The sequence below is a fragment of the Isoptericola croceus genome (genome assembly GCF_029382255.1).
In the GTDB taxonomy this organism is placed as follows: Bacteria; Actinomycetota; Actinomycetes; order Actinomycetales; family Cellulomonadaceae; genus Isoptericola; species Isoptericola croceus.
On record NZ_JARLLG010000013.1, the window covers coordinates 1 to 114206 of the forward strand.

General features: G+C 72.6%; 104 protein-coding genes, 3 tRNA genes and 1 pseudogene (1 of these 108 running past the window's edge). 48 read left to right on the forward strand and 60 right to left on the reverse strand.

Features of this window, described 5'->3' with window-relative positions:
- Positions 1-469: 469 nt before the first annotated feature.
- The 8 genes from putP to PZC42_RS19285 form a co-directional block, all read right to left on the reverse strand.
- A complete protein-coding gene (gene putP / locus PZC42_RS19250; protein ID WP_277213467.1) occupies positions 470-1975 on the reverse strand; it encodes a sodium/proline symporter PutP in 1506 nt (501 codons plus the stop codon).
- 216 nt (positions 1976-2191) lie between these two features.
- Positions 2192-2264 (reverse strand) — tRNA-Arg (locus PZC42_RS19255).
- 160 nt (positions 2265-2424) lie between these two features.
- Positions 2425-2516: transfer RNA gene (locus tag PZC42_RS19260), tRNA-Ser, on the reverse strand.
- A 99-nt stretch (positions 2517-2615) separates the two neighbouring features.
- Positions 2616-2706 (reverse strand) — tRNA-Ser (locus tag PZC42_RS19265).
- Positions 2707-2802: 96 nt separating this feature from the next.
- Complete coding sequence (locus PZC42_RS19270; protein WP_277213641.1) at positions 2803-3375, reverse strand: GTP-binding protein; 573 nt, start codon at positions 3373-3375, stop codon at positions 2803-2805.
- Between the two features lie 379 nt (positions 3376-3754).
- Positions 3755-4171, reverse strand: coding sequence for a DUF742 domain-containing protein (locus PZC42_RS19275; RefSeq protein WP_171784611.1), 417 nt, complete (start codon positions 4169-4171; stop codon positions 3755-3757).
- An 8-nt stretch (positions 4172-4179) separates the two neighbouring features.
- Positions 4180-4629, reverse strand: a complete 450-nt coding sequence (locus PZC42_RS19280; RefSeq protein ID WP_277213470.1) for a roadblock/LC7 domain-containing protein — start codon at positions 4627-4629, stop codon at positions 4180-4182.
- A 101-nt stretch (positions 4630-4730) separates the two neighbouring features.
- A complete protein-coding gene (locus tag PZC42_RS19285) occupies positions 4731-8456 on the reverse strand; it encodes a sensor histidine kinase (protein WP_277213472.1) in 3726 nt (1241 codons plus the stop codon).
- A gap of 131 nt (positions 8457-8587) precedes the next feature.
- On the opposite strand from PZC42_RS19285, the gene PZC42_RS19290 reads away from it, so the two are divergent.
- Positions 8588-9565 (forward strand): NAD(P)H-quinone oxidoreductase, encoded by a 978-nt coding sequence (locus tag PZC42_RS19290; RefSeq protein ID WP_277213474.1) that lies wholly within the window; start codon positions 8588-8590, stop codon positions 9563-9565.
- Between the two features lie 7 nt (positions 9566-9572).
- On the opposite strand, the gene PZC42_RS19295 is transcribed toward PZC42_RS19290, so the two are convergent.
- A complete protein-coding gene (locus PZC42_RS19295; protein ID WP_306575793.1) occupies positions 9573-10418 on the reverse strand; it encodes an EamA family transporter in 846 nt (281 codons plus the stop codon).
- Between the two features lie 215 nt (positions 10419-10633).
- Between PZC42_RS19295 and PZC42_RS19300 the strand changes: the two genes are divergently transcribed.
- On the forward strand, positions 10634-11059 hold the full coding sequence (locus tag PZC42_RS19300; protein ID WP_277213476.1) for a DUF805 domain-containing protein: 426 nt from the start codon (positions 10634-10636) through the stop codon (positions 11057-11059).
- Positions 11060-11220: 161 nt separating this feature from the next.
- On the opposite strand, the gene PZC42_RS19305 is transcribed toward PZC42_RS19300, so the two are convergent.
- From PZC42_RS19305 to PZC42_RS19315, 3 genes are all read right to left on the reverse strand, one after another.
- Positions 11221-12174, reverse strand: a complete 954-nt coding sequence (locus tag PZC42_RS19305; protein ID WP_277213477.1) for a carbohydrate ABC transporter permease — start codon at positions 12172-12174, stop codon at positions 11221-11223.
- A complete protein-coding gene (locus PZC42_RS19310; protein ID WP_277213478.1) occupies positions 12171-13160 on the reverse strand; it encodes a carbohydrate ABC transporter permease in 990 nt (329 codons plus the stop codon). Before PZC42_RS19310 ends, PZC42_RS19305 begins: the two co-directional genes overlap by 4 nt.
- A gap of 73 nt (positions 13161-13233) precedes the next feature.
- The gene (locus PZC42_RS19315; protein ID WP_277213479.1) at positions 13234-14625 is read right to left on the reverse strand and encodes an ABC transporter substrate-binding protein; all 1392 of its coding nucleotides are present in this window, start codon (positions 14623-14625) and stop codon (positions 13234-13236) included.
- Positions 14626-14897: 272 nt separating this feature from the next.
- Between PZC42_RS19315 and map the strand changes: the two genes are divergently transcribed.
- The gene (gene map, locus PZC42_RS19320; protein ID WP_277213481.1) at positions 14898-15680 is read left to right on the forward strand and encodes a type I methionyl aminopeptidase; all 783 of its coding nucleotides are present in this window, start codon (positions 14898-14900) and stop codon (positions 15678-15680) included.
- A gap of 42 nt (positions 15681-15722) precedes the next feature.
- Here the strand turns inward: map and PZC42_RS19325 are convergent, their stop codons facing one another.
- Together PZC42_RS19325 and serS are read right to left on the reverse strand one after the other, a co-directional pair.
- Complete coding sequence (locus tag PZC42_RS19325; RefSeq protein WP_277213483.1) at positions 15723-16526, reverse strand: HAD family hydrolase; 804 nt, start codon at positions 16524-16526, stop codon at positions 15723-15725.
- A gap of 10 nt (positions 16527-16536) precedes the next feature.
- The gene (gene serS, locus PZC42_RS19330) at positions 16537-17805 is read right to left on the reverse strand and encodes a serine--tRNA ligase (RefSeq protein WP_277213485.1); all 1269 of its coding nucleotides are present in this window, start codon (positions 17803-17805) and stop codon (positions 16537-16539) included.
- Positions 17806-17920: 115 nt separating this feature from the next.
- Here serS and PZC42_RS19335 point away from each other — a divergent pair, with 115 nt between their 5' ends.
- The gene (locus tag PZC42_RS19335) at positions 17921-19057 is read left to right on the forward strand and encodes a diacylglycerol/lipid kinase family protein (RefSeq protein ID WP_277213486.1); all 1137 of its coding nucleotides are present in this window, start codon (positions 17921-17923) and stop codon (positions 19055-19057) included.
- Between the two features lie 84 nt (positions 19058-19141).
- Complete coding sequence (locus PZC42_RS19340) at positions 19142-23635, forward strand: hypothetical protein (protein ID WP_277213487.1); 4494 nt, start codon at positions 19142-19144, stop codon at positions 23633-23635.
- 3 nt (positions 23636-23638) lie between these two features.
- On the opposite strand, the gene PZC42_RS19345 is transcribed toward PZC42_RS19340, so the two are convergent.
- From PZC42_RS19345 to PZC42_RS19355, 3 genes are all read right to left on the reverse strand, one after another.
- Positions 23639-24430 carry a glycosyltransferase family 2 protein gene (locus PZC42_RS19345; RefSeq protein ID WP_277213488.1) on the reverse strand — a complete coding sequence of 264 codons (792 nt, stop codon included), beginning with the start codon at positions 24428-24430 and terminating at the stop codon, positions 23639-23641.
- 260 nt (positions 24431-24690) lie between these two features.
- The gene (locus PZC42_RS19350; protein WP_277213489.1) at positions 24691-25515 is read right to left on the reverse strand and encodes a DUF5926 family protein; all 825 of its coding nucleotides are present in this window, start codon (positions 25513-25515) and stop codon (positions 24691-24693) included.
- A gap of 26 nt (positions 25516-25541) precedes the next feature.
- The gene (locus PZC42_RS19355) at positions 25542-25703 is read right to left on the reverse strand and encodes a hypothetical protein (RefSeq protein WP_277213490.1); all 162 of its coding nucleotides are present in this window, start codon (positions 25701-25703) and stop codon (positions 25542-25544) included.
- Between the two features lie 331 nt (positions 25704-26034).
- Here PZC42_RS19355 and PZC42_RS19360 point away from each other — a divergent pair, with 331 nt between their 5' ends.
- Complete coding sequence (locus PZC42_RS19360) at positions 26035-27264, forward strand: CoA transferase (protein WP_277213492.1); 1230 nt, start codon at positions 26035-26037, stop codon at positions 27262-27264.
- 3 nt (positions 27265-27267) lie between these two features.
- On the opposite strand, the gene PZC42_RS19365 is transcribed toward PZC42_RS19360, so the two are convergent.
- Both PZC42_RS19365 and PZC42_RS19370 read right to left on the reverse strand, forming a co-directional pair.
- Complete coding sequence (locus PZC42_RS19365; protein WP_277213493.1) at positions 27268-28194, reverse strand: Ppx/GppA phosphatase family protein; 927 nt, start codon at positions 28192-28194, stop codon at positions 27268-27270.
- Positions 28195-28389: 195 nt separating this feature from the next.
- Positions 28390-29781, reverse strand: coding sequence for a glutamyl-tRNA reductase (locus PZC42_RS19370; protein ID WP_277213494.1), 1392 nt, complete (start codon positions 29779-29781; stop codon positions 28390-28392).
- 50 nt (positions 29782-29831) lie between these two features.
- On the opposite strand from PZC42_RS19370, the gene hemE reads away from it, so the two are divergent.
- The 6 genes and pseudogenes from hemE to PZC42_RS19400 all read left to right on the forward strand — a co-directional run bounded on the left by hemE (position 29832) and on the right by PZC42_RS19400 (position 35040).
- Positions 29832-30935: a uroporphyrinogen decarboxylase gene (gene hemE / locus PZC42_RS19375; RefSeq protein ID WP_277213496.1), complete on the forward strand. Its 1104-nt coding sequence runs from the start codon at positions 29832-29834 to the stop codon at positions 30933-30935.
- On the forward strand, positions 30932-32380 hold the full coding sequence (locus PZC42_RS19380; protein WP_277213497.1) for a protoporphyrinogen/coproporphyrinogen oxidase: 1449 nt from the start codon (positions 30932-30934) through the stop codon (positions 32378-32380). Before hemE ends, PZC42_RS19380 begins: the two co-directional genes overlap by 4 nt.
- A gap of 64 nt (positions 32381-32444) precedes the next feature.
- Positions 32445-33242: pseudogene (locus PZC42_RS19385) on the forward strand (type IV secretory system conjugative DNA transfer family protein); the annotation flags it as partial.
- Entirely contained in the window at positions 33239-33484 is a 246-nt protein-coding gene (locus PZC42_RS19390) for a hypothetical protein (protein ID WP_277213499.1), read from the forward strand. The pseudogene PZC42_RS19385 and the gene PZC42_RS19390, both read left to right, overlap by 4 nt.
- The gene (locus tag PZC42_RS19395; protein WP_277213501.1) at positions 33382-33723 is read left to right on the forward strand and encodes a DUF4913 domain-containing protein; all 342 of its coding nucleotides are present in this window, start codon (positions 33382-33384) and stop codon (positions 33721-33723) included. The genes PZC42_RS19390 and PZC42_RS19395 overlap by 103 nt, the downstream gene beginning before the upstream one ends.
- A 153-nt stretch (positions 33724-33876) precedes the next feature.
- Complete coding sequence (locus PZC42_RS19400) at positions 33877-35040, forward strand: hypothetical protein (protein ID WP_277213503.1); 1164 nt, start codon at positions 33877-33879, stop codon at positions 35038-35040.
- A 45-nt stretch (positions 35041-35085) separates the two neighbouring features.
- Here the strand turns inward: PZC42_RS19400 and PZC42_RS19405 are convergent, their stop codons facing one another.
- Entirely contained in the window at positions 35086-35517 is a 432-nt protein-coding gene (locus PZC42_RS19405; RefSeq protein WP_277213505.1) for a hypothetical protein, read from the reverse strand.
- A gap of 68 nt (positions 35518-35585) precedes the next feature.
- Between PZC42_RS19405 and PZC42_RS19410 the strand changes: the two genes are divergently transcribed.
- From PZC42_RS19410 to hemL, 8 genes are all read left to right on the forward strand, one after another.
- A complete protein-coding gene (locus PZC42_RS19410) occupies positions 35586-35864 on the forward strand; it encodes a type II toxin-antitoxin system VapB family antitoxin (RefSeq protein WP_277213506.1) in 279 nt (92 codons plus the stop codon).
- Positions 35861-36247 (forward strand): type II toxin-antitoxin system VapC family toxin, encoded by a 387-nt coding sequence (locus tag PZC42_RS19415; RefSeq protein WP_277213507.1) that lies wholly within the window; start codon positions 35861-35863, stop codon positions 36245-36247. Before PZC42_RS19410 ends, PZC42_RS19415 begins: the two co-directional genes overlap by 4 nt.
- A gap of 464 nt (positions 36248-36711) precedes the next feature.
- Complete coding sequence (locus PZC42_RS19420) at positions 36712-37707, forward strand: type IV toxin-antitoxin system AbiEi family antitoxin (protein ID WP_277213509.1); 996 nt, start codon at positions 36712-36714, stop codon at positions 37705-37707.
- A 22-nt stretch (positions 37708-37729) separates the two neighbouring features.
- Entirely contained in the window at positions 37730-38560 is an 831-nt protein-coding gene (locus PZC42_RS19425; RefSeq protein ID WP_277213511.1) for a hypothetical protein, read from the forward strand.
- Positions 38561-38678: 118 nt separating this feature from the next.
- Positions 38679-39752: a hydroxymethylbilane synthase gene (hemC, locus tag PZC42_RS19430; RefSeq protein WP_277213513.1), complete on the forward strand. Its 1074-nt coding sequence runs from the start codon at positions 38679-38681 to the stop codon at positions 39750-39752.
- Positions 39749-40516, forward strand: coding sequence for a uroporphyrinogen-III synthase (locus PZC42_RS19435; RefSeq protein WP_277213514.1), 768 nt, complete (start codon positions 39749-39751; stop codon positions 40514-40516). Before hemC ends, PZC42_RS19435 begins: the two co-directional genes overlap by 4 nt.
- Positions 40513-41517: a porphobilinogen synthase gene (gene hemB, locus PZC42_RS19440; RefSeq protein WP_277213516.1), complete on the forward strand. Its 1005-nt coding sequence runs from the start codon at positions 40513-40515 to the stop codon at positions 41515-41517. Before PZC42_RS19435 ends, hemB begins: the two co-directional genes overlap by 4 nt.
- Positions 41518-41560: 43 nt before the next feature.
- Positions 41561-42937 (forward strand): glutamate-1-semialdehyde 2,1-aminomutase, encoded by a 1377-nt coding sequence (hemL, locus tag PZC42_RS19445; RefSeq protein ID WP_277213518.1) that lies wholly within the window; start codon positions 41561-41563, stop codon positions 42935-42937.
- 31 nt (positions 42938-42968) lie between these two features.
- On the opposite strand, the gene PZC42_RS19450 is transcribed toward hemL, so the two are convergent.
- Entirely contained in the window at positions 42969-43160 is a 192-nt protein-coding gene (locus PZC42_RS19450; RefSeq protein ID WP_277213519.1) for a helix-hairpin-helix domain-containing protein, read from the reverse strand.
- Positions 43161-43221: 61 nt separating this feature from the next.
- Here PZC42_RS19450 and PZC42_RS19455 point away from each other — a divergent pair, with 61 nt between their 5' ends.
- Genes PZC42_RS19455 through PZC42_RS19465 form a run of 3 tightly spaced genes read left to right on the forward strand, consistent with a single transcriptional unit; the run spans position 43222 to position 46303 of the window.
- Complete coding sequence (locus PZC42_RS19455) at positions 43222-43554, forward strand: metal-sensitive transcriptional regulator (RefSeq protein WP_277213520.1); 333 nt, start codon at positions 43222-43224, stop codon at positions 43552-43554.
- A gap of 26 nt (positions 43555-43580) precedes the next feature.
- Entirely contained in the window at positions 43581-43901 is a 321-nt protein-coding gene (locus PZC42_RS19460) for a heavy-metal-associated domain-containing protein (protein WP_277213522.1), read from the forward strand.
- 29 nt (positions 43902-43930) lie between these two features.
- Positions 43931-46303, forward strand: coding sequence for a heavy metal translocating P-type ATPase (locus tag PZC42_RS19465; RefSeq protein WP_277213524.1), 2373 nt, complete (start codon positions 43931-43933; stop codon positions 46301-46303).
- 98 nt (positions 46304-46401) lie between these two features.
- Here PZC42_RS19465 and PZC42_RS19470 read toward each other — a convergent pair whose 3' ends face one another.
- The 8 genes from PZC42_RS19470 to PZC42_RS19505 all read right to left on the reverse strand — a co-directional run bounded on the left by PZC42_RS19470 (position 46402) and on the right by PZC42_RS19505 (position 54658).
- Complete coding sequence (locus PZC42_RS19470) at positions 46402-47217, reverse strand: ABC transporter permease (RefSeq protein WP_277213525.1); 816 nt, start codon at positions 47215-47217, stop codon at positions 46402-46404.
- On the reverse strand, positions 47214-48128 hold the full coding sequence (locus tag PZC42_RS19475) for an ABC transporter ATP-binding protein (protein WP_277213526.1): 915 nt from the start codon (positions 48126-48128) through the stop codon (positions 47214-47216). Before PZC42_RS19475 ends, PZC42_RS19470 begins: the two co-directional genes overlap by 4 nt.
- The gene (locus PZC42_RS19480; protein WP_277213527.1) at positions 48125-48424 is read right to left on the reverse strand and encodes a transcriptional regulator; all 300 of its coding nucleotides are present in this window, start codon (positions 48422-48424) and stop codon (positions 48125-48127) included. Before PZC42_RS19480 ends, PZC42_RS19475 begins: the two co-directional genes overlap by 4 nt.
- Positions 48417-49136 (reverse strand): hypothetical protein, encoded by a 720-nt coding sequence (locus PZC42_RS19485; RefSeq protein ID WP_277213529.1) that lies wholly within the window; start codon positions 49134-49136, stop codon positions 48417-48419. Before PZC42_RS19485 ends, PZC42_RS19480 begins: the two co-directional genes overlap by 8 nt.
- A 110-nt stretch (positions 49137-49246) precedes the next feature.
- Positions 49247-50923: a dipeptide ABC transporter ATP-binding protein gene (locus PZC42_RS19490; RefSeq protein WP_277213532.1), complete on the reverse strand. Its 1677-nt coding sequence runs from the start codon at positions 50921-50923 to the stop codon at positions 49247-49249.
- Positions 50920-51960: an ABC transporter permease gene (locus PZC42_RS19495; RefSeq protein WP_277213534.1), complete on the reverse strand. Its 1041-nt coding sequence runs from the start codon at positions 51958-51960 to the stop codon at positions 50920-50922. The genes PZC42_RS19490 and PZC42_RS19495 overlap by 4 nt, the downstream gene beginning before the upstream one ends.
- Entirely contained in the window at positions 51960-53018 is a 1059-nt protein-coding gene (locus PZC42_RS19500; RefSeq protein WP_306575814.1) for an ABC transporter permease, read from the reverse strand. Before PZC42_RS19500 ends, PZC42_RS19495 begins: the two co-directional genes overlap by 1 nt.
- Positions 53015-54658 carry an ABC transporter substrate-binding protein gene (locus tag PZC42_RS19505; RefSeq protein ID WP_277213537.1) on the reverse strand — a complete coding sequence of 548 codons (1644 nt, stop codon included), beginning with the start codon at positions 54656-54658 and terminating at the stop codon, positions 53015-53017. The genes PZC42_RS19500 and PZC42_RS19505 overlap by 4 nt, the downstream gene beginning before the upstream one ends.
- Before the next feature lie 149 nt (positions 54659-54807).
- On the opposite strand from PZC42_RS19505, the gene PZC42_RS19510 reads away from it, so the two are divergent.
- Both PZC42_RS19510 and PZC42_RS19515 read left to right on the forward strand, forming a co-directional pair.
- On the forward strand, positions 54808-55611 hold the full coding sequence (locus PZC42_RS19510; protein WP_277213539.1) for a CPBP family intramembrane glutamic endopeptidase: 804 nt from the start codon (positions 54808-54810) through the stop codon (positions 55609-55611).
- A gap of 70 nt (positions 55612-55681) precedes the next feature.
- On the forward strand, positions 55682-58456 hold the full coding sequence (locus PZC42_RS19515) for a lysylphosphatidylglycerol synthase transmembrane domain-containing protein (RefSeq protein WP_277213540.1): 2775 nt from the start codon (positions 55682-55684) through the stop codon (positions 58454-58456).
- 72 nt (positions 58457-58528) lie between these two features.
- On the opposite strand, the gene PZC42_RS19520 is transcribed toward PZC42_RS19515, so the two are convergent.
- Together PZC42_RS19520 and PZC42_RS19525 are read right to left on the reverse strand one after the other, a co-directional pair.
- The gene (locus PZC42_RS19520) at positions 58529-58810 is read right to left on the reverse strand and encodes an HU family DNA-binding protein (protein ID WP_106265333.1); all 282 of its coding nucleotides are present in this window, start codon (positions 58808-58810) and stop codon (positions 58529-58531) included.
- 163 nt (positions 58811-58973) lie between these two features.
- Positions 58974-59708, reverse strand: a complete 735-nt coding sequence (locus PZC42_RS19525) for a copper resistance CopC family protein (protein ID WP_277213543.1) — start codon at positions 59706-59708, stop codon at positions 58974-58976.
- 70 nt (positions 59709-59778) lie between these two features.
- Here PZC42_RS19525 and PZC42_RS19530 point away from each other — a divergent pair, with 70 nt between their 5' ends.
- On the forward strand, positions 59779-61827 hold the full coding sequence (locus PZC42_RS19530; protein WP_277213545.1) for an NAD(+) synthase: 2049 nt from the start codon (positions 59779-59781) through the stop codon (positions 61825-61827).
- A gap of 27 nt (positions 61828-61854) precedes the next feature.
- Here PZC42_RS19530 and PZC42_RS19535 read toward each other — a convergent pair whose 3' ends face one another.
- The 3 genes from PZC42_RS19535 to PZC42_RS19545 form a co-directional block, all read right to left on the reverse strand.
- Positions 61855-62421, reverse strand: coding sequence for a hypothetical protein (locus PZC42_RS19535; protein WP_277213547.1), 567 nt, complete (start codon positions 62419-62421; stop codon positions 61855-61857).
- A 173-nt stretch (positions 62422-62594) separates the two neighbouring features.
- On the reverse strand, positions 62595-63164 hold the full coding sequence (locus tag PZC42_RS19540; protein WP_277213549.1) for a shikimate kinase: 570 nt from the start codon (positions 63162-63164) through the stop codon (positions 62595-62597).
- Positions 63161-63688, reverse strand: coding sequence for a hypothetical protein (locus tag PZC42_RS19545; protein ID WP_277213551.1), 528 nt, complete (start codon positions 63686-63688; stop codon positions 63161-63163). Before PZC42_RS19545 ends, PZC42_RS19540 begins: the two co-directional genes overlap by 4 nt.
- A gap of 43 nt (positions 63689-63731) precedes the next feature.
- Between PZC42_RS19545 and PZC42_RS19550 the strand changes: the two genes are divergently transcribed.
- Positions 63732-65003 (forward strand): amidohydrolase, encoded by a 1272-nt coding sequence (locus PZC42_RS19550; protein ID WP_277213553.1) that lies wholly within the window; start codon positions 63732-63734, stop codon positions 65001-65003.
- Positions 65004-65066: 63 nt separating this feature from the next.
- A complete protein-coding gene (locus tag PZC42_RS19555; RefSeq protein ID WP_277213555.1) occupies positions 65067-65528 on the forward strand; it encodes a hypothetical protein in 462 nt (153 codons plus the stop codon).
- A gap of 11 nt (positions 65529-65539) precedes the next feature.
- Here the strand turns inward: PZC42_RS19555 and PZC42_RS19560 are convergent, their stop codons facing one another.
- The 3 genes from PZC42_RS19560 to PZC42_RS19570 all read right to left on the reverse strand — a co-directional run bounded on the left by PZC42_RS19560 (position 65540) and on the right by PZC42_RS19570 (position 69538).
- Positions 65540-67519: a penicillin-binding transpeptidase domain-containing protein gene (locus PZC42_RS19560; RefSeq protein WP_277213556.1), complete on the reverse strand. Its 1980-nt coding sequence runs from the start codon at positions 67517-67519 to the stop codon at positions 65540-65542.
- A gap of 46 nt (positions 67520-67565) precedes the next feature.
- Positions 67566-68774: a MalY/PatB family protein gene (locus PZC42_RS19565; protein WP_277213558.1), complete on the reverse strand. Its 1209-nt coding sequence runs from the start codon at positions 68772-68774 to the stop codon at positions 67566-67568.
- A 71-nt stretch (positions 68775-68845) separates the two neighbouring features.
- Positions 68846-69538 (reverse strand): hypothetical protein, encoded by a 693-nt coding sequence (locus PZC42_RS19570; protein ID WP_277213560.1) that lies wholly within the window; start codon positions 69536-69538, stop codon positions 68846-68848.
- A 152-nt stretch (positions 69539-69690) separates the two neighbouring features.
- On the opposite strand from PZC42_RS19570, the gene PZC42_RS19575 reads away from it, so the two are divergent.
- The 5 genes from PZC42_RS19575 to PZC42_RS19595 are packed head-to-tail and all read left to right on the forward strand — an operon-like array spanning position 69691 to position 74978.
- The gene (locus PZC42_RS19575) at positions 69691-72030 is read left to right on the forward strand and encodes a SpoIIE family protein phosphatase (RefSeq protein ID WP_277213562.1); all 2340 of its coding nucleotides are present in this window, start codon (positions 69691-69693) and stop codon (positions 72028-72030) included.
- A 45-nt stretch (positions 72031-72075) separates the two neighbouring features.
- Positions 72076-73098: a sigma-70 family RNA polymerase sigma factor gene (locus PZC42_RS19580; protein ID WP_277213564.1), complete on the forward strand. Its 1023-nt coding sequence runs from the start codon at positions 72076-72078 to the stop codon at positions 73096-73098.
- 59 nt (positions 73099-73157) lie between these two features.
- On the forward strand, positions 73158-73613 hold the full coding sequence (locus PZC42_RS19585; RefSeq protein WP_277213566.1) for a fluoride efflux transporter FluC: 456 nt from the start codon (positions 73158-73160) through the stop codon (positions 73611-73613).
- Positions 73610-73999: a fluoride efflux transporter CrcB gene (gene crcB, locus PZC42_RS19590; protein ID WP_277213567.1), complete on the forward strand. Its 390-nt coding sequence runs from the start codon at positions 73610-73612 to the stop codon at positions 73997-73999. Before PZC42_RS19585 ends, crcB begins: the two co-directional genes overlap by 4 nt.
- Positions 74000-74024: 25 nt before the next feature.
- Positions 74025-74978: a 5'-3' exonuclease gene (locus PZC42_RS19595; RefSeq protein ID WP_277213569.1), complete on the forward strand. Its 954-nt coding sequence runs from the start codon at positions 74025-74027 to the stop codon at positions 74976-74978.
- Positions 74979-75105: 127 nt separating this feature from the next.
- Here PZC42_RS19595 and PZC42_RS19600 read toward each other — a convergent pair whose 3' ends face one another.
- From PZC42_RS19600 to PZC42_RS19615, 4 genes are all read right to left on the reverse strand, one after another.
- Positions 75106-77760 carry a phosphoenolpyruvate carboxylase gene (locus PZC42_RS19600; protein ID WP_277213645.1) on the reverse strand — a complete coding sequence of 885 codons (2655 nt, stop codon included), beginning with the start codon at positions 77758-77760 and terminating at the stop codon, positions 75106-75108.
- 147 nt (positions 77761-77907) lie between these two features.
- Positions 77908-78633, reverse strand: coding sequence for an anti-sigma factor family protein (locus tag PZC42_RS19605; RefSeq protein ID WP_277213571.1), 726 nt, complete (start codon positions 78631-78633; stop codon positions 77908-77910).
- The gene (locus PZC42_RS19610; protein WP_277213573.1) at positions 78630-79133 is read right to left on the reverse strand and encodes a sigma-70 family RNA polymerase sigma factor; all 504 of its coding nucleotides are present in this window, start codon (positions 79131-79133) and stop codon (positions 78630-78632) included. Before PZC42_RS19610 ends, PZC42_RS19605 begins: the two co-directional genes overlap by 4 nt.
- 7 nt (positions 79134-79140) lie before the next feature.
- On the reverse strand, positions 79141-79833 hold the full coding sequence (locus PZC42_RS19615; protein WP_277213575.1) for a YceI family protein: 693 nt from the start codon (positions 79831-79833) through the stop codon (positions 79141-79143).
- Between the two features lie 179 nt (positions 79834-80012).
- Here PZC42_RS19615 and PZC42_RS19620 point away from each other — a divergent pair, with 179 nt between their 5' ends.
- Positions 80013-80537, forward strand: a complete 525-nt coding sequence (locus tag PZC42_RS19620; protein ID WP_277213577.1) for a COG4315 family predicted lipoprotein — start codon at positions 80013-80015, stop codon at positions 80535-80537.
- A 54-nt stretch (positions 80538-80591) separates the two neighbouring features.
- On the opposite strand, the gene PZC42_RS19625 is transcribed toward PZC42_RS19620, so the two are convergent.
- Complete coding sequence (locus PZC42_RS19625) at positions 80592-80996, reverse strand: hypothetical protein (RefSeq protein ID WP_277213579.1); 405 nt, start codon at positions 80994-80996, stop codon at positions 80592-80594.
- Between the two features lie 159 nt (positions 80997-81155).
- On the opposite strand from PZC42_RS19625, the gene PZC42_RS19630 reads away from it, so the two are divergent.
- The gene (locus tag PZC42_RS19630) at positions 81156-81938 is read left to right on the forward strand and encodes a deoxyribonuclease IV (RefSeq protein WP_277213580.1); all 783 of its coding nucleotides are present in this window, start codon (positions 81156-81158) and stop codon (positions 81936-81938) included.
- A 69-nt stretch (positions 81939-82007) separates the two neighbouring features.
- Entirely contained in the window at positions 82008-82376 is a 369-nt protein-coding gene (locus PZC42_RS19635; RefSeq protein ID WP_277213582.1) for a helix-turn-helix transcriptional regulator, read from the forward strand.
- Between the two features lie 224 nt (positions 82377-82600).
- On the opposite strand, the gene PZC42_RS19640 is transcribed toward PZC42_RS19635, so the two are convergent.
- Both PZC42_RS19640 and PZC42_RS19645 read right to left on the reverse strand, forming a co-directional pair.
- Entirely contained in the window at positions 82601-83272 is a 672-nt protein-coding gene (locus tag PZC42_RS19640) for a response regulator (RefSeq protein ID WP_277213584.1), read from the reverse strand.
- Positions 83269-84591: a sensor histidine kinase gene (locus PZC42_RS19645; protein WP_277213585.1), complete on the reverse strand. Its 1323-nt coding sequence runs from the start codon at positions 84589-84591 to the stop codon at positions 83269-83271. The genes PZC42_RS19640 and PZC42_RS19645 overlap by 4 nt, the downstream gene beginning before the upstream one ends.
- A gap of 160 nt (positions 84592-84751) precedes the next feature.
- Here PZC42_RS19645 and PZC42_RS19650 point away from each other — a divergent pair, with 160 nt between their 5' ends.
- Entirely contained in the window at positions 84752-85651 is a 900-nt protein-coding gene (locus PZC42_RS19650; RefSeq protein WP_277213587.1) for an ABC transporter ATP-binding protein, read from the forward strand.
- A complete protein-coding gene (locus PZC42_RS19655; RefSeq protein WP_277213589.1) occupies positions 85648-86442 on the forward strand; it encodes an ABC transporter permease in 795 nt (264 codons plus the stop codon). The genes PZC42_RS19650 and PZC42_RS19655 overlap by 4 nt, the downstream gene beginning before the upstream one ends.
- An 87-nt stretch (positions 86443-86529) precedes the next feature.
- Here the strand turns inward: PZC42_RS19655 and PZC42_RS19660 are convergent, their stop codons facing one another.
- Positions 86530-88419 carry a cation:proton antiporter gene (locus tag PZC42_RS19660; RefSeq protein WP_277213591.1) on the reverse strand — a complete coding sequence of 630 codons (1890 nt, stop codon included), beginning with the start codon at positions 88417-88419 and terminating at the stop codon, positions 86530-86532.
- A gap of 64 nt (positions 88420-88483) precedes the next feature.
- Positions 88484-89404, reverse strand: coding sequence for a DNA/RNA non-specific endonuclease (locus tag PZC42_RS19665; RefSeq protein ID WP_277213593.1), 921 nt, complete (start codon positions 89402-89404; stop codon positions 88484-88486).
- Between the two features lie 114 nt (positions 89405-89518).
- Between PZC42_RS19665 and PZC42_RS19670 the strand changes: the two genes are divergently transcribed.
- Positions 89519-90133: a PadR family transcriptional regulator gene (locus PZC42_RS19670; protein ID WP_277213595.1), complete on the forward strand. Its 615-nt coding sequence runs from the start codon at positions 89519-89521 to the stop codon at positions 90131-90133.
- A 26-nt stretch (positions 90134-90159) separates the two neighbouring features.
- Here the strand turns inward: PZC42_RS19670 and PZC42_RS19675 are convergent, their stop codons facing one another.
- Positions 90160-90765, reverse strand: coding sequence for an NADPH-dependent FMN reductase (locus tag PZC42_RS19675; RefSeq protein ID WP_277213597.1), 606 nt, complete (start codon positions 90763-90765; stop codon positions 90160-90162).
- A gap of 64 nt (positions 90766-90829) precedes the next feature.
- Here PZC42_RS19675 and PZC42_RS19680 point away from each other — a divergent pair, with 64 nt between their 5' ends.
- The gene (locus PZC42_RS19680; RefSeq protein WP_277213599.1) at positions 90830-91228 is read left to right on the forward strand and encodes a MerR family transcriptional regulator; all 399 of its coding nucleotides are present in this window, start codon (positions 90830-90832) and stop codon (positions 91226-91228) included.
- Positions 91229-91286: 58 nt separating this feature from the next.
- A complete protein-coding gene (locus PZC42_RS19685; RefSeq protein WP_277213600.1) occupies positions 91287-92450 on the forward strand; it encodes an erythromycin esterase family protein in 1164 nt (387 codons plus the stop codon).
- 1 nt (position 92451) lies between these two features.
- On the opposite strand, the gene PZC42_RS22615 is transcribed toward PZC42_RS19685, so the two are convergent.
- Genes PZC42_RS22615 through PZC42_RS19705 form a run of 4 tightly spaced genes read right to left on the reverse strand, consistent with a single transcriptional unit; the run spans position 92452 to position 98005 of the window.
- Positions 92452-94134: a PQQ-binding-like beta-propeller repeat protein gene (locus PZC42_RS22615; protein WP_277213602.1), complete on the reverse strand. Its 1683-nt coding sequence runs from the start codon at positions 94132-94134 to the stop codon at positions 92452-92454.
- A 9-nt stretch (positions 94135-94143) separates the two neighbouring features.
- Positions 94144-95841: an outer membrane protein assembly factor BamB family protein gene (locus PZC42_RS19695; RefSeq protein ID WP_277213604.1), complete on the reverse strand. Its 1698-nt coding sequence runs from the start codon at positions 95839-95841 to the stop codon at positions 94144-94146.
- A gap of 47 nt (positions 95842-95888) precedes the next feature.
- Complete coding sequence (locus PZC42_RS19700) at positions 95889-97121, reverse strand: ABC transporter permease (RefSeq protein ID WP_277213605.1); 1233 nt, start codon at positions 97119-97121, stop codon at positions 95889-95891.
- Entirely contained in the window at positions 97118-98005 is an 888-nt protein-coding gene (locus PZC42_RS19705; RefSeq protein WP_277213607.1) for an ABC transporter ATP-binding protein, read from the reverse strand. The genes PZC42_RS19700 and PZC42_RS19705 overlap by 4 nt, the downstream gene beginning before the upstream one ends.
- A 258-nt stretch (positions 98006-98263) precedes the next feature.
- Here PZC42_RS19705 and PZC42_RS19710 point away from each other — a divergent pair, with 258 nt between their 5' ends.
- The gene (locus PZC42_RS19710; protein ID WP_277213608.1) at positions 98264-99253 is read left to right on the forward strand and encodes a type IV toxin-antitoxin system AbiEi family antitoxin domain-containing protein; all 990 of its coding nucleotides are present in this window, start codon (positions 98264-98266) and stop codon (positions 99251-99253) included.
- A gap of 102 nt (positions 99254-99355) precedes the next feature.
- Here the strand turns inward: PZC42_RS19710 and PZC42_RS19715 are convergent, their stop codons facing one another.
- Both PZC42_RS19715 and PZC42_RS19720 read right to left on the reverse strand, forming a co-directional pair.
- Positions 99356-100075: a response regulator gene (locus PZC42_RS19715; protein ID WP_277213610.1), complete on the reverse strand. Its 720-nt coding sequence runs from the start codon at positions 100073-100075 to the stop codon at positions 99356-99358.
- Positions 100072-101445 carry a sensor histidine kinase gene (locus tag PZC42_RS19720; RefSeq protein WP_277213612.1) on the reverse strand — a complete coding sequence of 458 codons (1374 nt, stop codon included), beginning with the start codon at positions 101443-101445 and terminating at the stop codon, positions 100072-100074. Before PZC42_RS19720 ends, PZC42_RS19715 begins: the two co-directional genes overlap by 4 nt.
- A 97-nt stretch (positions 101446-101542) precedes the next feature.
- Between PZC42_RS19720 and PZC42_RS19725 the strand changes: the two genes are divergently transcribed.
- Positions 101543-102382 (forward strand): MBL fold metallo-hydrolase, encoded by an 840-nt coding sequence (locus tag PZC42_RS19725; RefSeq protein ID WP_277213614.1) that lies wholly within the window; start codon positions 101543-101545, stop codon positions 102380-102382.
- A gap of 18 nt (positions 102383-102400) precedes the next feature.
- Here the strand turns inward: PZC42_RS19725 and aztD are convergent, their stop codons facing one another.
- The 3 genes from aztD to PZC42_RS19740 all read right to left on the reverse strand — a co-directional run bounded on the left by aztD (position 102401) and on the right by PZC42_RS19740 (position 105986).
- Entirely contained in the window at positions 102401-103780 is a 1380-nt protein-coding gene (aztD, locus tag PZC42_RS19730; protein ID WP_277213616.1) for a zinc metallochaperone AztD, read from the reverse strand.
- Between the two features lie 143 nt (positions 103781-103923).
- Complete coding sequence (locus PZC42_RS19735) at positions 103924-104691, reverse strand: potassium channel family protein (RefSeq protein WP_277213619.1); 768 nt, start codon at positions 104689-104691, stop codon at positions 103924-103926.
- Positions 104688-105986: a YibE/F family protein gene (locus PZC42_RS19740; protein WP_277213621.1), complete on the reverse strand. Its 1299-nt coding sequence runs from the start codon at positions 105984-105986 to the stop codon at positions 104688-104690. The genes PZC42_RS19735 and PZC42_RS19740 overlap by 4 nt, the downstream gene beginning before the upstream one ends.
- 67 nt (positions 105987-106053) lie before the next feature.
- On the opposite strand from PZC42_RS19740, the gene PZC42_RS22620 reads away from it, so the two are divergent.
- Both PZC42_RS22620 and PZC42_RS19750 read left to right on the forward strand, forming a co-directional pair.
- A complete protein-coding gene (locus PZC42_RS22620) occupies positions 106054-107058 on the forward strand; it encodes a DMT family transporter (protein ID WP_277213623.1) in 1005 nt (334 codons plus the stop codon).
- Positions 107059-107121: 63 nt separating this feature from the next.
- On the forward strand, positions 107122-107571 hold the full coding sequence (locus PZC42_RS19750) for an SRPBCC family protein (protein ID WP_277213625.1): 450 nt from the start codon (positions 107122-107124) through the stop codon (positions 107569-107571).
- A gap of 86 nt (positions 107572-107657) precedes the next feature.
- Here PZC42_RS19750 and PZC42_RS19755 read toward each other — a convergent pair whose 3' ends face one another.
- A complete protein-coding gene (locus PZC42_RS19755; protein ID WP_277213627.1) occupies positions 107658-109097 on the reverse strand; it encodes an LVIVD repeat-containing protein in 1440 nt (479 codons plus the stop codon).
- 96 nt (positions 109098-109193) lie between these two features.
- On the opposite strand from PZC42_RS19755, the gene PZC42_RS19760 reads away from it, so the two are divergent.
- The gene (locus tag PZC42_RS19760; protein WP_277213629.1) at positions 109194-109946 is read left to right on the forward strand and encodes a DUF305 domain-containing protein; all 753 of its coding nucleotides are present in this window, start codon (positions 109194-109196) and stop codon (positions 109944-109946) included.
- 62 nt (positions 109947-110008) lie between these two features.
- Complete coding sequence (locus tag PZC42_RS19765; protein ID WP_277213631.1) at positions 110009-111733, forward strand: GAF domain-containing SpoIIE family protein phosphatase; 1725 nt, start codon at positions 110009-110011, stop codon at positions 111731-111733.
- A gap of 15 nt (positions 111734-111748) precedes the next feature.
- Here PZC42_RS19765 and PZC42_RS19770 read toward each other — a convergent pair whose 3' ends face one another.
- The 3 genes from PZC42_RS19770 to PZC42_RS19780 form a co-directional block, all read right to left on the reverse strand.
- Positions 111749-112549, reverse strand: coding sequence for a CPBP family intramembrane glutamic endopeptidase (locus PZC42_RS19770; RefSeq protein ID WP_277213633.1), 801 nt, complete (start codon positions 112547-112549; stop codon positions 111749-111751).
- 45 nt (positions 112550-112594) lie between these two features.
- Entirely contained in the window at positions 112595-113260 is a 666-nt protein-coding gene (locus PZC42_RS19775; RefSeq protein ID WP_277213635.1) for a biliverdin-producing heme oxygenase, read from the reverse strand.
- 116 nt (positions 113261-113376) lie between these two features.
- A complete protein-coding gene (locus tag PZC42_RS19780; RefSeq protein ID WP_277213637.1) occupies positions 113377-113550 on the reverse strand; it encodes a hypothetical protein in 174 nt (57 codons plus the stop codon).
- Between the two features lie 221 nt (positions 113551-113771).
- On the opposite strand from PZC42_RS19780, the gene PZC42_RS19785 reads away from it, so the two are divergent.
- Positions 113772-114206, forward strand: partial view of a S8 family serine peptidase gene (locus tag PZC42_RS19785; protein ID WP_277213639.1) — the beginning only. Its footprint extends 2865 nt past the window's final position; only the first 435 of its 3300 coding nucleotides appear in the window; its start codon is at positions 113772-113774; its stop codon lies off the right edge, out of view.

A 114206-nucleotide genomic window follows, 5' to 3' on the forward strand; every position in this document is an offset into this window, starting at 1 on the left:
ATTTGGCATTGACTATCAAGCACACTGTTGAGTTCTCAAACAACCGACGCACACCATCCAAGACCAGGACAACCATCCCGACCCCGTCCGGGGCAACCCCTCAAACTTAGCAGTTCCGATATCTCCCTGCAAATCGTCGAATCTGCTGATTCGCGCGATTTCGGGGGATTCCGAACCCGCCCCACCTTATCAGAGCGCACTGGGCGTCCTGATCCAGAAGGATGTGGTTTTCAGCTCCGGCCCGGCCACCGGTACCCAGCCCGTCAGGCTGTCTCCTCGGTGTCCGTCGGCCCGTCGGGCTGACTCAGAGAACATTACAGACCTCGGTCCCCCTGCGTCAACGCGCGGGGACGTGGCGCACGCCACTCCTGAGCAGGGAACCGATCGGACGCCGGCGACGTCGGACGGCCCTGCTCGAACCAGGCTGGTTCGAGCAGGGCCGTCCGACGTTCAGAGTGTCCAGCAGGGATCAGGCAGCACCGGCCGACGCCGGCGCAGCAGCGAGGCGCCGCGCCTCCAGGAACTCTCCCTGGACGTCCTCGCCGGGCCGTGCGGTGAAGAGGCTCACCACGATGGCAACGACCAGCCCCGTGAGGAAGCCCGGGACGATCTCGTAGAGCGTGTCGCCCAGCGCGCTCTGGCCCCACACGAACGCGACGACGGCACCGCTGACCATCCCGGCCAGCGCGCCCCAGCGGCTGAGCCGGCGCCAGTACAGGCTCAGGAGGACGATCGGCCCGAAGGCCGCGCCGAAGCCCGCCCAGGCGAAGCCGACCAGGTCCAGGATCGTCGTCGTGCGGTCCAACGCGATGATGGCGGCGATGAGCGCCACCGTGAGCACGCCGGCTCGGCCGAGCATGACCTGCGCCTTGGCCGACAGCTCACGCTTGGTGACCATCTTCGCCAGGTCCTCGACCAAGGCGGAGGAGGAGACGATGAGCTGGGACGAGAGCGTCGACATGATCGCAGCCAGGACCGCTGCCAGGACGAGCCCGGCGACGACCGGATGGAACAGCATCTGGGCCATGACCAGGAAGATCGTCTCCGGGTTGTCCAGGGTCAGACCGTTGACGTTGATGAAGCCCACGCCGATCAGTCCGGTCATGACGGCACCGACAGCGGTGAGGATCATCCACGAGATGCCGATGCGGCGCCCCGCCGTCGCGTCGCGAGGGGTTCGCATCGCCATGAAGCGCACGATGATGTGGGGCTGCCCGAAGTAGCCGAGCCCCCAGGCGAGCGCCGAGATCACGCCCGTGGCCGAGGCACCGGCGACGAACGACAGGTGGTTCGCGGCTGCCGTGGTGTCGGCTGCGAGGATCCCCTCACGCACGACGCCCCAGCCGCCCATCTCGACGATGGCCACGATCGGCACCGCGATCAGAGCGAGGAGCATGAGGATGCCCTGGGCGACGTCGGTCCAGGTCGCTCCGAGGAATCCGCCGAAGAGCGTGTAGGCAAGCGTCACCCCGGCGACGACGAGCAGACCCGTCAGATAGCTCATCTCGAAGGAGCTCTCGAAGAACGTCCCACCGGCAACCATCCCGGAGGAGACGTAGAAGGTGAAGAACACCAGCACGATCGCACCGGCTGCGATCCGCAGCAGGCGCGAGGTGTCCCTGAGCCGGTTCTCGAAGAAGCTCGGGATCGTGATCGAGTTGTTCGAGACCTCGGTGTAGGCGCGCAGCCGCGGTGCCACGAACTTCCAGTTGAGCCAGGCTCCGATCGTCAGGCCGACGGCGATCCACGCCTCCACCAGTCCGGCGACATAGATGGCGCCGGGAAGGCCGAGGAGCAGCCAGCCGGACATGTCCGAGGCGCCGGCGCTCAGTGCGGCGACGCTCGGATGCAGTCGACGCCCGCCCAGCATGTAGTCGTCGAGGTCTTTCGTCCCGCGGAACGCGGCGTAGCCGATGCCTAGCATCAGGGCCATATACGCCACGATCGCGATCGTTGTCCAGGTCTGATCGCTCATGCGATCGTTCACCCCTCTTGCATCGTGCAGCGTCTGACGCGTCCTGCCCCATCGCAGTTCGGTCGTCCGCCGCAACAGCTGCGGCGGGCTGGGGCGAGGTCTAATCCCGTCATCGGCAACTATGCCGCCTCCGACTGGCCCTCGCTGCGGTACCGCCCCAGAGGGCAACTATCGAGAAACGGCTCGACGCCCTGGAATCGAGCCGTCATCTCGCAGTGCGCCCGGAGGGATTCGAACCCCCAACCTTCTGATCCGTAGTCAGATGCTCTATCCGTTGAGCTACGGGCGCAGACTGACCGGCGCTCTCGCACCGACCGACCAGAACACTACCGCGCGGACCGCTGATCCCCAAATCCGGATCAGGGCCAGTGACCGGCGCCACTGACGCCGCGCACGGGTGCCTCAGCCACAGCAGAAAAGACTCCGGGCGTCGAACTCCGGAGCCTTCCTGGCGGAGACGGCGGGATTTGAACCCGCGAACGGGTTGCCCCGTTACCACCTTAGCAGGGTGGCGCACTAGACCAGACTATGCGACGTCTCCTCGCAACGGCAGGCGTCAGCCTGTGCTGCGGCGCCCAGACTACCTGCCGTAGGGGTCGCGGGGCAAAGCCGCACCCGAGGAGGGCCGTGCCGGCCTGCCTGGCGGAGGGCGGGGGATTCGAACCCCCGGTGCGGGGTTGCCGCACAACGGTTTTCAAGACCGTCACATTAGGCCGCTCTGTCAGCCCTCCCGAGCCCCCGCAGTCTATCGGGGCAGGTGCGGTACGGCCGACGGCCGGCCCGGGGACGGAGTCCACCGGGCCGGCCGCTGCCGTACGTCCCCCGACTCAGCCGGGGGCGCCGCCCGTGCGCAGCTGCCGCATCGCCAGCTGGACGAGAGAGATCAGCGTCTGCTTGGTGGCCGCCCTCGACCGTGCATCGGTGTAGAGCATCGGCACGTGCGCCGGGATCTGCAGCGCCTCACGCACGTCCTCGAGGCGGTGCTTGGCCACACCGTCGAAGCAGTTGACGCCCACGACGAACGGCACACCGCGCTGCTCGAAGTAGTCGATCGCCGGGAAGCACTGCTCAAGACGATCCGTGTCGACGAGCACGACCGCGCCGATCGCGCCCCGCACCAGGTCGTCCCACATGAACAGGAAGCGGTCCTGACCAGGGGTGCCGAACAGGTACAGCCAGAGGTTCCCCGGCAGCGACACCCGGCCGAAGTCCATCGCGACCGTGGTCGTCGTCTTGCGGTCGGTCACGCCACCCGCGTCGTCGACTCCGACCGAGTGCTCGGTCATCGCAGCCTCGGTGTTGAGCGGCTCGACGTCGGAGATGGAGCCGATGAAGGTGGTCTTGCCGACGGCGAACCCGCCCGCGACGACGATCTTGGTCACCGTCGGTGCCGTGCTCACGGCGTCAGCGGCTGGCGCCGCCGCCGCGGCGGGTGCCTGCTGACGCGGTGCGGACGCCAGCGACGGCTGGTTCACCGGTGCAGCCTGGTGTCCGACGGTCGCGTGCGGCGCGGCTGCCGCGACAGGAGCGTCGACCGTGGGTCGGGTCGGCGCCGCGGCAGCAGGAGCCTGCTGGGCGGGAGACGTCCGCTCGCCCGACGGAGCGCCCGCCTCGGCACGCGGCGCGCCACCGAGGACGCTCTGCCGCACCGGCGAGCCTGTTCTCGCACCGCCGAAGGGTGAGGGCGCGCCAGCCGGCGCGCTCAGCCCGCCCGCCGGCGGCGTCGAGACCGGCGCCCAGCTGGGGGCCAGACCGCCCGGCCCCCCGGGCGACGCGCTATCAGAGGGTGGAAATGCCATTGAGAACACTCTCCAAGACGCTCAGGGAAAGCCCCGAGTGGTTGCTGCCGTGGCCCGTGTGGACGTTCACCGGGGCCGAGGTGTGCACAGTGATGTGGCCCTCCTCCTGCATGTCCGCCACGAGGATGCGGACAACCCCGAGAGGGAGCTTCAGGAGGGCAGAGAGCTCCGCGATCGACACGTACGTGTGCGCTGCGTGCTGCAGGATCGCGCGCTTCTCCGGGGTGAGCCCGAAGCTGCTGACCGCCCCCGGCATGACCTCGACCAACGCCTCGAGCGGCAGGTCGGACATGGAGGAGCGGACACGGCCACCTGTGACCGCGTAGGGACGCACCGTGGAAGCCTCGTAGCCGTCTGCGGAGTGCGAACCCAGGGAACCGAACGGTGCGTGCGTCATCCTCTATCTCATCCAACCTGCGCTGAGCGCGTCGTGCCGTCGACGGGAAGGCTGCCTCGCATCTCCGAGATGAGCTGCGGTGTGAGCGTCGCCTCGGTGCGCGACACAAGCAGCGCCATCTCGTAGCCGATGAGGCCGATGTCGCAGTTCGCCTCGGCCACGACCGCGAGGACCGAACCGTTCGAGACATGCATCAAGAAGAGGTATCCGTTGTCCATCTCGACGATGGCCTGCCGGACGTTGCCACCGCTGAGCTGGCGCGCGGCACCACGGGTGAGACTCGACATCCCCGACACGATCGCGGCGAGCTGGTCGCCGCTGACCCGGTCGAGGTGGTCAGACATCGCCATGAGCAGACCGTCCGCGGAAACCACCAGGGTATGGCGGCTGCCCGGCACGGTCCGGACGAAGTTGTCGAGAAGCCACCCGAAGTTGGTCGCTTCAGTACTGAGGGTCACGCTTCCTCCTCGTCAGATGCGCAGAGTGCGCAGGTCACCGCTGCTGCGGAGACGATCCAGGGACATCATTCACGGTCAAGGGGTCATCCGTCGAGGCCCCGTCACCCGGTTGCCTCGGAACGCCCGCGAGCGGTGGCCGACTGGAAGGCCGACAGCCGCGCACGCAGCTGCTCCGGATCACGCTCGATGCGGGCCGAGAAGCGGTCCGCCGAGGCGGAGTGCTCTGCGGTCCTGCTCCGACGGGTCAGGCCGTTCACGGCCTCCGGTGCCACCGCGGTGGGCCGGTACGTCTGCTCCTCGTTGCTGGTCGTCACGTTCTCTTCCTGGAAGACGCCGCGCTGCATGAGCGTGGACATCTCCTCGTACAGGACGGCCGAAGCCATCCACTCGGAGCGCGCCTCGACGGTGTCGGGCACGTAGCGGGGGTCGAGCGGGTCCCCCTTGGTGTCGCCGGTGGAACGCAGCGGCAGGACTGACTCGCCGTAGGACCTGGCCACCGGCCGGCCCTCGTCCGCCGACGTGGCGAAGGCCGGTGCCGATGCGGGCGACGGGGCTTCCGGAGCGACGCTGGGCGTCGGTTCGATCGACTGCGGCGCCTGGTAGGGCACGTCCTCGACGATCGGCGGCTGGTACGCCACCGGCTCCTGGGCGGCCGGCCGCTCGGGAGCAAACGGCTGCGGGTCGGCAGCACGCTGCGTCGGCCTGGCCGACCACCCGTCGTCCTCGCGCGCGGACTGCCACGACGGCGCATCGGCGCGTCGCTCCGGCGCCGAGTTGGCGGACGCCGGGCTCACCGCGATCGTCGGCATCGTCAGCGGGTCGACGCCGCCGGCCGATCCGACCAGGCCCGACGCGGAACCGCTCGTGACCGAGTCCACCGCAGCGGTGGCCGTCTCCTCGACGGCGGGCTTGCGGCCGAAGAGACCGCGCTTGCGCGAGCTCGGCAGCGACGTCTCACCACGTCGTGTCGGCAGGTCGGACATCAGGTCCTCGAAGGCCGGCAGGCTGGTGAAGCCGTGGTCATCAGACACGGCCGTCTCGTCGCGACGGTCCTCGCGCTCGCGTGCCGGCGGGTACCCGTCCACGACCACGTCCGTCGGTGGCTCAGCGGCGGCGGGTGCCGGCCGGTAGTCGGGAGCCGACTGGACGGACTCCATGCTCTCCTCGGCCGGGGCCAGGGCGAGCGGGACGTCGGCCGGGTCGTCGATGACCGCGTCGAGCTGGATGGTGCCCTCACCGGATGACTCCTCCAGCCGCTCCATCGAGCGGAAGCTCGAGAAGAGGCCGGTGCGCTGCTCGGGCTCGATCGGCACGGCGGCGGGTTCGTCCTGGACCGGCAGCGGCACGGCACCGGAGTGGGTGCCCGGCTCGCGTCCATCGGTCCCAGACCGTTGCCTGCTCGGCAGGGAGCTCCCCGCCGGTGCGACCTCGCGCGGCGGCGACCACGACCCGTCCTCCGGCGACGCCTCCGCCGACTCGTCCAGTTGCGGGGTCTCCAACGGCGGCAGGACGATCGCCTCGGTCGCCGGTCCCTCGTCGGCACGACGACGGCGAGGCATCCCCGTGGCCGTGGTGCCGTCCATGAGCGCGCCCAGATCGACCGGCTGAGCCTCCGGCGGCTCCGGCTGCGGCATCCCGAACGACGACCGCACGGCAGGCCTGCCGTCTGCGGGGCGCGGGCGGGCGTCGGGCATCGACATCGCTGCGGTCCGGCCGGGTTCGACCGAGGCCTCGGCGGCGTAGCGACCCTCCGGCGCGTAGGCGGCCGCTGGAGCCGGGGGGCTCGCAGGGCTCGCCGAGGCTCGGGGGTCCGCGGGGACGGTGGCGGGAACCGCGTCCAGCAGCCCGGTCTGGGCAGGCTCCTGGCCGATCTGCGCCACGGCCTGCTGCGTGGAGGTCTCGAGCGGGTCGGTCGGCTGCGGCAGCGGCATCGCTTCGTCCGACAGGAAGAGCTCCGCCGGGAAGACCACCGTCACGGTCGTTCCCTTACCGCCCTGCCCGGAGCTGAACTCGACCGAGGCGCGGAGGCGTGCGGCCAGACGACCCACCACGAAGAGGCCCAGGCGCTGGGCACCCACCGCGTCCGACGCGGTGGTCGAGGCGACCTTGAGGTTCGCGTCCGCGATCTCCTCCGAGGACATTCCCAGGCCGTGGTCACGGACCGTCACGACCACACCGCGCTCGTCGCGCGCCGTGGAGACCTCCACCGGGGTGTGCGGCTCGGAGAACATCGTGGCGTTCTCGAGCAGCTCGGCGATGAGGTGGGCCGCGTTCAGCGCGTTGTGACCGAGCATGTGCGGATCGGTGTGCAGGCTGAGACGAACCCGGTCGTAGAGCTCGATCTCGGACGACGCCGTGCGGACGACGTCCGAGACAGGCATCGGGTTGCGGACGCGTCGGCCGGAGTCGATGCCGGCAAGGACCAGGAGCGACTCGGCGTTGCGGCGCATCCGGGTGGCGAGGTGGTCCAGCCGGAAGAGGTTCGACAGCGTGCTCGCGTCCTCCTCGGACCGCTCGAGCTCGTCGAGGAAGGCGAGCTGGCGGTTGAGCAGCACCTGGTCGCGGCGGGCGACGTTGACGAACATCTCCGCGATCGACCCACGGAGCGCCGCCTGCTCCCGGGCGACCTCCATCGTGGTCTCGTTCACCTGGTTGAACGCGTTGGCGAGGCGGCCGATCTCGTCGTCGGACTCGACGGGGATCTGCACCAGGTCGACGTCGGGCGACTGGCCCGGCACCGCCATCTGCTCGACCATCCGCGGCAGGCGCTCGCGCACGTCGGCCGTGGCGACGGTGAGGCGGCGCAGCGGCGTCACGATGCGCCGTGCGATGACCAGCGCGATGACCAGCGACAGCAGCACGATGCCGAAGGTCGCGGCCAGCGTGCCGACCGCCTGCGTCCTGGCGGTCGACGACACGTCCTGCGCGTAGCCCACCGTCGCGCCGCGGACCTCGTCACGGACCGGCAGCATCTCGTCGATCCAGCCCTGCGAGAGCTCGGCCCAGGCCGCCGCGTCACGCTGGTTGATACCGGAGAAGTTGAGGAACTGCAGCTGGAAGCGGAGCTGCTGCAGCTCGTCGGAGTACTCCGGGAGCTGCAGGTCCAGGCCCAGCTGGTCCACCCGGCCCTGCGCCGCGGCCCGGAGCTCGTCGGTCGTGTTCAGTGCCGTGACCATGCGGCCCATCAGGTCGCCGTTGCGCTCGCCGTCGCCCGCCGCGGCGCGCGCCGCGTCCGCGAGGCCCAGCGCGACGATCGGACGCTCGTCGGTGTTCGCGAGCATGACCGAGTCCATGGCGACATAGGCGTTCAGGTGCTCGGCGAGGGCCGAGTCCGTGGAGGCCGCCGAGAGCGCTCGTGGGACGTCGAGCGCCCGCTCGATGAGCTCGCCGTACTGCGCGACGGCCGACGCCTCGGTGATCTGCCCGGCGATGACGTCCGTCTGCAGGTCGTCGACGATGCGACGGTCCTCGATGGTCGAGTTGATCGCGTCCCGGACGTTCGTGCTCAGCAGGTCGGTGTCCAGCGCCGACAGCGCCGCGTTGCGGGCGTCGACGGCCTCGTCCGTCTGCTCCTGGGCCTCGACGAGCTGGTCCCTCGCGCCCTCGACGTCGTTCAGGACGGCCACCGACAGGGCACGCTCCCGCGCCATCGCGGTACCGGCTCGGTCCTGCAGCTCGAGGCTGTCCACGAGCCCCGACGTCTGGTCGGCCTGGATCGCGGCCTGCAGCGCGCCCCACGAGATGTACGTGGCCGCCAGCAGCAGGACGAAGATCGGCACGGCGAGTGTCGCCAGGATCTTCCCGCGAACGCCCAACCTGCGGAGCATGGGGACCTCTCTCCATCACTGATCGTTCGGAGCGTCGAGAGGCGTTCCGCCTCCGCTGTCTCCGATGTTCATCGCACCTGTGGAGAACTGCTCTGGTCACTCGACGCCGCGCGCGAGTAGCCTCCGTCAGTGTGCGAGCCGTCACGATATCGGGCGAAGGCCCCGCAGGGAAACTCACCACAACTGCCGTCAACCTACCCGAACCGGGCGCGGGCGAGATCCTGATCGATGTCGCTTCGAGTGGCGTCAACCGTGCTGACCTGCTACAACGCGCCGGTCTGTACCCACCGCCACCCGGTGCTCCCGAGTGGCCAGGTCTTGAGATATCAGGTACGGTCCGCCGACTCGGTGCGGGCGTGTCGTCGCGGCGTGTCGGTGACGAGGTCGTCGCGCTGCTCGCCGGTGGCGGCTACGCCGAGCAGGTCGTCGTGGGCGAGGACCAGACGCTTCCCGTGCCCGACGGCGTCGACCTCGTCGATGCCGCCGCGCTCCCGGAGGCGGTGTGCACAGCCTGGACCAACCTCGTCGACGCCGGCCGGCTGCGCGACGGCGAGACACTTCTCGTCCAGGGCGGCTCGGGTGGCGTCGGCAGCATCGCGGTCCAGCTCGGCGCCGCTCTGGGTGCGCGCGTCGTCACGACGGCCGGTGGCCCGGAGCGCGTCGCGCGGTGCCGGACCCTCGGGGCGAGCGCCGTCGTCGACCACCGTCGCGAGGACGTCGTGGCCGCGGTCCGCGAGGCCACCGACGGCCGGGGGGCCGACGTCGTGCTCGACGTGCTGGGGGGCGGGGCGCTGCGGGACAACGTCCGCGTGCTCGCGCCCGGGGGGCGGCTCGTCGTGATCGGGCTCCAGCAGGGGCGCACGGGCGAGCTGGACCTCGCTCGGCTCATGGCCAAGCGGGCGACCGTCACCGGCACGACGCTGCGCTCGCGCAGCCCGCAGGAGAAGGCGGAGATCCTCGCCGCGGTCGCCGAGCACGTGTGGCCCCTGGTGACGCAAGGGCGGCTGCGGCCCGTCGTGCACGCCCGCCTCCCGCTCGACGCGGCGGACGCCGCGCACGACCTGCTCGAGTCCGGCGAGGTCTTCGGCAAGGTGCTGCTGGTGCCCTGACGCGGGCCTACTCCCGGCCGGTGGCAGTCATCACGATCGCTCCGGAGACGAGGACGAGCCCGACGATCTCCGGCCACGTCGGGACCTGCCGCAGGACGACGGCGCCGATCACGGCCGCGGTCGCCGGCAGCATCGCGAGCAGCACCGAGAAGGTCGCGGTGCCCACGCGGCGCAGCACGACCTGGTCCAGCACGTACGGCACGACGGACGAGCACACCGCGACGACGAGCAGGAACCCGAGCAGGCCGAGGTCGGGCACGACGGTCACGACCGAGCGACCGAAGAACGGGGCGAAGACCAGGGCACCCACGAGCATGCCGATCGCGAGCCCGTCGATGCCGGCGCCACCCCCGGCGACCCGCTTGCCCAGCACGATGTAGCCGGCCCAGCACGCCGCCGCGGCGAGGACCGCGAGGAGCCCGACGATTACGTCCCCGCGGGGCAGGTCGCTGTCCAGCGTGACTCCGGCGAGCAGGATCACGCCGGCGGCCGCCACCACGATCGCACCACGCTCGCGCCAGCCGCGCCCCGTGATCGCTGCGACCGCGATCGGCCCGGTGAACTCGATCGCGACGGCGACACCGAGCGGGAGGTGGTCGATGGCCACGTAGAAGACGATGTTCATCGCGGCGAGGGCGGTGCCGAAGAGCCCGGCCACCACGATGTCGTGCCGCGTCCACCGGCGGCGCCACGGACGCCGCCACGCGAGGAGCACGACGGCGGCGAGGACGATGCGCCACCAGCTCACCGTCGGCGCGCCCAGCGTGCCGAACAGCCCGACGGCGACCGCCGCACCCAGGTAGAGCGTCAGTCCGGAGACGACGAAGAGGGCCGGCGCCGGGACCCGGTCCAGCGGACCACGGGGCACCGCGGACGGGGGACCGGGCGGGACGGGTGACGTGGCGTCGGGCACCCGGGGAGCGTACGCCGACGCCTCCACGCCCCGCCCACCGGGGCAAAGAGATGTGAAGGAATCGCGGCGATGTCCTGGACGGCGAGTGATCCTTCCTCTAGGTTCGCCTGCGGTCGGCACACCCGTGCCGACCGCACCATGCACAAGGGGTAACCATGAGCTTCGGCACTGCCGTCAAGACCGTCTTCAGCAAGTACGCCACCTTCTCCGGGCGCGCCCGGCGCTCCGAGTTCTGGTTCTGGGCGCTGTTCCTGGCGATCGTGTGGGTCGTCGTCAGCATCGTCGCCGGCCCGATGATGGCGTCCGGGATCGACATGCAGACCGGCCAGGTCGGTGGCTCCTACTTCGCTGGAACTGCCCTCTACGCCATCGTCGGGCTGGCGTTCCTGCTCCCGAACCTCGCGGTCACCGTTCGCCGCCTGCACGACCAGGACAAGCCCGGCGTGCTCGTCATCCTGGCATTCATCCCGGTGGCCAACATCGTGCTGCTGGTCTTCATGTTCCTCGAGGGCACGCGTGGCCCCAACCAGTTCGGCCCTGACCCGAAGGCCGTCGACGCCCCGGCAGCCCCCCAGGTCTGATGCCGTCCGTCCCGTCCTCCCAGCAGGAAGGACGAGACGGAGCCTAGCTGCGGGATCGCAAGAGCCCCGCGACGTCGTCACCCCCGAAGTGGAGGGCGCGCAGCGCCCGTGAACGCGACGTCGCGGGGCTCTTGCGATCCCGCAGCACACCCGACGCAGGCTCAGCCCTTCACCGCCCCCGCCAGCATCCCCCGCACGAAGTAGCGCTGCAGGGCGACGAACACGACCAGCGGCACGACCATGGAGATGAACGCCCCGGCCGTCAGCAGGTGCCAGTCCCCGCCTCGCGAGCCGGCCAGCTCGGCGACCGCGACGGTCATCGGCTGGTACGGGCTGGCCGCGAAGGTCAGGCCGACCAGCAGGTCGTTCCACACCCAGAGGAACTGGAAGATCCCGAACGAGGCGATCGCCGGCACCAGCAGGGGGAAGAGCACCCGGAAGAAGATCTTCACGTGCCCCGCGCCGTCGACCCGGGCCGCCTCGACGAGCGAGGGCGGGATGTCCTTCATGAAGTTGTGCAGCAGGAAGATCGCCAGCGGCAGCGCGAAGATCGAGTGGGAGAACCACACCGTCCAGAACGATCCGCCGATGCCCCAGTCGTTGTAGTTCCTGAGCAGCGGCACGAGCGCCACCTGCAACGGCACGATCTGCAGCGAGAACACCGCGACGAACAGGATGTTGCGCCCCCGGAACGGGATCCAGGCGAACGCGTACGCCGCCAGCAGGGCCAGCGTGATCGGGATGACCACGGCTGGGATGGTGATGACGAACGAGTTCACGAAGAACGTCGCCAGGTCCGAGCTGCTCCCGAACAGGGCCTGGTTGTAGTTGTCGACCGTGAACTCGGCCTCGCCGGACGCGATGCTGCCGAAGACCGTCCACCACCCGCTGTTGCGGATCACCGTATCGGGCCGGAACGACGTGACGAGGAGCCCGATCGACGGGATGGTCCACAGGATCGCGATGATGATCGCGATACCCGAGGCCCACGGGGAGCTGAGACGCCCCTTGGCGGCGATCGCGCGCTGCTCGGCGCGCGACATCCGGCGTGGCTTCTCCGGCGCCGACTCGTCGTCGACGGCGTGCGCCGGGAGCGGAGTGGGTGTGCTGCTCATCGAATCTCCTCCGCCATCCGCATCTGACGCACGTTGTACGCGATGATCGGGATCACCAGCACGAACAGCACGACCGCGAGTGCCGCGGCGAGCCCTTGGTTGTTCTGCCGGAACGCTTGCGTGTAGAACTCGTTGGCCACGACCTGGGTGCCGAACTGGCCGCCGGTCATGGTCCGCACGATGTCGAACGCCTTGAGCGTCGCCATCGCGATCGTGGTCAGCACGACGACGAGGGCGGGACGGATGCTCGGCACCGTGATGTACCGGAACATCTGCGCCCCGTGCAGGCCGTCGAGCCGAGCTGCCTCGGTGATGTCGTCCGGGATGGACTTGATCGCCGCGGACAGCACCGTCATGGCGAAACCGGTCTGGATCCAGATCATCACGACGATGAGGAACCCGGTGTTCCAGGGCTGGCCGATGAGGAACTGTTGCGGGGGGAAGCCGAGCCAGGCGAGCACCTGGTTGAGCAGACCGATCTGCTGGATCGCCCCCTGGTCCGGCCGGAACTCGTAGACGAACTTCCAGATGATCGAGGCGCCGACCATCGAGATCGCCATGGGGACGAAGACCAGCGCCTTGGCGAACTTCTCGAAGCGGGTGCGGTCCACGAGCACGGCGTAGACGAGACCGATGACCGTGCTGAGCAGCGGGGCCAGGATCACCCACGCCGCGGTGACGAGCAGCACCTGCTGGAACTGCGACTCGGTGAAGGCACGCACGTAGTTGTCGAAACCGACGAACTCCGTGCTGTTGCGGTTGAAGAACGAGTTCCACAACGTGATCCCCGCCGGGCGGAGCAGCCCGAACGCGAGGAACCCCAGCGGCAGGCCGACGAACCCGAGGGCGACCACCCACGAGGGGAGGCGCCTGGGCCGGTCGACGGCGAACAGGATCAGGCTCATCATGGCGACGAAGAGCACGATGGCGACGGCCATGACGGCGAACTTCTCGCCCGCGGTACCGGGCGTCAGCAACCAGTCCACAGAATTCCTCCTCCAGATGTGCGGCGGACCGGGTCCGTCGGCGCTGCCGACGGACCCGGTCCGCACGCCGCCGTCACGGCCAGCTGTTCTCGATGCGGTCGACGACGTCCTGGGTGGAGGTGCCGGTCAACCAGTCGACGATGCCGTTCCAGAAGGTCCCGGCACCGACCTCACCGGGCATGAGGTCCGAGCCGTCGAAGGCCACCACGGCGGCCTCGTCGGAGAGGACCTCGGCCGCGAGCTGGTCGAACTCGGTCTGCAGGTTCGCCGGGTCGAGACCGGTGTTCGCACTGACCCAACCGCCCTCGGGCGTCGCCAGAGCCTTCTCGTTGGCCCAGTCGGCGCTCGACAGGTAGGTCTGGAAGGCCTGGACCTCCGGACGGTCGTCGAAGGCCCCGACGAACTCGCCGCCACCGAGGACCGGCTTGACGTCGGTCTGGTCGGTCGGGAGGTAGAAGGCGAACACGTCGCCGTTCTCGCCCACCTCGGTGCCGGACGGCCACTGCGTCTGGTAGAAGTTCGCGGCGCGGTGCATCCAGCAGTTGCCGTCGAGGATCGGGAAGCCCGCGTCCGTCCACGCGGTCGTGGCGATCGAGTCGACGCCGCCCAGGCCCGCGTTGACGTAGTCCGGGTTCTTGAGGATCTCCCCGGCCGTGTCGAACGCCTCGACGATCTGCGGGTCGTTGAACGGGATGTCGTGGTTGTACCACTCCTCGTAGACGTCCGGCCCCGCGGTGCGGAGCACGACGTCCTCGATCCAGTCGGTACCCGGCCAGCCGGTGGCGTCACCGGACTCCACGCCGGCGCACCAGGGCAGGGTCTCCTGCTCGCCCGCGATGGTCTCGGTGAGGTCCATCATCTCGGTCCACGTCTGCGGGATCTCGTAGCCGGCGTCGGCGAACATGGTCGGCGAGTACCAGACGAACGACTTGGCGTTCGCGCCGAGCGGGGCGGCGTAGAACGTCCCGTCGACGGTCCCGTAGTCCTTCCAGGTCTCGGAGAAGTACTCGTCGACGTTCGCCACGGTCGCGTCCGGGGCCGCGACGATCGCGTCGGGGTAGTCGCTGACGATGGTGTTCAGCAGGCCCGGCTGCGGCAGGTAGGCGATGTCGGGGACGTTGCCGGCCTGGATGCGCACGAGGAGCTGCGCCTCGAACTCGCGGGAGCCCTCGTACACCACGGTCACGCCGGTGCACTCCTCGAACGCGTCGTAGGAGTCCTCCTGCGTCTGCTGCTCGGGTTCGACGATCGAGGTGTAGAGGTTCACCGTCGTGCCCTCGAGGTCGCCGAACTCGTCGTAGGCGGCGCAGTCGATCGACGACTCCATGTCGTCGCCCATGTCGTCAGGCTCGGCGCCGCCTTCGCCGTCGGGATCGCTGCAGGCAGCCAGGAGGAGCGCGAGGCTCGCACCCCCCGCGACCGCTGCCAGGCCACGGCGTCGTGCCGCCGTCGTCCTTCTGGTCATGTCCAACCCTCCACTGCGTCGTGTGGTCGTTCCGACAGCGCGGTCCGCCATCGGACTCCGCAGAGGTCGGCTTTGTCCTGTCTTCGGCGCTCCCGACCCCTTTGTAAGTGGAACGCAACTTTTCACCACGTGCAACCGAGGCAGCGACCCCGCACGGTTACGATGCGGTGACGATCGGGCCGCGTCGCGAGACGTGACAACCTCGCCGCCAGACGTGACACCCTTGGCGCCGGACGTCACAGCACCGTCGGACCAGACCGGAAGGACCACCCATGATCGAGCTGAGGACCCCGCGGGAGATCGAGGAGATGCGACCCGCGGGTCGCTTCGTCGCGGAGACGCTGCAGGCCGTGCGCGAGGCGGCGAAGCCGGGCGTCAACCTGCTCGAGCTCGACGAGGTGGCGCACCGCCGCATCAAGGAGCGCGGCGCCGAGTCCTGCTACATCGACTACCACCCCTCATTCGGTGCGAGCCCGTTCGGCAAGGTCATCTGCACCTCGGTCAACGACGCCGTGCTCCACGGCCTCCCCCACGACTACGCGCTGCGCGACGGCGACCTGCTCACGCTCGACTTCGCCGTGGCCGTGGACGGCTGGGTGTCGGACTCCGCCCTGTCGTTCGTCGTCGGCGAGTCGTCCTCCCCTGAGCGCGCGGAGGCGGACGCGCGGCTCATCCGCACCACCCAGGACGCTCTCGACGCCGGGATCGCGGCCGCTCAGGCCGGGAACAAGATCGGCGACATCTCGGCCGCCATCGCCGCCGTCGCGCGCGAGGCGGGCTACGCGATCAACACGGACTTCGGCGGGCACGGCGTGGGCCGCACCATGCACGGCGACCCGCACATCCCCAACGACGGACGCGCAGGGCGCGGCTTCCCCCTGCGTCCCGGCCTGGTCATCGCCATCGAGCCGTGGTTCCTGGAGACCACGGACGAGATCTACACCGACGACGACGGCTGGACGCTGCGCTCGGCCGACGGCTCGCGCGGCGCCCACAGCGAGCACACCATCGCGATCACGCCGGACGGCCCGCTCATCCTCACCGCCCGCGACTGAACCGTCCGGGGCCGGTCGTCGAGGAGACGCCGACGGGGACGCTCAGAGCAGCGACTTCAGTAGCTGCGCCGCGCCGTCCTCGTCGATCGTCCCGGTCACCTCGTCCGCAGCCGCCCGCACGACGTCGTCCGCGTGCCCCATGGCGACTCCGCGTGCGGCCCACCGCAGCATCTCCACGTCGTTGCGCCCGTCGCCCATCGCGACCGTCCGGTGCGGCTGGACGTGCGTGCGGCGTCGGACCTGCTCGAGCGCCGTCGCCTTGGACACGCCCAGCGGCGCCAGGTCCATCCAGGCGCTCCACCCCACCGCGTAGGTGACGTCGTCGAGCCCGAGGTGCTCCACCAGCTCGTGGAAGCGCTCGGACGTGGACTCCGGGCTGCGCACGATGACACGCGTGACCTCGCTCGACCACAGGTCCTCGAGCGGGACGACGACGTGCACGCCCTCCAGCTCGCCCTCGGGGAAGTGCTCGGTCATGCGGAAGCCGACGCCGAGGTCCTCGACGGCGTACCGGGCGTCCGGCAGCTCGTGACGCAGCAGGCTCAGGGCCGGCTCCGGGTCGAACGTGACGATCTCCTTGGCGACCCACCCCTCCGGCAGGTCAGGGTCGAGGCGGACCGTCACCGCGCCGTTGGAGCAGACCATCCAGCCCGTGGAGAGCCCGAGGTGCTCAGCGACCGGCAGCATCGAGATCAGCGACCGCCCCGAGGCGAGCACCACCTCGTGGCCCGCCGCCCGCACGGCCGTGACGGCGTCGTGCACCGCAGGCGTCATGTCGCCGTCGTAGGACAGCAGCGTGCCGTCGATGTCGAGCGCGACGAGCATGGGCTCGTCACCGGTCGCCATGGTCGTCACCTCAGCGCACCGGCTCGAGGACCTCGAGCCCACCGAGGTACGGCCGCAGCCCCTCGGGGACCCGGACCGATCCGTCGGCCTGCTGGTGGTTCTCCAGGATCGCGACGATCCACCGGGTCGTCCCGAGCGTCCCGTTGAGCGTCGCCACCGTGCGGGTCCCGCCCTCCGTGCGCTCGCGCACGTTCATCCGGCGCGCCTGGAAGGTGGTGCAGTTCGACGTCGAGGTCAGCTCGAGGAACCGCTCCTGGCTGGGCAGCCAGGCCTCGCAGTCGAACTTGCGGGCGGCGCTCGTGCCCAGGTCCCCTGCCGCGGTGTCGATGACCCGGTAGGGCAGCTCGACCTTGGCGAGCATGGCCTCCTCCCAGCCGAGCATCCGCTCGTGCTCCGCCGCGGCGTCGTCCACCGAGCAGTAGCTGAACATCTCCACCTTGTGGAACTGGTGGACCCGGATGATGCCGCGCACGTCCTTGCCGTGCGACCCGGCCTCGCGGCGGTAGCAGGCGCTCCAGCCGGCGTACCGCTTCGGCCCGCCCGACAGATCGAGGATCTCGTCGCCGTGGTAGCCCGCGAGCGCCACCTCCGAGGTGCCGACCAGGTACAGGTCGTCGCGCTCGAGCCGGTAGATCTCGTCGGCGTGCGCGCCGAGGAACCCGGTGCCGCGCATCGTCTCCGGAGTGACCAGCGTGGGCGTGATCATCGGTGTGAAACCGGCGGCCAGCGCCAGGTCGGTGGCCGCGTTGAGCAGCGCGAGCTCGAGCCGGGCACCGACACCGGTGAGGAAGTAGAAGCGCGACCCGGAGACCTTCGCCCCACGGGCCGTGTCGATCGCGCCGAGCTCCTCGCCGAGGTCGAGGTGGTCGCGGGGGGCGAACCCCTCCGCGGCGAAGTCCCGCGGGGTACCGACCGACTTCAGGGTGAGGAAGTCCTCCTCGCTGCCGGGAGGAGCCCCCTCGATGACGTTGGGGATGCGGTACAGCAGCTCGTCGAGCTCCGCCTCGGCCTCGTGCGCGGCGGCCTGGTGCTCCTTGACCTGGCCGGCGAGCTTCTTGGTCCGGGCGAGCAGCGCCGCCTTCTCGTCGCCCACAGCCCGGGCGACCTCCTTGCCCAGCGCCTTCTGCTCCGCGCGCAGCGACTCGAACTCCGCGAGGGAGGAACGTCGACGGGCGTCGGCGTCCAGGGCCGCGTCGACCAGGGCGGGATCCTCGCCACGGGCCTGCTGGCTCGCGCGGACGGTGTCGGGGTTGTCACGCAGGAGACGGATGTCGATCACGCCCGTCAGCCTAACGGTCGGCTGCACGCTGCCCCGCGCGGCCGTGCTCCACCTCACCCGGACCGGGCCGCGCCACCTCGCGCGCGATGACCCCGGTTGACCCTATGTTGCCCTCATGCCCTGGGAGCTCACCGTCGGAATCGTCGCCCTGCTCGTCGGCGTCGTCGCGCTGGCCACGGCGCTGGTCGGGATACGGCGCAGCAAGCTGCGTGCCGCCGCCCGCCCCGCGGCCGCACCGCACCACGGTGCGTCACGCACCAGGCCGCAGATCGCCGTCGTCGTCAACCCGTCCAAGGAGGGCTCCGACCGGATCGTGGACACGGCACGGCGCATCTGCGCGGAGGCGGCGCTGCCGGAGCCGCTCTTCTACGACACCACCGTCGACGACCCCGGCACAGGGCAGGCACGCCGCGCGCTGGCCGACGGCGCGGACATCGTCGTCGCGGCCGGCGGGGACGGCACGGTGCGAGCCGTCGCCGAGAGCCTGTCCGGCACCGACACGCCCATGGGGATCGTGCCGGCCGGGACCGGGAACCTGCTGGCCCGCAACCTCGACATCCCGCTGGGAGGTGTCGACGAGGCCATGGCGGTCGTCATCGGCGGACGCGACCGCCGCATCGACGTCGGCCGGGCGCGGATCACCCCCGTGCCCGACGAGGGCACGGACGCCGGCGACGTCACGTCCGAGGACGTCGCCCCGGAGGGTCCCGGCGACGAGCAGGTCGCGCACATCTTCCTCGTCATCGCCGGCCTGGGCTTCGACGCCGCGATGGTCGCGGACACCGACGACCAGCTCAAGGCGAGGATGGGCTGGGTCGCCTACTTCCTCGCCGGCGCCCGGCACCTGCACGGTCGCCGGATGAGGGCGCAGATCACCATCGACGACGAGACGGCGGTGACCGCCCGGCTGCGCACGTTCCTGGTCGGCAACTGCGGGCGCCTGCCCGGCGGGATCACGCTGCTGCCCGACGCGGTGATCGACGACGGCGTCCTCGACGTCGCCGCGATCGACACCCGGGGCGGCCTCGCCGGGTGGGCGCAGCTCTTCGGCGAGGTCGTCGCCCAGGGCATGGGCGTGCAGAACGAGGCGAAGGTCAAGATCGGTCGCATCGACCACGTGCGGGCCCGCCGGGTCCGCATCGACGTCGACGGCAGCGAGCAGGCCCAGGTCGACGGGGACGTGCTCGGGCCGGCCACCTGCCTCGAGTCGTGGGTCGAGCCCGGAGCTCTCGTGGTGCGCGCGCCGGCCTGAGACCGCGCCGGCCCGCACCAGGCACCGCACCCGGCACCGCGCCGCGGCGCCGGGGAGAGCAGCAGCGCCACTTAGGCTGGCGGGGTGCGTCTCTTGGTCCGTCCCCTCACCGTCGTCGCTGCCCTGCTGGCCGCCCTGTTCCTGAGCCTGGTGCCCGCCACGGCGCACGCGGACGACGCCGAGCCGCCACCCCACACCCCGCTGGTCCTCGCGGGCGTCGCCGGCCTGCAGTGGTCCGACGTCGACGCCGGCCGTACACCGAACCTGTGGCGCCTCGTCGGGGGCGGCTCGGTCGCCTCGGTGTCCGTGCGCACCCTGACACCCACCTGCCCGCTCGACGCCTGGCTCTCCGTCTCGGCCGGCAGCCGCGTCTCCGCGGCGGTCGACGAGGACGCCCTGCCCGACTCCGGTGCCGGGCAGGACGACGACGGCGCGCTCGACGGCCCCGCCGCCGTCGGCTGCGCGGACATGCCGTCGCTGCCCGCCGAGGCCGCTGCGACCACTGTCACCGTGCCCGGCTGGGTCGGTCTGGTCGGCGACGACACGACAGGACCGCCGGCGGAGCCCGGCGCGCTCGGTGACCTCGCCGAGGCGGCCGGCGTCTGCACGACGGCGACCGGTCCGGGTGGAGCGGTCGCCCTCGCCGACGGTGCAGGCGACGTCCCGCGGTACGTGACGGGTGTCGACGACCTCACCGCGGAGGACGTCGCAGCGTGCCCCGTCGGAGTCGTCGACCTGGGAGAGCTCCCTGACGCCGCGGTGGAGCGCACCGAGGCGCTCGCCGCGCTCGACGCCTCGATCGGCACGCTCAGCACGCTGCTGCCCGACGGCGGACGGCTCGTGGTCGCCGGCATCTCCGACACCCCGAACGGTCCGGCAGACCTGCAGGTGGTGGTGGACTGGACCGCTCCCGGCGGGACCGCCACCTGGTTGAGCTCGACCTCGGCCCGTTGGCCCGGTGTCGTCGTCAGCGCCGACCTCACCGCCACCCTCGCCGAGGCGATCACGGCTCACGCCCCCACGCCGGTGACGGACGACCCGCCCGAACCGGCCGACCCGACCGAGGACGGCGCTGGCCAGGAGACGTCCGCCTTCACCGGGTCTCCCCTCGAGCGCGGGGACGACCGGCGCCTGTCGGTGAGCCGGACGGTCGAGAACCGCCAGTACCTCGGCGTGCTCACCGAGGTGCTGCCCCTCATGACACCGGTGCTGGTCGGGATCCTCGCGCTCGCCGACGTCCTGGTCGTGGCGGGTCTGCTCGTGGCCCGTCGCCGCACCGCGGCCACCGGTGCGGCCCCGAGCCGGACCGGGCGCCGTCTCGCGACCGGCGCGCTGCTCGTCGCGGCCAGCCTCCCGGTCGCGGCGACCCTGGCGACCCTGACCCGCTGGTGGGTCGGCACCACCCCTGTCACCCTGCTCGCGGTGGCCCTCAGCGCCACCGCGCTCGCCGCGGCCCTCGCGGCCTGGGCGCTGCGTCGTGTCGCACCCCCCGGCCCCTGGCGCCTGCCGACGGCGCTCGCCGCGGTGACCTGGCTGGTGCTGACCGTCGACGGCCTGACCGGCACCACGCTGCAGCAAGGATCCCTGCTCGGCCCCGCACCGTCCCTGGGCGCCCGGTTCTACGGCTTCTCGAACTCGGTGTTCGCGGTCTACTCGGTCGTCGGCCTCGTGCTCGCCGCCGGGATCGCCGCCCTCCTGCGTGACGCCGGCGCCCGGCGCCGCACCCGTGTCGCGGCTGCCGCCGGCGTCGGCCTCCTCACCACCGCCGTCGACGGGCTTCCGCCCTTCGGTGCCGACCTCGGCGGCATCCTCGCCCTGCTGCCGGCCTTCGCCGTGCTCGTCGCCGGGGTGGCCGGCTGGCGCCTGACCTGGCGCCGCGTCCTCGCGGTCGCCGGCGGCACGGTGGCAGCCGTCGCGCTGGTAGCGGTGGTGGACTGGGCGCTGCCCGGTCCCGGCACGCACCTGGGTGGATTCGTCCAGTCGGTGCTCGACGGCGGCGCGTTCGACGTGCTCGCCGGCAAGGCGGCCGGGGCGTGGGCGACGGTGGCGAACCCGGCCGGGGCCTTCGCCGTCGTCGTGTGCGCCGCCGTCGCCTGGGCGCTGCTCTCCCCCGAGCGCGCCCGGCTGGACGGGGTCGCTGCCGCCTTCCGCGCCGACCCGCTCCTGCACCGCACCGTCGTCGCGCTGGTGACCGTCGCCGTCGTCGGCACCCTGCTGAACGACTCCGGGATCGTCGTGGCGGTCTACGTGCTGCTCGTGGCGACGCCGGTCCTGGCCGTCGGGGCGCTCGAGCAAGCGGACTCCGTCGCGACCTCCGCACCCGGCACCGGGCCCGCGGGAGAGCCGGGCGCTCCCCGTTCCGGCCCGCTGCTCGCCCGCACCCCCGCGGTGGCTGCCGGGGTCGCCGCCGGCCTGCTCGTGGCGCTGCTGCTCGGTGCGGCGGCCCTGCCCGCCCGCGGCCTGGCGAGCGCCGGGGACGTCGCGGGGGCGGGTGTCGAGGTGCTCGACGCGGAGCCCGTCGTCGTCATCGGCACGGAAGGGCTGCGCTGGGACGACGTCGACCCCGCGGCCACCCCCACGCTGTGGGGCATGCTGCGCGACGGCGCGAGCGCCACGGGTGTCACGGCTGCGGTCACCGGCGCGTCCGCCGACTGCCCTGCCGCCGGATGGCTCGGGCTGAGCTCCGGCCGCAGCCCGGTCACCGGCGAATTCGTCGACAGCCTGTGGACGTGCGCGCCATGGGACGTGCGGGCGGACGCCGGGGGGCCGGGCGCCGGCGAGATCGACGGCTGGGACGAGCTCGCTGCCCTGCAGGCGCGCTCGGAGTTCCGCCCCCGGCTGGGAGTCCTCGGTCAGGCGCTGGCCGGTGGCGGCACGTGTGCCACCGCCGTCGGCCCCGGGGCCGCGCTGGCCCTCGCCGGCACCGACGGGACCGTGGAGCGGTACCGCAGCCTCGACGCGGCGCTCGCCGACCCCGCGGAGACGTTCTCCTGCCCGGTGACGATGGTCGATGCCGGCACCGCGCCCTACCACCCGACCGGGGAGGGCAGCACGTCGCGGCCCGCACCCGCCGACGCCACCACGGGCGGCGACGAACGCCTGGCCGCCCTGCGCACCGTGGACGCGACGGTGCGGCGCGTGCTCACCGCCGTCCCCGAGGACACCACCGTCGTCGTGCTCGACCTCGGCAACCCGGCACCTGCGCGCCCCGCGCTCGGCGTGGGCATCGTCCAGACGGACACCGACACCGCCCCCTCCTACCTGACGACCTCCTCGACCCGGTGGCTGGGCGTGGTGCGCGTGCTGGACCTTCCGGTCACCCTCGTCGAGGCCTACGACCTGCCCCGGCCCGCCGACTTCTCCGGCGCGCCCCTCACCCTCGCCGACGACCGCCCCAGCACCACCACCGCGACCGTCCGTGAGCTCGACTCCCTCACCGCCCGCGACCACGAGCTGCGCATCACCACCGGCTCGATCACCGGCCTCCCCGTGCTCGTCGCGCTCGCCGCGCTCGCCCTCGTGGTCCTGCTGCTCCCGCGCCTGCGCCGGCAGGCGCCCCGGGCGGCGCGCACCTGGTCCCGGGCCCTGGACGTCGTGCTCCTCACCTGCGCCTCCCTGCCGGCGGCGACCTTCCTCATGACCACGTGGGGCTGGTGGCGCGGGGAGAACATCACCCTGGCCCTGTGGTTCTCCCTCGGCGTCAGCACGGCGCTCGTCGTGCTCGTGGCCGCGCTCGCCCCCCGCTGGCCGGTGTGGGCCGGACCCACGGTGCTCGCCACCATCACGTTCGCCGTCCTGACGCTGGACGCCCTGCTCGGCACCTCCCTGCACCGCGGCAGCCCGCTCGGGGCGGCGCCGACCCTCGGCGGCAGGTTCTACGGGTTCGGCAACCCCACCTACTCCGTGTACGCGGTGGCCGCCGTGGTCTGCGCCGCGGGGCTCGGCACGGTGCTCGCGCGCCGGCTCGGCCGGGTGGCGGCGGGTGTCGTGGCCTCCGTCGTGGGGGTGGTGGCGCTCGTGGTGAGCGTCCTGCCCTCGCTGGGGGCCGACGTCGGTGGCGGGCTCGTGCTGCTGCCTGTCATGGTCGTCGTGGTGCTGGCCGTCGTCGGCGCGCGGATCACCTGGCAACGCCTGCTCGTCGCCGGTGGCGCCGGCGTGCTGCTCGTGGCGGCCATCGGCTTCGCGGACTGGCTGCGCCCGGCCGCCGAACGGACCCACCTCGGTTCGTTCGTGCAGTCGATCATCGACGGCACCGGCCTCGAGACGATCGGCCGCAAGGCGGGGTACGCCTGGCGGTCGTTGTCCGGCGGGTTCGACGCCTGGCTGGCTCTCGTCGTGCTCCTGCTGCTCGTCCTGGCGCTGTGGGGGCCGCGGCGGTGGCGCCCCGACTGGCTGGCCCGGGCCGACCGGACCTGGCCGCTCCTGCGTCCCGTGCTCATCGCGCTGCTCATCGCCGGGGCGGGCGGCGCGGTGGCCAACGACTACGGCATCCGGGTCGTGTCGCTCATGCTGTTCGCCGCCGTCCCGCTGGTCGCGCTCGTCGCGCTGCGGACCGACGACGCCGGTCCGCGCCGGTGAGCGTCAGCCGCCGGTGGAGGAGCGGCTGCCGGGCCGTACCCGGTCGATCACCCGCCGCACCTGGCGGGCACCGACGGCAGCCATGACGTCGCGGTACTGGCCGGCGCGGTGCAGCTGGCCGGCGAGATCGTTCGACGAGGGCCGGTGCCGCAGGTCGCACGGCACCTCGACGGCGACGTAGCCCGCGCGAAGCAGGTCGATCGTCATCCCGGTCTCCACCCCCCAGCCGTGGGCGAGCGGGGTGGCGGCCTCGAAGGCGTCGCGGGTCAGGCAGCGCATGCCGGACAGCGGCTGGGTCGGGCTCCACCCGGTGAGCCGCTGGATGGAGCGCCGTGCGGCGCCGACGACGATGCCGCGACCGCCCGCGCCCTGCTGCGTGGGCAGCAGGGCGATGGCGAGGTCGGCGACGCCCTCGCGGACCGGCCCGACCAGCGGGGCGGTGTTGACGGCCGTGTCGCCCAGGTCGCCGTCGACGAAGAGCAGCAGGCGCGGTGCCCGGCCGTCGGCGTCCCGCATCGCGACGACGGCCGCGCCGGTCTCCATCGCGGCTGCCTTGCCCCGGTTGTGGGAGTGCCGGACGACGACGGCGCCCGCGTCGCGGGCGACGTGCTGCGTGTCGTCCTCGGATCCGTCGTCGACCACGAGCACGAGATCGACGTGCGGGATGGCACGCGCCGACCGGACGGTCGCGGCGATCCGCTCGGACTCGTCCTTCGCCGGGATGATGACCGCGACGCGCTGGATGCTGCGGCCACCGCGAGCCGTGGGTGGGCGCGGTGACTTGGCGACGGGCATGCTCGGTCGGCGTGCGCCTGGGTTCACCACCGTCTCGCCGGTCGTCACCTCACGGCTCGCCCGTGTTGCCCCGTGGTCCGCGTTCACTGCTCCCTGCCCGTGCGGCCGTCACAGCCACGATCGTCGATGTGATCCACGGCGTGACCCACCGAGGATCGGAAGTGCAAAGAACTTCCCTCAGAATCCTACTCCCAAGGTAGGGGCGATCCTGCACCTCACGACGCGAGGTCCGCGGTGAGCGGGTGAAGTTTCTGTGCGAGTCAGCGCAGGGTCACCTGGCGGGAGATGATGCCGGCCCGCGCACGGCGCTCGTTCGCGTCCAGCGGCGCGTCGACGGCCAGCGCCGCCTCGAACCGCTCCGACAGGTCCCGCACCGGTCCGCCCAGCTCGTCCGCCTCGGTCCCCCGGGGCAGCTCCCACACGGGAACGACCAGGCCGCAGGCCCGGAACATGCCCAGGAACTTGCCGCCGGCGAGGCCCGAGTCCCGCTTCGCGTGCAGCCGGGCGATGGCGTCGACCACGCGGTCCTCGTCCTCCGTGCGGGCCCACCGCACGAACTCGCGGCTCATCCGGCACCAGTATGCGGCGTCGACCCCGTCGATCTTGACCGTGGGGATCGTCTGCTCGGCGGCCTCCTCGAGACCGGCCCGGACCTCGTCGGTCATCTCGGCCGAGGAGTCCATCCAGTAGTCGTAGCCCTCGTGGACGGTGACCTCGAACGGCACCGAGGTGTCCAGCACGTCCTGCAGGCGCGGGGCGTCCGCCGCGTCGTCGAGCTGCTCGGGGAGGATGCCCGTGCCCGGCTCGGCCTCGATCGCCGCGAGCAGCGCGGCCGCCAGGGCCCGGCTGATGTCGTCGGAGCTGAGGACGCCCTGCACCGCGAGCAGGACGGTGCCGTCCTCGCGGTGGAGCGCTGCCCAGCCGCCCGGCAGCACGGTGGCGACGACGACGTCGCGGCCGCCGTGCGCGTCGACGGTGCGCGCCGTCGCGGTCGCCGAGGGCACGATCTCCCGCATCGAGACCCAGTCGGCCTCCCCCGGGAGACCTTCGAACGGACGCAGCACGAACTCAGCGGTCTTGGCCATGCGCCCGATCCTAACGGCCGTGCGCGTCAGGAGATGATCTCGTCGAAGAGCCGGGCCCCCTCGCCGTCCATCAGCCCGATCACGTTGCCGGCCGGGTCGGCGAACCAGGCACCGTCCCCGCCCACCATGAATCCTCGGACGATCCCTCGCTCGTCGTGGTCGAAGTTCTCGTACCGGAGCATCTCCACGCCCTTCGCCTCCAGATCGTGAACGTCGCGGGGACGTGGTCCTCCTTCGGGTAGACGAAGAACGCGCTCCCGCCGTCGAGGTGCAGGATCAGGGACTGCTCGACGACCGTCACCCGCACACCCATCACGTCCTCGTAGAACCTCCGGGCCGCGTCCAGGTCGTCGACGGAGAAGCTCGCGAACCCGCGCCGTGTGCTGATCATGAGGCACCTCCACGTGCCAGGGCGGACCCGGGGGCCGGAGGCCCGTGCGGTGAGGGCACCGCCTCCCCCAGGACGCTCCCGCCGGACCGGTCCGGACGGGTGAATTCCGCATGGCATACCGTCGGCCCATGGACCGGCTCGCCGCGACGCTGCCCGTCGCCGACCTCGCCCGCACCGCCGTCGAGGAGCTGCGTTCCGCCGCCCGCCGCGCCGGGGTCGTGGGGCCGCTCGTCGACGCACCGCTCGACCCGACACGGGTCGCGGCGTCCTTCGCCTCGGACCGTCTCCTGCGGGTCGACGGCGAGCCCTGGGCCGGGTTCGCCCCGCACTCCGGGTTCTTCCCCACCTCCGACGGCTGGGTCCGCACCCATGCCAACTACCCGCACCACCGCCGTCGGCTGCTGCGGCTGCTCGGGCTTCCCGACGGCGCCACGCGGGACGACCTCGCTGTCCGCCTGGCGTCGTCGCCGGCCCAGCACGTCGAGGACGCGGCGGCCGACGCCGGGGCGATCGCCGTGCGGGTGCGCCCGGAGGTCGAGTGGCGGGCGAGCGCGCCCGGCCGTGCTGCCGCCGTCGGACCCCTGGTGGCCACGGCGCCACGACCGGACGGCCGGGCCGCCTCGCGGACCGCCCCACCCCTGGCCGGGGCGCGCGTGCTGGACCTGACGCGGGTGATCGCCGGCCCGGTCGCGACCCGCGCGCTCGCGCTGCTCGGCGGCGACGTGCTGCGCGTCGACCCACCGGAGCCGGCCGAGATCGGTGCCCAGCACCTCGACACCGGGCAGGGCAAGCGCTCGACCCTGCTCGACCTGCGCCGGCGCGACGACCACGCACGCGCCCAGGAGCTGCTCGACGCCGCGGACGTCCTGGTCACCGGCTACCGCCCGGGCGCGATCGAGGCCCACGGTCTGCGGGTGCCGCCCGGCACGGTGCACGCCCGCGTCTCCGCCTGGGGCACCGGCGGCCCGTGGGCGGACCGGCGCGGGTTCGACTCGATCGTGCAGGCGGCCAGCGGCATCGCGCTGCTCGAGTCCGCCGACGGCGTCACCCCGGGAGCCCTGCCCGCGCAGGCGCTCGACCACGCCACCGGCTATCTGCTCGCCGCGGGCGCGGTCGGCGCGCTGGCAGCACGAGCACGGGACGGCGCGGGCCGGGACGTCACGGTCTCCCTCACCCGCACGGCCACCTGGCTCCTGGACGCGCCCGGCCGAGACCCGCACCACCCGCCGGCCGAGCCCCCGCCGTCGTCCACCACCGTGACCCACGGGCGGGTGCGGTACGCCCGCCCGGCGCTCCCGGTCGACGACTACCCTGCACCCGCCCGCCCCTGGGGCACCGACCCTCCGCGGTGGGCCTGAGGGTCAGAGGTGGTCGAGGCGCTGCAGGATCGCGCCCTCGCGCAGCGCCCACGGGCAGACCTCCACCTCCATGACCCCCAGCGCAGCCATCGCCTCCTGCGCGACGACGGCGCCCGCGACGATCTGCAGCGCCCGGCCCGGGCCGATGCCCGGCAGCACCGTGCGGTCCGTCGAGGACAGGCGGGCCAGCCGGGGCTCCCAGTCGGCCAGGTGATCGTGCCGCATCCGCCAGCGCTCCCCCGTGCCCATCACCTGGCGCGGCATCCCGGCGAGGCGTGCGAGCGACCGGAAGGTCTTGGAGGTCGCCACGGCGTGGTCGGGTGCGGGGGCGTCGGCGACCGGGCCGACGGCGTCGCGCAGCACCGACCGGGCGTGCTTGCGGAGCTTCTCCACGGCGTCGGGCCGGGGCGGGTCCGCGTCGAGGAGGAACCGTCGGGTCATCCGGCCCGCGCCGAGCGGGACGGAGAGGGCCACGTCGGGCGTCTCGTCCACGCCGGTGGCGATCTCCAGCGACCCGCCACCGATGTCCAGCAGGAGCAGCCGGCCGGCGCCCCACCCGTACCAGCGGCGCGCGGCCAGGAACGTCAGCCGGGCCTCCTCGTCGCCGGCGAGCACCTCGATCGGGACGCCCGCCCGCTTCTCCAGGTCGGCCAGCACCTCGGCCCCGTTGGTCGCCTCGCGCAGGGCCGAGGTGGCCAGCGCCATCGTCTGCTCGATGCCGTGCTCGCGCCCCTCGGCCGCGGCGGACTCCACGGCGCGGCGCAGCTCCTTGACGCCCGCCTTGGAGATCGAGCCGTCCGGCTCCACGTACCGCATCAGCCGCACGGTGGTCTTGTGGCTGGCCTGCGGCACCGGCCGCGCGCCGGCTCGGGCGTCCATGACGAGCAGGTGGACGGTGTTGGAGCCGATGTCGATCACGCCGAGTCGCATGGCGCTCAAACTACCGTGAGCGGCTTGAGGGGAATCGGGTCAGGTGAGGGAGTAGTCCCAGAAGCTGTCCATCGTGCACGCCCTTCCATTCCCGATGAATGGTGCCGAGGCCGCGAGCGCGACCCCTCGTCGGTCACGCTAGCCACCAGAGCGCAGATCGGCCTGGCATAGGCCCGCAGGGTCAGTCCGGCAGGGTCAGTCGGTCGCCGGGACGGGGCGGAGCGACCGTTCCGCGCCGGCGACGACGGCGGCCTCTGCCGCCCGCGCCTCGGCCAGGGCCGTGGCCCGCGCCGCGACGATGCGGCCGTGCAGCGCAGCATGCACCCTGCGGCGCACCGACCGGGCGATCTCCTCCCGGTCGGACTCGGTGGGCGCGTGCCCGAGCGGGGCCAGCTCCGCGGTCAGCCGGTCGACGGCGGCCCCCACCTCGGCCGCCACCTGACGCTCCGCCTCGTCGAGCAGCGCGACGACGGCACCGTCCGCAGCCCGCCCGAGCCGCGTCTCCTCGAACCGTGCGGCGGCGTCCGTGACGATCGCGCGAGCCTGGTCGACGACGGCGCGCTCCGTCGTCGGGGCGTGCGCCGTCAACGAGGCCAGGTCGTACAGCAGCACACCCTCGACGTCCGCGACCGACGGATCCACGTCGCGGTGCAGCGCCAGGTCGAGGATGACCAGGGCGTCGGACTCGGGCTCGTCACCCGCGCGGGCCGCCGCACGGTCACGCGCCCGGGCCACCGAGGCGGCGTCCAGGACGTACTCCAGCGAGGCCTCCGCGCCGGGCGCGCTCGCCGCCGGGGAGCCCGGCCGACGGCCCCGGGCACCGGAGCACGACACCACCAGGTCGGCCTCTTCGAGCGCCTCGACCAGCGACTCCTGGTCCTGCCCGACGGCACCGATCCCGTGCGACGTCGCGAAGTCGGCGGCCCGGCCCGACTGCGAGTAGACGCGGACGTCGTCGCAGCCCCGGGCGCTCAGGGCGGCGACGGCGGCACCCGCGTACGCCCCCGTGCCGATGATGACGGCGCGGACCGCGGGGTACGGGCGCAACGACTCGCCGGCCAGGTCCAGGCCGACGGAGACCAGCGACCGCCCCGCCCCGCCCAACGCGGTGGAGTGCCCGACCTGCTTGGACGTGCGCGACGCCGTCTGGAAGAGCAGCTCCAGCGTCTTGGACGTGGTGCCGTCCGCCCGCGACTCCGCGAGCGCACGCTTGACCTGCCCGGCGATCTCCCGCTCACCGACCACCATCGAGTCCAGGCCCGCCGCGACGGCGAACAGGTGCTCGGCGACCTCGGGGCCGGTGCGGACCGTGAACGAGGTGGCCGCGACCTCTGCCGTCACCCCGGAGGACTCCGCGACCAGCTCGGCGACGTGCCGCGTCGCGTGCCGCACGGTGTCGCCGTCGAGCGGCGCGTCGACGTCCAGGTAGAGCTCGAACCGGTTGCAGGTCGAGATGACCACCGTCCCCTGCACCGGCCGGCACGTACCCACGACGGTGCGTCCCACGGACATCGAGCCTGTGGACAGACGCTCCAGGGCGTCGAGGTCCAGCTCGTGGTGGGAGGCGGTGAGGGAGAGGAGAACCACAGTGCCCCCCACTTTATGATCTACGCCTGCTCAAGGCAGAATCGTGGACCGTGACATCCCCCACGGTGAACGTCAGCAACCTGCCCCCCTCCCACCCCCTGGCGGACGGGCGCACTGCCACGTCCTCGCTGGTCAGCGCGCTGCGGGGTGATCGACCGGCACGGACGCCCGTGTGGTTCATGCGCCAGGCCGGCCGATCGCTGCCCGAGTACCGCGAGGTGCGACAGGGTGTCGGGATGCTGGAGTCGTGCCTGCGCCCGGACCTGGCGGCCGAGATCACGCTGCAGCCGGTGCGGCGGCACGACGTCGACGCGGCGATCTTCTTCAGTGACATCGTCGTGCCGCTCAAGCTCGCCGGGGTGGACGTCGAGATCACCGCGGGCGTGGGCCCCGTCATGGACCGCCCCTACCGGACGGCGCAGGACGTCGACGAGCTCGTCGCCCGCGACCTCGACGACGACGCCCTCGCACCGATCGTGCAGGCCGTCGCGCGCACCGTCGCAGACCTCGGCACGACACCGCTCATCGGGTTCGGCGGCGCGCCGTTCACCCTCGCCGCCTACCTGGTCGAGGGCCGCCCGTCGCGCGACCACCTCGCCGCGCGCACCCTCATGCACGCCGACCCGGAGACCTGGCGCCGGCTCACCGAGTGGACCGCCGACCTGACCGGTCGGTTCCTGCGCACCCAGGTCCTGGCCGGCGCGAGCGCCGTCCAGCTCTTCGACTCCTGGGCCGGCTCGCTGTCCCTGGCCGACTACACGGCGCACGTGGCGCCGTCGTCCACCCGTGCCCTGCGGCACGTGACGGACCTGGGCGTGCCCGGCATCCACTTCGGCACGGGCACCGGCCACCTCCTGCCGGCCATGCGGGACGTGCTGCGCGACGCCGGGATCGGCCACCCGACCGTGGGCGTCGACTACCGCACACCGCTGGACGAGGCCACGGCCCTGCTCGGCGGCGACGTCCCGGTACAGGGCAACATCGACCCCGCGCTGCTCGCCGCACCCTGGCCCGCGCTGGAGGCACACGTGCGCGACGTCGTCGCGCGGGGCGCCGCGGCCCCCGGCCACGTGGTCAACCTCGGGCACGGAGTCCCACCCACCACCGATCCGGCCGTGCTCACGCGCATCGTCGAGCTCGTCCACTCGCTGTGAGCCAGCAGGTCGACGCCGTCGTCGTGGGCGGCGGGATCGGGGGGCTCGTCGCCGCGCGCACGCTCATCGAACGAGGCCTGCGCACGGTGGTGCTCGAGTCGTCGACCCGCCTGGGCGGGCCGGTGCGCGGCGGGAGCTTCGAGTCGCTGCTGCGCGTCCCGATCGACCTCGGCGCCGAGTCCTTCGCCGCGCGTGGCACCGCCGTCGGCGAGCTGGCCGACGAGCTGGGGCTCGACGTCGTCGAACCCGCTCCCCTGTCCGCCTGGGGGTATGCCGCCGGGCAGGCGTTCCCGCTGCCGAGGGCCGGCGTGCTCGGCATCCCTGCCGTGCCGTGGGCACCCGACGTCCGCCGGGCCATCGGCTGGCCGGGCGTCCTGCGCGCCTCGCTCGACCGGGTGCTGCCCCGGTTCGTGGGCGCCGGCGCCCAGGACCTCGGTGCGCTGGTGCGCGCCCGGCTGGGGGCGCGGGCCACGGAGCGGCTCGTGGCACCCGTCGCCACCGGCGTGCACTCCGCCCCCCTCGACCGGCTCGCCGTGGCGGCCGTCGCACCCGGGCTGCTGGACCGGTTCACCGTCGAGGGGTCGCTCACCCGCGCCGTCGCCGCCCTGCGGGCCGCCGCACCGGCGGGTTCGGCGGTGCGCGGCATCGACGGCGGGATGCACGCCGTCGTCGAGGCGCTCGCCGGGCAGATCGCCGCGAGCGCCGAGATCTGGACGGACTCCCCCGTCACGGACGCCACCGGCCCCATCCACACCGCGCTGCGGCTCGGCCAGGAGGTCGTGGGCGTCGACCGGTCCGACGACGGCGGGTGGGTCGTGCGCTCGCGGGCCACGGCCGCCGGGGTCGCGGGCGGTCGCGGGTCGATGCACACGGTCACGGCCCCCCGCCTGGTGGTGACCACTCCGGCCGTCGGGCCGCTGCTGGCGCCGTGGACCGGCGTCGTCCCCGCCCCGGAGCCCGGTGCGGACGTCTGGCTGGTCACGCTGCTGCTGGACGCCCCGGAGCTGGATGCCGTGCCACGCGGTTCCGGGGTGCTCGTGGCGCCCGGTGCCGCCGACGTGCGCGCCAAGGCGCTGACGCACTCCACGGCGAAGTGGCCGTGGCTGGCGGCGCGGGTGCGGGCTGCGGCCGGCGAGGGCATGCACGTGGTGCGGCTGTCCTACGGCCGGATCGGCGAGGAGACGGCGGTGCCGTCGGCCGCCGAGGCCGCCCGCGACGCGTCCGTGCTGCTCGGGGTCCCGCTCACCGACCGCGTGGAGGACCACCTGCTCCAGCGCTGGCACGGGGCGCTGCCCCCGCCGACCCCGGCCTACCGTGCGGACGTCACCGCGCTGAGTGCCGCCGTCGGGCAGATGCCAGGGCTTGCCGTGACCGGCGGCTGGGTGGCCGGGACCGGGCTGGCGGCGATCGTGGCGCACGCCCAGGCGGCCGTGAACGGGTTGTAGTCCGGTCGCCTCGGTACCGGCGCGTCGCCCGGGGTCCCGACCGGGCGCCCCGCAGGCGGTCAGCACCGCCCGGCGGATGGCCTCCTGCCTGACCAACCGGCAGGTCGCCCGCTGGGTCACCCCGGACAGCGCCGCTGACCCGCGCCCGCAGCTGCGCCCCGAGGACTTCGTGCGCGCCGACGGCGGCACGCTCTACTCGCTGTCCAAGGAAGGCCGGGGGACCGCCGGCCCGCTGGTCACCGCGCTCACGGTCGCCGTGGTCGAGTCCGCCGAAGAGCTCGCCGCGCGGTCTGCCGGCGGGCGCCTGGCGACCCCGCTGCTCGGGGTGCTCGACGAGGCCGCCAACGTGTGCCGGTGGCGCGAGCTGCCGAACCTGTACTCGCACTACGGATCGCGCGGCATCGTGCTCATGACGTGCATGCGGTCCTGGTCCCAGGGCGTCGAGGTCTGGGGCGAGTCCGGGATGAGGAAGCTGTGGAGCGCATCGAACGTCAAGGTCTACGGCGGCGTCTCCGAAGAGGCGTTCCTCGAGTCTCTGTCGAAGCTGATCGGCGACTACGACCGGCTGTCGTCCTCGACGTCGTACGGGCGCGGGCAGCGCACCGTGTCCCAGCAGCTGCACCGCGTGCGCATCCTGGACGTCGCCGACCTCGGCGCGCTGCCCAAGGGCCGCGCCGTGGTGTTCGCCTCCGGCTCGCGCCCGACGCTGATCCGTACCGTGCCGTGGATGGCCGGCCCGCACGCGGCCGACGTGCAGGCATCCATCGCCGCGCACGACCCGCAGGCCGAGCGCACGCTGCGTGAGGCGCACGAAGAGCTGGCCGTCGTCGAGGCGGCCGTCGAGGTGGAGGAGGCATCGTGACCGACTGGGCAGACGACGACTACGACGAGACCGGCATCGAGGCACAGCCCGTCGATGTCGACGACGAGCCCGCGGCCTCCGACGCCGGCGAGGTAGCAGAGCAGCCGCCCGCGCTCTACTACGGCTCCGTCGACGAGTCGTGCGCGAGCACCTGCGCTATGTCTACCGCCGCCGGATCCCTGGCCGCGGCGGCTCCGGGCTGCGGTGGGCCGGCGAGTGGTGGAAGTACGACGAAGCCGTGATCCGCCTCGAAGCGCTCTGGCGCGCCTGGGAGCACCTGCGCCAGGACCCCGCCACCGGCATGAGCGTGTGGTGGCGAGACCACCCCAACCACCACATGACCGTCCTCATGAGCCCCGAAGGACCGTTCGCGGACGCCGAGGGCGACACCAACCAGAACAAGGCCGGCGAGCCACTGCCCTACGTCGAACCACCCGAGGGGATGTTCCCCGACGTCCGGGAGGCGACCGAAGCGTACTGATCCCCCCGGGAGGGGATGGGAGGCGAGTGACCGCGTCCTGATGGAGCGCGGCCCCCTCCTACTCTCGCCTCTACTGACCTAGGAAAGACGCCGGACGGCTAGGATCTGGTGTGTCCGGTGTAAACGTGAGCCTAACTGTGCCAGGATCTCGTCATGTTCGAAGTTGACATCGTGAGCGACCCAAGTATGGCGCTGTTTCCCAACGAACCGATCTGGGGACCAGACCTCGCGCGCCTCCGCATGTACGACGAGAACCTGCTAAAGCCTGCGATAATCTTTGCCGAAAAAATAACCCTGAGATCGACGCGCGAAGATCTGCAGGCCTTAAACAAAAGCAAAGCATTTCAGGTGCGCCGGATGCCGATGCGGCAAGTATCCACCGCGGCCGGGATTTCACTTCGAAAAGATCCCGAAGAAATCGATCGGCTCGGACTGAAACGGTCCGATCTAATCCCGGCAGAGGACGCGCTTGGATTCTTCGAAAAAGCATCCGGTGAGGAATTAGTAGCGTTCGGAAAAAAGCATGAAGTCCGGATCATGACGATCACCAATGCACTGGTGAAGGTGCTGCGATCCCGACACGAAGCGCTTTCTGGAGGACTGCTCGACAAAGCAGTCGAACTAGGCATTGTTAGTTCCGAGGGCTGGACCGTGGAAGGACACGACCCGTGGTCGCTTGCCTGGAGCGAAGAGGAGGACTTCTGGTCAGATGGCGCCATTAGCGTCGCAGAAATGCTTTCGCAGGCAAATGGCGCAATCATGCTCGACTCGGGCGCAAGTCAGTCACTCGGCAGCGTGGCGAAATTCAGCCCGGCACCCACGAACGACCTGCCTGGGCTGCTGGCTCATGGCATGCTCACCAAGCTTCCCGGACTACAAGAAGTCCCACTCGATGAACTCATCGATATTAGAGATGATTTGGATGATTACATTACGCCATTTCGAGCCGCGATGGCTGATATGGCGCAAGAGATCACGGTCAGCAGTGGTGCGGAAAGTTCGCTCGAAGTCGAAATCGAGCGTCGGTGGACAACAAGCGTCGCCCCTGCACTGGCAGAGATGCGACACAAGGCTCGCTCCGAAAGCTACCCACGAGCACTCCTAGACGCCATCTCTGGCGATACCAGTTCCCTAATCGCCGCAACATCCTCTGTCGCATTGGCGGCAGGAAGCATTTCGGTTGGCGTAGCCACGTTACTCCCCGCAGCTGCAGCGGCCTCTTATCCGTTTGTTAGAGCACTGAGTAAGAGGCTCGCCTCGCGGGACGAAATGCGCAGAAATCGACTCTACCTCATGTACAGAGTCAAGCACAGGTAACGCACTCTGCTGCTGCTGCCAGTGTCAGTCAGCGAGTCATTCGCCCTAGCGGTCGAGCCCTGCACGCTGGGCCTGGGCGGGACGGCCACGGCCACGGCGAGCCCTCGGGGCATTCGCCTTCTGCGCACTGGCTGCCGTCGCCCCAGTGGCGGGCTGGGCCTGGCTGACGTCGGCACGCATCCGGGTGGCGATCAGCTCGTGGTCGAGGCCTTTGCCTTCGAGGTCGCGCGCGGTGGCGTCGCGGCGTTCGGCGGTGTCGTACATCGCTCGTCCGTCCTCGCGCGCGTGGTCCCCGGCGGCTTCATGCTGCTCGGCCTGCGCGGCGGCGCGGATCCGCTCGTCCGGGTCGGGCTCGTGCTCGGCCGCGGCGTGCCGGTAGGTCTGTGCCGAGCGGGACAGCGCCTCGGACGCCGCGGCGAGGTCGCCGGGCGTTTGTCGCGCGACGGTGGCCCCCGTGTAGCGGTCCTCGACCAGCACCGGAATCAACCACGATGGCCATGGAGCCTACTGGTAGAAGTCTTCCGAGTCCTAGGTAGACTTCTACCATGGGCCTCAATATCAAGAACGAGCACACCCACCAGCTAGTGCGCCGTCTTGCCGACCTGACCGGCTCGTCGCAGACGAGCGCCGTCGAGGACGCGGTGCAGCGACGGCTCGAGGAGCTGCTCGCGGAACGAGGCGACGGTGCCCGCGAGCGCGCGGAGCGCCGGGACAGGGTCGACGGCCTGCTCGCCGACGTGCGCGCCGATCTCACCGACGAGGATCGGGCCGCGCTGCGCGGGGCGGACACCGACCTGTACGACGACGCCGGGATGCCCGCGTGATCGTCGACACGTCCGCGGTGGTCGCTCTGTTCCTGGGCGAGCCCGAGGCCGACCGGATCGTCGATCTGCTGCTCGACCGCCCGGCGGCCATGTCCGCAGCCACCCTCGCCGAGCTGGGGATCGTCGTCGGCCGGCTCGCTCCGCAGCATGCCCGGCGGCTCGACGAGCTGCTGGTCGAGTGGGAGGTCGAGGTCGTCCCGTTCACGGCGTCGCAGGCGAGGATCGCCCGCGACGCCTACCGGGACTTCGGCAACGGCAGTGGTCATCCAGCGCGGCTGAACCTGGGCGACTGCTTCACGTACGCCCTCGCGGCCGAGCGCCACGACGACCTGCTGTTCGTGGGTGACGACTTCACGCACACGGGGTTGCGGTCGGCACTCTGACCGCACCGGTCGTCGTCAACGCCACCGGCTCCCGCAGCCCGCGCAGGTTCAGGGTCAGCGAGGCTGACCTCCCAGGCAAAGATCGGTATCGCCGCGAACGACGCCCAGGAATGAATCCAGGACGGGACGAGGCGGTGGCGGCGCGGGGAGCGCATCATGGAGCCGGTGCCGACGATGGCGAGGAGCACGTCGAGCAGGACCCGAGCGTCTGCGTCGCCACGGGTCCGTCCTGGTCACCCACTCGGGTTCGGCGAGCAGGACGCCGTCGGGCCGGGGTGCGACGACGAAGCCGAGTTCGCCTTCGGCTGCACGATGCCGGGTGGGAGACGTCAGCCATACGGCGCTGCCACGCCGCAGAACACTACGCTTGTCCAGCCGGAATGGACGTCTAGTCCAACTGGACGTCCTGTTGAACAAGACGTTCAGTTCGACGATACACTGAGGTCGTTGCAAGGAGGAACGCCATGGGAGCGTTGCACGCGCTCGTCGAGCGGATCGCAGAACGGTGGCGCGACGACGGGGTTCAGCTGTCCTTCGACGGGCCCATCGCCCAGATCGAGGTCGACGGGACCTCGCTGACGCGCCGGTGGTGGTGGATCGACGCCGAGAACCCCGACCACCGCCGAGCTCTGCGCATGTCCAGCAGTCTCGAGGACGTCCTGCTCATCGGCGACAGAATCCCCCTGTCGCTCGCCGAACGCGCGCGACGGCACAACGGCTGGTACATCGACGCCTCGGGCAATGCCTACGTTCGCGCTCCGGGCGTGCACATCGACGTCCGCGGCCGCCGAACCGCGGCACCGGCCAAGCCGAAGAGCGGTCTGACCAACGCACGAGAGACGAACCTCATGAGCGCGCGGCGCGCCCAGGTCATCTTCTGCCTGTTCACCTGGCCCGATCTCGTGACCATGCCGATGCGCACCATCGCTGAAGCATCCGGTGTATCGCACGGCGTTGCGCACAGCACCATCAAGGCCCTCACCGACGAGCACTACCTGCTACCTGGGTCCGCCAGCCTCACACGCCAGGATGAACTGCTCGACCGATGGGCGACGGCCTTCCCGCTCGGACTCGGGCGATCCCTCGAGCTCGGTCAGTTCGTGGGAGAGCCCGATCCCCAGGCGTGGGTGGCGGCGGGACATGATGTCTACGTCAGCGGCGAACATGTCGTCGACGGACTTCATGGACCCAACCTCACGCTCTACGTGGGGGAGCTGGAGCCAGCCCTGATCGCACGGTCGCGCTGGCGACGCCCTGATGCCGGGAGAGCGGCCAACATCGTCGTGCGCCGGACGTTCTGGAGAGAACTACGGTCGCCGCTCGACGACCGCGGCGATGCACCAGCGATCCACAGGGCGCCGGCGCTGCTCGTCTACGCCGATCTCCTCGCGTCTCGAGAACCACGGCAGCGCGAGGCCGCGCGGGCGATGCGGGGAGGACTCCTTGAACACAGCGGCTGAGGGTTTCCTGCAGAAGTCCGTCGTGGCCGCGGTGCTGCGTGAACTCAGGAGCATCTACCCGGATCTCCCTCAGGTCATGATCGTCGGAGCCATCTGCCGCGATGCCCTGCACCATGCCTGCGGACACGATTTCGCACTCCGTCGGACCGATGACCTCGACATCGCACTCGCCGTCAACGACTGGGCCCACTACCGGTCGCTGACCCACCGCCTGGAGCCGGTGGCCGGTTCGACGTCCCGCATCCGGTTCCTCGTAGCCGGCATGCCGGTCGATCTCATGCCCTTCGGGGAGAACGTCGAGCAGCCCGACGGAGAGGTGACCCCGGCACCCCGCCAGGACGCGATGAGCGTGTTCGGCTTTCAGGACGTCTGGAAAGACTCCACGGCCTTCGACGTCGCAGACGCCGGAACCGTGCGGCTCCCGACCGTCACTGGGTACACGTTGCTCAAGCTCAGGGCCTGGCTCGACCGGATCGAGCACCACAACGACAAAGATGGCCCAGACCTCGCCTGCGCGATGTACTGGTGCGTCGACCCGAGGAGCGAAGGCACATTCAGCTCCTTGGTCCGCGATCGGCTGTACGACACCGAAGCTGGTCAGGCTCATCTCATGGCATGCGAGTTCGACGAAGCAACCGCCGCGGTGCGTCAGCTCGCAACAGACGCCATCGGTCTATTGAGCCCAGGCCGCAGGGCGGTTCTCCGCCGCGACTGGGCGACCGGGCCGGAGGACGCCGTGCTGGCAGGAAGCCTGGCGAACACCCAGCTGCTCGGTTGGCCACGTTATGGGGACGAGCAGTTGAGGCGCTTTGCCGCAGCGGTGAGACAAGCCCTCACCGAGCAGTCATCGTGACAGCCCGGGAACCCGCTGCCATCCGACCCCGGAGGCCACACCTCTCGTGTGCGCCGGACCGGCGAGGACGACGAGGACATCGCCGAGTCACTGCCCACGATCACGCCGCACGGCGCACATGCGTGACAATGGAGCGGTGACCACCCCCGCACCCGCCCCGCTGCGCCTCGGCACCCGCGGCAGCGCCCTGGCGACCACCCAGTCCGGCCTGGTCGCGCGCCGCCTTGAGACGCTCCTCGACCGGCCGGTCGAGCTGGTCCGGATCAAGACCGAGGGCGACGTCAAGACGGGCTCGCTCGCCTCGCTCGGGGGCACCGGCGTGTTCGTCACCGCGCTGCGCGACGCCCTCGCGAACGACCTGTGCGACATCGCCGTGCACTCGCTCAAGGACCTGCCGACCACGCCCGCCCCGGGCCTGACGTACGTCACCCCGGAGCGCGAGGACCCTCGCGACGCGCTGTGCGCCCGCGACGGGCTCACCCTCGACACCCTGCCGCGCAACGGTCTGGTCGGCACCGGCTCGCCGCGCCGCGCCGCGCAGCTCCAGGCGGCGCGCCCCGACCTGGAGATCGTCGACATCCGCGGCAACGTCGAGACCCGGCTCGCCCGCGCCCTCGGCCCCGAGCCGGACCTCGACGCCGTCGTGCTCGCCTTCGCCGGGCTCACCCGCCTGCACCGCACCGAGGTGGTCAGCGAGGTGCTCGACCCGCTGGTCGTCGCGCCCGCACCCGGGCAGGGCGCGCTCGCCGTCGAGGCCCGCACCGACGCCCTCCTGCCCGACACCGCGCCCGACGGCGCCACCGCCGGGCTGGCCGCGGCCTTCGCCGCGCTCGACCACCGGCCCACCCGGCTCTCCGTCACTGCGGAGCGTGCCGTCCTCGCCCGTCTCGAGGCCGGCTGCGCGGCACCGATCGGCGCTTACGCCCGGCTGGAGGACGACGGGCTCGCCCTCTCCGCCGTCGTCGCCTCGCTGGACGGCACGCAGCAGCTCAAGCACACCGCCCGCGTGGAGATCAGCCCGACGACGTCGCCCGCGGACGCCGACGACGCCGCCCGCTCCCTGGGCGTGCGCGTCGCCGAGCGGCTGCTCGTCGACGGCGCCGCCCGCCTCGCCCCGCTCTCGCCGGCCGAGCCCGCACCACCGGAGCCCGCCCGGGCACCCACCGGGACGGACGACCCGGAGGGCGCGTGACCGACCTGTCCGGGCGGACCGTCCTGCTGCCCCGGTCCCCCGCACGCGCGGCCGGGCTGGCGGCGTTGCTGCGCGACGCCGGGGCCGAGGTCGTGATCGCCCCGGTGATCGAGCGGGCGCCGGCCGAGGACCACGGCGCGCTCGCGGCCGCCGTCGCCGACGTCGTGGCGGGCCGGTACGCCTGGGTCGTGATCACCAGCGTCAACGCGGTCGACGCGCTCACCGGCGTGCCCGGCGTGCGCGGTTCCGGGCCGGGCATCGCGCTCGCCGAGGCGCCCGTCCGGTGGGCCGCCGTCGGACCGGCGACGGTGCACGCCCTCGCCGAGGCGGGGATCACCACCGAGCTGGTGCCCGACGGCGAGGCCTCGGCCGACGGTCTCGTCGCGGCGTTCGCGGCGCTGCCGCCGGAGAGCGCCGGAGCCAGGATCCTGCTGCCGCTCGGCGACCGGGCGCGGCCCACCCTGCGCGACGGCCTCGCCAGGCTCGGCTGGACGCCCGACGTCGTGACCGCCTACCGCACCGTCCGCTCGTCGCTGCCGCACGACGTCGCCGGCGGCCGCTACGACGTCGTGGTCGTGACCTCCGGGTCCGTCGCCCGCGAGATCGCCCACCAGCACGGCACCGCCACGCCCGTCGTCGCGATCGGGCGGCCGTCCGCCGAGGCCGCGCGCGACGCCGGGCTGACCGTCGCCGCCGTCGCCGACCAGCCCACGGACGCGGCGCTCGCCGCCGCCGTCCGCACCGCCTGCCAAGGAGAACCATGAGCACCTCGGGGATCGTCCACCGGCCGCGGCGCCTGCGCGTCACGCCACGCATGCGTCGCCTCGTGGCCGAGCAGCGGCTGCACGCGGCCGACCTCGTGCTGCCGCTGTTCGTCAAGGAGGGCATCTCCGAGCCGGTGCCGATCTCGTCCATGCCCGGGCAGGTGCAGCACACCGAGGCTTCGCTGCACGACGCCGTCGCGGCGGCCGCGCGCGCCGGGCTCGGTGGCGTGATGCTGTTCGGCATCCCCGCGGTGCGTGACGCGCGCGGGTCCCAGGCCGAGGCGCCGGACGGGATCCTGCAGCGCGGGATCCGGATCGCGCGGGGGGCCGTGGCCAGGGTCGAGGCGGAGACCGGCCGACCAGGTCCGGTGGTGATGGCGGACACCTGCCTGGACGAGTTCACGGACCACGGGCACTGCGGCGTGCTGACCGACGACGGCACCGTGGACAACGACGCGACGCTCGAGCGGTACGGAGCGATGGCCGTGGCGCAGGCCGAGGCGGGGGCGGAGGTCGTCGCACCGTCGGGGATGATGGACGGCCAGGTCGCCGTGATCCGCGATGCGCTCGACGACGCGGGGTTCGCGGACACCTCGATCCTCGCGTACAGCGCCAAGTACGCCAGCCCGTTCTACGGTCCGTTCCGCGAGGCCGTCGACTCCGAGCTGCAGGGCGACCGGCGGACGTACCAGATGGATGCCGCCAACGCCCGCGAGGGGTTGCGCGAGGCCGACCTCGACCTCGCCGAGGGCGCCGACATGGTCATGGTCAAGCCGGCCGGCTCCTACCTCGACGTGCTGCGCGGGGTCGCCGACCGTTCCGACGTCCCGGTCGCGGCCTATCAGGTCTCCGGCGAGTACGCGATGATCGAGGCCGCGGCCGCGAACGGCTGGATCGACCGCAGGGCGTCGGTGCTCGAGTCGGTGCTCGGCATCAAGCGCGCCGGGGCCGACGTGATCCTCACCTACTGGGCGCTCGAGATCTCCTCGTGGCTCGACTGACCGCACCGCGCGAGCACCCCAGCATCCCCACGGAAGGACGACGATGACGGACACGGCAGGCTTCGGCCAGATCGAGACGGCCCTGGTGGACGCCACCCCGCCGGCGGACAACCACGCGGCGTTCGTGCGCGCCCAGGGCGCGATCCCCGGCGGGGTGAACTCGCCGGTCCGGGCCTACGGCTCGGTGGGTGGGGACCCTCGGTTCCTGGCCTCGGCACGCGGCGCGTACGTCACGGACGTCGCAGGGCGCGAGTACGTGGACCTCGTCGGCTCGTGGGGTCCGGCGCTGCTGGGCCACGCGCATCCCGAGGTCGTCGCCGCCGTGCAGGAGGCCGCCGCGCGCGGCCTGTCGTTCGGCGCGCCCACGGTCGGTGAGATCGAGCTCGCCGAGGAGATCCGGCGCCGGGTCCCCGCCGCGGAGCGCGTCCGCCTGGTCTCCACCGGCACCGAGGCGACGATGACGGCGATCCGGCTCGCACGCGGGGTCACCGGACGCCCGCTGGTCGTCAAGTTCGCCGGGTGCTACCACGGGCACGTCGACGCGCTGCTCGCCGAGGCGGGCTCCGGCGTCGCGACCCTGGCGATGCCGGGCACGGCGGGAGTCACCGAGGCGTCCGCGGCGGAGACGCTCGTGCTGCCGTACAACGACCTGGTCGCCGTCGAGGCGGCCTTCGCCGAGCACGGTCCGCGCATCGCCGCGGTCATCACCGAGGCCGCGCCCGCGAACATGGGTGTGGTGCCGCCGTCGGACGGGTTCAACGCCGGGCTGCGCCGGATCACCGCCGAGCACGGGGCCCTGCTGGTCCTGGACGAGGTGCTCACCGGCTTCCGGGTCTCCGAGGCCGGGTACTGGGGGCTGGCGCGCCAGCACGGCGAGGACTGGACGCCGGACCTGTTCACGTTCGGCAAGGTCGTCGGCGGTGGGATGCCGGTGGCGGCGCTCGGCGGGCCCGCCACGATCATGGACCGGCTGGCACCGACCGGCCCGGTGTACCAGGCGGGGACGCTGTCGGGGAACCCCGTGGCCGTGGCGGCCGGCCTGACCACGCTGCGGCTCGCCGACGACGCCGTGTACGCGCGGGTGGCCGCGGTCGCGGACGCCGTGTCGGGAGCCCTGGGCGAGGCGCTGGACGCCGAGGGCGTGCCGCACCGCGTCCAGCGGGTCGGCTCGCTGTTCTCGGTGTTCTTCGGCGAGGCCGCCGCCCGCGACGGTGTTGCCTCCTATGCCGACGCGCAGGCGCAGGACGTCTACCGGCACGGGCCGTTCTTCCACGCGATGCTGGACGCCGGAGTCAACCTGCCGCCGTCGGTGTTCGAGGCGTGGTTCTGCTCCGCGGCGCACGACGACGCCGCGGTGGACCGCATCCTCGAGGCGCTCCCGGCGGGCGCGCGGGCAGCGGCCACGGCCCGCCCCGCGTAAGGTCTGCGCGAGCCGTCCGGGGGCGGGCGCGTCAGCGTTCGGCGCGCGCCTCGGTCAGCAGCCGGACTGCCTTGGGTCCGACGCCGTGCAACGCCAGCAGCTCGTCGAGCCGGTCGGGCAGGTCGTCGAGCGTGCGGTGGCCCGCGTGGAGCAGCGCGCCCGTGGCGGGGCGTCCGATCTTCACGCCGTCGAACACCGGGCCGGCGTCTGCGTCGTCGCTCATCCGCCCATCCTCCCTCTTGCCCGCCCCTTGACAACATACCCCCTAGGGGTACGGTGGAGGGATGGACGACACCGCGCCCGGCCAGCACGACGCGCCCGACACCCACGACGGGTCGCACGGCTACGCCTCCGACAAGGCCGCGTACCTCAAGCGTATGCGGCGCATCGAGGGACAGGTGCGCGGGATCGCCCGCATGATCGACGAGGACGTCTACTGCATCGACATCCTCACGCAAGTGTCCGCCGTCACGAAGGCCCTGCAGTCGGTCAGCATCGCGCTGGTCGAGGACCACCTCGGGCACTGCGTCGTCGACGCAGCCCGCGAGTCCGACGAGGCCGGGGCCGCCAAGGTCAAGGAGGCGTCCGCCGCCATCGGCCGCCTCGTCCGCAGCTGAGCACCACCACCCACCGAGGAGCATCGATGAGCACCGTCACCACTCTGGGCGTCACCGGCATGACCTGCGCCAACTGCGTCGCCCACGTGACCAGCGACCTCGAGTCCGTCGACGGCGTCGAGCACGTCAGCGTCGTGCTCCAGGTCGGCGGGGAGTCCGAGGCCACCGTCTTCTCCCGCGAGCCGCTCGACGAGCAGGCGCTGCGTGACGCCGTGGACGAGGCCGGCTACGCCGTCGCCTCCCTCACCGTGCAGCCGGACGCCCTGCGCGAGCAGTCGGCAGAGCAGGCCGCGGGCCGCCAGCGCGCCCACGACGAGGCTGCGCACCACGCCGGGGCGAGCGAGTAGCCCCTCCTCGGCACCCCCTGAGCTCGCCCGTGACCACCAGCACGCCGGCCACCTCCGCTGACGCGGAGGTCGACCTCGCCATCGAGGGCATGACCTGCGCCTCGTGCGTCGCCCGCGTCGAGAAGAGGCTCACCCGGCTCCCGGGCGTCGAGGCCACCGTGAACCTGCCCTTGGAGAGCGCGCACGTGCGCCGCCCCCAGGGCGTCACGGACGCCGACCTCGTGCAGGCCGTCGCGGCTGCCGGGTACTTCGCGACCGTCACCCGGTCGCACTCCGAGGACCCCGCGCCTGACGCCGATCACGTCCACACCGAGTACCGCGGGGACGACCTGTGGCGCCGGCTGCGCGTCTCGGCCGTCCTCACCGTGCCCGTCGTGCTGCTCTCGATGGTCCCGGCCTGGCAGTTCGCCGGCTGGCAGTGGGTCGTGGCCGTCCTGGCGCTGCCCGTCGCGACGTGGGGCGCCTGGCCCTTCCACGTCGCGGCGGCCCGGGCGGCGCGGCACGGCACCTCGACGATGGACACCCTCGTCTCGATCGGTGTCGTCGCGGCGACCCTCTGGTCGCTGTGGGCGCTGCTGCTCGGCGGCGCCGGCGAGCTCGGCGCGTCGATGCGGATGTCACTCGTCCCGTCGCGCGAGCACGCCGGCGCCCCGGAGCTCTACCTCGAGGTCGCCGCCGTCGTCACGACGTTCCTGCTGGCCGGGCGCTACGCCGAGCACCGGTCCAAGCGTCGAGCGGGCGACGCCCTGCGGTCCCTGCTCGAGCTCGGCGCCAAGGAGGCCGAGCGGGTCGTCGTCGGCCCCGACGGCCGGCCCGTCGCGTCCGGCGACGGCGCTCGTAGCACCGAACGCGTCGCCGTCGCGGCGCTGCGCGCCGGCGACCTGTTCACCGTGCGCCCGGGCGAGAAGATCGCCACCGACGGCGAGGTGGTCGAGGGCACCTCCGCCGTCGACGTCTCGCTGCTCACGGGCGAGCCGGTGCCGGTGGACGTCGGCCCGGGCGACCCCGTCACGGGCGCCGCCGTGAACAGCTCCGGGCACCTGCTGGTGCGCGCGACCCGGGTGGGCGAGGAGACCACGCTGGCCCAGATCGGGCGTCTCGTGGCACGGGCGCAGACCGGCAAGGCCCCGGTGCAGCGGCTCGCAGACCGCATCTCGGCCGTGTTCGTGCCGATCGTCCTGGTGCTCGCCGTCCTCACGCTGGGCGGCTGGCTGCTCGCCGGCGCGGGCGCGCAGTTCGCGTTCACCGCGGCCGTGGCCGTGCTGATCATCGCCTGCCCGTGCGCGCTGGGGCTCGCCACCCCCACCGCGCTGCTGGTCGGCACCGGCCGCGGGGCCCAGCTCGGCGTCCTCATCAAGGGCCCGGAGATCCTGGAGTCCACCCGACGCGTCGACACCGTGGTGCTCGACAAGACCGGCACGGTGACGGCCGGTGCGATGGCGCTCGAACGCCTCGTGCCCGCCGACGGCGTGGACCCGGACGACGCGCTGCGCTACGCCGCCGCCGTGGAGGACCGCAGCGAGCACCCGATCGCGCGGGCGGTCGCCGACGCGGCGCCCACGGCCGGCGCGGAGGCAGCGGCCGGGGCCGACGGCGTCACGGTCGGTGCGCTGCAGGTGTTCGACTTCCGCTCGACGCCGGGCGGAGGCGTCGAGGCCGTCGTCCGGACGGCCCACTCGGGCCTCGGCACCGAGCTGTCGGGCGGGCTCACCGCGCGGCGGGTCGCGGTCGGCCGGCTGGGCTGGCTCGACGAGACCGGCGCACGGGTCCCGGACGAGGTGCGCGACGCCGTCGGGCGCACCGAGCGCGACGGGGCGACCGCCGTCGTCGTCGCCTGGGACGGCACCGCGCGCGCCGTGCTCGTGCTGCGCGACCCGGTCAAGCCCACCTCCGCCCGGGCCGTGGCCGAGCTGACCGCCCTCGGGCTGCACCCGGTGCTGCTCACGGGCGACTCCGAGGGTGCGGCGCGGGCCGCGGCCGCCGAGGTCGGGATCGACGAGGTGATCGCCCGCGTCCTGCCCGCCGACAAGGCCGAGGTGGTGGCGCGGCTGCAGCGCGAGGGGCGCACGGTGGCGATGGTCGGCGACGGCGTGAACGACGCCGCGGCGCTCGCCGTCGCCGACCTCGGTCTCGCGATGGGCACCGGCACGGACGTGGCCATCGAGGCCGGCGACATCACGCTGGTGCGGGGCGACCTGCGGGCGGCGGCGACGGCGGTGCGGCTGTCCCGCCGGACGCTGCGGGTCATCAAGCAGAACCTGTTCTGGGCGTTCGCCTACAACGTGGCGGCGATCCCGCTGGCGGCCGCAGGGCTGCTCAACCCGATCATCGCCGGCGCGGCGATGGCGGCGTCATCGGTCATCGTGGTGACCAACTCGCTGCGCCTACGCCACGCCGGCTGACCCTGCACCGCCCGCCCCGACCGTTGTGGGCCCGAAAACTGGCCCGTTTTGCCCCGATCTTGCGGACAAAACGGGCCAGAATTCGGGCCCACAACACGTCAGCGGAAGCGGCGGCCTTCGTCGCGGCGGTAGGCCCAGACGGCGAGCGCCGCGAACAGCACCGTCCAGCCGAGCAGCACCGGCCACGCCCACGGGTTCGCCTCGGCACCCGTCAGCGCCTGGACCAGCAGGTCCCGGCCCGCACGCGTCGGGGTGGCCTGGGACAGGGTGTCCATCCAGTACGGGAACATCACCGGCGGCAGGAACAGCCCACCGGCGAACGCCAGCGGGAACAGGATGACCTGCACCACCGGGAGCGCGGCCTTGGCCGTCAACGAGTACCCGACCCCCATGCCCAGCAGCACGAACGGGACCGAGGCCGCGAGGATCATGCCCACGCCCGCCACCAGCTGGACCGTCGTGACCGCGGCGGCGGTGAACAACCACGCCACGACGATGAGCGGGATCAGCCCGATCAGCGCGAAGGCCGCTCCGTTGCCCACCCGCGCCACCAAGCGCGGCCCCGGCCCGGCCGGCAGCGAGCGCAGGAACGGGTCGAAGGGCAGCGCCCGGTCCTCGGCGACACCGAGGCCGTACGTGAACAGGCTCGCCGAGCAGACGGCGAACAGCCCGAGACCGGCCACCGCCATCGTGGCGATCTGCGGGTCACCGGCCACCTCGGACTGCGGCACGACGAAGAAGAGCATCGCCAGCGAGGGGAACACCGCGTTCCCGATGACCGCGATCGGGACCCGGACGGTCTCGAGGAACTGGTAGCGCAGGTGCAGCCACGCCAGGCGGACCGGGCTGACGGTGGTCCCGGTGGTGCCCGACGGCGGCACGGGCGGTCGGGTGGTCGAGCGTGCGGTGGTCATCGGGTCGCTCCTTCCAGGGGGCTCTCTGCCGCGACCATCTCGGCGAACGCCTCCTCGAGGCTCGCGCCCCGGATCTCGAGGTCACGGAAGTCGACGTCGGCGCGCACCAGGTCGCGGACCAGCGCGTCGGCGTCGGGGGTGAACAGCTCCTGGCGGGTGGCGCCGTCGGCCCCCGTGACGCCGACCTGCTCGACCCGCACGACGCCCGGCCAGGCGGACAGGTCGTCTTTGACGGTCAGGACGACCCGGCGCAGCGCCACCCGGCGCAGGATCGCGTCCAGGGAGTCGTCGGCACGGACCACGCCGTGGTCGATGACGACGACGCGCTCGGCCAGCGCCTGGACCTCCTCCAGGTAGTGGCTCGTCAGGAGCACCGTGCCGCCGCCCGCGTGGTACCGGCGGATCGCGTCCCACAGGGCCTGCCGAGCGCCGACGTCGAGGCCCGTGGTGGGCTCGTCGAGCAGGACGACGCGCGGGTTGCCGACGAGCGACAGGGCGACCGCGAGCCGCCGCTTCTGCCCGCCGGAGAGCGCCCCGGTCTGCTTGCGCGCCATCTCGGTGAGCCCGAACTGGTCCAGCAGCTCCCCGGTCGGGACCGGGCGGGGAAAGTGTCCGGCGACGAAGTCGACGACCTCCCGCACCTTCAGCGTGGCGGGCAGGCCTGTCTCCTGCGGCGTGATGCCGAGGCTGATCCGGCTGGGCGCGTCCCGCGGGTCGCCGCCCATCAGGCGGACGGTCCCGACGTCGGGCCTGCGCTGGCCGCTGATCAGCGACAGCAGCGTGGACTTCCCGGCGCCGTTGGGGCCGAGCAGCCCGACGAGCTCACCGGCCCCCACGTCGAGGGACACGTCGTCGAGCGCGACGACCTCGCCGAAGCGACGCGTCACCCCGTCGACCTCGATGACACTCATGTTCCTGCTCCCTTCAGCAGTGCGGTCAGGGTGGCCGTGTAGTCCTCGAAGGCGCGCCGGCCGGCCCTGGTCAGGGCGAGATAGGTGACCGGCTTGCGGCCGGTGTGCGTCTTGGACACGCGGACGTAGCCGGCGTCCTCGAGCTTGCGCAGGTGGGTGGACAGGTTGCCCGCGGTCATCTCCAGGAGCTGCTGCAGCTTGGGGAACGCGATCTCCTCGGCGGGCGCGAGCGCGGCCAGCGTGGACACGACCCGCAGCCGCGCCGGGGCGTGGATGACGGTGTCGAGCTCATCCATCGACGGGCTCCTGCCCGACGACGTCCCGTGCGCCGGGCTCGCAGGCTGCGGTGCGCCGCCGTCGGGCGGTCAGCACCGCCTCGATCCCGCACATGACGAGGAAGCCGCCACCGCCCGCGATCGCCATCACGAGGTAGGTGCCGGGCATCCCGGCGACCGTCGCGACACCCCCGGTGAGCAGGATCCACAGGCCGAGGACGAAGAGGCGGTTGTCCGGGAAGAACGTGCCGCCCGCGAGGTACATCAGGCCGACGACGACGCAGGCGAGGGCGTTGGCGACCAGCGCGATGACCTCTTCGGAGGCCCCGGCGCGGGCGATGCCGGCGATGATGAACGGATAGGCGAGGAAGCCCAGCATCCAGGACCACCCGTACATCGCGCCGGCGCGCCGGCTCGGCCCCCGGGTCCCTGAGCCTCGGCGGACGCTGTGCACGATCGTGATGACGATCGCCGCGATCAGCAGGGTGCCGAAGATCGGGAAGGCGGGTCCCGTGGGGGGTCCCCCCTGGTCGCGCGCGCTCGTCCACAGCACGAGGTAGCCGATCCCCCAGGCCAGGCCCCACACGAGGTAGAGCAGACGCCCGTCGACCTCGATGCCCTTCCGGGCACGCTGCTGGGACTCCTCGATGATGCGCAGCGTCTCGGCGGGGTCGAACGCCGGGTCCCCGGCAGGCGGAGGCGCGCCGTCGTCGTGGTGGTCAGGGGTCGTCATCGGGCACCTCCGGCGAAGCTGGCAGAGTAGTTTGCACTGCAAACTTGTTTGTAGCCTGCCATGCCGGGCGACTCCGCACAACCCCTGCGACGCGTCGGCGCCCCGCCGGGTCAGAGGCCCCGCAGAGCCTCCCTGCGGTCCGCCTGGAGCACCGGGTCCGGGACGGGCAGGGACGCGAGCAACCGCCGGGTGTACGCGTCCCGAGGCTGATCCAGCACCTCGGCTCCCGTCCCTTCCTCGACGAGCCGGCCCCGGTAGAGCACGGCGATCCGGTCGGCGAGCAGGTCCACCACCGCCAGGTCGTGGGACACGAACAGGCAGGCGAACCCGAGCTCGCTCTGCAGCTCGGCGAACAGCTCAAGCACCCGCGCCTGCACCGAGACGTCGAGGGCCGACGTCGGCTCGTCGGCCACCAGCAGCTCCGGGTCGAGGGCCAGCGCCCGCGCCAGCGACGCCCGCTGTCGCTGGCCGCCCGAGAGCTCGTGCGGGAACCGGCTGCCGTACGACCTCGGGAGCTGGACGGCCTCGAGGAGCTCGCCCACCCGTTCACGCGCCACCTCCGGGTTGCGCGCCCTCCCGTGCACCACGAGCGGCTCCGCCACGCACTCGGCGATGGTCAGCAGAGGGTTGAACGACGAGGCCGGATCCTGGAAGACGAACCCGATCCGCGGCCGGACCCCTGCGAGATCCTTGCCGCGCGCCCCGCGCATCTCGGTGCCGAAGACCGACAACGACCCACCGGCGACCGGCTGCAGACCGGCGATGGCGCGAGCGATCGTCGTCTTGCCCGACCCGGACTCCCCCACGAGCCCCAGCACCTCGCCAGGACGGATGCTCAGCGAGACCTCGTCGACGGCAGTGAAGCCCGGGTGCCGGAACCGGCCCGGATACGTGATCGTCAGCTTCGACGCCGTGACCACGGGGGCGCCCTCGGCCCACCCGTCCGGCCGGGCAGCCGCTTGGGCCCGCGCCCGCGCACGGCCCTCGCCGAGCCGCGGCACCGATCCCAGCAGGGCGCGGGTGTACGCGGCCTGCGGGGCGGAGAACAGCTCGGTGACCGTGGCCTGTTCCACGACGCGTCCTTGGTACATCACCGCGACCCGGTCCGCGAGGTCCGCGACGACGCCCATGTTGTGCGTGATGAGGACGATCGCCGTGCCCGTCTCGTCCCGCAGCCGGCGCAGCAGGTCGAGGATCTCGGCCTGCACGGTGACGTCGAGCGCCGTGGTCGGCTCGTCCGCGACGATGAGATCAGGCCCGAGGACGAGCGCCATCGCGATGACGACCCGCTGCTTCTGCCCGCCGGAGAACTGGTGCGGGTAGTGGTCCACCCGTTCCTCGGGCTCCGGGATCCCCACCTGCCGCAGGGCCTCGACCGCCCGCGCGCGGGCCGCCTTGCGGGAGACCTTCGCGTGCGCCCGGATGCTCTCCGCGATCTGCCAGCCGACGGTGTACACCGGGTTGAGGACCGTCGACGGCTCCTGGAAGACCATCGCGACCTCGGTGCCTCGCAGCCGGCGCATCTGGGCCGACGAGACCCGCGCCACGTCCGTGCGGACGCCCTCGCGCGACGTGAGCACGACGGCGCCACGTGCCGTGGCAGTCTCCGGGAGAAGACCGAGCAGCGTCTTGGCGGTGACCGTCTTGCCAGAACCGGACTCGCCGACGACGGCGAGCACCTCGCCCGGTGCCACCTGCAGGCTGACGCCGTCGACCGCTCGCACCGACCCCTGGTCGGTGGCGAACGACACGGCCAGGTCGGTGATCTGCGCGACCGGGTCGGTCATCGCTCGTCCTCCTTCGTCACGTCGGCCTGCACCGACGTCTCGGCGACGTCTCCGGCCACCTCGGTGGACGCGGTGCGAGACCGCAGCCGCGGGTCGGCGAGATCGTTCAGCGACTCACCCATGAGCGTCATCCCCATCGCGGCGACCACGATCGCCAGCCCCGGGAAGAGGGCGGTCCACCAGATCCCGGAGGTGACGTCCGACACCGCACGCTGCAGGTCGTAGCCCCACTCCGCGGCCGCCGTCGGCTCGATCCCGAACCCGAGGAAACCCAGGCCGGCAAGGGTGAGGATCGCCTCCGACGCGTTGAGCGTGACGATGAGGGGAAGCGTCCGCACCGAGTTGCGCAGCACGTGGCGGGACATGATCCGCCGGTGCGGGGTGCCCAGCACCCGCGCGGCGTCGACGAACGCCTCGGACTTGACCCGCACCACCTCGGACCGCACGACGCGGAAGTACTGCGGGATGAACACCACCGTGATCGAGAGCGCGGCGGCCAGGATGCCGCCCCACATGCTCGACTGCCCGCCGGAGATCACGATCGCCAGCAGGATCGCGAGGAGCAGCGAGGGGAACGCGTAGATCGCGTCGGCCACCAGGACGAGCACCCGGTCCAGCCAGCCGCCGAAGTAGCCGGAGACCAGCCCCAGCAGCACACCGATCACCAGGGAGGCCGCCACGGCCACGAGCACCACGAGGACGGCGGTCTGCGCTCCCCAGATCACCCGGGAGAGCACGTCGTAACCGCCCACGGTGGTGCCGAACCAGTGCTCGACGCTGGGCGGCTGCTGGGTGCCGAACCCACCAGCCTCGTCGCTGCGCTGGGACGGTCCGTACGGGGCGAGCAGGGGGGCCAGCACCGCGACGAGCACGAACGCGGCGGTCAGGACGATGCCGACCAGCAGCATCGCGCGCTGGAGCCCGACGCTCTGGCGCACCTGGTGCACCACCGGGGCACGGCGCAGCCAGGCCCACCGGCCACCCAGGTGCTCGGGAGCCGCGCCGGCGGTGCCGACGGACGAGATCGGGACACTCATCAGTACCTCACTCTCGGGTCGATCAGCGCGGCGACGATGTCCACCAGGAAGTTCGTCACCGCCACGATCACCGCCATGAGCACGACGATGCCCTGCACCGCGACGAAGTCACGCACGGTGAGGTACTGCGCGAGCTGGAAGCCCAGGCCCCGCCACTCGAAGGTCGTCTCGGTCAGCACGGCCCCGACGAGCAGCATCGCCACCTGCATCCCTGCCACGGTGATGACAGGGATGAGTGCGGGCCTGGTGGCGTGCGCGACGACGAGCCGGCGCTCGCGGACGCCACGCGAGCGCGCGGCGTCCACGTAGTCGGTGCCGAGCGTGGCGATCATGTTGGTGCGCACCAGCCGCAGGAACACCCCTGCCGTGAGGAGCCCGAGCGCGACGGAGGGCAGCACGGCGTGGGAGAGCACGTCCTGCACCACCCACCACTGGCCCGTGCGGATCGCGTCCACGAGGTAGAACCCGGACGAGTCGCCGGCGAACCGCATCTCGATCTGAGCTGCGGTCGATGCACGGCCGGCGACAGGGAACCAACCCAGTCCGACGGCGAAGATCAGCTTGAGCAGCAGGCCGGCGAAGAACACCGGGGTGGCGTACGCCAGGATGGCGAGCACCCGCAGCCCGGCGTCGGGCCACCGGTCCCGGAAGTACGCGGCCAGCATGCCCAGCGGAAGACCGAGCAGCACGGCGAGCGCCACCGCGTACGCGGTGAGCTCGAGCGTGGCGCCGCCGTACTGGCCGAGCACCTCGATCACCGGCCGGTTGTCGCTGATCGAGGTGCCGAAGTCGCCGCGGACGATACCGGTCAGGTACTCCCAGTACTGGACCAGCACGGGCCGGTCGTACCCGGCCTCGCTGATCCGACGTTGCAGCTCGTCGGCGGAGAGTCGACCGCCCTGGGAGGCGGTGATGGGGTCACCCGTGGCTCGCATGAGCACGAACACGGTGGTGACCAGGATGAACACGGTCGGGATGATGAGCAGGAAGCGCACCAGGATGTACCGTCCCAGTGCGCTTCCTCCCGTGGAGGTTGCTACCACGTGCGGTGCGCTCAGCCCTTGCTCAGCGCGCCGTAGCGGAACTTGAACGATCCGTCGAGGGTCTCTTCGGCACCCGAGACGTCCAGCCCGACGACGGCAACCTGGGCACCCTGCATGTACGGGATGGTCGACAGGTCGGCCGCGACGAGGTCCTGGATCTCCTCGAGGAGGGCCACGCGCGCCTCGGTGTCGGTCTCGGTGGCCTGGGCGAGCAGCTTCTCGTCCACCTCGGGGTTCGAGTAGTGGTTGCCGAGGAAGTTGTCCGTCAGGAAGAACGGCGACAGGTAGTTCTCCGCGTCGGAGTAGTCCGGGAACCAGCCGAGCTGGAAGATCGGGTAGGCGTCAGCGGAGAAGTCCGAGGCGTAGGTGACCCACTCGGTGGACTGCAGGTTCACGTCGAACAGGCCGTCGACCTCGAGGGACTCCTCGATCACCGCGTACTCGTCACCCGACGAGGGCCCGTAGCGCTCGGCGACGTACTGGATGTTCAGCTCGACCGGGGTCTCGATGCCCGCCGCATCGAGCGCGTCAGCCGCGGCCGCGGCGTCGGGGGCACCGGCGCCGTCGCCGTACATCTCCTTGAGCGACTCGGTCGCTCCGGTGACGCCCTCGGGGACGTAGGAGTACAGCGGCGTGAAGGTGCCCTTGTAGACATCCTCGGAGATCGCGTCGCGGTCGATGAGGTGCGCCACCGCCTGACGGACGGCGAGCGCCTTGTCGGCGTCGGCGTCGTCCGCCGTGGCGCCGAAGGGCATGGTGTCGAAGTTGAAGACCAGGTAGCGGATCTCGCCGCCGGGCCCGTCGACGACCTGGACGGTGTCCTTGGTGCGCAGGTCCTCGACGTCGGTCGCCGACAGCGTGCGGAAGGCGACGTCGATGTTGCCCTGCTCCACGTCCAGCTTGAGGTTCGACGAGTCGGTGTAGTAGCTGACGTTGATCGTGCCGGTGCGCGGCGCGGCGAGGATGCCGGCGTAGTCCGGGTTGGCCTGGTACTGGATGAGGTCGTTCACCGAGTACTGGGTGATCGTGTACTGGCCGGCGAACGCGCCGCCGTCCACGATGTCGGCGTCGGCCGTCACCTCGTCGGCCGCGAAGACCTCCTCGTCGACGATCGGCGCGGCGGGCGAGGACAGGATCTGCGGGAAGATCTGGTCGTTCTCCTCGAGCAGGTTGAAGACGACCGTGAGCTCGTCCACGACCTCGACCGAGTCGAGGTTGTACAGGAGGCTCGACGGGCCGTCAGGGTGGGCGATCTCCACCTGGCGGTCGAACGAGAACTTGACGTCGGACGACGTCAGCTCGTTGCCGTTGGCGAAGGTCAGCCCTTCCTTGAGCACGACCGTGAACTCGGTCGGGGCGGTGAAGTCCGCCGACTCGGCGATGTCGGGCTCGACGTCGGAGGTCCCGTACGGGGAGTTGAGCAGGAACGGGTAGACCTGGTTCATCACAGCGAACGAGCCATTGTCGTAGGAGCCGGCGGGGTCGATCGACGTGACCTGCTCGGTGGTCCCGACCGTGATCGAACCGCCGCCCGCACCGCCACCCCCGTTCGCGCCGTCACCGTCGGAGCCGCCGGAGCAGGCCGTGAGCACGAGCGCGAGGCTCGCCGTCGACGCGGCGAGCGTGAGTCCTCGAGAGGATCGAATCGTCCTCATGGTGTTCCCTTCTCGATGCGGCCAGAGGGTCGCCCTGGCCTGTCCACAATGCGGACGTTTCTAGCACGCCGAAATGTCGCCCGAGTCACAGATCGTCGCGGCCGGTGTGAACGTGACCGCATCGTGATGTCCGGGCCTACCCTGGTCCGGTGTCCGAACCTGTCCTCGCCCCCACCGCACCCACACCGCGCGAGCGCCGTCGGACAGGCGCCGAGATCTGGATCGTCCTCGGGCTGAGCCTCGGGCAGAGCGGCGTGTACGCGCTGGTCAACATCGTCGCCAGGCTCACCGCCGAGACCTCGCTCGCCGAGCAGTCCGCCACGCTGAACGCCTCGCGCTCCCCCCGTCCCTGGCTGGACCTCACGTACCAGCTCCTCGGGATCGCCTTCGCCCTGGTGCCCGTCGCCCTGGCCCTCTACCTGCTCAGCGCGCGCGGGCCGGGCACGCTGCGCCGCATCGGCCTGGACGCCGCGCGCCCCGGCCGGGACACGGCGTGGGGCCTCGCCCTGGCCGCGCTGATCGGGATCCCGGGACTCGCCTTCTACGCTCTGGGCCGTGCGCTCGGGATCACCGTGAGCGTGCAGGCCAGCGCGCTGGACGCGCACTGGTGGACGATTCCCGTGCTGATCCTGGCCGCGCTGCAGAACGGCCTGCTCGAGGAGGTGATCGCCGTCGCCTACCTGACCGAGCGCACCACCGACCTGGGCTGGACACGCCTCAAGATCGTCGTGGCCAGCTCGCTGCTGCGCGGTTCGTACCACCTGTACCAGGGCATCGGGCCGTTCCTCGGCAACGTCGTGATGGGTCTCGTCTTCTCCTGGTTCTACACCTCGCGATGGGGCCGGCACCGCATCCTGCCGCTGGTCGTCGCGCACACCGTGCTGGACATCGTCGCCTTCGTCGGTTATGCCCTGATTCCTGCCGAGTGGCGGACGTCCCTGGGAATCACCTGAGTCCCACGCCACGCCGTACCGGGACGTTTTCGACCGGCTCCGGAGGGCCTGCCGACCTAGACTCGCGAGCATGTCCCGAGCGCGTGAGGAGGCCCCTGCGAGCCCCGATGCACCACGCCCGGTGGTGCACGACGTCAGCTCGTTCGTCCCGGACGGCTCACGCCCGCCGACCGGTGCCCTGCGCGCGCTGTTCTTGAGCGAGAGCCAGCCCGACCGCAACGCCGGGCTGGTGCGGGTCGTCGACAACCCCGAGCAGCGTGTCCGCAACCCCGCCGACCTGCTCGGACTCGTCCTCAGCGCTCTCGGGGTCACCCTGGTGCTCGTGCTGTCGGTGGTCGCCCACGGCACCACCGAGGGCGTCACGCAGGACGTGCGCGCGTTCAACACCCTCCTCGGCCAGCTGCTCGAGATCCCGGTCGCCCTGCTCGAGGGGCTCGTCACGCTCATCGTCCCGGTCGCGGTGCTCCTGGAGCTCGGCATGCGCCGGCTCGGACGCCAGGTCGTCGAGTCGATCGCCGCCGCGGCGCTGGGCCTGATCCTCGGTGTGCTCGCGCTCCTGGCCATCGCCCGGCTCGGCAGCGACGAGCTCGTCCGCACGCTCTCGGTGCTCCGCAACGGCTCCTGGACGATCACCGTCCCCGGCTACGTGTCCGCCATCGCCGGGCTGCTCACCACCGCCGGGCCCCGCACCCGCCGCCGCACGGTCCGCTGGTCGTGGAACCTGCTCTACGCCGCGCTCGTCGTCGCCCTCATCACCGGACAGGCAGCGCTGCCGGGTGTGCTCGTCGCCCTGCTCCTGGGCCGGCTCGCCGGCCAGGCGGTGCAGTACGCCTCCGGCGTGCGGTCCGAGCGGGCCTACGGCGGCGACCTCGTCACAGCCGTCCGGCACGCCGGCTTCCGGCCCACCGCCCTGGTGCGCGTACGGGGCGTGTCCGCACAGGTGGACGACGACGGCACCGGCGGTCCGGCGACCGGCCCCGGGGCCGCGCTGCCCGACGACACCGTCACCCATGTCGACGCCGCCGGGGAGGTCACCGGCCGCACCACCCTGCGCGCCATGCTCCGCCACCGCGGCCGGCCCGGCGCCCGCGGCAGCCGCGGCGAGCCGGGCGACCCGCCCGAGATCCCGTCGTCGGGGGCGCTCGCCGACCCTGCCGCCGTGGCCCTCATCCGGGCCGGCGACACCCGCGTGTACGCGATGTTCACGCCCGACGGGGACCGCCGGGACGTCGTCGTCCTCGACGGCGACCGGCACGTGCTGGGGATGCTGGCGCGGGCCTGGCGAGCGCTGCGGCTGCGGGGCCTCGAAGGCCGTGCGCAGGTCTCGCTCAAGGCGGTCGCCGAACGCACCGCGCTGCTGACCTACGCGGCGACCGCGGCCGGCGTGCGCACGCCGCACCTGCTCGGCGTCGGCGAGGCCGCCGACTCCATCGTGCTGGTCACCGAGCACGCCGAGGGCGCCGTCTCGTGGCGGGACCTGCCGGACGAGGAGCTGGTGGGCGAGCAGGGCGACCAGATCCTCGCGGCCGCCTGGGAACAGCTGCGCCGCGCCCACGCGGCCGGCCTGACGCACCACGCGCTCAATCCCGACGTGCTGCTCGTGGGGCGCGGCGACGACGGCCCCCGCGTGTGGCTCACCGGCTGGGAGCAGGGCGAGATCGCGTCGACGACGCTGGGCCGGCGCCTCGACCTCACCCAGATGCTGGCGCTCCTCGCGCTGCGGGTCGGCGCCTCCCGCGCCGTCGCCTCCGCCGTGCGCGCCCTCCCGGACTCCGACGTGACCGCCGTCGGGCCGCTGCTGCAGTCCGTCGCGCTGCCGGCACCCACCCGCGTCGCCGTACGTCAGCGCAAGGGCCTGCTGGACGAGCTGCGCGGTGCCCTGGTCGAACGGCTCCCGCAGGTCGACGTCCAGCCGCAGAACATCACGCGGTTCGGCGCGCGCACCGTCATCATGCTCACGCTGTTCATCGTGGTGATCACCGCACTGGTGACCACGATGAACCTCGACGAGATCACCGCGGCGGTGGGCCAGGCCAACCCGTGGTGGATCGTGGTGGCGTTCTGCCTCGGCGCCGTGACCTGGTTCGGTGCGGCGCTGACGTTCGTGGCGTTCTCGCCGAAGCGGCTGCCGCTGTGGCGGGCCACCCTGACCCAGATGGCCGGCTCGTTCGTCTCCCTCGCCGCGCCGGCCGGGATCGGGCCGGCAGCGCTCAACCTGCGCATGCTGAACCGGCGCGGGGTCGCGATGCCCATGGCCGTCACGACGGTCGCCCTGGTGCAGGCCTCGCAGTTCGTCGTGACGGTCCTGCTGCTGGTGGTCCTGTCGATCTTCACCGGCTCGGGCGGGCTCATCGAGCTGCCGTCGATCACCGTGCTCCTCGCGATAGCGGGCGTCGCCCTGGTCGTCATCGCCACGCTGCTGGTCCCGGCCGTGCGCCGGTGGGCGTGGGAGAAGACTCGGCCGACGCTCGAGCAGGTGTGGCCGCGCCTGTCGCAGATGCTCGGCCAGCCGGGCAGGCTCGCCGTGGGGATCGGCGGCAACGTGGTCATGTCGCTGGGATACGTCCTGGCGTTCGACGCCTCGTTGGCGGCGTTCGGACAGTCGCTACGCCTCATCGACGTCGCGGTGATCTACCTGGTCGGCAACGCCCTCGGCGCGCTCATCCCGACCCCGGGCGGCCTGGGCGGTGTCGAGGCCGCACTCACCGCGGGACTCACCGCCGCGGGCATCCCCGCGTCGATCGCGCTGTCCACCACGATCCTGTTCCGACTGGTCACCTACTGGGGCCGGGTGCCGTTCGGCTGGATGGCGATGCGCTACCTGGAGCGCAAGGGCGACCTGTGACGCGCGAGGGCCCGCCGTCCACGGCAGAGCGGACGGCGGGCCCTCGGGGTGCTGACCGTGGTCAGCGGGACGTCACTTGGCGACGGCCTTCTTCAGCAGCGAGCCGGCGCTGATCTTCACGCCGTAGCCCGCGGGGATCTGGATCTCCTCGCCGGTGCGCGGGTTGCGGCCCGTGCGGGCGGCACGCTCGACGCGCTCCACCGACAGCAGACCGGTGACCTTGACCGCCTCCCCCTTGCCGAGGGACTCGATGAGCACCTCCTGCAGGGCGTTGAGCGCAGCCTCGGCGTCCGACTTGGTCAGGTCGGCCTTGGCGGCGATGGCCGAGGCGAGCTCGGACTTGTTCAGCGACATGTGAATCCCTTCTCCGGATCACGACGTGCGAGACCCGCACGTCGTCACGTTCTCGGTCGGTCCGGCGCGAACCGGTGGACCGGGAACACACTAAGGAACATCCGCACGTTCCTGCGACTTTTGCGCCCTTCGGCGTGGCTCGCAGGCCGCTCGGACAGCTCGGTCAGGCCTGCGGACCCTCCCGCGGTGCACGCGGAGCGGTCTCGTGCAGGCGGCGGCGCGAACGGGCGACGAGCACGCCGGCCGCACCGATCAGCGCCACCAGGGCCGCTCCGTAGACCAGCGGCATCGCGTCGCCCGCCCCGTCCACGCCGGTCCCGGCCGCCGTGGGCGAGGGCGACGGCGTGGCCGCCGCCCCGGCATCCTGCCCGCCGTCCGCCACCGACCCCGAGGCCTCGGCGCCCGGTTCGGCGCCCGGTTCGGCCTGCGCGGCGACGGAGTAGGTGTACTCCCCCTCGACCGGGTGGCCGTCCGACGAGACGACACGCCACTGCACCAGGTGCTCCCCCGGCTCGTCCGACGGCGGGAACGTCGCGGTGACGATCTCGCCGTCGACGGCGACCTCGGCGTCGGCGTCGCCGGTGGGCGTGGTGACACGCACCTGGGTGCCGTCCGCGATGACCTCGCCGCTGAACGTCAGGGTGAGGACGTCGACCGGGGCGTCGAGCTCGGCGTCCGCGGCCGGGTCCGAGGAGACGAGGTGGTCGTGGGCGCCCGCGGGCGACGCCGACAGGATGCCCACCGCAGCCCCGCCGACCGCCGTCAGGAGCATCGCGAGCGCCACGATGGCCGCGACGACCCGGCCGCGGTTCTTGCGCACGGGCTTCCAGTCCGGTCCGGACGAACGCCCGGCAGGGTGCTGGGGGGCAGGCTGGGAGCCTGCGGGTTTCTGCGCCACGGAGCGACCATATCCGGGCCGGAGGGCCTTCAGCGAACATGGGGGCCGCGACGTCGGGCACACTCGGAGGGTGGACTTCCGCAACGCCTACGCCCACGGCTTCGCCCGCGTCGCCGCCTGCACCGTGCCCGTCACCGTCGCCGACCCGGCAGCGAACGCCGCCGCGATCCTCGCCGAGGCCCGCGCGTGCCACGACGACGGCGTCGCCGTCGCCGTGTTCCCCGAGCTCACCGTGTCCGGTTACGCGCTCGACGACCTGCACCTGGCCGACACGCTGCTGGAGGCCGTGGACGACGCCCTGCAGCAGATCGTCGAGGCCAGCGCCGACCTGCGGCCCCTGCTCGTGGTGGGCGCCCCGCTGGAGGTGGACGGGCGCGTGCTGAACTGCGCCGTCGTCGTCCAGGGAGGCCGCGTGCTCGGCGTCGCGCCGAAGTCGTACCTGCCGACCTACCGCGAGTTCTACGAGCAGCGCTGGTTCGCCGCCGGGGCCGACCGGCGCGGCGGCACCGTCCGGCTGCCGTTCGCCGACGACGACGTGCCGTTCGGTCCCGACCTGCTGTTCCGTGCCGCGGACGTCGCCGGGCTGGCCGTGCACGTCGAGGTGTGCGAGGACATGTGGGTCCCCGTGCCGCCGTCCGCCGAGGCGGCGCTGGCCGGCGCCACGGTGCTGCTCAATCTCTCGGCGAGCCCCATCACAATCGCCCGGGCTGAGGACCGGCGGCTCATGGTGCGCTCGGCGTCCTCCCGGTGCCTCGCCGCGTACGTCTACGCCGCCGCGGCCCAGGGCGAGTCCACCACCGACCTGTCCTGGGACGGGCAGACCATGGTCTACGAGGCCGGTGACCTGCTGGCCGAGACCGAGCGGTTCCCCGACGGCCCACGGCGCGCCGTCGCGGACGTCGATCTCGACCGGCTGCGTCAGGACCGCCTGCGCCAGGGGACGTTCGACGACAACCGGCGCGCGCTCGGCCACCGGACCCAGGGCTTCCGGACCGTCGAGTGGTCGGTGCACCCGCCGTCGGGCGACGTGGGGCTGCGGCGCAAGGTGGACCGCTTCCCGTTCGTGCCCGACGACGCCGCGCGGCTCGCCCTCGACTGCTACGAGGCGTACAACATCCAGGTCACGGGCCTGGAGAAGCGGCTGTCGGCCATCGGGCAGCCCCAGGTGATCATCGGGGTCTCGGGCGGGCTGGACTCCACGCACGCACTCGTCGTCGCCGCCCAGGCGATGGACCGCCTGGGACGGCCGCGCACGGACGTCCACGCGGTCACGATGCCGGGGTTCGCGACGTCGCCCGAGACGAAGGACCGCGCCACCCGCCTGGCCACCGCGCTCGGCGTGCGGTTCGAGGAGCTGGACATCCGGCCTGCGGCGACGCAGATGCTGCGCGACCTCGGGCACCCGGCGGGCGAGGGCGAGCCGGAGTACGACGTGACGTTCGAGAACGTCCAGGCCGGGCTGCGCACCGACTACCTGTTCCGGATCGCAAACCATCGCGGCGGGATCGTGCTGGGCACGGGCGACCTGTCCGAGCTCGCGCTCGGCTGGTGCACCTATGGCGTGGGCGACCAGATGTCGCACTACGCGGTCAACACGGGCGTGCCGAAGACCCTGATCCAGCACCTCATCCGATGGGTCGCCGACTCCGAGGACTTCCCCGTCGAGGTGGGCGACGTGCTGCGCGAGATCGTGGTGCAGGAGATCAGCCCCGAGCTCGTGCCCGTCGGGGCCGGCGAGACACCGCAGTCCACCGAGGCCGCCGTCGGACCGTACGCGCTGCAGGACTTCACGCTGTACTGGACGCTGCGGCACGGGCTGCGGCCGAGCAAGATCGCGTTCCTGGCCTGGCACGCGTGGCGCGACGCCGAGGCCGGCGAGTGGCCGCCGAACTACCCGCACGACGAACGCTCCGTCTACGACCTGGCCGAGATCCGCCGCTGGCTCGTGGTGTTCGTGCGACGGTTCTTCACCTCGCAGTTCAAGCGCTCGGCGCTGCCGAACGGCCCGAAGGTCTCGCCCGGCGGCACGATGTCGCCGCGCGGCGACTGGCGGATGCCCTCGGACGCGTCGCCCGCAGCGTGGCTGCGCGAGATCGAGGAGAACGTCCCGGAGGCGTAGTCGGCTCCGTTGCGTGAACGGCCCCGGCTACCGGCCTGCGACGCCCCGGCGCTGGCCGGCGCGCCAAGCGACTGTCGCCCAGAGTGCGCTCCAGAGCAGGCCGGCACCCATGACCCAGAGGGAGATCCGCATGTCGTCCTCGCCGTGCCGCGCCCCATGCACAGCGTCCGTGCCCTCCATCACCAGGTGCGGATCTCTCGGGTCGTACAGCACGTCGAACGTTCCCGAGTACGGACCACCCGTCACGACCGTCCACTCCTCGTGCGGGATCCCGGCCGTGTCGATACCGGTGTGCTGCAGCTCACTTCGCTGAGCCCCGGCCGGATAGTCGACGGCTGCTTCGACGACGGCGGACTCCGACCGGGAGCGACCATGGACCCGGACGTCGACGAAGACCCGGGCATCGTGCGCAGTCGTCCGGTCCCCGCGGTCGACAAGCCGCTGGGCGTCGCGGGTGGCAACGAAATCGTCCCATGCGGCCAACGCTCCGACACCGGCGAGAAGGATCCCGAAGAACACAACGGAGACGAGGCTCTCTGATCTTCGTCGAGAGGACCCGTACGCCGACTGGCGGGCGGTTCGTCGCTTGGCCACGTCGGCGTCTCCCCTCTCTGCTGGTCGACGCTAGCGCATCCAGGATCGGGCGACCTACGCGGCAGAATGCGGCCGGCGGCGTGCTGGTCGGTAGTTCGTCGTGAGGTCGGCAGGACGAACTGCCGACCTCACCACGAACTACCGACCAGCAAGTGCGGCGTGCCTCGTCGAGGTCAGCCGATCAGCGCGGCAACCTCGGCCGCGACATCCTCCGGCGTCCGGCCCGACGTCGTGACGGTGTGCGTCGCCAGAGCACGCGTCCCCGCGTCGTCGAACCACTCGGCGAGGAGATCATGGCCGTCGAAGACCCAGTCGGTGCCCTTGTCCATCACGGACCGGTGCCGCAGCACCGTGAGCGCTACCGCGCGGTCGAGTGACGGCAGCGGGAGCACCACGTGCGGGACCCCGCGCAACGCGGCGCGCACCGCCTCGCGGTGCCGCTCGGCGGTGTAGCTCGCGTGCCCGGCGCCGAGCGCGACGACGGCGCCAGGGTTCGCCTCGACGACCCGTCGGACCGCATGGGCCCGCGCCGGTTCCCACTCCCGTTCGGCAGCGGCCCGCCCAACAGCCCGCACCCGTTCGACCAGACGGTCGATGCTCCACCCCACCTCGGCGTAGTACGGGTCGGCAGCCGCGTCGATGTCCACGAACGAGCGACCGAGCCGCTCGGCGACCAGTGCACCCAGCGTCGACTTGCCGGACGCCGCCGGGCCGAGCAGCACGAGCAGCGGCGCGGACGTCAAGGTGTCCTCCGCGAGGCGCGGCGATAGCCGACGACCGCCGCGAGCGCCAGTGCCGCCGTCGCGACCACCGAGACCACGGTGGACACGACCGCGATCGTCCGCGTCACCTCGTCGCCGGTGATCCGCTCCACGTCGCTCGCGGCCATCACCTGCTCGACGTCGCCGGGCTCGTGCAGGACGTCGAAGGTCCCGGCATAGGGGCCGCTGTCCACCGGACGCCACGCGCCGGACACCTCCTGCCGGAGCGTCGCCGGTGCCAGGTAGTAGTCCGCCGCGGTCGCACCGTCGAGCCGCAGGCGCCGGTCACCGTCCGGCAGGTCCACGACCGCCTCGACCGGGCGGCCTCGGGCCCCGGAGCCCTCGGCGCCGTGGGCGGTGGTGGCGACGCCGTCGGTGGCGAGCCGGTGCGCCGTCACGACCTCGGTCCCGGCGTCCCAGGCGACGAGTGCGCCGCCGACGGCGAGGACGAGGCCGACGCTCACGGGCACGAGCACACGCCAGGGGACGTCGTCACCCGCTGCCATGCCACCTCCCGCCGTCCGGTCCGAGGAGGCATCATGGCATGTGATGACCTCCACCACGCGGCCCGGCACCCCGGGCACCACCCGCAGCTCCGTCGCCGTCACCAACGGCTACGTCGTCCCCGTCGTCGGTGACCCGATCGACGGCGGCACCGTGCTGATCAGCGACGGCGTCATCACCGCCGTCGGTGCGGACGTCGACGTCCCCGACGGCGTGCGCACCCTCGACGTCGGCGGGCGGTGGGTGCTGCCCGGCTTCGTCGAGTCGCACGGCCACGTCGGCATCCACGAGGAGTCCGACGGCTGGGCCGGCAACGACACCAACGAGATGACCGACCCGAACGGCGCGGCCCTGCGCGCCCTCGACGCCATCAACATCGAGGACGAGGGCTTCCGCGACGCGCTCGGCGGCGGCGTGACCTCGGTGGTCGTCAAGCCCGGTTCGGGCAACCCGATCGGCGGGCAGACCGTCGCGATCAAGACCTGGGGCGGGCGCACCGTCGACGAGCAGCTCCTCGCCGAGGCCGTCTCGGTGAAGTCCGCGCTCGGCGAGAACCCCAAGCGCATCTACGGCGACAAGAAGCAGCTGCCGTCCACCCGGCTGGGGGTGGCCGCCGTCATCCGCACGGCGTTCGTCGAGGCCCAGCACTACGCCGCCGCGCGCGCCGCCGCCGCGACCAAGGGCGAGCCGTTCGCCCGTGACCTCGGCAAGGAGACGCTGGCGCGAGTGCTCGACGGCGAGCTGGTCTGGGACCAGCACGTCCACCGCGCGGACGACATCGCGACCGCCCTGCGGCTCGCCGACGAGTTCGGCTATCGCCTGGTGATCAACCACGGCACCGACGGCGCCGCTGTCGCCGACGTCCTGGCGGAGCGTGACGTCCCGGTCATCTTCGGCCCGATGTTCACCACGCGCTCCAAGGTCGAGCTGCGCAACCGGGCGATCTCGAGCCTCGCGCGCCTGGCCGAGGCCGGCGTGCGGGTCGCCATCACCACCGACCACCCCGTGGTCCCGATCAACTTCCTGGTGCACCAGGCGTCCCTGGCGGTCAAGGAGGGCCTCGACCGGCAGGTGGCGCTCGAGGCGCTCACCGTCAACCCGGCGGCGTTCCTCGGGCTCGACGAGCGCGTCGGTGCGCTGCGCCCCGGGCTCGACGGCGACGTCGTCGTCTGGTCCGGCGATCCCCTCGACGTGACGTCGCGGGCGGAGCGCGTGCTCGTCACCGGAACCGAGGTCTACGGCTGGGACGCCACCGCCGACGGCGGCCGCGGCGCCGCACGGGTCGTCGAACGCGGCGCGCGCTTCTCCGGAGCGTGACGCTCAGCACTTTCTGCCGCAGCAGGTTGCCTGCCCGAGGCCGCACCCTGTCGAATCTTGCCTATGCGCACCCGTCTCGCCGCCGCCGCGGCTCTCCCCGTCGTCTTCCTCGTCACCGCCTGCGCGGACCCGGACGCCGCGAGGACGACGGAGGTGTCCGCCTCGCCGACCGCCGAGGCGACCGTCGAGGACGCCGAGCGCGCCGAGCGCGTGTCACCGCGCAGCACGTGCAACGGCTACTACAACGGCCGCAGCCACTCGCTCGACCGGAACATCAAGAAGTGGACCTCCGCCGTCGCCGAACCGGCCACGGCCGAGTCGACGGCCGCGATCAGCGTGATCCGTGACCGGCTCGCCGCGCAGATCCACGACGCCGAGCCCGGGCCGGCCGCGATGCTGGGTACCGTCCACGACCCCTTCTCCCGGTGGCTCGACAGCGGTGTCGCGGACCCTGCGGACATCGTCGAGGCCACCGAGGCGGTCCGCAGGATGTGCGACGAGGTGGGCTTCGACTTCCGCTTCTGACGCGCAGGTCCTCAGCGGCCCTCGAGGAACTTCGCCATCAGCGGGGCCGCCGTCGTCGATCCGCGGTCACCGTCCTCGACGAACACCGCCACCGCGAGGTCGTCCGCGATCGCCAGCATCCAGACGTGCTGCTGCGACCCGTCGCCGTACTGCGCGGTCCCGGTCTTGGCGCCCACGACGTCAGGGACGTCGGCCAGCGCCGACGCGCTGCCGTCGGTGACGACGCCGCCCATCAGCGCGAGCAGGTCGGCCGCCTCCGTCTCGGTCAGGCCGTCGCCCGCAGGCCCGTCGGCCTCGGTCTCCTCGGCCTCCTCGTCGGCGGCGTCGCTCGAGGTCACCGACCGGACGATGCGCGGCTCGACCCGCTCGCCCGCCGCGACGCTGGCCGCGACCGTGGCCATTCCCAGCGGGGACGCGAGCACCTCGCCCTGCCCGATGGCGGCCTCGGCGTGCCCCGTCTCCGAGGCCTCGTCGGGCACCGAGCCGGTGAACGCCGGTGTCGCGCCGAACCCGGTCGGCGTCCCGAGTCCCAGGTCGGCCGCCGCCGTGGCGAGCTCGGCCTGGGTGACCTCCTCGGCCGACCCGATGAACGCGGTGTTGCACGAGTGCGCGAACGCCGTGGCGAACGAGACCTCGCCGGTGGCCGACGCCGGGTAGCCCGGCACGTTCGAGTAGGTGCGGCCGTTCACGGTGAGCGACTCCGGGCAGTCGACCGAGTCCTCGGGGAAGGTGCCGGCCCGCAGCAGCGCCAGCCCGGTGGCCACCTTGAACGTGGAGCCCGGCGCGTACTGACCCAGGGTCGCCGTCGACCAGCCCTCGCTGCCCGCGCCGCTCGCCGCGGCGAGCACGTCGCCGGTGGAGGGGCGGACGGCGACGATGGCGCTCGGCGGCCCGACGGATCCGAGAACATTCTCGGCGAGCATCTGCAGGTCGGGGTCGAACGTGGTCTCGACGTCGGCGCCGTCGACGGCGTCGACCCGGAAGATCTCGCGGCCCTCCTCGCCGTCCTCGGCGTCACCCTTCGACGGCAGGACGCTCACCACCAGCCCGTTGGTCCCCCGGAGCTGTTCGTCGTAGTCACGCTGCAGCCCGGAGAGCCCGACCACGTCGCCCGCGACGACCGCCCCCTCGGACGCCTCGATGATCTCGGCCGTGGCCTCCCCGGCGCGGCCGAGGATCGGCAGCGCGAACGAGGAGGTCGGCGCCAGCTCCATCGTGTCGGCGAGCACGTTGACGCCGTCGATGCTCCGCGCGTCCTCGACCGTGAAGTCGACGCCGGAGTCCTCCTGCCGGATCGTGATCGCCTCGACGAACGCCTTCTCACCGGCTGCGACCACCCGCTCCACGTAGTCGTCCGGCTCCCGCCAGATCAGCTTGCCGAGATCGCGAGCCCGCGCCTCCCACTCGCCCGGGTCGAGGTGCGTCTTGTCGATGCCGATGCGCCACACGTCCCGCGCGGTCACCAGCGGCTCGCCGTCGATGTCGAGGATGTCCCCGCGGCCAGGCCGCAGGTGCTCGACCGCGAGGCGCTCGCCGGCCCCCAGACCGGGCACGGCGAGGTCGGTGGCCCACTGAATCTCCCACGTCCCCGGCTCCTCGGAGCCCTCCGGCGGCGCGGCCCACACGAGCTCGGTGCTCGTCGTGTACTCCCACGTCTGCCCGTCGCCGAGCGGCCAGGTCCAGGCGAGGGTGACGTCGGCGCGGGGGACGTCCGACTCCTCGTCCTCCACGACCTCGACGACGCTCACCGAGGGCTCGCTCTCGGCCGCCTCGGCGAGCGGCTCGGTCACCTCGACGAGGTGCGCCTGCGGGTCGGCCGACGTGCTCGTCGCGAGCGGCACACCGGTGAGGTCGCCGGCGGCCAGCGCCGTGGCGAGGGTGTCGGCCGCGTCCGACGCGGGTGGTCGGTCCGCGCCGGTGCAGGCCACCAGGGCCAGCACGGCGGCAGGAGTCAGCAGGGTGGTCACGATGATCGATGTCCGACGGCGCACCCTGGCGAGCGTAGCGGGTCGGCCGAAGCGCTGCGGAGGTCGAGCGCTACCTCGCGGCCGGCCCGAGCGCGGTGCCGAGCCGGGTCACGGCCTCGGTGAGGATCTCGGGCGACGTCGCCAGGTTCAGCCGCAGGCGCCCCGCGCCACCGGTGCCGAAGTGCCGGCCGTCGCCGAGCGCCACCCTCGCGGTCCGCAGCACGTGGTGGTGCGGGTCGGCGCCCTCGGGCACCGCGTCGCGGACGTCCAGCCAGGCCAGGTAGGTGCCGTCGGCCGGCTGGACCCGCACCGCCGGGGCGTGCTCGGCCAGCAGCTTCGTCGCCAGCTCCCGGTTGCGCACGATCCCCGCCCGCAGCGCGTCGAGCCACCCGTCGCCCTCGGTGTAGGCCGCGGCGTGCGCAATCACTGCGAGGTGGTTGACGGCGTGCCCGGCGACCTCGGGGATGCGACGCAGGTCGTCGGACGCTGCCGGCCCGCCCACCGCCGTCGCGGCCCGCAGGCCTGCGAGGTTGAACGCCTTCGACGCGGAGTGCACCGCGATCGCGCTCTCGCTCCCGGCGACGGAGAGCAGCGGTGTGAAGGGCGTGCCGCCGTCGGGCAGCAGGTCCGCGAACGTGAAGGGAGCGTGGACCTCGTCGACCACCACGCGCACGCCGTACCGGTCGGCGAGCGCGAGGGCGGCCTCGAGCTCGGCCCGGGTGTGGACGGTGCCGGTCGGGTTGTGCGGACTGCACAGCAGCAGCACCGCTCGCCGGCCCGAACCCGGGCCGCTCCCGTGGCCCGTACTGCCCGTCGCCACGCGGAAAGCCGCCTCGAGGGTCTCGAGGTCGAGGCGGCCGGCGGCGTCCAGGGGTGCCTCCAGGACCTGGCGTCCCTCGTTGCGGCTGTACGCGTAGAAGGGCTGATAGACGGGCGGGGTGACGACGACGGCGTCACCGGGGGAGGTCAGGACGCGCAGCAACTCGACGATCGCGACCATGACGTCGGGCAGCGTGCGGCTGGTGCGCTCGTCGGGCGTCCAGCCCCAGCGTCGCTCGGCAAAGGGTGCCAGGGCGGCGGCGTACCCGGTGCCGCGGTCGTACCCGGTGTCGCCGAGCTCGAGCGCGCGCGCGACGGCCTCGACGACGGCCGGGGCCTGCGGTACGTCCATCTCGGCGACGAACAGCGGCAGCACGTCGTCCGGGTACGCCCGCCACTTGACGGACGTCCGACGGCGCAGGTCAGCGAGGGAGAGCTGGTCCAGGGGGTTCTCGGTCACCCCCTTGGTCTACCAGACTCCTGCGGTGCGGCGGCTGAGGACCGAGGGATGGAGGCCGGCGGTCTCGAGGCTCAGACCTCGGCGGGCCGCACCACGTCGGACCACTGGTCGGCGCGCAGCTCCCCGGCACTCTCCTCGAGGCCGGCCCAGCGGCGGGCGTCCTCGATCGTGGCCTGGAGCAGGTCCCTCAGACGGTCGTCGGTGTCGGGCATGCAGGCCTCGCTGATGCCCTGCACGGCCGTGGAGACCACCGAGGGCGCGGCGTCGCGCACGAACCGCTTCGGCTTGACGTGCGTCCCCGCGCAGAACCGCCGGGCCCACTCCGCCGTCTTGGGTGCCGTGGCCAGCGCGGCCACGCTCTCCGGGGCCATCGTGCCGTCCGGCCGTCCGTCGAGGACGTCGAGCATGCGCTCGCCGCCGAAGATCGCCACGGCGAGGGTCTGCTGCCGGTCGGCGGGCGCCACCGGCAGCGCTGCCCGGGCGGCCCGCAGCGCGATGTGCACGTCCCAGCGCGGGTCGTCGCTCGTGAGGCCGATGACCGACGGGATCATCGTCGACAGCCGCGGTCGCGCCTCGTCCGAGGTCAGGTCGTTGACCGCCCGCGCGAGCATCGCCAGGAGCGGATGCGTGCACTGCGGATGGTCGCTCCAGCGCTCCCCGGCGAGGAACGACGCGAGCTCCATGAAGCACGCGCCCTTCTTCGGGTTGCGGTGCTTGCCCCGGCCCAGCATGGGCAGGGCGTCGAACGCTCCAGCGGTTCCCATCACGAGTCCACCCCCGTATCGGTTCCTGCCTCCCAGTGTGCGCGCGGTGTGACGTGCGTCGCAACGGGTAGCGCGGACGAACGGGTGACGACGACGCGACCGCCCACGTCCACGTCGCACGAGATCTTGCGGATCGGGGCCATACTGGGTCCGTGCCCGAGACGAAGGTCCTGGGTTCGCTGCTCCGTGGCGCCCCGGACGAGGCCATCGCCGACGAGGTGTTCGACCGCATCGTGCGGCTCGTCCACCGCAACCTGGTCGTGCCCACCGCCGCGTTCGTCGTCCTCGGAGACGGTGTCCAGCTCCTGCCCGGGGCGGTCGGGATGCCCCCGGCGATCCAGCGGGACCGGGTGACCGACCTCGCGGAGCCTGCGACCGCGTTCGTCACGGCCGAGCGCGCGCCCTTCGTCGTCGACGACACCGACACCGACCCCCGCTTCAACCGACGGTTCGTCGCCCCGGAGCTCGGTGCCCGGGCGGTCGCCGGCTACCCGGTGGAGGACGGCCGCGGCAACGTGGTCGGCGCCCTGTGGGCCATCGACACCGCACCGCGCCGCTGGACCGACGACGAGCTCGCCACGCTCGGGGACCTGGCGGCCTCGTGCACGGGCGAGCTGCGGCTGCGGGCCGAGCGGGAACGTGCCCGACGGGCCGAGCAGGTCGCGTTCCGTGCCCACCAGCGCGCGCAGTTCCTGCTCGGGCTCTCGGAGCAGTTCGCCGGCGTGACCACCCTCGAGGAGGTCGAGGAGACCATCGCCCAGGTGGTCGGCGCCGGCATGGGCGCACGCTGGTGCTCCCTCGCGCTCGTGGACGCCGAACGCCGGCACCTGCGCTACGTGACGGTGGGGCACCAGGAGCCCGGCTTCCCCGACACGATGCGCTCGACCCGGCTCGACGCGCCCCGGCCCGACACCGCCGTCGTGCGCGAGCGCCGGACGCTCTTCTACCGGGACCAGGCGGAGATGGTCGAGGCCTACCCGGCGATGGCGGCCGTCGGCCTGATGACCACCGGCGCGCGCTCCTTCCTGCCGGTCGTGGCGGAGGACGACGTCATCGGCGTGGTGATCTGCGTGTGGGAGGAGACGCGCGACCACGACGCCGGCACGGCGGCCCTGGAGAACACCCTCAGCCGCTACGTGGCGATGGCGCTCGAGCGGGTCGCGCTGCTCGAGGCCCGGCGGCGGGTCGCGACGACGCTGCAGGAGTCGCTGCTCTCCGACGCCCCGGACGTCGCGCACCTGGACATCGCCACGACGTACGCCCCCGCCGCCCGCACCGACCAGGTCGGCGGCGACTGGTACGACGCGGTCGTGTGCAACGAGCGCACGGCCGTGCTGACGATCGGCGACGTCACCGGCCACGACGTCAACGCAGCCGCACAGATGGGTCAGCTCCGCTCCATGCTGCGGGCGCTCGCCTGGAGTCACGACGAGTCGCCCGCCGCACTGCTGAGCCGCCTCGACCGGGCCAACGCGATTCTGGGGCCGCACGCCCTGGCGACCGCCGTCGTCGTCCGCCTCGACCACGACGAGCACCCGCAGGGCGACTCGGGACCGGACGGGACCCCCGAGCGCGGGTACACCCTCACCTGGTCCGACGCCGGCCACCCGCACCCGCTCGTGCTGCGACGCGACGGGACGGTCGAGCGCCTCGACGCCCGGACCGACATGCTGCTGGGCATCGACCCCGCGGTCGAGCGCCACGACCATGTCACCCGGCTGCTGCCCGGTGACACCCTCCTGCTCTACACCGACGGCCTCGTGGAGCGTCGCGGCGTCATGATCACCGACCGCATGCGCGACCTCGCCGAGGCGCTCGCCGACGTGCACGGCGAGGCGACGGCCTCCCTGCCACGAGCGCTCGTGCGGCGGCTCGTGGGGCGCGCCCAGCGTGACGACGTCGCGGTGCTCGCGGCCCGCGCGCGCGTACCCGCCCCGTCGGGCCCGCCCGGCGACGACGGGCCTGCCACCGCCGAGCGCAAGGTGGCCGAGGACCTGAACGACCTCGGTCCCGCGCGGCGGTGGGTCGACGACGTGCTCGAGTCCTGCGACGTCGACGCCGAGCAGCGGCGGACGGCGATGCTCCTCGCCAGCGAGATCCTCACCAACGCGCTGGAGCACGGGACCGGCCCGATCGTGGCGACGGTCGAGGTGGACGACCACCGCCTGCGCGTGGGGGTTCGGGACGGCTGCACCCGTCCGCCGGTGCTGCGCGCCCCGGAGCCGCAGGACCTGTCCGGGCGTGGTGTGCAGTTCCTCGAGAAGCTCGCGTCCCGGTGGGGTGTGCAGCAGCACCAGGTGGGCGACGTCGTCGGCCGGCACGCCGCCGTCGGCGCCGGCAAGACCGTGTGGTTCGAGATCGACCGCACGGCGCGTCCGCTGACCGGCACGGTGCCGGTGGTGCGGCGCTCGTCACCGACCACGAGCTCGGTGCCGCTCGTCGAGCGGGTGCTGCCGTGGACGCGCGACGAGGCGCGCCGCCGCCGGACCTGAGCGCGTGGCGCGCGGGTGTCACCGGCTCGTCCTACCGTGTGAGGCATGGCACAGATGGTGACCCCTCACGTCGGCGAGCCGCCGGATGTCAGCGCGGAGCCCGACGTCGGCGCGCGGCTGGAGGTGTACCGGCGCGAGCTCACCGGTTACTGCTACCGGATGCTCGGCGGGGCCGGGGACGCCGACGACGCGGTGCAGGAGACGATGCTGCGCGCCTGGCGCGCCTACGACCGCTTCGAGGGGCGGTCCTCCCTGCGGTCGTGGTTGTACCGGATCGCGACCAACGTGTGCTTCGACGTCCTGGGGTCGTCGAAGCGTCGCGAACGGCCGATGGGTCTGGGCGGACCGCAGCCGGCCGAGATCGAGAACTTCGGTGAGACCCTGGCGGAGGAGCGCTGGGTGGAGCCGGTGCCCGACGACGCCGTCCTGCCACGCGAGGGGGACCCGGCCCAGATGGCGGTCGGGCGGGAGTCGGTGCGCCTCGCGTTCGTCGCGGCGCTGCAGCACCTGCCCCCGCGGCAGCGGGCGGTCCTCGTGCTGCGCGAGGTGCTGCGCTGGTCGGCGGCCGAGACCGCGACCCTCCTCGACACGACGGTGGCCTCGGTGAACAGCGCGCTGCAGCGGGCGCGCGCCACCCTCGGCGCCAAGGCGCTGGAACGTGACGAGGCCCGCTGGGGGCAGGTGGACGACGACCTGCTGGAGAGGTACCTCGACGCGTTCGAGCGCTACGACATGGAGTCGCTCGTCGCGCTGCTGCGCGAGGACGCCGTGCTGAACATGCCGCCGTACACGCTGTGGGTGTCCGGGCCGCAGGAGATCTCCCGCTGGATGCTCGGCCCCGGGCACGGATGCCGGGGTTCCCGGTGCCTGCGGGTGCGGGCCAACGGCTCCATGGCGTTCGGGCAGTACCGGCCGGCACCGGACGGCGGCTGGACCCCGTGGGGTCTCGTGGTGCTGGAGGACGACGGCGTGGGGCAGATCACGGGGATCACCACGTTCCTGGACACGGCGACGTGGTTCCCACGGTTCGGGCTGCCGGACCGCCTGCCCACCGAGCCCGCGAGGTAGCACATCACCCCGAGGTAGCGCGACCACACCGTCCGCGGAGGTTGCGGCATGATGCTCTGGTGACCCCCCGCGACCGCCCCCCGCACCGCGATCCGGTGCTGATCGGTCTCGTCGCGGCAGGTGGTGCCGTCGGCTCGGTGCTGCGCTGGGTCCTGGCCCTGCTGCTCCCGCACGAGCATGGCGGCTGGTCGTGGGCGACGCTCACCGTCAACGTCGTCGGGGCCTTCCTGCTGGGCTGGCTGCTCGAGGCGGTCGCCCGACGCGGGCCGGAGACCACGAGGCTGCGGCGGCTGAGGCTGCCCGTCGGCACGGGAGTCATCGGCGGGTTCACCACCTACTCCTCGCTCGCGCTGGAGCTCACGGGCCTCCTCGACGACGGCGCCTGGGCGCTGGCAGCCGCCTATGCCGCCACGACCCTGCTGGTCGGGATGCTCGCCGCGCTGCTGGGTGTGCTGGTGGGCAACCGCACCCCGCCGAGCACCCTCGGTCGCCTGTTGCGGGCGGGGGCACGATGAGCGGGCTGCTCGGCGCGCTGCTCGTCGGACTCGGTGGCGGGCTCGGTGCCGCCGCCCGGTTCTGGGTCGCGGACACCATCAAGGCCCGGCGACCCGAGGGGTTCCCGTGGGGGACGTGGCTCGTCAACGCGGTGGGTTCGCTGCTCATCGGCGTCGTCGCGGGCTGGCTCGTCGCCGCGGGACGGTCTGGCGGCTGGGAGCTGGTGCTCGTCTTCGGGTTCTGCGGCGGGTTCACGACGTTCTCGACGGCGATCCTGGAGACGGTGACCATGCTGCGCGGCGGACGGGTGGTGGCCGCGGTCCTGCACGTGCTGAGCACGCTCCTGGTGTCGGTGCTCGCCGTCGTCGTCGGGATCGCCCTGGTGGGGTCCCTGCTCGGCTCGTGACGGTGCCACCTGGCAGGCTGGGACCATGCGCCTGATGCTGCTGGACACCGCGTCGCTCTACTTCCGGGCCTTCTTCGGGCTGCCGGACTCCCTGCGCTCTCCCGACGGCCGACCGGTCAACGCGGTGCGCGGCCTGCTCGACATGATCGCGTTCCTCATCACGGAGCACCGCCCGGACCGGCTCGTGGCGTGCTGGGACGAGGACTGGCGCCCCGCGTTCCGGGTCGACGCGATCGGTTCCTACAAGGAGCACCGGGTCGCACAGCGCCGCGACGACGGCCCGGACGTCGAGGAGGTGCCGGGCGACCTCGTCCCCCAGGTGCCCGTCATCGTCGAGGTCCTGGCCGCGCTCGGCATCGCCCGGGTCGGCGCGCCCGGGTTCGAGGCCGACGACGTGATCGGCACGCTCGTCGCGCGCGAGCTCTCCGGCACTCCGGCCCCACCGTCGGGCACCGGCCCGCAGGTCGCCGTCGTCACCGGCGACCGCGACCTCTTCCAGCTCGTGGACGACACCGCCGGGGTGGCGATCCTCTACCCGGCCCGCGGGGTGCGCGACCCCGACCTGGTCGACCAGGCGCGGCTCGCCGAGAAGTACGGCGTGCCCACCGGTACCGCGTACGCCGAGATGGCGGTCCTGCGCGGCGACCCCTCGGACGGGCTGCCCGGGGTGCGCGGCATCGGCGAGAAGACCGCGGCCAAGCTGCTCGCGACGTTCGGCTCGCTGGACGGTGTGCTCGAGGCCGCAGCCACCGGCGCGAAGGGCGTCACCCCGACCCAGCGCACGAAGCTCGCCGAGGCGGCGGACTACCTGGCGGTGGCCCCCGCCGTCGTCCGGGTCGCGGCGGACGCCCCCGTCGGGACGTTCGACGACACGCTGCCTCGCGCACCGCACGATCCGGCCGCGCTCGATGCCCTCGCCGAGCGCTGGGGCATCCGGTCCAGCGTGGACCGGGTGCTGAGGTCCCTACCCGACCGATGAGTCCGGTGCTGGGCGCGACGACCACCGATCGTTGCGGGCGCGATTTCTGGCCCGTTCTGTCCGCCAAATAGGGACGAAACAGGCCAGAAATCGCGCCCACAACACACGCTGGGTCCGGGGCAGACCATCAGCCCGTGTTCTGCAGGCCGGCGCTCACGCCGTTCACGGTGAGCAGCAGCAGGTGCCGCCAGCGGTCCTTGTACCCGCCGTCGACCCACTCGCCGTCGTCCACGGTCAAGCCCTCGCTGGCGCCCTGCGTGCGCAGCGCCCGCAGCGCCCGCACCTGCAGCAGGGAGAGTGCGTCGACGTACGGGGACCGGAGCTGCACGGCTCGGCCGAGCACCCGCCGGCTGGCCAGCGGCCACTCGTTGCCGGTGATCTTCAGAACCCACTCGCGGGTCAGGCGCAGCTCGTCGAGGACCATCGCGGCGAGGTCGTCGCGGTCACCGAGCGCCAGGTACTTCTCGGCGATGCGCTCGTCGGTCTTGGCGAGCGACATCTCGATGTTGTCCAGCAGCGTGCCGAACAGCGGCCACTCGTGGTACGCCGCCCGGAGCTCGTCCAGGTCCCCGAACTCGCGCAGCGCCGTGCCCAGGCCGTACCAGCCGGCGAGGTTGATGCGCGCCTGCGACCAGGAGAACACCCAGGGGATCGCGCGCAGGTCGTCGAGGGAGTTCACCGACAGGCCGCGCTTGGCCGGGCGGGAGCCGATCGGCAGCAGGCCGACCTCCTCCAGCGGGGTGACCTCGGCGAACCACTGCGGGAAGCCCTCGGACCTCACCAGCCCGTGGAACCGGGCGCGCGACGTGGCGTCGAGCGCCGAGGCGAGACCGGAGAACCGCTCGGCCGTCGTGGCGTTGCGCTTCTCGGTCGAGGGTGCCGAGGCGAGCAGCGTCGCCGCGGCGACCTGCTCGATGTGGCGCGCGGCGATCGTCGGGTCGCCGTAGCGGGCCAGGATGACCTCGCCCTGCTCGGTGAGCTTGAACCGGCCGTCCACCGAGTGGGGCGGCTGCGCGAGCACCGCGCGGTTCGCCGGGCCGCCACCGCGCCCGAGAGCGCCACCGCGGCCGTGGAACTGGGTCAGCGTGAGGCCGTGCCGCTGCGCCCACTCCGCGATCCGCGACTGGGCTGAGTGCAGCGCGAGCGTCGCCGCGACGGGTCCGACGTCCTTCGACGAGTCGGAGTAGCCGAGCATGACCTCGACCCGGCGACCGTTCTGGTCCAGGCGCTTGCGCACCTGCGGCATCTCGAGCATCGCCTCGAGGATGTCGACCGAGTTCTCCAGGTCCGCGAAGGTCTCGAACAGCGGGATCGCGTCGATGACCGGTGCGTCGTCCGAGCCGTCGAACGCCAGCTCGGCGAGCTGGTAGACGGCGGCCATGTGCTCCGGCGCCTGCGTGAACGAGACGATGTAGCGGCGGGCGGCGCGCTCGCCGAAGCGCTTCTGCACGGCACCGAGCGCGCGGAACGTGTCCAGCACCTCGCGCGTGCGGTCGCTCAGCTCGCCGTGGACACCCTTCTCGGCGATCTCCTCGAGCGCGGCGGCGTGGACCTGGGAGTGCTGGCGCACCTCGATCTCGGCGAGGTGGAACCCGAAGGTCTGCACCTGCCACACGAGCTTCTGCAGATCGCCGAACGCCGCACGCTGAGCGCCCGCCTCGACGAGCGACGACTGCACGATGCGCAGGTCGGCCACCAGCTCCTCCGGACGCTGGTAGGCGAGGTCGGCGTCGCGCGAGCGGGTGGCGGCGATGCGGCCGGCGATCGCGAGGACCACCGCCCGGTGCGGCTCGTTCGGCGAGTCCGCGGCGGCGGCCGTGGCCAGGTCGTCCGAGAGCTGGCGGATCCGCTGCCACAGCGCCTTGAGCTCCGCCGACGCCGGGGTGCTCGCCTCCTCGAGGGTCAGCTTGCGGCCCGTGGTGCGGGCCGCCTCCTCCAGGGCGGTCAGCGCGTGCTCGGCAGCCAGCGTGGCGGCCTGACGCGTGACCTCCGCGGTCACGTTCGGGTTGCCGTCCCGGTCGCCGCCGATCCAGGAACCCAGGTAGACGAACGGCTTGGCGATCGGCGCCCGCGCCCCGGCCTCACCGTCGAGCAGCCAGTCGTCGAGCCGGCGGTACACCTCGGGGAACGTGCTGAACATCGTGGCGTCGAAGACGCCCATGGCGGTCTTGACCTCGTCGAGCACGGTCGGCTTCGACGCCCGGATCGGGGACGTGCGCCACATCGTGTCGATCTCGGCGAGCATGCGCCGCTCGTTCTCGGTGCGCGACGTGCCACCGGGACGCATCGTGTCGCGCTCGGCCAGCAGGGACGAGATGCGCCGGACGGCGCCGGAGACCGCACGACGGCGGGCCTCGGTGGGGTGCGCGGTCAGGACCGGGCGGAACTCGAGCTCGCCCAGACGGCGCACGGCCTCCTCACGGCCGACCTCCTCCGTGAGCTGCGTGAACGCCGCGGGCAGTGACTCCGCGATCGCGGCGCCCGACTCGGACTCGCGCTGGTGCAGCACGCGCACCCGGTGGTACTCCTCGGCGAGGTTCGCCAGGTGGAAGTAGCACGTGAAGGCGCGGGCCACCTGCTCGGCGCGTTCAAGGCTGAACCCCGCGACGACCTCCGCGGCCTCCGTGAGGCTCGCTCCGCCGTCGTCCACGCCGTAGGCGCGGATGGTCAGCTCACGCAGGCGCTCGACGTCGTCGAGCAGGTCCTGCCCGCCGGCCTCGCGCAGCACGGTGCCGAGCAGCCCGCCGAGGAGGCGGATGTCGTCGCGCAACGGGTCGGGCATCTCGTGCCGGGCGACGACACGCTCGATCGCGCCCGTGCTCGGGCTCTGCTGTCCGTAGTTGTCGCTCACGCCCTAGAGACTAAGCCGATCCCCGCTTGAGACATAGTTTGCGTCCGCCTTGCGGTCACCCACCTGGCTGCCGGGTGCTCAGACGTCGGCGGAGGCCAGCGGCTCCGCCCCGCCGACGACGGCGATCTCCAGGCGGACGACGTCGGTCAGCTCCACCGCGGACGCCGCCCGCAGACCCTGGGCGCTGTCGCCCGACGCGCCCCAGGTCGCCGCGACCGTCCTGTCACCGGCGCTGTCGACCACGACCAGCTCGTACGTCAGCGCCTCGTAGCCCTCCGGCACGGTCCCGTACCGGCAGCTCCACTCCAGGAGGGTGCCCCACGGGCGCGCCGTGGCCGTGAGGCTGGCGTAGACGTCCGTGGCGCCGACCGGTTCGAGCTCGACCTCGACGTCCGCGGTCTCGGCGACGACGGGCGGGTCCACCGCCGCGCCGCCGTCCAGGGACATGCCCGTCAGGACGCCCCCGACGGCGAGCGCGGCGGCTGCGACCGCGGCGAGGGACCGACGGCGCACCCGCGAGCGCCGCGCCGAGCGGGCGAGCGTGCTCAGCGGGACGACGTCGGCCCTCGGCGTCGGGGAGGTCGCCTCGCCCGGCAGCGCGGTGGCCTGATCGGCCGGGAGCGTGCCGAGGATCCCCGGTACGCCGGCGATCTCACCGACCGCCTCGCGGCACGCCTCGCAGGCGGCCAGGTGCGCCTCGTACTCGCGCCGGTCGGCAGGGCCGAGCGACCCCAGGACATAGGCGGCGTCCCAGGTCAGGTAGGGGTCCGGATCCTGCCCGGACCGCCCGGTGGCGGAGGTCATGACGTCACTCCTTTCTCCTGCAGGGCGAGTCGCAGTGCTCGCAACGCGTAGTGCAGACGGGACTTGACGGTGCCGACGGGCACGCCCAGCTCGGCGGCCAGCTCGGCCACGGTGCGGCTCCGGTAGTACGCACCGACGACGACGGCGCGGTGCTCGGCGGAGAGCTCGACCAGCGCGTCGGCGACGAGCCAGGCGTCGAGGACCGACTGCGTCGCATCAGGTTCGGGGACCTCGGGCACCTGGTCGGTGGTCCGTTCCCGGTTGTGCCGGGCGCTGCGCGCCTGGTCGACGACGAGGTGGCGGGCCACGGTGAAGAGCCAGGCACGCACCGACTCCCCCGACCGTTCGAGCACCTCGGGATGGCGCCAGAGCCGCAGCAGCGACTCCTGGACGATGTCCTGCGCGCCGGCGTCGTCCCGCACGAGCCGCGCGACGTACCGGTACAACGCGGCCGAGTGCTCGGTGTGGATCGCCTCGAGGAGCTGCTCGTCGGTGGCCACGGAGGCGTCATCCCTGCGGCTGGAGCTCGAGGGAGAACTCCACGCTGCCCGTGTCCTCGACCTCGACGAAGCCCAGGGACGGTGCCTCGACGCCGAACTCCTCGAAGACCACCGGGACGCTGCCGACGACCTGCGCGCCGCCATCGGCCACCGCGAACTGGGCGGTGACCGTGACCTCGCGGGTGACGTCCCGCAGGGTCAGGTCCCCGGTCAGCGCGACGTCGGTCCCGGCCGCCTCGAGCGGCACCGGGTCGGTGAGCTCGAAGCTCGCCGTCGGGTACGTGCCCACCTCCATGACGCTATCGCGGAAGTAGGCGTCCCGCGGGGGCTGGTCGGTGGTGATCCGCGCGACGTCGACCTCGATCTCGGCCGCGGTCACGACACCCTCGGCAACGGTGAGGGCACCGGTGACGTCGTCCGACGCCGGGTCGGTCCGCCCGGTGACGTCCACGTCCTGGCCCCGCAGCACCTCGTGCACGCGGTACCCGGCGTACGAACCGGTGGCGACGGTCCAGTCGCCGTCCACGTCCGCGAGGGCGTCGGCGTCCGTCACCTGCTCAGGAGCCGTGAGCGCCGGGGCGTCGGCCGCGAGGCTGTTCGCCCAGTCCGCGTACAGCCCGGGCCCGACGGTCACCACGGCCGCACCCCCGACCACGACGGCTGCTCCGACCCCGATCGCCACCTTCACCGCTGTCCGCACGGTGCCCACCTCGTCCCTGCTCGTCGCGGTACGGCGTCGCCCCGGGTCGGAGGACGCCTGTCGCCCTGCACGACGAGACAGCCCCCGCCGAGGTTCAATCGGTCCTCGCGATGAACTCTGCACCGGCGTGTCCCGTCGTACCGGGAGCAGGCCCACCTGATCGAGGAGAAGAGAGACTCATGCGACGCACAGCCAGGATCACGACCGCACTGGCCACCGCCACGCTGCTCGCCGCGACGGCGGCATGTTCCGGCACGGAGGAGGCGGCGGACGACGGCGCGACGGACACCACCACGGAGGAAACCACGGAGGCGGAGCCCATGGGTGACGCCGTCCTCGCCACGACGGACAGCGAGCTCGGGACGATCGTCGTCGACGGCGAGGGCATGACCGTCTACTACTTCACCCCCGACGAGCCCGGCTCCGGGGTGAGCGTCTGCGAGGACGAGTGCCTGATCAACTGGCCGCCGGTCCATGCGCAGGACGAGGACCCGCAGGTCGACGGCGTCACCGCCGAGGTCGGCACGATCACCGGCAACGACGGCGAGCTGCAGGTCACGCTCGACGGGCGCCCCGTGTACCTGTTCGTGGGCGACGAGGCTCCCGGCGACGTCGCGGGCCAGGCCGTCGAAGACGTCTGGTGGGTCGTGGCGCCCGACGGTGCGGAGATCACCGAGACCGCCGGGGCGGGCTCCGGCTACTGACCGTCGGCGGCGCCCTCTGCCGGCGTCAGAGGGCGCCGTCAGAGGGCGCCGGCGTCAGAGGGCGTCGAGGATGCGCCGGCGTGCCGCATCCCGCTCGGCGTCGCTGATGGTGCCCGCGCGGTGCAGGCGGTCGACCTCCGCCAGGCGCACCTCGGGCGCGGGTGCGGGCGCTGGCGTCCTCGGCACCGTGCTCGCCAGGTCTGGCGACGACCCGAGCCGCCGGGCCATACGCACCTGGAGGTCGGTCTGCGGGTCGAGCGGGTCGACGCCGGCGTCGTGGAGGGTCTTCGCGCGGCGTACGGACATCACGATGCTGACGACGACTACCACGACGATCAGGACGATCACCAGGCCGAAGAACCCGCTGAAGGCATCGCTCCCCCCGACGAGGCCAGGGTCGAAGGCGGGGTCGAAGTCGTCGAAGGCAGGGTCGTCGACGTAGAGGTCGTCCGGTTCCATGGCGGTCTCCTCCTCAGAAGGTGCCGAGCAGAGGTGGTCGAACCCCTGCGCGAGGATCCGGGCCGGTCGGTCGACTGCGGGCAAAGTAGCAGCGCGATGCCGGGGCGGCCACTGACCGCGCCGCGGCGCGCCGTCGGACCCTCGCCCTACGCTGAACCCATGAGCGTGAAGATCGGTGCCCATGTGAGCCTCGCCGACACCGTCGCGGATGCGGCGGCGATCGGCGCGGACGTCGTCCAGGTGTTCGTCTCGGACCCGCAGGCGTGGAAGGTGCCGCCGCTCGAGGACGGCGAGGCCGCGGCGTTCCGCGAGGTGACGACGGCGGCGGGCCTCGACGTCTACGTGCACGCCCCCTACGTCATCAACGTGGCCTCGACGAACAACCGCATCCGCATCCCCAGCCGCAAGCTGTTGCAGCAGGTGATGACCCGGGCCGAGGAGATCGGCGCCCAGGGCGTGGTGGTGCACGGCGGGCACGTGACAGCGAAGGACGACCCGGCGAAGGGCTTCGACAACTGGCGCAAGGCGATCGACGCGCTCGAGACCGACGTCCCCGTCCTCATCGAGAACACCGCGGGCGGCGACCACTCGATGGCGCGGCGGCTGGAGCGGATCGAGCAGCTCTGGGCGGCCGTGCAGCAGGCCGACGGTGCCGAGAACGTCGGCTTCACCCTCGACACCTGTCATGCCTGGGCGGGCGGTCTCGACCTGGCCTGCGCCGTCGCCGACGTCCGGGCGATCACCGGCCGCATCGACCTGGTGCACGCCAACGACTCGCGCGACGAAGCCGGCTCCGGGGCGGACCGGCACACCAACTTCGGGGTGGGGAACATCCCGCCCGAGCTCCTCGTCGGCGTCGTCGAGGCAGCCGGTGCCCCCGTGATCTGCGAGACCAAGGGTGACGTGGGCACCGACATCGCGTGGCTGCGCGAGCGGCTCTGAGCGTCCGCGGTGCGCGGGGCACCCTGTGGAAAACTCCTTCGGGGCACGGCGGGCCGGGACACTGCCCGCATGCGACGACTCAGCAGACCTGCACCTGACCACCACCTCGCGGTCGACATCGACGACGCCGAAGCCGGACCCGGCGGCGCACCTGAGATCTTCGACCCACCGCGCCGGCGCCCTGGGCCACGGCTCTGCGCCGACGGTCTCGCAAGAGTGGCTGCCGGCGCCGTCCGCCTCGAGGCCGCCCGCCGCGGCCTGTCCCAGCAGCAGCTCGCGATCGAGCTCGGCCTGTCCCGCACCGCGGTCTCGGCGAGATTCCGGGACCAGGTGGCGTGGACCCTCGACGAGATAGGTCTCCTCGCCCAGCTCTTCGGCTGCCGTGTCGCGGACCTGGTCACGGAAGCCCCTACCCGGCCAGGGCTCCGCGTCTGGTGACCGATGCACCGGGATCCCCGGCGGCGAGACGCCGACGAGTGCTTCGGCGCCCCGGGAGCCTGAATGCCGGGAGCGACCTGAGCGACACGAGCGACGGCACGCCAGGAGCGAATCACGCAAGGCGTGAGAATCACGCCCAGCGTGATTGACGACAGCCGCGGCGCCACCATTCCTCCCGAGGTGACAGGTCGGATCCTCGGTCCGCGAGGCCAGGCGCTGGTCGGTCAGGGCGAGCCGGCATCGTGGATCGCGATGGCCGCCTGCACCCGGTTCGACGCACCCAGCTTGTCGAGGATCCGCGAGACGTGCGTCTTCACCGTCGGCACACTCAGGTACAGCTCTGCCGCGATCTCCGCGTTGGACAGCCCCTGGGACAGCACGCCGGCGACCTCCCGCTCCCGGTCGGTCAGGGTCGCGATCCGGCGCCGCACCACGTGGCGCCCACCGCTGCTCGGACCGGCGGTCTGGCCCGAGACCTGCTCGATGAGCTGGGTCATCACCGACGGTGACAGCGTGGGCTCGCCGGCCGCCGCCGCCCGGACCGCCGCGACCAGCCGGTCCGGCGGGGTGTCCTTCAGCAGGAACCCGGCGGCCCCAGCACGCAGGGCGCGCAGCACCATGTCGTCGGCGTCGAATGTGGTCAGCACGATGACCCGCGGCGCCGGATCGCCCTGCGCGACGATCTGCCGGGTGGCCTCGATCCCGTCCACCCGCGGCATCCGGATGTCCATGAGCACCACGTCGGGGCGCGCACGCCGCACCAGCTCCACGCCGTCGTCCCCGTCGCCGGCGTCACCCACGACGCGCACCTCGGGCGCGCCTCCGAGGATGAGGCCCAGCCCTGCACGAACCAGCGCGTCGTCGTCGACCACGACGACGGAGATCGACTCGGTCATGCAGCCCACGGTAGCCATGCGCGCAGCACGAAGCGGCCGTCCGTCTCGCGTGCCGTCAGGGTGCCGCCGGCAAGCTCGGCCCGCTCGGTCAGACCGAGCAGCCCCAGGCCCGACGGCGGCACCATCGGCTCGACGTCGCCGGCGGCCGGCGTGCGCCCCACCTCCGTCCGCGGCCCGCTGCCGCCCGAGGACGCCGTCGGGTTGGTCACCGTGATCCACATGCCCTCGCCGGGTGCGCCGCGCAGCTCCACCGACGCGGGCAGCTCGCGGGCGTGCTTGCGCACGTTCGTCAGCGCCTCCTGCACGATGCGGTACGCGGTGCGCGACGTCGCCGTCGGCAGCCGGTCCGGGGAGGTCGTGCGATCGACCAGCCGGACCGAGGTGCCGGCCTCCGTGGTCGAGCTCGTCAGCGCCGGGAGGTCAGCGAGCGTCGGCTGGGGGCGCTCGGGGTCGGGTGCGAGGCCGGCGTCCTCGTCCGGGCCGGGGCCGTCGAGCCCACGCAGCACCCCGAGCACCTCGCGCAGCTCGCCGAGCGCCTCGTGCGCGCTGTCCCGCACGAGAGCCGCCGACTCGGCGACCTGCTCGCGCGGCAGGTCCGTCCGGTAGGCGAGCGCCCCGGCGTGCATGGCGACCAGCGACATGCGGTGGGCGAGCACGTCGTGCATCTCGCGCGCGATCCGGGCCCGCTCGTTCGCGCGCGCCTGCGCCACACGGCTCGCCTGCTCCCGCTCCGCCGTCGCCAGACGCCCGTGCAGTCCCGCCAGATGCTCACGGCGCAGCCCGATGTACGCGCCGATCCACACCAGCAGTGCGTAGAGGAGGAGTCCGACGCCGACGTCGACCAGCCAGCCCAAGCTGTCCGCGGCGGGGTACAGCACCCCGTACACCCAGCCCGCCACCACGAACTCGACGCCGACCACGGCGATGCGCCACCAGCTCCGGTGCGTCGCGAGCGACAGCACGGCCAACGCGGTCGGCCCCGCCGCGAAGACGGAGACCGCGCCGGCGGCGGTCACGATCAGCGCGATCGTCATGGGCGCACGGCGGCGCAGCAGCACGAGCCCGAGGCAGACCAGCCCGATGACGATGTCGAGCGCGATGCGCTCCGGTTCGATCTGGCGCTGGCCCGTCTCGCTCTCGTAGACCACCCCACCGGTGATGAGCATGCTCATCGACAGCGCCACACCGAGCCGCCACGTCTCACCCCAGAGGTGCCGCAGCCGCGAACGGGTCGGGACCGCCGGGCGACGGTCGGGCACCGACGGTCCGGCAGCCGCGGCAGCGTCGACGCGGTACGGGTCGTCGGGCGGGGTGGGCACCTGCCGAGCGTAGGACGTCGTGCCGGGCCGGGCATCCGCCGTCGGACGCCGATCGCCGCCACGGCATCCGCCGAAAGGATGACCCGCCGGAGCCGCAGGGCGGAGACATCCCCTCCCTGCGGGTGATGTGCCCCTGCCGTGCCCGCGGAAGGCTGGAGCCATGATCACCGTAGAGCACCTGACCAAGAGGTACGGGCCGGTCCTGGCCGTGAACGACGTGTCGTTCACCGCCGAGCCGGGACTCGTCACCGGATTCCTCGGGCCGAACGGCGCCGGCAAGTCGACCGCCATGCGCATGATGACCGGCCTGACACCCCCGACCAGCGGGGCGACGCGCATCCTTGGCAAGCCGTACGGCGCGCTCGCCAACCCCGGCCGCCGGGTCGGGGTGCTGCTCGACGCCGCCGCCCAGCACGCGGGACGCACCGGCCGCGAGACGCTCGCCCTGTCGGCGCTGCTCACCGGCGTCGGTCGGCACCGCGTCGACGAGGTGCTCGACATCGTCGGGCTCACGTCCGCCGAGGCGGGACGACGCGTCCGCACCTACTCCCTCGGCATGCGGCAGCGGCTCGGCCTCGCCGGTGCCCTGCTCGGCGAGCCCGACGTGCTCATCCTCGACGAGCCGGCCAACGGCCTCGACCCCGCCGGCATCCGCTGGATGCGCGACCTCCTGCGCGACTTCGCGGCCGACGGCGGCACCGTCCTGCTGTCCTCCCACCTGCTGTCCGAGATCGAGCAGGTCGCCGACCGGCTCATCGTCATCGGACGCGGTCGTATCGTCGCCGAGGGCACCAAGGACGAGCTCCTGCGGGCCGCCGGGACGTTCGTGCGCTCCACGGACGACGCCGCCCTGGCCGCCGCCTGCCGGCAGGCCGGCATCGAGGTGGATCGCCAGCCCGGCGGCGGGTTCGTGACCACCGCGGACGCCGAGCACGTCGCCCGGACCGCCCTCGCGGCCGGTGTGCTCGTGGTCGAGCTGCGCGATACCTCGTCCCGCGGGCTGGAGGAGCTGTTCCTCGAGCTCACCGCCGACGACGCCCGAGAGAAGGTGTCGGCATGACCGCCGTCCAGCAGTCCGCACCCCCCACCCGCACCCGGCAGGTCGATCTCCAGCCGGTCCCGTTCACCCGGCTCGTCGCGTACGAGTGGCGCAAGCAGCTCGACACCCGGGCGGTGCGCTGGCTGTTCGTCACCATCGCCGTGCTCACGGCCGGCGTGCTGGCCATCACGGCGCTCGTGGGCGACGGGAACGTGTCGTTCGAGACCTTCGTGTCGAACACCTCGACGCCGCTGGCGATGCTGCTGCCGGTCGTCGCCATCCTCGCCACCACGGCGGAGTGGTCGCAGCGCACCGGGCTGACCACCTTCACGCTGGAACCGCGCCGGCTGCGGGTGGTCTGGGCAAAGCTCGTGACCGCCGTCGGCTCCGGGCTGGCGTTCTTCGTCGTCGCGACGGTGATCGCCGCGCTCGCCCACCTGGCGGTGATCACGTTCCGTGACGCCGAGCCCGACTGGGGTGTGGGCAGCATGACGGCCGGGATGGTGCTCATGCTCGCGATCTGGATGATCCAGGGCGTCGCGTTCGGCCTCATGCTGATGAGCACCCCGGGGGCGATCGTCCTCTACCTCGTGGTGCCCACGATCATGGGTGCCGTCACGGTGCTCGTGCAGGCGTGGGCCGACGTGTGGCCGTGGATCGAGCTGCAGACCGCGAGCATGCCGCTGATCATGGGCGACCCGATGGGCGGCGAGCAGTGGGCGCAGCTCGTCGTGACGACCGCGATCTGGGTCGGGCTGCCGCTGCTGGTCGGGATCCTGCGGGTGCACCGCGGGGAGATCAAGACCGCCTGAGCCGCAGGTGCGGCACAGGGTGATGCCGAACGTCTCGGTTCGACACGTCTCGACAGACGAAGACGTGCCGGACCGAGACGTTCGGCGTTACTCCTCGGCGGACTCGTGGCCACCGCGCAGCTCGACGGCGATCTGTTCCGCGTCGAGCAGGTCCAGCGCCCGGTTCAGCAGCGTGGAGTCGTACTTCCCGACCGACCGCACCTCGAGCAGCGCGGCACGCTGCGCCGCGATGGTCGCGAGGCGGAGCTCGAAGAACTGCGCCGCCAGCTCCTCAGGGGTCGACTCCGCCTCGATCTCGTTCTCCTGCTCGCGCAGGACGATGTCTCGCACCCTGGCCACCACCACCGGCGAGTAGGCGGTGCCGTCCGACCGTCGCAGGCCGGGGTCGTCGAGCGTGTGGCGCGACGCGGTGTCATGGACCTCCCGCAACCCTCGCATCCCCTCGGCGAGCCGTGGTGACGCGCTGTCCGCCAGCCCGAGCCCACGCACCACCCACGGCAGCGTCCCGCCCTGCACCAGCAGGGTGCCCGCCGCGACGCCGAACGCCACGAGCACCAGCAGGGACCGCTGCGGGAAGTCGGTCGGCAGCGTCTGCGCGGCCGCCAGCGTCACGACCCCGCGCATCCCGGCCCACACGAGCACCACACCCTCGCGCGGTCCCAGCGGAGCAGCCGTGAGGTAGTCGATGTCGGCCATCTTGCGGACCGTGCGCCGTTGGAACTGCGCCATCCGAGCAGCCATGCCCTCCCGGCGCCCGTCGGCGCGCTCCTCGCGGCGACGCTCCTGCTCCGCCTGCATGCGCCGGCGCACCCGCAGCACGTCACGCCGTCGTCGTCGCTCGTCCATCTCGGCAGGCAGGCTCGACTCGTAGGCCGCGGCGAGGGTCTCGGCGTCCGTGACCGCGCCGTCATCGGTCGTCGCCGCCCTCGTGGCCTCGAGTCGCGTCCGCATCGTGCGCACGACGTCCCGGACCTGTGCGGCCCGCCGGCGACGCCGCTCCAGCAGCGCCAGCAGCGGCAGGACGAAGGCCGCGCGCACCACCACGATGCCCACCGCACCGATGACCGCGACGCCCAAGGCGAGCGACAAGGAGCCGTGCTCCGCGCGGACGTCCTCGACCAGAGCGAACAGCTGCAGCCCCATGACCAGGAACAGCCCGCCCTCGAGCAGCACCTCGACCGTCCGCCAGTTCGACTCCTCGGAGAGCCGGTCCTGGGGCCGCAGGTGCCGGGCCGCGAGCGCGCTGGTCACCAGGCCGGCGGTCACCGCGGCGACGATCCCGGAGGCACCCAGCGCCTCGGCGGGAGCATAGGCGGCGAACGGCACGGCGAACGAGGCCGCCGTGGACAGCGCCGCGTTCCGCAGCCGGGCACGTACCCACAGGCCTGCCCGGCCGACGACGATGCCGCACGCCGCCGCGAGCAGCACGGCCTGCAGGAAGTCCCCGACCACGCTCCACACGGAGACGCTCGCCGCCGTCGCCGCGATCGCCGACCGCAGCAGCACGAGTGAGGTGGCGTCGTTGAGCAGACCTTCGCCGTCGAGCATCACCACGACGCGCTGCGGGGCGCCCAGCTTCTTGATGATGGAGGTGGCGACGGCGTCGGTGGGGCTGACGATCGCCCCGAGCGCGATGCCGGCCGCGAGCCCGATACCGGGGACCACCGCGGTGAAGACCGCACCGATCACCACCGCCGACACCACGACGAGCAGCACCGACATGCCGCTGATCGCTGTGAAGTCCCGCCGGAAGTCCATCGCGGGGAACGACGCCGCGGCGGCGTAGAGCAGCGCGGGCAGGACGCCGGCGAGGACGAGCTCGGGGTCGATCTCGATGGCCGGCGTCATCGGCAGGACGCTGACGCCCACCCCGATCATGACGAGGATCAGGGGTGCGGCGACCCCGGCGCGGGGGGCGAGCGCCGTGACGGCGATGATGATCGCCACGGAGGCGACCGCGACGAGCATGACGTCCATGGCGTTCAACGTAGGCGGATCGGGGCGGTTGCGCGGGCCGAGCGCTACCTCAGCGGGCCGAGCGCTACCTTGCCGGTCCCAGCGCTACCTCGGCGGAGTGGGTGAGCTCCGTCCAGCCCGACGGCGGCCGGCGGCCGGCGGTGCGCGGTTCGAGCGGGCGCGCGGGCGGCGCTCCACGGACGTCGGCGTCCACCAGAGGGCCGAGGTCCAGCGCGGTCAGTGGCTCGACGTCGGCCACCGGCACCTGGAACGTCCGGAACGGTCCGAGCGGAGGGACGTTGCCGACGGCGAGCGCCCGCCCCGTCGCGGTGCTCAGCTCGGCGTCGGTGAGCTGGGGCGTCTGGTCGAGCACGAACGCCGCGGACCGCAGGACGAGCGCGGCCGGAGCGCCGCCGTCGGCGGAGGTCCCGGCGTCGGCCGCACCCTGGAAGGTCGTGGCCCACGCGACGACCTTCCAGAACTGCCGGGGCAGGGCGACCCCGCGGTAGACAGGGTCGGAGCCCAGGAACACGCACCCGGTGTGGACGACGATCCGGTGGCGGTGGCTGCCGGCGTACTCGAGCACGTGGTCCTCGAGGCCGTTCCACAGCTCCTTCGACTGGTTGAACGCGTCGACCTGCGGGGCGGCGTTGGTGTAGACGAAGGTGGCCTCGCCGGCCTCGCGGGCCTCCTCGACCGTGCCCCACATGGGGTCGAGCCGGCGTACGAGGTGACCGCGGTCGAGCGGGTTGTGGCGGTAGAGCTCGTTGCCCGCCTGCTCCTCCGGGGGTGCCTGCGGGTCGAGCCGCCACGACCCCGACCTGGGCAGCGGCTGGAGCCGCTCGCCGTCCACCGTGCAGGCGGTCGCGGCGGCGAGCCGGCGCCGTGGGTCGAGCAGGACGCTGAAGCGGGGGTGGTCGAGCTGTCGCAGCGCACGGTCGGCGGTCGGCAGCGGGACCCGGACGACGGCGTCGGGGCCGAGGAACTGTGCGTCGTAGCCGGTCACGGGTCCGAGCCAACCATGCCCGCGCGAAACATTGTCAACGATATATCGTTGATGTATCTTCGATACGTCGGGTCGAGCACACGGCTCCCCGATCCACCACACAGGAGAACAACCATGCGCACCCCTCGAACCCCCTCCCCCGACCCCTTCGACCTGCCCGACGGTCGCCGACGCCGGGGCGACCACCCGCGCGGCGGCCGCGGACGACGCGGCGGCTTCGACGCCGGCTGGGAGACCGGGCCGCGCGGCGGTCGCGGCCACGGCGGCCCGGGCGGACGGCGCGGCGGCGGACGCCGCGGACGCGGTCAGATGCGCGCCGCGATCCTGCTCCTCCTCGCCGAGGAGCCCAAGCACGGCTACCAGATCATCACCGACCTCGCCGAGCGGTCCGAGGGCGGCTGGCAGCCCAGCCCGGGCGCCGTCTACCCGGCGATCGCCCAGCTCCAGGACGAAGGCCTCGTCGAGGTGGCCGACGACGGCGGTCGCCGCCTCGCGTCGCTCACCGACGCCGGGCGCGAGCACGTCGAGGCGCACCGCGACGAGCTCGGCACCCCGTGGGAGCAGACCGGTCCCCGCGGGCCGGGCCGCGAGCTGCACGGTGCGATGCGTTCCCTCGGCGGCGCCGTCGAGCAGGTCGCCCGCACCGGCACGCCGGAGCAGGCCACGGCGACCGCGGAGATCCTCGCCGCCGCCCGCCGCGACGTCTACCTGCTCCTCGCCGGCGAGTGAACCCCGCCGGCGCGTGACCCCGCGACTCAGCCGGGGAAGGTGCCGGTCGCCCGGGCATCGGCGAGGACGTCCGTCCACCAGCCCAGCTCCGCCAGCGCCCCGGTGAGCTCCCGCGCCGTCCGGGCGTCCGGCACGAAGCGCTCCGCGTCGTCCAGGCTCTCCCACGGGGCGCGCAGCCCTGCCGCGCGACGGGTGGTGACGACGTGCAGCTCGCCCAGGACGCCCCGCAGGTGGTCGATCGCCGCGTGACCACCGTGCACGCCATAGGCGACGACCGTCGCGGGCTTGAGCTTCCACTCGGCGTAGTGCCAGTCGATCAGGCGCTTGAGCGAGGCCGGGAACGAACGGTTGTACTCGGGCGTGACGAACACGAAGGCGTCCGCGGCGGCGATCCGCTCCGCCACCCCGGTCGACGGCCCGCCGCCGGGGTAGAGCTCGCTGTCGTCCGGCAGCACGGTGTCGGCCAGGTCGATCAGGTCGACGTCGGACCTGCCGTCGTCATCGAGCGCACTCGTCACCCAGTCGGCGATCGTCGGGCTCAGCCGGTCCTTGCGGACGCTGGCCGAGACGACCGCGACGCGGCGGCGCGTGGAGGGGAGCTCGGTCTCGTGATGCTGCGCTGTGATGGTCATGACGGCGATGCTGCAGGTTGAACAAATGGTGAAGTCAAGTCGTGGGCGTGCGAGGATCGTCGACATGACCCGCACCGCCCCGGAAGCCCCGCACCACACCGCCGTCCACGCCGTCAGCGAGGTGGCCGCCGCCAGCGGCGTGGCCCCCTCGGCAGTGCGGTTCTACGAGAAGCACGGCGTCGTCCGTGCCGTCCGGACCTCGGGCAACCAGCGCCGCTTCGACGACTCCGCGGCCTGCCGGATCCAGGTCGCCAAGCTCGCCCAGCGCGTCGGCCTGACCGTCCGCGAGATCGCCGACCTGTACGCCGACCTTCCCGCCGACCCCCGGCCGGAGGACTGGGCACGCATCGCCGAACAGCTCGTCGTCGAGGCGCAGCGTCGCGTGGCCGACCTGCGGGCCGGGCTCGACGTCCTGGCGACCGACACCAAGCTCTGCGAGATCGGCGCCTCCCTGGACTCCTGACGACCTGCGGCACGACGGCGCTTGACCTCAACATAAGTTCAACGTCCAGGCTGGCCGCATGAGCAACCACACAGCCCCCAGCACCTCCGTCACCACCGCGCTCCAGGAGTGGATCGCGGACCAGCCGAGCACCGCCGATCCCGGCCTCGTCGCCGGGCTCGTGGCCCAGGCCGACGTCGTCGGTCTCGCGACCAGCACCCGTGAGGCGGCCGAGCCGTTCCGGTTCGTCGACCGCGCCACGCGACTCCTGCTCGAGCAGGGCTTCAGCACCCTGGCACTGCTCGAGAACCCTCGGGTCACCCACCTCTACGACCGGTACGTCACCGGCGGGGACGTCGACGTCGACCAGGCGCTCGCCCAGGCGTGGGGCCCCTGGCGGACCCGGGCGATGCGCGACGCACTCACCTGGCTGCGCGAGCACAACGCGGGCCGCGAGACCCCCGTCCGCGTCGTCGGGCTCGGGGAGACCCAGGCCAGCCCGGACGACTACGACCGCATCGCCGAGCTCCTCGGATCGATCGACGAGGCAGCAGCCGCCCAGGTCAAGGAGAGGCTCGACGTCATCCGCGTCGCCCACGCCGGCGGGGAGCACGTCGAGCACGCCCGCGGGAGGCACCCCGGCACGCCGTTCGTCGAGATCGCCCGTTCCGCGCGGGGCATCGCCGCCGCGCTGGCGCCGAGCACCGCCCGGGACGCGGCCCTGGAGCTGCTGGACATCGTGGTCCGCTTCCACGCGGAGGCGCCCGGTACCAGCTTCCATGCCGGATGGGAGGCGCAGGCGGCCGAGCGGCTCCTCGACCACGCCCGCCGCACCGGGGACCGGATCGTCTTCTGGGAGGGTGGCGCCCACGTCCTGCCCGGATCGGGCTCCGGGATCAGTGCACACCTGCGGGCCGCGCTGGGCGACGGCTACGCGACGGTCCACGTCACCTTCGCCGAGGGCCGTATCGACCGGACCGAGATCCCGCCCGCCCGGCCCGACTCGATCGAGGCGCACCTCGCCCGTCCCGGCGGTGCGCGCACCGTCCACCTCCGCGCGGAGGTGCCGCAGGACGTCGCCGCACAGCTCGCCGGGCCCTGGCCGACCCGCATCATCTCCGGGGTCTACGACCCCGCGCGGGACGGCGAGCACTACCTCGACCTGCCGTCCCTGACGGACGCCGCCGACGTCCTCGTGCACCTGCCGGCCGTCACGCCCATCGACGTGCACGAGGGCCCGTGACCTAGGAGGTGAGCTCGGTGGTGAAGCCCGCGAGCCCCGCGGGCCACCACCGCAGCAGGTGCCCGTCGACGGCGACGTCGACGCCCCACCCCTCCTGGGGAAGGTCGGCGGACCACAGGTCCTCGCCCGTGGAGGCGTCGACGGCCTGCCAGCGCGAGACCACCTCGACATCGGTGTACGTGGGGACGACGAGCGCGACCACGTGGCCGTCGGTGAACACCGACTGCACCTGACCGCTGCGGCCGTCGGCGAGCGCCGCGTGCGGCTCCACGACGTCGGCGCGCACCCACCGGACCTCGCCCGTGGCCAGGTCGAGCCCGACCACCCGGTCACGTTCGTCCAGCACGACGGCGGTCGCCCCGGCCCGGGCAAGATAGCTCGTGACGGACAGGCCGACCGACCACACCGTCTCCCCGTCCGGCCCGACGGCCCACGTCTGGCCGTCACCGGTCACCAGCCGACGCTCGTCCGGCCGGCCGTCCGTGGCACGCGGGTCCAGCAGGCGGCCCCGGACGGTGTACTGGTGCGCGCCCTCGGCATCCAGCACCTGGAACTCCCACGGTGTGCGGCCCCACTCCCCCGCGGAGACCACGAACCCACCGTCCACCAGCGGACGCACGCGCCGGACCACCTCGCCGTCGGCGTCCTGCAGGCCGGTGAGGTCGAGCCGCTGGCCGTCCGGGGTGAAGTACGCCAGGACCCCGCACCCCGAGAACCCGACCAGGCGCCCGCTGACCATGTGCTCGACGTCGCCGCGACGATCGAGCTCGGCGTTGCGGCCCCCGGTGCTCCAGCGCACGCACTGGGAGGAGTCGATCACGTCCCCGAACGGCACGACCTCGGACCACCGCTCGGCACCCGTGACGGAGTCGGTCGACCGGACCTCGAGGTCGTACCCGTCGTCGATCTCGCCCACGACCGTCAGGTTCGTCATCGGGTCACCCTGCAGGTCGACGTCGACGTCCTCCGGGTCGCCGACCCAGGTCGCGGTGAGCACGCTGCCCCCAGGGCCGGGCACCACGACGTCGTGGTCCTCGGTCACGACCCGCCGCCCCAGCACGGTGCCGTCCGGGTCGACGGTGATCACCGTCACCTCCCCGGACACCGCTCGCCCGACGCACACCACCTGCGCCGTCGCGGTCAGCTCGACGGTCTCGGCCCAGAAGGCCAGCCCGGGCCCGCACGTCGCCGCCCGGTCCACCAGGTCCACGGTCCAGCGCCGCTGCCCCGTCACCAGGTCCACGCCGAGGAGCTCGCCGTACCGGTGGACGGCGGCGACGTCGCCCGTCACGGCGACCAGCCCGCCCGGCGTCCGCACCCCGACCTCGCTGTCCTCCAGCCGCCACGCCTCGGCAGGAGGGCCGGTCAGGTTCACCAGACCGCCGGCAGCGGCACGCAGGTCCGCGGAGCGCGCACGGTCGACGACGCCGTCGACCACCACGACCGCCCCGACCAGGGTGGCGGCCACGACGACCGCCCCGAACCGGACCCGCCGCGACAGGCCCCGCCACCGCCGGATCCAGCGGGACAGCGCGCCGGGGGCGGGCGGAGGGCCAGGGTCGACGACGGTCGTTGCCTCGGGCAGGTCCGGCCCGGCCGCAGGGGATCCAGCGGCCTCCGTGCCGTCGTCGGGCACGAGGTCGAACGTGTAGGCCCCCTCAGGGGCACGACGCCGTCGCCCCACTCCCCGACGTTAGCGCGGAGCGAGGACGCTCACCGAGGTGACGTCGACGCCGGTGTCCCCGGGCTCGTCCGGGACGGCCACGTCCTGCAGCAGCAGGTGGCCGTCGACGGCGGCGACGTAGGGGATGCCCACCGTGTCGAGCGGGTGCCGGGTGGTGGTGCCCGTGGTGAGGTCGACGGTGAGCAGGTCCCCCGCGACCTCACCCTCGCCCCGGTACACCATCAGCGCGACCGTCACCCGCTCCCCGTCGGTGACGGCCGAGGTGGGCAAGGTGTAGAGATCGTCCGTCTGCTCGCCCGGCGCGACCCACCACCGTTCGGTGCCATCCTGCGCGTCGACCACGATCAGCTCCTCACCCTCGGAGATGACCGCCACGCCGCCGACGAGCGCCAGCACGCGAGGGTCCGTCTGGACCGTGCGCCAGAGCTCCTCGCCGTCGGGATCGAGGCCGACGAGCGCCTCGTAGCTCTCCGTCGCCAGGATCACGGACTCGTCGGCGTCCACGGTCGCCGTGGGTGCTGCGACGACGAGCGTGGAGCTCTCGAGGAGCACCGCCCCGTCGGCGTCGAGGAGGGCCGATCCGTCGGCCTCGTGGTCGCCGGGCACGACGTAGCCACCACCGTGGACCGGCAGGATCGACGACCCGCTGGCCAGGGCGGCGTAGTACGCACTGTTGCCCACCTGCTCACCGAGTGGCACGCCGTCGACCGTGCTGGCACCACCGACGTCGCACCACTGGTAGCCGACCACGGCCGGCGACGACGTGAGCTCACGCGGCGGATAGACCTGGATCCAGAACGGCGTCGCCTCGTCGAAGGTGCTGGGCCAGAAGCCGCCGTCCGACCGGTCCCAGACGGAGAAGCACTCATCGAGCAGCCGTCCGTCCGGCGAGCCCGTCGGTACCTCGAACCGGACGTCACCCGTCACCGCGTCCTCCACACGGACCGAGGCCTCCCCCGGCTCGACGGCCCGGACGGCCTCCATCGCCTCGGCCTCCGTCGCGAAGTCGAGGACGGCGGGCAGGCCTGTGTCGTGCTCGGCCACGAGGAGCCCGCCGTCGGCCGCGGGCGCCACGTCACGGTCCTCGCCGCCGTACTCCGCGGCCGGCAGGTCCCGCTGCCCGACCACGTCTCCCGACGCGCCGAGGACGGTCACGGTGCGCTCGGCCGCCAGTCCGTGCAGGCACGTGACCAGGTCGCTCGGTATCCCCCACTCGACACCGCTCACCAGGCGCGGCTGCGGGCCGCACTCGAGTTCCTCGCCGAGGCCGGTGCGCCACCTCTCCTCGCCGGAGGCCGCGTCCACCGCGACGACATCCTCGCCCTCGGCCAGCACGAGCCCGCCGTCCGGGAGCACCGCGAGCACTCCGCTCCCCGGGGCGCGCCAGACCTCGGCGAGCTCACCCTCCAGCGAGACCACGCCACCTGGGGCCGCGCGGAGCCGCTGCTCCTGGGTGTGCGACACCACCGCGGCGCCCACGGCCGTGCCGCCGACCAGGACGAGCGCGACCCCGCCGGCGGCACAAGCCACCAGGCGCCGCTGCCGACGACCCGCCCGCTGCCACCGGGCACCGGCGCGCGACCACCAGCCGTCCGCAGGCCCGGTGGCCTCCGGCGCGACGCCTGTCACGCCGTCGTCGTCCCTCTCGAACGAGACGTCCGACGAGACGTCGAAGGAGACCATGCCGGGGTCACGTCGTCGAGCCACGGGAGCAACGTACCAACCAGGTCCTGGTCATGAACGCCAAGCGGTCCTCATGCCTCGGCCCGCAGCGCCTGCCTCCAGGAGATCCGCCCACCGGTCTGCATGAGCGCCCCGCGGAACGCCCGCTCCGAGACGAGCAGAGCCAGCACCGCGAAGAGCGCGAGGCCCGCGAGCGAGAGCACCGGCTCCCACCACGTGACGTCGCCGGACAGGATTCGGACCGGCATCGCCACGACGTTCGCCACCGGGATGTACGACAGCACCGTGAGGAAGGTGCCCGAGGCCGTGAACGTCACGAAGTAGACGCCCATCACCAGCATCGTCATCGGTGTGGACGTGTACTGCAGGTCCTCCGCCCGGCTGGCCAGCGCACCGGCCACCGCGTACAGGGCCGCCAGCGCCAGGAAGCCGACCGCGAAGAACACGACGAACCAGATGAGCGACGTCGACAGGGCGGGCAGCGCGATCGAGATCGGGCTGGCCGCGACCGCCGCGAGCCCCACGCCCGCGAACAGCAGGTTCTGCCCCACGGCGATCACCGAGCTGCCGAGGATCTTGCCCGCCAGCAGCTGCCGCAGCGGCACCGCCGTGGCGATGATCTCCACCAGCCGGGACTGCTTCTCCTCGACCACCGAGCTGGCGATCATGCTGCCCGACGTGATCGCCCCGGCGAAGAACAGGAAGGACAGCGCGAAGCCGGCGAAGAACAGCGCCTGCTCGCCCATCGCCTCGGGGTCCAACGCTTCCGTCGTCAGCTCCGCACCCGCCGACAGCTCTGCCACGGAGGTGCCCGCCGCCTCGGCGTTGGCCTCCAGCACCTGCTGCTCGACGGCGGTGCCCAGCAGCCGGGACACGGTCCCGTCCGGATGCCCCTCGCCGGCCAGCACCCACCCGTCGTCGCCGGGGTGCAGCCACACGTCGGCCTCGCCGCCGGACAGCGCCGAGCGCGCGGCGTCGTCGTCGGCCACCTCGAGGAGCTCCAGCGCGGTGCCGGCGTCCTCCGTCTGGGCCAGCTCGGCGGCCGCTGTCACGGACGCGACCGCCGTGGCATCGCCGCCCGCCACCGCGACGGTGTACGTGTCGACGCGGCTGGACTGCCACGTGAAGAAGGCCGCGAGCGCCGCGATTACCACGAGCGAGACCACGAGGCCGATGGCGAACGCCTTGTTCATCGCGCGGGTGACGATCTCGCGCTGCGCCACGAGCAGCCAGGCGCCACGGGTGCCGTCGTCCGTCGTGTCCTCGGTGGGTGCGCTCGCGGGGCGCTGGGTCAGGGTGGTCATGCCGTCACCTCACGGTAGATCTGGGCCAGGGAAGGCCGGACAGGGCTGAGCTCGCGGACCTGTCCGCGTTCGAGCGCGGTGGCGAGCAGACGCTGTGCGGTGGCCTCGTCGGCGAGCTCGAGCAGCGCCGTCGGGCCGTCCACGTCCACGGCGTGGACGCCGGGGACGCCACGCACCCAGCCGGCGTCGGCGGCGAGGACCAGCCGGTGTCGCAGCGTCGCCGCCTGCTGGAGCTCGGTGGGGGTGCCGTCCGCGACGACCTGACCGGTCCGCAGGATGACGAGCCGTTCGCACAGCCGCTCGACCAGGTCGAGCTGGTGGGAGCTGAACAGCACCGGGACGCCGCGGGCGGTGTGCTCGCGCAGCAGGTCGACCATGCCGTCGACGGCCGCCGGGTCGAGCCCGGAGAACGGCTCGTCGAGGATCAGCGCGCGAGGCCGGCCCATGAGCGCGGCGGTGATCTGCACCCGCTGCTGGTTGCCCAGGCTGAGCTTCTCGACGTGGTCCTTGGCCCGCTCGGCGAGACCGAGCCGGTCGAGGTGCTCCATCGCCTCGGTGCGGGCGGTCGCGGCCGGGATGCCCCTGAGCCGCGCCAGGTAGACGAGCTGGTCGATGGCCGGCTGCTTCGGGTAGAGGCCGCGCTCCTCGGGCATGTACCCGAAGCTGCGGCGGTCGGCACGGGTCACGGGCGCCCCGCCGAACCGCACCTCCCCGGACGTGATGGCCAGGACGCCCATCATCATGCGCATCGTGGTGGTCTTGCCGGCACCGTTGGAGCCGACGAACCCGGTGAGCATGCCCCCGGGCGCGGTGAAGGAGACGGCGTCGACGGCGCGGCGGTCGCCGAAGGTTCTGGTCAGGTCGTGGACCTCGAGCGTGGTCATGGCACCGACGCTACGGACAGCGGCCCCGAAAAAGGATCCACCGTGGGACGGAGCTGGATGAATCCACCTCGAGGCGGATCGACGTCGTCCTCGATCAGCCATCAGGGCCCGATGAGGGAACCTCGACGACGTCGGTTCGCCCCGGTGTCGTCCTCGGTCGCCCATGAGCCCCCCGATGCCTGAGGTTCTGCGACGTCGGTCTCACAGCCTGTGGATAAGCCGGCGGGGTCGTGCGCGTTCTGCGGTTCGATGGGCAGCATGCCTGCCCGTCCCCTGGCCGTGCCCGACGCCGTCCGGTTCTTCGCTCGGAGCCAGGAGGGTCTCGTCTCGGCCCGGCAGTGCCGACGCGCGGGCCTCACCGGGCAGCAGGTTCACCGGCTCGTGGCGTCCGGGCGGTGGTCCCGGGTGCTGCGCGGTGTGTACGACACGGGCGAGCCCGGTGACCTGGACCTCGACGCGTACGACCGACGTCGGCGACGGTCGGCGGTGCTCGGACCGCTGGCCTACCCCGGATCGGTCGCGACGGGCGTCGCCGCCCTCGTGCTGCACGACGTCCAGGGTTCACCCCAGGCCGTGACGCCCGAGGTGACCTTCCCGGACGGGACCCCGAGGCGCGGCGCCGGTCCGGTCGTCGTTCGCCGGATGCCGCTGCGACGGCACGCCTCGCCGATGGGCGTTCCCTGCGCCGTCGTCGAGGACGCCCTCGTCCAGGCTGTCCCCACCGTGGGACGACTCCACGCCGTCGCCCTGATGGACTCTGCGCGGCAGCGCCGTGCGATCGGGCGGGCGACGTTCGGGCGGGCGGCGGACCGCGCAGGACGGCGCCCCGGCGGGCTCGCACGGGCCGGCTGGTGGTCGTCGAGCGACGCCCGCGCGGAGTCACCGGCCGAGACCTGGGCGCGGTTGACGTGCGCCGACGCCGGGTGCGGACCAGACCTGCTGCAGCTACCGGTGGACGATGCCACCGGCCGGGAGGTCGCCCGCGTCGACCTGGCCTGGTTGCTCCCCGACGGCGGAGCCCTGCTCACGGAGGTCGACGGTGAGGCCGTCCACGGGACGCTGGCGGCGCTGCACCGTGACCGCGAGCGGCAGAACCGGATCGTGGGGCGCCGGACGATCGTGCAGCGGTTCACCGGTGGAGAGGCGTGGGACGGCACCATGGCCGGCCGGGTCCGGGAGGTCCTCACCGCCGAGCGGTGGCACCCTCAGGCGCCGGCTCCAGGGTTCCGCCTCCGTCTGCAGCCGTAGCGGTAGCTCACACATCAGCGGCCGACGGCGGAACTTCCGTGACACCGGTTCGGACCGGCGTCGTCCTCGGTCGCCCATCAGGGCCTGAAGCCTGAGGTTCCGCTACGTCCCGTGGCGGTGGACGAACACCACCGCCTGCACCCGGTCACGCAGGTGCAGCTTCGACAGCACGTTGGACACGTGCGTCTTGACCGTGGCCTCGCCGAGGAACAGCTCGGCCGCGATCTCCGCGTTCGACATCCCCCGGCCCACCAGGACGAGGACCTCCCGCTCCCGGGGTGTCAGGAGCTCGAGCCCGGGGGCCGACGGCGGGGCGCCGGCCGCGTCCGCGCCGACGGTGCCGCGCGCGTCCGCAGCACCGTCCACCACCGTCGGCCCACCGGCCGGGGGCGGCGAGTCGGCGGACCGCGAGACCATCCGGTCCACGACGCGCCGGGTCACCTGCGGCGACAGGAGCGCCTGCCCCTCGGCGACGGTGCGCACCGCCTCGACAAGGTGCTCGGCGTCGGAGTTCTTCAGCAGGAACCCCGACGCCCCCGCGGACAGCGCGTCGAAGACGTAGTCGTCGTCGTCGAACGTGGTCAGGACCAGCACCTTGGCGAGCTGCTCGGCCACGATCTGCCGGGTCGCCTCGATGCCGTCCATCACGGGCATCTGCACGTCCATGAGGACCACGTCGGGTCGCAGCTCCCGCGCTGCCGCGAGCGCCTCGGTCCCGTCGCCCGCCTCGCCGACCACCTCGAGGTCGTCCTCCACCGACAGGATGAGGCGGAACCCGGACCTGACCAGCGCCTGGTCGTCCACGAGCAGGACCGTGGTCATGACTCCTCCAGGGGCAGCGGCAACCGGACGCGCACACGGTACCCACCGGTGACGCGCGGCCCGATCTCCGCCACACCGTGGTGCGTGGCGACCCGCTCACGGATGCCCACCAGCCCCAGCCCGGACCCGGAGGACCCCGGCCGGGCGCGGCCGTCGTCGACCACCTCGACCTCGGCGAACCCGCCGCGGAACCGGGCGTCGTCCGCGACCGCCCGCCGGTCCACCCGGACGGTGAGGCCGGCCGCACGCGCGGTCGAGTGCTTGCGGACGTTGGCCAGTGCCTCCTGCGCGGTCCGGTAGAGGCTCAGGCCCACCGCACCGGGCACGTTCGCCTCCACCCCCGGCGGCTCGGCCACCAGCGTGTACGTGACGTCCAGGCCGCCGTCCGTGCCGACCAGCCGCTCGATGTCGGCGACCCCCGGCTCGGGCGAGCGATCCCCGTCGCCGCCCGTACCGCCGTCGTCCCCGATGTCCCGCAGCGTGCCGACGAGGCCGCGCATCTGCTCCACGGCGTCGCGCGACGCCGACTCGATCGTGGCCAGCGGCGCTCCGGCTGACTCCGGGTCCTTGCCCAGCAGGCGCCGCGCCGCCGCGGCCTGGATGCCGATGACCGACACGTGGTGCGCGACGACGTCGTGCAGCTCGCGCGCGATGCGCAGCCGTTCGGTCACGACGGCGCGGCGTCCGAGCTCGGCGGCCTGCCGCTCGATCGTGGCCGCCTGCTCCGCGAGCTGCGCCCGACGCCGCGCACCGTGCCACGTGACCTGCCCGAGTGCGATGGCGCCGAGGAAGTAGGCGACGTTCACCAGCCAGGTCTGGGCGATCATCGCGTCGAGCGGCGCGAGGAGCCCCTGCGGGTCGCCGAGGAGGCCCTGGCTCTCGGCGTAGTGCTGCAGGCCCGAGCTGACGGCCGTCTGCCAGAACAGCCAGCCGAACATGGCGACCAGGCAGGCCGTGACCACGATGAGCATCGCGCGCCGGTCGCGGGCCCAGGCCACCGCCGTGTACAGCGTCATGAAGTACACGACCTGCAGCACCTGGGTCAGCGGGACGACCGGCACGGTCAGCCCGACCAGGAGAAAGTGCGCGTAGACGACCGCGAGCACTGCCAGCGGGTACCGGCGCCGGACCACGAGCGGCAGGGCACCGGCCGCCGACAGCACGTAGAGCAGCCAGGTCGGCCGGGCCTCACCCTGGAGGTAGCCGGCCGAGCGGGCCAGCTCCATGCCGGCCACGGCCAGTACGGTCAGGGACAGCCCGAGCCACACGTCGCGGCGGTACGCGGTGCGGGGGTCGGCGGGGACACGCTCGAACTCGGCGTCGACGCCGAACCACTCGGTGATCACGTCCGTGGGGCGAGGGCGGGGCATCCTCACAGCGTAGGGAATCGGCACCCGCGCAGGATCCGTCTGACGACGGAGACGCACCCGCCCGGTGGACCGGCGGCCGGCGTGCCAGCCTGTGGGCATGACGTCCTTCTGGATCTGCCGCACCTGCGGCGTCGAGCACGCCGAACGGCCCGAGGTCTGCGCGGTCTGCGCCGACGAGCGCCAGTGGGTACCGGCGTCGGGCCAGGCCTGGACCACGCTCGACGAGCTCGTCGCCGAGGGGCAGCGGATCGAGGTCCACGAGCTGGAGCGGGACCTGTTCGCGCTGCAGACCGCGCCGGGCGTCGGCATCGGGCAGCAGTCCAAGCTCCTGCGCACGCCGCACGGGTCGCTGCTGTGGGACCCGCTCGGCTTCGTGGACGACGACGGCGCCGCAGCCGTGCGCGAGCTGGCCGGCCCCGCAGGGGTCGTCGCGGTGGTCGCGAGCCACCCGCACATGTTCGGGGTGCAGGTGGAGTGGAGCCGTCGGCTCTCCGGGGGCGCCGGCCCCGTCCCGGTCCTCGTCGCCGGAGCCGACGCCGGGTGGGTCGCCCGGCCGGATGCCTCGATCACGCAGTGGTCGGGCGAGCGCGAGGTGCTGCCCGGGGTGACGCTCAGCCAGCCGGGCGGGCACTTCCCGGGCTCCGCCGTCGTGCACTGGGCGGCAGGTGCCGACGGGCGCGGCGTGCTGCTCTCCGGCGACACGATCTTCGCCAACCCCGACCGCACCTCGGCGAGCTTCATGCGCAGCTACCCGAACCGGATCCCGGTGTCGGGAGCCGTGGCGCTGCGGGTCGCGGGGCACGTGGCCCGGCGACCCTTCGAGCGGATGTACAACAACTTCGACGGCGTGATCCCGGCCGACGCGCGTGCCGTCGTGCTGAGGTCAGCACGACGGCACGCGGCGTGGGTGCGCGGGGACTTCGATCACCTCACGTGACCCGCCCCGCACAGGAGATCAGTGGTCGTGACCCTCGTGGTCGTCGTCCTCGTGGTCGTCGTGACCCTCGTCCTCGTGACCCTCGTGGTCCTCGTCCTCGTCCTCGTGACCCTCGTGGTCGTCGTCCCCGTGCGCCTGCTCCACGGGGGGCTGACCGAGCGCGCCGGCGATCTCGTTCGGCGTCACGTCGAGCTCACCGGTGACCCACACGGAGCCGTCGATGATGTCCACGGCGTGGATGGCGTTGTTCGCCGGGTCGGTGACGTAGACCGAGCCGTCGAGCGTGAGCAGCGCCGGACGCGGCTCCTGCCAGTCCATCGGCTCCTCCCACTCGTCGACCACGGGGATCGACGCGGTGATCTCGGCGGTCTCGGGGTCGATGACCTGCAGGGCACCGTCGGTGGTGAGCACGAGCGCCTCGCCGTCGTCGCCGCGGGCGATCGAGCGGAAGCTGTACGAGCCCGGCAGCTCGACGAGCTCCAGGCTCGCGTCCCGGGTGTCGATCAGGCTGATCGTGGTGGGGCGCTCGAGCTCGGCGTCCGGGTCGGTCTTGTAGTCGCCGAGCATGATCGGCGACGCCTCGCTGCCGGCCTGGTTGCCGATGCGGGAGTAGTCGTCCGGCGTGGAGACCTTGGTGATCTTGCCGTCGGCGTAGATCAGCGCACCGTCCTCGCACCCGACGACGACGGCCTCGTCCGCGGCCACGGCCTCGCCGTGCACCCCGGGGCAGTCGTCGCTGGCGACGATCTCCTCGCCGTCGGCGTCGAGGACACGGACGGTCGAGCGCTCGTCCTCGTTGCCGTCGGTGACCAGCAGGGACCCGCCGCTCAGGGGGACCGCCACACCGTGGTGGGCCTCGGGCAGCTGGACCTCCTCGACACCCTCCTGGGTGGCGATCTCGTCGGTGTCGACCAGCTGGATCAGGCCGGTGCCGTCGTCGAAGAGCGCGGTGACGCCGTCGTGCGGCACGGCGTGGCCGGGGAGCTCGGCGGCGTAGGTCACGTCGGTGAGCTGCGGCGTGGACGTGTAGTAGTCGTAGTGGTCCCCATGGTGCTGACCCCAGGTCCCGGTGTCCAGCACCTGGAACCCGCCGGTGGTGGAGACGAGCACGTGCTGTCCGTCACCGGCGGCGTTGAGCCGGTTGAAGCCGGCGAGCTCGAGGTCGGCGACCTCCTCGAGCGTCTGGGCGTCGAGGACCTTGATGCCGCCGTCGTAGGTGACGGCGAGGCGCGGGCTGCGCGACTGCATCGGGGTCGCGGCGTTCTCGGTGGACTCCTCGGCGCTCGCGGACGAGTCGGCGCCGGTGGCCGGCTCCTCGGACGCGGTGCCGCAGGCCGCGACGAGCGCGAGCGGCAGGGCCAGGGCGAGCGCGGTGGCGGCGCGGGAACGGGTGTTCATGGGTGGCGTCTTTCCATCTCTGTCTGTCCGGGCACAGCACGGGACGGCCGGCACCGGGGGACGTTCTGCGGAACGCGAATGAGAACCGTTCGCAGTCGGGCAGCAGTCTGGCACGGTCGAGAACCGTTATCAAGCCATGCCGGTCAGTCGACCGTGCGCTGCCAGCGTCCCGCGGCCAGGCTGACGATGAGCGCGACGAACACCACCAGGTAGACCTGCCCGATGATCGCCTCGCTGGTCGCGAGCAGGCGTCCCAGCGGCGTCACCGCCACCAGGTCGCCGTAGCCGAGCGTGGTGATCGTGGTCAGGCTGAAGTACATGAAGGACGTCGTCGCCTCCTCGGCGCCGAAGAAGTGCTCCCCGGAGAAGTTGTCGACGGTGAGGAACGCGTAGTAGTACGCCAGCGCGATGAGCAGGTAGGCGGAGACCGCACCCAGGAGCGTGGCCAGCGTGACGACGCGGTGGCGCACCAGCCGCCGTGCCACCACCACCGGCGCGAAGGCCGCGATGAGGAGCAGCAGGGGCGGCGCGGACGTCACCGAGTCCGAGGTCTCGATGACCAGGACCACCACGAGGGACAGGACGACCAGGACGCCCAGGAACACGTACGCCCGACGGCGCCACCGCGTCCGCAGCCCGGAGGCCCGCAGCGCGAGACCGAGCGTCGCGCCCACGCTGAGGGTCGTCGCCAGGCCGGCCAGCCTGGCACCGACCGCCGTGGACCCGTCCCGGATGTCCACGAGCGACAACAGGGCCACCGTCAGCGCCACCAGGACGAGCAGCAGCCCGAACCGGTCGATCCAGCGGGACTGCGGGTCGAGGGCGGGGTCGTCGTCGTCCGTCGGCTGGCGGCGCGCGAAGAACCCCTGCGGCCCCTCGGGACGCGCGTCGTCAGGGTCCGGGCTCGTCACGGCCGGTCCTGCACGGCGTCCTCCTGGGGTCTGCTGGACCCCATCGTGGCCGACTCCGGCTCCGGGCGCGCGTCGGGCGCCGGCACCGTCACCGCGGCGATCGCCGTCGTGATCGGGATCGCGAGCACCAGCCCGATCGAGCCCACGAGCGTGCGGACCACCTCCTCGGCGATCTCGCCGGAGGTGATGGTCATGAGCGGTGTCTGGTCCAGCATCCAGACGGTGAGCAGCAGCGGCAGCGCCGCACCGACGTAGGCGAACGCGATCGTGTAGACCGTCGAGGCGATGTGGTCGCGGCCGATCCGCATCGCCCGCGCGAACAAGACGCGACGCGGGGCGGTCGGGGCGAGCGAGCGCAGCTCCCACACGGCCGACGCCTGGGTGATCGTCACGTCGTTGAGCACACCCATGCCGGCGAGGACGAGCCCGCACAGCGCGATGCCCCGCAGGTCGACGCCCGGCGCGATGATCGTCAGGTTCTGCGCCAGCTCGTCCGACGCCCCGGTGATGTGCGCCGCCCCCGTCGCCCACGCGCCGATCCCCGCCGTCAGTGCCAGCCCGCCCAGGGTGCCGAGCAGCGCGACCGTGGTGCGCGCCGTCAGCCCGTGCGCCAGGTACAGCACCGCCAGCATGACGGCCGACGACGTCACGAGCGCCACGCCCATGGCGCTCTCGCCGGCCAGCAGGGCCGGGAACGTGAACCCGATGAACACGGCGAACGCCACCGCGAGGCCCGCGATCGCCGCCAGACCGCGCCACCGCGCGACGATCAGCACCACCAGGGCGTAGGCGGCCGCCAGGAGCCCGAACGGCACGTCCCGCTGGTGGTCCATGAAGACGTACGGGGTCACGGTCTCCGCGAAGTCCCCGATGTACAGGGCGGTCACGCGGTCGCCGGGCTGCAGCTCGAACCGCGGGTCGGCCTGCATGCCGGAGGTGCCGCCGTCGGGCAGCCGGATCTCCACGTCACCGGCCGTGGCGTCCTCCATCGTGGGCCAGGAGTCGTCGCTCGTCTCGTCGAGCGGCCCCACGACGGTGACCACGAGGAGCTCGCTGCCCTCGACGACGACGGGGATCCGCTCGGGCACGTCGGCGGTGGACGGCCACAACGCCCACAGACCGAACGCGGTCGCGAGCAGGGCGGGCAGCACGAGGGCCGCCAGGACGAGGCGGGTGCGCAGCGGCGCGGGCGGGACGGGGCCACCATGGGAGTGGCCGTGGCCGCCGCCCGGGGGCGGCCCGGTCTCACGGGGAGCGGCATGGCGTGCCCGGCGGGGCTCCAGCTCGGTGGTCACGCGGTCATGCTGTCACGGCAACGGCGGCACCGGGTGCCACGCACGCCGTGCGCCGTAGACTCCCGAGGTGACCGCACCGGCCCCCGTCCCCGCCCCGTCGGCCAGTACGACGGTCGGTGTCGGTGCCGCTGTGGTCGGCGGCCTCGGAGCGGCGGCCCAGACCCGGGTCAACGGTTCGCTGGCCGAGCACGTCGGCAGCGGGTTCGGCGCGGCGGTGATCTCCTTCGGGTCCGGCCTGCTGTGGTTGCTGCTCGCCCTGGCCTGCTGGCCCGCCGCGCGCAGCGCCGTCGGCCGCGTCGTCGCCGGCCTGCGCACCCGCCGCCTGCGCTGGTGGGAGGTGCTGGGCGGGACGGCCGGAGGGTTCTACGTCGCCGCCCAGGGGCTCACCGCGGCGACGCTCGGCGTGGCCCTGTTCATGGTGGCGGTGGTGGCCGGGCAGTCGACCAGCTCGCTGCTGGTGGACCGGCTCGGACTGGCACCGGGCGGCGTGCGGCTGATCACTCTCGGGCGGGCGCTGGGACCGGTCCTGACCGTGGTGGCGGTGGCGATCGCCGTGTCCGGCTCGATCGGGACCGTGCCCTCCGTCGGGCTGGCCGTGGTCCCGTTCCTCGCCGGGGCGTTCCAGTCCTGGCAGCAGGCGATGAACGGGCGGGTCCGGGCCGTGGCGAACGCGCCGGGCGACGTCTTCGCCGGGGTGGCTGCGGCGACGTTCGGCAACTTCGTGGTCGGGACGGCGGCGCTGGCGCTGGCGTTCGGGGTGTCCGTCGTGGTGACGGGACCGCCGACCGGGTCGCTGCCCACCGGCTGGCCGCTGGACCTGGCCCTCTACTCCGGCGGGCTCCTCGGGATCGTGTTCATCGCGATCCAGGCCGCCGTGGTGCACCGCATCGGGGTGCTGCTGCTGGCGCTCGGGATGATCGCGGGGCAGATCGTGGGCGCCTTGGTGCTCGACGTCGTCGTGCCCGGGGTGGCCGCACCCGGCGCCGCGATGTACGCCGGCGCGGCACTGACCCTGCTGGCGGTCACGGTCCCCGTGGTCGAGTCCAGGATCCTGCGCCGCCGACGCCGCTGAGGTCGACGTGCGAGAACTCCGCGTTCCGGGTCACGGTGGAGGTACCGACACGAAGGAGGACCCATGGAAAGCGTCACCCAGTCCATCGACGTCGACGTCCCTGTGAGCACCGCGTACAACCAGTGGACGCAGTTCGAGGACTTCCCGCACTTCATGGAGGGTGTGGAGGCGGTGCGTCAGGTCACCGACACCAGCACGCACTGGAAGACGAAGGTCGGCGGCACGGAACGCGAGTTCGACGCCGAGATCACCGAGCAGCACCCCGACGAGCGTGTCGCCTGGCGCAGCACCACCGGCCCGGACCACGCCGGGGTCGCGACGTTCCACCGGCTGAGCGACACCCAGACGCGCGTCACGGTCCAGATGGACTGGGACCCGGAGAGCGCCGCCGAGAAGGTCGGCGCAGCGCTCAACTTCGACGATCGTCGCGTCCAGGGCGACCTGAAGAAGTTCAAGGAGTTCATCGAGTCGCGCGGCGCCGAGACCGGCGCCTGGCGTGGCGACGTGGGCTGACGCCCGGAACGCTCCGACGGCCGGTCACCCGCCCCCCGCATCCGGGGGCCGGGTGACCGGCCGTCGTCGTGCTCAGGTGTCAGCGGTCAGCTGTGGAAGCGGACCTGACCCTGCGGGTTGAGCTCCTTGAAGGTGTTCTTCTTCTGCTTGCCGACGCCGGCGGCGTCGTCGATCGCCAGCACGTCGAAGCCCTGCTGGATGTCGTTCGAGTAGACGTACCCGTTGTAGTAGTAGGCCGACCACGAACCACCCACGATCAGCCGCTCGGTGGAGAGCGGCCCCCGGTCGAACCATGCCAGCTCGGTCGGGTTCTCCGAGTCCGTGAAGTCGAACACGGAGATGCCGCCCTGGTACCAGGCCTGGACCATGATGTCCTTGCCCTTGACTGGGATGAGCGAGCCGTTGTGGGCCACGCAGTTCTCGGTGTTCGTGTTGGTCCGGGGGATCTTGTAGTAGCTGCGGAACTCGAGCTCGCCGTCGACGATGTCGTAGATGGCGTTGGCCCCGCGCTTCTCCCCGACGTCCGGGTTGCAGGTCGCGGCGCCGCCACCGCCGAGCTCGTCGGTGAACACCACCTTCGACCCGTCGTTGTTGAACGTCGCCGAGTGCCAGAACGCGAAGTTCTCGGTGTCGCGCACGTTCGAGATCACCTCGGGGTTCTCCCGGTCGGAGATGTCCATGAGGATGCCGTCGCCCATGCACGCACCGGCCGCGAGGTCGAGCTTCACGTAGGTGGTGATGTCGTGGCAGCCGGAGGTGTTGGTGTAGCCGCCGTCCGGGAACAGCACCGGCGTGGACACGACTGCGGCGACCTCCGGTGCCTTCGTCGGGATCTTCACCACGGAGATCTTGTCGTGCGGCGGCTGGCAGCCCGAGAGCAGGGCGTTCGGCGAGTACGAGGAGACGTACACGTAGAGCGTCTTGCCGTTCTTCGTCGGGGCCAGGGAGTGCGTGTGCGAACCGCAGGCGGTCTCGACGGCGGACACGTACTGCGGGTCGGTCGGGTCGGAGATGTCGAAGATCTTCAGACCCTCCCAGTAGTCGACATCGACGGGGTAGATCGGCTCGCTGGAGCAGGAGTCGTCGGTGCGCCACGAGTCCGTCGACAGCACGAGGATGTCGCCGTAGACGGAGACGTCGTTCTGGGAACCGGGGCAGACGACCTGCGCGGCCTGCTCAGGGTTCGCCGGGTCGCTGATGTCGTAGACCGTGAAGCCGTCGTAGTTCCCGGCGAACGCGTAGTTCCCCTGGAACGCCAGGTCGGAGCTGTAGGAGCTCTCGGCGGCGAAGGCCCCGTTCTTCGGGATGTTGGCGAGCAGCTCCATGTTGAGCGAGTCCATGGTGCCCGGCTCGGTGAGCGAGGCCGGGGTCAGGGAGTCGTCCAGGGCGACGATGCCCTGGGCCGGCAGCTCGGTCCCGTCGCTCGGTTCGGCCGAGCCGGGAGCGGCGACGGTGAACGACCCGAGCGCCAGCAGCCCGGTGAGGGCACCTGCTCCCAGCGCTCGACGTCGTTGTCTCGTTGTCATGGGACGCACTGGCGTCACACCTCCTTGATAGTGTCACCCCACCCTGGCCTGATGTGACGCGAGTCACCAGGCGAAGCGCCGAGAGTTAACGGATTGGTGACAGTGGACGTCGAGCCCTTGCCCAGGTCCGCCCAGCGGTCGGTCCGACGGCGGCGCACCCTGCGGGGCGCGTCCCTGGCGGCGGCGCTCGTGCTCGCGGCACCCGTGGCCGGCTGCACCGCCGGGGCCGACGACGCGGACGAGCAGGCCGTGCCGCCGTCGAGCGTCGTGGTCCAGCCGGGACGCCCCGGGGAGGTCAACGAGACGATCGCGCCGGAGGACTACGAGGCGCCGGACCGGAGCCCGGAGTGGAACCAGGCCGATGTCGACTACGTCACCGACATGATCTGGCACCACCTCCAGGCCCTCGAGATGTCGCAGCTCGCGCCCGATCGCGCACAGGATCCCGCGGTGCGCTCCCTCGCGAGCCGGATCTTCGACGTCCAGGGTTCAGAGATCCACGGGCTGGCGGCGTGGCTGCAGGAGCGCGACCTGCCCGTGCCCGTGGTGATCGAGCAGGGCGACGGCTCCGGACCCCGGCTCCCTGACGGTGGGCACGGCCACGACGCCGGCTCCATGCCCGGGATGCTGAGCGCGGCGCAGATGACGGAGCTGGAGAAGGCCTCCGGCCCCGAGTTCGACGAGCTCTACCTGACCGGCATGATCCAGCACCACCAGGGGGCGGTCGACATGTCGACCACGGTGATGGTCGAGGGCGTCGACGCCCGGACCAACGAGCTCGCCCATGACATCGGGGCGGGCCAGCAGGCCGAGATCGGCCGTCTCCAGGAACTTCTCGACGAGCTCTGAGCGAGCTCTGACCGAGCTCCGACCGAGCTCCGACGGCAGGGATACCGTGACAGAATCTCTGCATGGTCACGGCACACCCCCACGGGCAGTCGCTGGCCGACGCGGACCTCGACCGGCCGGGCGCAGACCCGTCCTTCGACCGCTTCGCCCGCCTCGTCACCCGCCACCTCGGGGTGTCCACCGCCCTGGTGACGTTCGTGATGGCCGACGCGCAGCTCTACCCCGGTGCCCTCGGGCTGCCGGAACCCCTCCAGACCACCCGGCGGTCCGCGTTCCCCGACCCGATGTGCGCCGAGGTGGTGCGCGCCGCCGGTCCGCTCGCCTTCGCCGACCTGACGAGCGTCCCCGGCAAGCCGGCACGCGCTCTGCTCGAGGGCCTCGGCATCCAGGCCTACGCCGGCTTCCCGGTGTTCGACCGGGACGGCAGCGCCGTCGGGACGGTCTGCGCGCTGCACGACGTCCCGCACGAGTGGTCGCAGGCCGACCTCGACACCCTCGCCGACCTGGCCGAGGCCTGCTCCGCCGAGATCCGCCTGCGGCAGGAGCGGCGGCGGGCACAGCAGCTCCAGGAGCTCGCTCTGGAGGCCGGGCGCCGGACCCAGCTCCTGCTGGAGCTCACCGACCGGTTCGCCCGTGCCACCACGCTCGCCGACCTCGTGGCAGCCCTGCAGCACACCGCCGGCGGGATCGGCGTGGCGACGTCGGTGCTCGGGCTCCTCGACGCCACCGGCTCAGCGGTGCAGCTCCTCAACGGCGTAGACGGGTACACCTTGCCCGGACGGCTCCGGATCACCGACCCGCTGCCGGGTCCGCACGCGCTGCGCACCCGCACGCCCGTGTACTGCGCGGACGGTCCGGCGCTCCTGAGGGAGTGGCCCGAGATGGCCCGGTGGGCCGACCCCGACACCGGCGCCATGGCCTTCCTGCCGCTGATCGCCGACGGCACGGTACGCGGCCTGGTGGTGCTCGCCTGGGAGCGACCTCAGGACATCGACCCGGGGACGCGCGAGACCTGCGCGGCGCTGGCGGCGTGCGTGGCCACCGGCCTGGACCGCGTGCACGTGCTGGAGGACCGCCACCGGGTCGCGGCGACGCTCCAGGCAGCGATGCTCACCGAGCTGCCGACGACGACGGACCTCGAGCTGGCGGCCACCTACTCCACCGCCACGCGGACCGACAGGGTCGGGGGCGACTGGTACGACGCCGTCGTCCGGGGGGACCACACGGTGCTCATGATCGGTGACGTCACGGGCCACGACATGCAGGCGGCCGCCCGGATGGGGCAGCTGCGCTCCATGCTGCGCACCCTGGCGTGGAGCGAGGACGTCTTCCCCGCCACGCTGCTGCGCCGGCTCGACCACGCCAACCACGGTCTGGCACTGGAGGCCAGCGCGACCGTCCTGGTGGCACGGTTCGACCGGCGGGGCGACCGGCGCACCCTGAGCTGGTCCTCGGCAGGCCACCCTCCGCCGCTCGTGCTCCGCGGGTCCGACGGCACGGTCGTGGAGCTCGCCGGCCGGTCGGACCTGTTGCTGGGTATCGATCACCGCACGTCGCGTTCGGACCACCGGGTGGGGCTCGAGCCTGGTGACACCCTGGTGCTGCACACCGACGGGCTCGTGGAGTCGCGCACCACGACCTACGCCCGCCGCGCCGCCGAGCTCCGTGCGGCCCTGACGGAGCTGGCGGACCTACCGACGGCGCGGCTGCCCCGCGTGCTCGTGGAACGGATGGTGCCGGGATCGCAGCGCGACGACGTCGCCGTGCTGGCGGCACGGGTGCGCTGACCCGTCACCGGTCCGCTACGGGGCGGTGACGAAGATGTCGAGCAGCTCGGGGTGGTGGCCGTGGACCAGCACCGCGAAGACGACGGCGTCGAACAGCAGGTGCACGGCCACGACGTAGGACAGCGACTTGTACCGCGCGAAGATCCATCCCTGCACCAGCGCGAACGGGATGGTGAGCACCGGCCCCCACTCGCGGTAGCCGAGCTCCCACAGGAACGACACGAACACCATCGCCTGCAGCACGTTGGCGACCTGCACCGGGAAGTGCCGGCACAGCAGCGTGAACACGACGCAGATGAAGAACAGCTCGTCCCAGAGGCCCACGGCGTTCACACCGACGAACAGCCGCGCGATGTCGCCGTCACCCTCCAACGAGGGCCAGTTGCGGTACGCCCCGGAACCGAGGAAGTACGGCGGCAGGATCAGGTAGCCGATCACCACGACGGCGGCGAGGTAGATCCACTGCCCGCGCGTCCATCGTCGCCCCGTGGCGACCGGGAAGCGCACCGCTCCCGCGCCGTCGTCGTCCCGCAGCACGAAGCGCGAGAGCGCCCAGGGCACCAGCACGGCCAGCGAGAGCGCGACGGTGAACCGGGTCATCCCGGCGTCGGAGAGGTCGGCCGCGAGCGGGATCGCCGAGACGATCACCATGCCCGCCGCGATCAGCGCGAGGTGCTTGCCCAGCGCACGGTCCACCAGGAGCCCCAGGAGGACGCCGGCCACGAGCGGCAGGTAGCCCAGCGGGCGCACGTGGACGGCGAACAGGAGGATGGCGGAACCGCAGACGAGCACGGCGGCGGCGTAGCGGGCGACCATGAGGCGTCACCCTACCGACAGGACGGGCAGGTCAGACGGCGGTGGTCAGGAGGGGGCGCCGGCCCCGGGGTGGGCGCGGCCCAGCTCGACGAAGACCGCCCGGTTGAGGCGGAATGCCTCCTGCGCCTCGGCCACGGCCGTGGCGGTCTCGGCGGCGTCCAGCTCGAGGCCGTCGAGACGCTCCCGGTAGAGGTCCTTGAACGGCTTGGCCTTGGGGATCTCGGAGAAGTCGTAGAACTCCAGACCCGCGGCGTCCATGCCGTAGTGGCGCTGCATCATGCGCTGGATGATCTGCCCGCCCGAGAGATCGCCGAGGTAGCGCGTGTAGGCGTGCGCCGCGTACTCGGGCAGGCGCGTGCCGACGTCGCGCAGACGCGCGGCGTAGGCACGGGTGGCCGGCAGGATGCGGATCTCGCCACGCCAGGCCGGACCGTACAGGTGGGCGAGGTCCCGCTCGATCGCGGGCACCCGCGTCAGCTCGTCGAAGACGAGCGAGGCCCCGCGGGCGTCCCGCCGGACGGCGGCGCTCGCCTCCTCCAGCGCGGTGTAGACCTCGAGCTGCTGCGCGGCGAGGTCCGCGTAGGCCGCCACGTCGAGGCTCCCGGCCATCAGTCGCGAGACGAACCCCTCGGACTCGGCCTCCTGGTGCTCGGCGCGGGTGCCTTCCCGCAGCCGCAGGGACAGGGGCGCCTCGGGGGCGATGGCGGGCATGACGGCCTCCAAGAGATCATGACGACCTGACAGAACGTCAGGACGTCGCCACGGTAGCACCCGGAGTTAGGGTTGCCTACCCTCTGATCATGAGACGGAGGTGCGGCGCCCGCAGGTCATGACCGCACCAGGCCGATCGCGCTCAGCACGACTCCCCAGAGGACCAGGCCCGCTCCGAGGGCGATGATCAGCCCGTGCGCACCGGTCGACGAGGCCCGGCGCGCCGTCCAGAACGCCCTTCCGGCCACCACGACGCCGAGCACCACCAGACCCGCCCCCCACCAGAACATGCGCCCTATGGTGCGCGAAGTTCGGCGCCCGTGCACCTTGGGTCCTTTGCCCGGATTGCTCCGACACCCTGTGCCACGTCACATGCCCGACATACGCCTGAATGTTGCTCGCATCACACAAGCCGTATGTTGCTGCTTGACCTCCGGCCGGGGGAACGCCACACAGCGGTGGCCCCGGGCCGGAAGTCTCGTTCACAGACCGAGACGAAGGGTGCGCTCACATGCGCTTGCGGAAACACCAGACCAGACTCCGGCTCGCCGCCGCCACCTCAGGCGCCGCGCTGGTCATCACCTCTCTGACCGCCACAGGAGCCGGCGCCGCGCCGGCAGACCCGGACGACCTGAGCCTCGCCGAGGCTCAGCCCACGGCGACATCGCACGAGGACGGCCCCAAGGCCCCCACGAGCGCACTCGTCGAGACTCCCGAGAAGCTGCTCTCGCTCAGCTCGAGCACGAAGGTCCCCGTCCTGGTCAAGTACGACTACGACGCCGTGGCCTCCTACGACGGGTCCATCCCGGAGTACGACGCGACCAGCCCCGCCGTCACCGGCGAGCCGCTCAGCGAGGACGCTCCCGCCGAGAAGCGCTACCGCGGCTACGTCGAGCAGCAGGAGCGCTCGATCACCGCGGACGTGGTGGACGCCGTCCCCGACACC

Excerpts from the sequence above, each read along its gene's own strand:
- PZC42_RS19715 (WP_277213610.1), bottom strand. The coding sequence starts at position 100,075 with ATGACCACGGTCCTGCTCGTGGACGACCAGGCGCTGGTCAGGTCCGGG.
- PZC42_RS19450 (WP_277213519.1), bottom strand. The coding sequence starts at position 43,160 with ATGAGCGACGACGCAGACGCCGGCCCGGTGTTCGACGGCGTGAAGATC.
- PZC42_RS19685 (WP_277213600.1), top strand. The coding sequence starts at position 91,287 with ATGAGCAACCACACAGCCCCCAGCACCTCCGTCACCACCGCGCTCCAG.
- PZC42_RS19345 (WP_277213488.1), bottom strand. The coding sequence starts at position 24,430 with ATGCCCGTCGCCAAGTCACCGCGCCCACCCACGGCTCGCGGTGGCCGC.
- PZC42_RS19300 (WP_277213476.1), top strand. The coding sequence starts at position 10,634 with ATGAGCTTCGGCACTGCCGTCAAGACCGTCTTCAGCAAGTACGCCACC.
- PZC42_RS19460 (WP_277213522.1), top strand. The coding sequence starts at position 43,581 with ATGAGCACCGTCACCACTCTGGGCGTCACCGGCATGACCTGCGCCAAC.
- PZC42_RS19420 (WP_277213509.1), top strand. The coding sequence starts at position 36,712 with ATGGGAGCGTTGCACGCGCTCGTCGAGCGGATCGCAGAACGGTGGCGC.
- PZC42_RS19655 (WP_277213589.1), top strand. The coding sequence starts at position 85,648 with ATGACCGCCGTCCAGCAGTCCGCACCCCCCACCCGCACCCGGCAGGTC.
- PZC42_RS19495 (WP_277213534.1), bottom strand. The coding sequence starts at position 51,960 with ATGAGTGTCCCGATCTCGTCCGTCGGCACCGCCGGCGCGGCTCCCGAG.
- PZC42_RS19780 (WP_277213637.1), bottom strand. The coding sequence starts at position 113,550 with ATGTTCTGGTGGGGGGCGGGTCTGGTGGTGCTCGGCGTCGTGGTGGCC.
- PZC42_RS19285 (WP_277213472.1), bottom strand. The coding sequence starts at position 8,456 with ATGCTCCGCAGGTTGGGCGTTCGCGGGAAGATCCTGGCGACACTCGCC.
- PZC42_RS19770 (WP_277213633.1), bottom strand. The coding sequence starts at position 112,549 with ATGGTCGCCCGCTACGCCGCCGCCGTGCTCGTCTGCGGTTCCGCCATC.
- PZC42_RS19315 (WP_277213479.1), bottom strand. The coding sequence starts at position 14,625 with ATGACCAGAAGGACGACGGCGGCACGACGCCGTGGCCTGGCAGCGGTC.
- crcB (WP_277213567.1), top strand. The coding sequence starts at position 73,610 with ATGAGCGGGCTGCTCGGCGCGCTGCTCGTCGGACTCGGTGGCGGGCTC.
- PZC42_RS19635 (WP_277213582.1), top strand. The coding sequence starts at position 82,008 with ATGCGACGACTCAGCAGACCTGCACCTGACCACCACCTCGCGGTCGAC.
- hemC (WP_277213513.1), top strand. The coding sequence starts at position 38,679 with ATGCGTGACAATGGAGCGGTGACCACCCCCGCACCCGCCCCGCTGCGC.
- PZC42_RS19750 (WP_277213625.1), top strand. The coding sequence starts at position 107,122 with ATGGAAAGCGTCACCCAGTCCATCGACGTCGACGTCCCTGTGAGCACC.
- PZC42_RS19710 (WP_277213608.1), top strand. The coding sequence starts at position 98,264 with ATGCCTGCCCGTCCCCTGGCCGTGCCCGACGCCGTCCGGTTCTTCGCT.
- PZC42_RS19520 (WP_106265333.1), bottom strand. The coding sequence starts at position 58,810 with ATGTCGCTGAACAAGTCCGAGCTCGCCTCGGCCATCGCCGCCAAGGCC.
- PZC42_RS19580 (WP_277213564.1), top strand. The coding sequence starts at position 72,076 with ATGGCACAGATGGTGACCCCTCACGTCGGCGAGCCGCCGGATGTCAGC.
- PZC42_RS19725 (WP_277213614.1), top strand. The coding sequence starts at position 101,543 with ATGACGTCCTTCTGGATCTGCCGCACCTGCGGCGTCGAGCACGCCGAA.
- putP (WP_277213467.1), bottom strand. The coding sequence starts at position 1,975 with ATGAGCGATCAGACCTGGACAACGATCGCGATCGTGGCGTATATGGCC.
- PZC42_RS19275 (WP_171784611.1), bottom strand. The coding sequence starts at position 4,171 with ATGACGCACGCACCGTTCGGTTCCCTGGGTTCGCACTCCGCAGACGGC.
- PZC42_RS19410 (WP_277213506.1), top strand. The coding sequence starts at position 35,586 with ATGGGCCTCAATATCAAGAACGAGCACACCCACCAGCTAGTGCGCCGT.
- PZC42_RS19775 (WP_277213635.1), bottom strand. The coding sequence starts at position 113,260 with ATGCCCGCCATCGCCCCCGAGGCGCCCCTGTCCCTGCGGCTGCGGGAA.
- PZC42_RS19755 (WP_277213627.1), bottom strand. The coding sequence starts at position 109,097 with ATGACAACGAGACAACGACGTCGAGCGCTGGGAGCAGGTGCCCTCACC.
- map (WP_277213481.1), top strand. The coding sequence starts at position 14,898 with ATGATCGAGCTGAGGACCCCGCGGGAGATCGAGGAGATGCGACCCGCG.
- PZC42_RS19765 (WP_277213631.1), top strand. The coding sequence starts at position 110,009 with ATGGTCACGGCACACCCCCACGGGCAGTCGCTGGCCGACGCGGACCTC.
- PZC42_RS19570 (WP_277213560.1), bottom strand. The coding sequence starts at position 69,538 with ATGGGAACCGCTGGAGCGTTCGACGCCCTGCCCATGCTGGGCCGGGGC.
- PZC42_RS19705 (WP_277213607.1), bottom strand. The coding sequence starts at position 98,005 with ATGACCACGCTCGAGGTCCACGACCTGACCAGAACCTTCGGCGACCGC.
- PZC42_RS19490 (WP_277213532.1), bottom strand. The coding sequence starts at position 50,923 with ATGACCGACCCGGTCGCGCAGATCACCGACCTGGCCGTGTCGTTCGCC.
- hemB (WP_277213516.1), top strand. The coding sequence starts at position 40,513 with ATGAGCACCTCGGGGATCGTCCACCGGCCGCGGCGCCTGCGCGTCACG.
- PZC42_RS19595 (WP_277213569.1), top strand. The coding sequence starts at position 74,025 with ATGCGCCTGATGCTGCTGGACACCGCGTCGCTCTACTTCCGGGCCTTC.
- PZC42_RS19515 (WP_277213540.1), top strand. The coding sequence starts at position 55,682 with ATGTCCCGAGCGCGTGAGGAGGCCCCTGCGAGCCCCGATGCACCACGC.
- PZC42_RS19680 (WP_277213599.1), top strand. The coding sequence starts at position 90,830 with ATGACCCGCACCGCCCCGGAAGCCCCGCACCACACCGCCGTCCACGCC.
- PZC42_RS19605 (WP_277213571.1), bottom strand. The coding sequence starts at position 78,633 with ATGACCTCCGCCACCGGGCGGTCCGGGCAGGATCCGGACCCCTACCTG.
- PZC42_RS19600 (WP_277213645.1), bottom strand. The coding sequence starts at position 77,760 with ATGCCCGACCCGTTGCGCGACGACATCCGCCTCCTCGGCGGGCTGCTC.
- PZC42_RS19480 (WP_277213527.1), bottom strand. The coding sequence starts at position 48,424 with ATGGATGAGCTCGACACCGTCATCCACGCCCCGGCGCGGCTGCGGGTC.
- PZC42_RS19485 (WP_277213529.1), bottom strand. The coding sequence starts at position 49,136 with ATGACGACCCCTGACCACCACGACGACGGCGCGCCTCCGCCTGCCGGG.
- PZC42_RS19335 (WP_277213486.1), top strand. The coding sequence starts at position 17,921 with ATGCCCTGGGAGCTCACCGTCGGAATCGTCGCCCTGCTCGTCGGCGTC.
- PZC42_RS19545 (WP_277213551.1), bottom strand. The coding sequence starts at position 63,688 with ATGGCAGCGGGTGACGACGTCCCCTGGCGTGTGCTCGTGCCCGTGAGC.
- PZC42_RS19305 (WP_277213477.1), bottom strand. The coding sequence starts at position 12,174 with ATGAGCAGCACACCCACTCCGCTCCCGGCGCACGCCGTCGACGACGAG.
- PZC42_RS19625 (WP_277213579.1), bottom strand. The coding sequence starts at position 80,996 with ATGGAACCGGACGACCTCTACGTCGACGACCCTGCCTTCGACGACTTC.
- PZC42_RS19400 (WP_277213503.1), top strand. The coding sequence starts at position 33,877 with ATGTTCGAAGTTGACATCGTGAGCGACCCAAGTATGGCGCTGTTTCCC.
- PZC42_RS19550 (WP_277213553.1), top strand. The coding sequence starts at position 63,732 with ATGACCTCCACCACGCGGCCCGGCACCCCGGGCACCACCCGCAGCTCC.
- PZC42_RS19720 (WP_277213612.1), bottom strand. The coding sequence starts at position 101,445 with ATGCCCCGCCCTCGCCCCACGGACGTGATCACCGAGTGGTTCGGCGTC.
- PZC42_RS19470 (WP_277213525.1), bottom strand. The coding sequence starts at position 47,217 with ATGACCACCGCACGCTCGACCACCCGACCGCCCGTGCCGCCGTCGGGC.
- PZC42_RS19360 (WP_277213492.1), top strand. The coding sequence starts at position 26,035 with ATGGACCGGCTCGCCGCGACGCTGCCCGTCGCCGACCTCGCCCGCACC.
- PZC42_RS19505 (WP_277213537.1), bottom strand. The coding sequence starts at position 54,658 with ATGAGGACGATTCGATCCTCTCGAGGACTCACGCTCGCCGCGTCGACG.
- PZC42_RS19350 (WP_277213489.1), bottom strand. The coding sequence starts at position 25,515 with ATGGCCAAGACCGCTGAGTTCGTGCTGCGTCCGTTCGAAGGTCTCCCG.
- PZC42_RS19630 (WP_277213580.1), top strand. The coding sequence starts at position 81,156 with ATGAGCGTGAAGATCGGTGCCCATGTGAGCCTCGCCGACACCGTCGCG.
- aztD (WP_277213616.1), bottom strand. The coding sequence starts at position 103,780 with ATGAACACCCGTTCCCGCGCCGCCACCGCGCTCGCCCTGGCCCTGCCG.
- PZC42_RS19475 (WP_277213526.1), bottom strand. The coding sequence starts at position 48,128 with ATGAGTGTCATCGAGGTCGACGGGGTGACGCGTCGCTTCGGCGAGGTC.
- PZC42_RS19700 (WP_277213605.1), bottom strand. The coding sequence starts at position 97,121 with ATGACCACCCTGACCCAGCGCCCCGCGAGCGCACCCACCGAGGACACG.
- PZC42_RS19555 (WP_277213555.1), top strand. The coding sequence starts at position 65,067 with ATGCGCACCCGTCTCGCCGCCGCCGCGGCTCTCCCCGTCGTCTTCCTC.
- PZC42_RS19670 (WP_277213595.1), top strand. The coding sequence starts at position 89,519 with ATGCGCACCCCTCGAACCCCCTCCCCCGACCCCTTCGACCTGCCCGAC.
- PZC42_RS19365 (WP_277213493.1), bottom strand. The coding sequence starts at position 28,194 with ATGCGACTCGGCGTGATCGACATCGGCTCCAACACCGTCCACCTGCTC.
- PZC42_RS19675 (WP_277213597.1), bottom strand. The coding sequence starts at position 90,765 with ATGACCATCACAGCGCAGCATCACGAGACCGAGCTCCCCTCCACGCGC.
- PZC42_RS19650 (WP_277213587.1), top strand. The coding sequence starts at position 84,752 with ATGATCACCGTAGAGCACCTGACCAAGAGGTACGGGCCGGTCCTGGCC.
- hemL (WP_277213518.1), top strand. The coding sequence starts at position 41,561 with ATGACGGACACGGCAGGCTTCGGCCAGATCGAGACGGCCCTGGTGGAC.
- PZC42_RS19660 (WP_277213591.1), bottom strand. The coding sequence starts at position 88,419 with ATGGACGTCATGCTCGTCGCGGTCGCCTCCGTGGCGATCATCATCGCC.
- PZC42_RS19640 (WP_277213584.1), bottom strand. The coding sequence starts at position 83,272 with ATGACCGAGTCGATCTCCGTCGTCGTGGTCGACGACGACGCGCTGGTT.
- PZC42_RS19620 (WP_277213577.1), top strand. The coding sequence starts at position 80,013 with ATGCGACGCACAGCCAGGATCACGACCGCACTGGCCACCGCCACGCTG.
- PZC42_RS19455 (WP_277213520.1), top strand. The coding sequence starts at position 43,222 with ATGGACGACACCGCGCCCGGCCAGCACGACGCGCCCGACACCCACGAC.
- PZC42_RS19325 (WP_277213483.1), bottom strand. The coding sequence starts at position 16,526 with ATGGCGACCGGTGACGAGCCCATGCTCGTCGCGCTCGACATCGACGGC.